At 52.2% G+C, this 104,110-nt stretch carries 115 protein-coding genes, 1 pseudogene, 2 riboswitches and 1 other annotated feature (1 of these 119 only partly in view); of the genes and pseudogenes, 81 read left to right on the forward strand and 35 right to left on the reverse strand.

Annotation, left to right across the window (positions count from 1 at the left end):
• Window positions 1–196, reverse strand: partial view of a DUF817 domain-containing protein gene (locus Q3F21_RS08750; protein ID WP_425341235.1) — the beginning only. The gene continues 566 nt to the left of window position 1, outside the view; 196 of the gene's 762 nt are visible here — the first part of the coding sequence; its start codon is at window positions 194–196; its stop codon lies off the left edge, out of view.
• Window positions 197–542: 346 nt separating this feature from the next.
• On the opposite strand from Q3F21_RS08750, the gene Q3F21_RS08755 reads away from it, so the two are divergent.
• Window positions 543–1,331: an exodeoxyribonuclease III gene (locus tag Q3F21_RS08755; RefSeq protein ID WP_340251433.1), complete on the forward strand. Its 789-nt coding sequence runs from the start codon at window positions 543–545 to the stop codon at window positions 1,329–1,331.
• Here the strand turns inward: Q3F21_RS08755 and Q3F21_RS08760 are convergent.
• Both Q3F21_RS08760 and Q3F21_RS08765 read right to left on the reverse strand, forming a co-directional pair.
• Entirely contained in the window at window positions 1,306–1,734 is a 429-nt protein-coding gene (locus tag Q3F21_RS08760; protein WP_340251435.1) for a DUF6157 family protein, read from the reverse strand. The genes Q3F21_RS08755 and Q3F21_RS08760 overlap by 26 nt on opposite strands.
• A 174-nt stretch (window positions 1,735–1,908) precedes the next feature.
• On the reverse strand, window positions 1,909–3,132 hold the full coding sequence (locus tag Q3F21_RS08765) for a DUF418 domain-containing protein (protein ID WP_340251437.1): 1,224 nt from the start codon (window positions 3,130–3,132) through the stop codon (window positions 1,909–1,911).
• Window positions 3,133–3,269: 137 nt separating this feature from the next.
• Between Q3F21_RS08765 and Q3F21_RS08770 the strand changes: the two genes are divergently transcribed.
• Complete coding sequence (locus Q3F21_RS08770) at window positions 3,270–3,986, forward strand: response regulator transcription factor (protein ID WP_340251439.1); 717 nt, start codon at window positions 3,270–3,272, stop codon at window positions 3,984–3,986.
• Window positions 3,983–5,749 carry a sensor histidine kinase gene (locus tag Q3F21_RS08775; protein ID WP_340251441.1) on the forward strand — a complete coding sequence of 589 codons (1,767 nt, stop codon included), beginning with the start codon at window positions 3,983–3,985 and terminating at the stop codon, window positions 5,747–5,749. Before Q3F21_RS08770 ends, Q3F21_RS08775 begins: the two co-directional genes overlap by 4 nt.
• 49 nt (window positions 5,750–5,798) lie before the next feature.
• Here the strand turns inward: Q3F21_RS08775 and Q3F21_RS08780 are convergent, their stop codons facing one another.
• Window positions 5,799–6,626, reverse strand: a complete 828-nt coding sequence (locus Q3F21_RS08780) for a sulfurtransferase (RefSeq protein ID WP_340251443.1) — start codon at window positions 6,624–6,626, stop codon at window positions 5,799–5,801.
• A gap of 390 nt (window positions 6,627–7,016) precedes the next feature.
• Between Q3F21_RS08780 and Q3F21_RS08785 the strand changes: the two genes are divergently transcribed.
• Genes Q3F21_RS08785 through Q3F21_RS08800 form a run of 4 tightly spaced genes read left to right on the forward strand, consistent with a single transcriptional unit; the run spans window position 7,017 to window position 10,941 of the window.
• Complete coding sequence (locus Q3F21_RS08785; protein WP_340251445.1) at window positions 7,017–7,496, forward strand: DUF6530 family protein; 480 nt, start codon at window positions 7,017–7,019, stop codon at window positions 7,494–7,496.
• 1 nt (window position 7,497) lies between these two features.
• Complete coding sequence (locus Q3F21_RS08790) at window positions 7,498–8,706, forward strand: MFS transporter (RefSeq protein ID WP_340251446.1); 1,209 nt, start codon at window positions 7,498–7,500, stop codon at window positions 8,704–8,706.
• Window positions 8,707–8,725: 19 nt separating this feature from the next.
• The gene (locus tag Q3F21_RS08795) at window positions 8,726–9,871 is read left to right on the forward strand and encodes an AAA family ATPase (RefSeq protein ID WP_340251448.1); all 1,146 of its coding nucleotides are present in this window, start codon (window positions 8,726–8,728) and stop codon (window positions 9,869–9,871) included.
• Between the two features lie 50 nt (window positions 9,872–9,921).
• Entirely contained in the window at window positions 9,922–10,941 is a 1,020-nt protein-coding gene (locus Q3F21_RS08800; protein ID WP_340251449.1) for a nitric oxide reductase activation protein NorD, read from the forward strand.
• A gap of 222 nt (window positions 10,942–11,163) precedes the next feature.
• Here the strand turns inward: Q3F21_RS08800 and Q3F21_RS08805 are convergent, their stop codons facing one another.
• Both Q3F21_RS08805 and Q3F21_RS08810 read right to left on the reverse strand, forming a co-directional pair.
• A complete protein-coding gene (locus Q3F21_RS08805; protein ID WP_340251662.1) occupies window positions 11,164–11,406 on the reverse strand; it encodes a hypothetical protein in 243 nt (80 codons plus the stop codon).
• Window positions 11,407–11,477: 71 nt separating this feature from the next.
• A complete protein-coding gene (locus tag Q3F21_RS08810) occupies window positions 11,478–11,921 on the reverse strand; it encodes a DUF2621 domain-containing protein (protein WP_340251452.1) in 444 nt (147 codons plus the stop codon).
• Window positions 11,922–12,099: 178 nt separating this feature from the next.
• On the opposite strand from Q3F21_RS08810, the gene Q3F21_RS08815 reads away from it, so the two are divergent.
• On the forward strand, window positions 12,100–12,474 hold the full coding sequence (locus Q3F21_RS08815) for an ATPase (RefSeq protein WP_340251453.1): 375 nt from the start codon (window positions 12,100–12,102) through the stop codon (window positions 12,472–12,474).
• A 111-nt stretch (window positions 12,475–12,585) separates the two neighbouring features.
• Window positions 12,586–13,545: a hypothetical protein gene (locus tag Q3F21_RS08820; protein ID WP_340251455.1), complete on the forward strand. Its 960-nt coding sequence runs from the start codon at window positions 12,586–12,588 to the stop codon at window positions 13,543–13,545.
• Window positions 13,546–13,661: 116 nt separating this feature from the next.
• Here the strand turns inward: Q3F21_RS08820 and Q3F21_RS08825 are convergent, their stop codons facing one another.
• From Q3F21_RS08825 to Q3F21_RS08835, 3 genes are read right to left on the reverse strand one after another with little or no spacing between them, the layout of a single operon-like run.
• Window positions 13,662–14,468, reverse strand: coding sequence for an ABC transporter permease (locus Q3F21_RS08825; RefSeq protein WP_340251456.1), 807 nt, complete (start codon window positions 14,466–14,468; stop codon window positions 13,662–13,664).
• Entirely contained in the window at window positions 14,449–15,252 is an 804-nt protein-coding gene (locus Q3F21_RS08830; protein ID WP_340251458.1) for an ABC transporter ATP-binding protein, read from the reverse strand. Before Q3F21_RS08830 ends, Q3F21_RS08825 begins: the two co-directional genes overlap by 20 nt.
• Before the next feature lie 5 nt (window positions 15,253–15,257).
• Window positions 15,258–16,250, reverse strand: coding sequence for an ABC transporter substrate-binding protein (locus Q3F21_RS08835; protein ID WP_340251459.1), 993 nt, complete (start codon window positions 16,248–16,250; stop codon window positions 15,258–15,260).
• A 254-nt stretch (window positions 16,251–16,504) separates the two neighbouring features.
• Here Q3F21_RS08835 and rnz point away from each other — a divergent pair, with 254 nt between their 5' ends.
• The 4 genes from rnz to Q3F21_RS08855 all read left to right on the forward strand — a co-directional run bounded on the left by rnz (window position 16,505) and on the right by Q3F21_RS08855 (window position 18,681).
• Window positions 16,505–17,482: a ribonuclease Z gene (gene rnz / locus Q3F21_RS08840; RefSeq protein ID WP_340251461.1), complete on the forward strand. Its 978-nt coding sequence runs from the start codon at window positions 16,505–16,507 to the stop codon at window positions 17,480–17,482.
• A gap of 24 nt (window positions 17,483–17,506) precedes the next feature.
• Entirely contained in the window at window positions 17,507–17,740 is a 234-nt protein-coding gene (locus Q3F21_RS08845; RefSeq protein ID WP_340251462.1) for a hypothetical protein, read from the forward strand.
• An 80-nt stretch (window positions 17,741–17,820) separates the two neighbouring features.
• On the forward strand, window positions 17,821–18,465 hold the full coding sequence (locus Q3F21_RS08850; protein WP_340251655.1) for a YczE/YyaS/YitT family protein: 645 nt from the start codon (window positions 17,821–17,823) through the stop codon (window positions 18,463–18,465).
• A gap of 114 nt (window positions 18,466–18,579) precedes the next feature.
• A complete protein-coding gene (locus Q3F21_RS08855; protein WP_340251464.1) occupies window positions 18,580–18,681 on the forward strand; it encodes a YjcZ family sporulation protein in 102 nt (33 codons plus the stop codon).
• A 76-nt stretch (window positions 18,682–18,757) separates the two neighbouring features.
• On the opposite strand, the gene Q3F21_RS08860 is transcribed toward Q3F21_RS08855, so the two are convergent.
• Window positions 18,758–18,994, reverse strand: coding sequence for a stage VI sporulation protein F (locus Q3F21_RS08860; RefSeq protein ID WP_340251465.1), 237 nt, complete (start codon window positions 18,992–18,994; stop codon window positions 18,758–18,760).
• 206 nt (window positions 18,995–19,200) lie between these two features.
• On the opposite strand from Q3F21_RS08860, the gene Q3F21_RS08865 reads away from it, so the two are divergent.
• Window positions 19,201–20,127: a S8 family peptidase gene (locus Q3F21_RS08865; protein ID WP_340251468.1), complete on the forward strand. Its 927-nt coding sequence runs from the start codon at window positions 19,201–19,203 to the stop codon at window positions 20,125–20,127.
• A gap of 92 nt (window positions 20,128–20,219) precedes the next feature.
• On the opposite strand, the gene Q3F21_RS08870 is transcribed toward Q3F21_RS08865, so the two are convergent.
• On the reverse strand, window positions 20,220–20,561 hold the full coding sequence (locus tag Q3F21_RS08870; RefSeq protein ID WP_425341233.1) for a hypothetical protein: 342 nt from the start codon (window positions 20,559–20,561) through the stop codon (window positions 20,220–20,222).
• A 49-nt stretch (window positions 20,562–20,610) separates the two neighbouring features.
• Here Q3F21_RS08870 and Q3F21_RS08875 point away from each other — a divergent pair, with 49 nt between their 5' ends.
• Entirely contained in the window at window positions 20,611–21,063 is a 453-nt protein-coding gene (locus Q3F21_RS08875) for a YaiI/YqxD family protein (RefSeq protein ID WP_340251471.1), read from the forward strand.
• Window positions 21,063–21,728 carry a phosphatase PAP2 family protein gene (locus Q3F21_RS08880; protein WP_340251472.1) on the forward strand — a complete coding sequence of 222 codons (666 nt, stop codon included), beginning with the start codon at window positions 21,063–21,065 and terminating at the stop codon, window positions 21,726–21,728. Before Q3F21_RS08875 ends, Q3F21_RS08880 begins: the two co-directional genes overlap by 1 nt.
• Before the next feature lie 16 nt (window positions 21,729–21,744).
• Here the strand turns inward: Q3F21_RS08880 and Q3F21_RS08885 are convergent, their stop codons facing one another.
• Window positions 21,745–22,626, reverse strand: coding sequence for a LysR family transcriptional regulator (locus tag Q3F21_RS08885; RefSeq protein WP_340251473.1), 882 nt, complete (start codon window positions 22,624–22,626; stop codon window positions 21,745–21,747).
• Between the two features lie 131 nt (window positions 22,627–22,757).
• On the opposite strand from Q3F21_RS08885, the gene Q3F21_RS08890 reads away from it, so the two are divergent.
• A complete protein-coding gene (locus Q3F21_RS08890) occupies window positions 22,758–23,981 on the forward strand; it encodes an MDR family MFS transporter (protein WP_340251475.1) in 1,224 nt (407 codons plus the stop codon).
• Window positions 23,982–24,241: 260 nt separating this feature from the next.
• Here Q3F21_RS08890 and Q3F21_RS08895 read toward each other — a convergent pair whose 3' ends face one another.
• On the reverse strand, window positions 24,242–25,654 hold the full coding sequence (locus Q3F21_RS08895; protein ID WP_340251477.1) for an amino acid permease: 1,413 nt from the start codon (window positions 25,652–25,654) through the stop codon (window positions 24,242–24,244).
• A 198-nt stretch (window positions 25,655–25,852) separates the two neighbouring features.
• On the reverse strand, window positions 25,853–27,253 hold the full coding sequence (locus Q3F21_RS08900; RefSeq protein WP_340251479.1) for a sigma-54 interaction domain-containing protein: 1,401 nt from the start codon (window positions 27,251–27,253) through the stop codon (window positions 25,853–25,855).
• Between the two features lie 228 nt (window positions 27,254–27,481).
• On the opposite strand from Q3F21_RS08900, the gene Q3F21_RS08905 reads away from it, so the two are divergent.
• A complete protein-coding gene (locus Q3F21_RS08905) occupies window positions 27,482–28,693 on the forward strand; it encodes an ornithine--oxo-acid transaminase (protein ID WP_340251481.1) in 1,212 nt (403 codons plus the stop codon).
• A 301-nt stretch (window positions 28,694–28,994) separates the two neighbouring features.
• Window positions 28,995–29,135, forward strand: coding sequence for a sporulation histidine kinase inhibitor Sda (locus tag Q3F21_RS08910; RefSeq protein ID WP_340251483.1), 141 nt, complete (start codon window positions 28,995–28,997; stop codon window positions 29,133–29,135).
• 72 nt (window positions 29,136–29,207) lie between these two features.
• Here the strand turns inward: Q3F21_RS08910 and Q3F21_RS08915 are convergent, their stop codons facing one another.
• Window positions 29,208–29,720, reverse strand: coding sequence for a hypothetical protein (locus tag Q3F21_RS08915; protein ID WP_340251485.1), 513 nt, complete (start codon window positions 29,718–29,720; stop codon window positions 29,208–29,210).
• 299 nt (window positions 29,721–30,019) lie between these two features.
• On the opposite strand from Q3F21_RS08915, the gene glsA reads away from it, so the two are divergent.
• The 3 genes from glsA (at window position 30,020) to Q3F21_RS08930 (ending at window position 33,410) form a co-directional block, all read left to right on the forward strand.
• On the forward strand, window positions 30,020–30,961 hold the full coding sequence (gene glsA, locus Q3F21_RS08920) for a glutaminase A (RefSeq protein ID WP_340251487.1): 942 nt from the start codon (window positions 30,020–30,022) through the stop codon (window positions 30,959–30,961).
• Window positions 30,962–31,077: 116 nt separating this feature from the next.
• Window positions 31,078–31,362: a YlaN family protein gene (locus tag Q3F21_RS08925; protein ID WP_003387335.1), complete on the forward strand. Its 285-nt coding sequence runs from the start codon at window positions 31,078–31,080 to the stop codon at window positions 31,360–31,362.
• A 417-nt stretch (window positions 31,363–31,779) separates the two neighbouring features.
• Window positions 31,780–32,012, forward strand: a binding site (T-box leader).
• Between the two features lie 63 nt (window positions 32,013–32,075).
• Window positions 32,076–33,410 (forward strand): sodium-dependent transporter, encoded by a 1,335-nt coding sequence (locus Q3F21_RS08930; protein WP_340251489.1) that lies wholly within the window; start codon window positions 32,076–32,078, stop codon window positions 33,408–33,410.
• A gap of 99 nt (window positions 33,411–33,509) precedes the next feature.
• On the opposite strand, the gene cax is transcribed toward Q3F21_RS08930, so the two are convergent.
• Window positions 33,510–34,553: a calcium/proton exchanger gene (gene cax / locus Q3F21_RS08935; RefSeq protein WP_340251491.1), complete on the reverse strand. Its 1,044-nt coding sequence runs from the start codon at window positions 34,551–34,553 to the stop codon at window positions 33,510–33,512.
• Window positions 34,554–34,725: 172 nt separating this feature from the next.
• Here cax and Q3F21_RS08940 point away from each other — a divergent pair, with 172 nt between their 5' ends.
• Window positions 34,726–34,983, forward strand: a complete 258-nt coding sequence (locus Q3F21_RS08940; RefSeq protein ID WP_340251493.1) for a hypothetical protein — start codon at window positions 34,726–34,728, stop codon at window positions 34,981–34,983.
• Window positions 34,984–35,046: 63 nt separating this feature from the next.
• Here Q3F21_RS08940 and sleB read toward each other — a convergent pair whose 3' ends face one another.
• Window positions 35,047–35,805, reverse strand: coding sequence for a spore cortex-lytic enzyme (sleB, locus tag Q3F21_RS08945; protein WP_340251495.1), 759 nt, complete (start codon window positions 35,803–35,805; stop codon window positions 35,047–35,049).
• A gap of 123 nt (window positions 35,806–35,928) precedes the next feature.
• Between sleB and Q3F21_RS08950 the strand changes: the two genes are divergently transcribed.
• Window positions 35,929–37,584, forward strand: coding sequence for a thiamine pyrophosphate-binding protein (locus Q3F21_RS08950; RefSeq protein WP_340251497.1), 1,656 nt, complete (start codon window positions 35,929–35,931; stop codon window positions 37,582–37,584).
• 62 nt (window positions 37,585–37,646) lie between these two features.
• On the forward strand, window positions 37,647–37,976 hold the full coding sequence (locus Q3F21_RS08955; protein ID WP_340251498.1) for an Asp23/Gls24 family envelope stress response protein: 330 nt from the start codon (window positions 37,647–37,649) through the stop codon (window positions 37,974–37,976).
• A 46-nt stretch (window positions 37,977–38,022) separates the two neighbouring features.
• Here Q3F21_RS08955 and ftsW read toward each other — a convergent pair whose 3' ends face one another.
• Together ftsW and Q3F21_RS08965 are read right to left on the reverse strand one after the other, a co-directional pair.
• Entirely contained in the window at window positions 38,023–39,195 is a 1,173-nt protein-coding gene (gene ftsW / locus Q3F21_RS08960; RefSeq protein WP_340251501.1) for a putative lipid II flippase FtsW, read from the reverse strand.
• An 83-nt stretch (window positions 39,196–39,278) separates the two neighbouring features.
• Window positions 39,279–39,623, reverse strand: a complete 345-nt coding sequence (locus Q3F21_RS08965) for a YugN family protein (RefSeq protein WP_340251503.1) — start codon at window positions 39,621–39,623, stop codon at window positions 39,279–39,281.
• Window positions 39,624–39,814: 191 nt separating this feature from the next.
• Between Q3F21_RS08965 and Q3F21_RS08970 the strand changes: the two genes are divergently transcribed.
• From Q3F21_RS08970 to Q3F21_RS08990, 5 genes are all read left to right on the forward strand, one after another.
• On the forward strand, window positions 39,815–39,895 hold the full coding sequence (locus Q3F21_RS08970; RefSeq protein WP_221175483.1) for a putative holin-like toxin: 81 nt from the start codon (window positions 39,815–39,817) through the stop codon (window positions 39,893–39,895).
• 289 nt (window positions 39,896–40,184) lie between these two features.
• Window positions 40,185–40,628 carry a CBS domain-containing protein gene (locus tag Q3F21_RS08975; protein ID WP_340251505.1) on the forward strand — a complete coding sequence of 148 codons (444 nt, stop codon included), beginning with the start codon at window positions 40,185–40,187 and terminating at the stop codon, window positions 40,626–40,628.
• A 150-nt stretch (window positions 40,629–40,778) separates the two neighbouring features.
• Window positions 40,779–41,825, forward strand: coding sequence for a MerR family transcriptional regulator (locus tag Q3F21_RS08980; RefSeq protein WP_340251507.1), 1,047 nt, complete (start codon window positions 40,779–40,781; stop codon window positions 41,823–41,825).
• A 371-nt stretch (window positions 41,826–42,196) separates the two neighbouring features.
• A complete protein-coding gene (locus tag Q3F21_RS08985) occupies window positions 42,197–43,006 on the forward strand; it encodes a thermonuclease family protein (protein WP_340251509.1) in 810 nt (269 codons plus the stop codon).
• Window positions 43,007–43,072: 66 nt separating this feature from the next.
• Window positions 43,073–43,501, forward strand: coding sequence for a hypothetical protein (locus Q3F21_RS08990; RefSeq protein WP_340251512.1), 429 nt, complete (start codon window positions 43,073–43,075; stop codon window positions 43,499–43,501).
• Window positions 43,502–43,604: 103 nt separating this feature from the next.
• On the opposite strand, the gene Q3F21_RS08995 is transcribed toward Q3F21_RS08990, so the two are convergent.
• The gene (locus Q3F21_RS08995) at window positions 43,605–44,027 is read right to left on the reverse strand and encodes a protease complex subunit PrcB family protein (RefSeq protein ID WP_340251514.1); all 423 of its coding nucleotides are present in this window, start codon (window positions 44,025–44,027) and stop codon (window positions 43,605–43,607) included.
• 52 nt (window positions 44,028–44,079) lie between these two features.
• Here Q3F21_RS08995 and Q3F21_RS09000 point away from each other — a divergent pair, with 52 nt between their 5' ends.
• Window positions 44,080–45,975, forward strand: a complete 1,896-nt coding sequence (locus Q3F21_RS09000) for a hypothetical protein (RefSeq protein ID WP_340251516.1) — start codon at window positions 44,080–44,082, stop codon at window positions 45,973–45,975.
• Window positions 45,976–46,035: 60 nt separating this feature from the next.
• Entirely contained in the window at window positions 46,036–46,491 is a 456-nt protein-coding gene (locus Q3F21_RS09005) for a YlbF family regulator (RefSeq protein WP_340251518.1), read from the forward strand.
• On the opposite strand, the gene Q3F21_RS09010 is transcribed toward Q3F21_RS09005, so the two are convergent.
• Complete coding sequence (locus Q3F21_RS09010) at window positions 46,486–46,809, reverse strand: hypothetical protein (RefSeq protein WP_340251521.1); 324 nt, start codon at window positions 46,807–46,809, stop codon at window positions 46,486–46,488. The two genes, Q3F21_RS09005 and Q3F21_RS09010, sit on opposite strands and share 6 nt — an antisense overlap.
• Window positions 46,810–46,882: 73 nt before the next feature.
• Between Q3F21_RS09010 and Q3F21_RS09015 the strand changes: the two genes are divergently transcribed.
• Together Q3F21_RS09015 and Q3F21_RS09020 are read left to right on the forward strand one after the other, a co-directional pair.
• Window positions 46,883–47,239, forward strand: a complete 357-nt coding sequence (locus Q3F21_RS09015) for a YlbG family protein (protein ID WP_340251523.1) — start codon at window positions 46,883–46,885, stop codon at window positions 47,237–47,239.
• Window positions 47,240–47,381: 142 nt separating this feature from the next.
• Complete coding sequence (locus tag Q3F21_RS09020) at window positions 47,382–48,146, forward strand: 5-oxoprolinase subunit PxpA (RefSeq protein ID WP_340251657.1); 765 nt, start codon at window positions 47,382–47,384, stop codon at window positions 48,144–48,146.
• A gap of 77 nt (window positions 48,147–48,223) precedes the next feature.
• Here the strand turns inward: Q3F21_RS09020 and Q3F21_RS09025 are convergent, their stop codons facing one another.
• The 3 genes from Q3F21_RS09025 to modA are packed head-to-tail and all read right to left on the reverse strand — an operon-like array spanning window position 48,224 to window position 50,422.
• Window positions 48,224–48,853: an ATP-binding cassette domain-containing protein gene (locus tag Q3F21_RS09025; RefSeq protein ID WP_340251526.1), complete on the reverse strand. Its 630-nt coding sequence runs from the start codon at window positions 48,851–48,853 to the stop codon at window positions 48,224–48,226.
• A 17-nt stretch (window positions 48,854–48,870) separates the two neighbouring features.
• The gene (gene modB / locus Q3F21_RS09030) at window positions 48,871–49,554 is read right to left on the reverse strand and encodes a molybdate ABC transporter permease subunit (protein ID WP_340251528.1); all 684 of its coding nucleotides are present in this window, start codon (window positions 49,552–49,554) and stop codon (window positions 48,871–48,873) included.
• A 40-nt stretch (window positions 49,555–49,594) separates the two neighbouring features.
• Window positions 49,595–50,422 (reverse strand): molybdate ABC transporter substrate-binding protein, encoded by an 828-nt coding sequence (gene modA, locus Q3F21_RS09035; RefSeq protein WP_340251530.1) that lies wholly within the window; start codon window positions 50,420–50,422, stop codon window positions 49,595–49,597.
• A 160-nt stretch (window positions 50,423–50,582) separates the two neighbouring features.
• Between modA and Q3F21_RS09040 the strand changes: the two genes are divergently transcribed.
• From Q3F21_RS09040 to Q3F21_RS09060, 5 genes are all read left to right on the forward strand, one after another.
• Window positions 50,583–51,545 carry a substrate-binding domain-containing protein gene (locus Q3F21_RS09040; RefSeq protein WP_340251532.1) on the forward strand — a complete coding sequence of 321 codons (963 nt, stop codon included), beginning with the start codon at window positions 50,583–50,585 and terminating at the stop codon, window positions 51,543–51,545.
• Between the two features lie 153 nt (window positions 51,546–51,698).
• Entirely contained in the window at window positions 51,699–53,570 is a 1,872-nt protein-coding gene (locus Q3F21_RS09045; protein ID WP_340251534.1) for a stalk domain-containing protein, read from the forward strand.
• Window positions 53,567–54,091, forward strand: a complete 525-nt coding sequence (locus tag Q3F21_RS09050) for a shikimate kinase (protein ID WP_340251536.1) — start codon at window positions 53,567–53,569, stop codon at window positions 54,089–54,091. The genes Q3F21_RS09045 and Q3F21_RS09050 overlap by 4 nt, the downstream gene beginning before the upstream one ends.
• Before the next feature lie 65 nt (window positions 54,092–54,156).
• Window positions 54,157–54,318 (forward strand): YqzE family protein, encoded by a 162-nt coding sequence (locus Q3F21_RS09055; RefSeq protein ID WP_340251538.1) that lies wholly within the window; start codon window positions 54,157–54,159, stop codon window positions 54,316–54,318.
• Window positions 54,319–54,343: 25 nt separating this feature from the next.
• Entirely contained in the window at window positions 54,344–54,598 is a 255-nt protein-coding gene (locus tag Q3F21_RS09060) for a YkuS family protein (RefSeq protein ID WP_340251540.1), read from the forward strand.
• Window positions 54,599–54,650: 52 nt separating this feature from the next.
• Here the strand turns inward: Q3F21_RS09060 and Q3F21_RS09065 are convergent, their stop codons facing one another.
• From Q3F21_RS09065 to Q3F21_RS09075, 3 genes are all read right to left on the reverse strand, one after another.
• A complete protein-coding gene (locus Q3F21_RS09065) occupies window positions 54,651–55,544 on the reverse strand; it encodes a hypothetical protein (protein WP_340251543.1) in 894 nt (297 codons plus the stop codon).
• Window positions 55,545–55,656: 112 nt separating this feature from the next.
• Window positions 55,657–56,841 carry a YqhG family protein gene (locus tag Q3F21_RS09070; protein WP_340251545.1) on the reverse strand — a complete coding sequence of 395 codons (1,185 nt, stop codon included), beginning with the start codon at window positions 56,839–56,841 and terminating at the stop codon, window positions 55,657–55,659.
• Between the two features lie 38 nt (window positions 56,842–56,879).
• Window positions 56,880–58,583 (reverse strand): DEAD/DEAH box helicase, encoded by a 1,704-nt coding sequence (locus tag Q3F21_RS09075; RefSeq protein WP_340251547.1) that lies wholly within the window; start codon window positions 58,581–58,583, stop codon window positions 56,880–56,882.
• Window positions 58,584–58,805: 222 nt separating this feature from the next.
• Window positions 58,806–58,899, forward strand: a riboswitch (glycine riboswitch).
• Window positions 58,900–59,017, forward strand: a riboswitch (glycine riboswitch).
• A gap of 76 nt (window positions 59,018–59,093) precedes the next feature.
• Between Q3F21_RS09075 and gcvT the strand changes: the two genes are divergently transcribed.
• From gcvT to Q3F21_RS09095, 4 genes are all read left to right on the forward strand, one after another.
• Window positions 59,094–60,197: a glycine cleavage system aminomethyltransferase GcvT gene (gene gcvT / locus Q3F21_RS09080; RefSeq protein WP_340251550.1), complete on the forward strand. Its 1,104-nt coding sequence runs from the start codon at window positions 59,094–59,096 to the stop codon at window positions 60,195–60,197.
• Window positions 60,198–60,239: 42 nt separating this feature from the next.
• Window positions 60,240–61,589 carry an aminomethyl-transferring glycine dehydrogenase subunit GcvPA gene (gene gcvPA, locus Q3F21_RS09085; RefSeq protein WP_340251552.1) on the forward strand — a complete coding sequence of 450 codons (1,350 nt, stop codon included), beginning with the start codon at window positions 60,240–60,242 and terminating at the stop codon, window positions 61,587–61,589.
• Complete coding sequence (gcvPB, locus tag Q3F21_RS09090; protein WP_340251554.1) at window positions 61,582–63,048, forward strand: aminomethyl-transferring glycine dehydrogenase subunit GcvPB; 1,467 nt, start codon at window positions 61,582–61,584, stop codon at window positions 63,046–63,048. Before gcvPA ends, gcvPB begins: the two co-directional genes overlap by 8 nt.
• A 112-nt stretch (window positions 63,049–63,160) precedes the next feature.
• Window positions 63,161–63,991: a biotin/lipoate A/B protein ligase family protein gene (locus tag Q3F21_RS09095; protein WP_340251557.1), complete on the forward strand. Its 831-nt coding sequence runs from the start codon at window positions 63,161–63,163 to the stop codon at window positions 63,989–63,991.
• A 96-nt stretch (window positions 63,992–64,087) separates the two neighbouring features.
• Here Q3F21_RS09095 and dat read toward each other — a convergent pair whose 3' ends face one another.
• Window positions 64,088–64,939, reverse strand: a complete 852-nt coding sequence (gene dat / locus Q3F21_RS09100; protein ID WP_340251559.1) for a D-amino-acid transaminase — start codon at window positions 64,937–64,939, stop codon at window positions 64,088–64,090.
• 302 nt (window positions 64,940–65,241) lie between these two features.
• On the opposite strand from dat, the gene Q3F21_RS09105 reads away from it, so the two are divergent.
• A complete protein-coding gene (locus tag Q3F21_RS09105) occupies window positions 65,242–66,516 on the forward strand; it encodes a PA domain-containing protein (RefSeq protein WP_340251561.1) in 1,275 nt (424 codons plus the stop codon).
• 264 nt (window positions 66,517–66,780) lie between these two features.
• Entirely contained in the window at window positions 66,781–67,659 is an 879-nt protein-coding gene (locus Q3F21_RS09110) for a PAS domain S-box protein (protein WP_340251563.1), read from the forward strand.
• Between the two features lie 10 nt (window positions 67,660–67,669).
• Here the strand turns inward: Q3F21_RS09110 and Q3F21_RS09115 are convergent, their stop codons facing one another.
• Window positions 67,670–68,683, reverse strand: coding sequence for a hypothetical protein (locus tag Q3F21_RS09115; RefSeq protein ID WP_340251565.1), 1,014 nt, complete (start codon window positions 68,681–68,683; stop codon window positions 67,670–67,672).
• A gap of 156 nt (window positions 68,684–68,839) precedes the next feature.
• On the opposite strand from Q3F21_RS09115, the gene Q3F21_RS09120 reads away from it, so the two are divergent.
• The 3 genes from Q3F21_RS09120 (at window position 68,840) to Q3F21_RS09130 (ending at window position 70,997) form a co-directional block, all read left to right on the forward strand.
• Window positions 68,840–69,397, forward strand: a complete 558-nt coding sequence (locus Q3F21_RS09120; RefSeq protein WP_340251568.1) for an NADPH-dependent FMN reductase — start codon at window positions 68,840–68,842, stop codon at window positions 69,395–69,397.
• Window positions 69,398–69,494: 97 nt separating this feature from the next.
• Window positions 69,495–69,932, forward strand: coding sequence for a transcriptional regulator MntR (gene mntR / locus Q3F21_RS09125; RefSeq protein WP_003387291.1), 438 nt, complete (start codon window positions 69,495–69,497; stop codon window positions 69,930–69,932).
• 120 nt (window positions 69,933–70,052) lie between these two features.
• Window positions 70,053–70,997: a patatin-like phospholipase family protein gene (locus Q3F21_RS09130; RefSeq protein WP_340251571.1), complete on the forward strand. Its 945-nt coding sequence runs from the start codon at window positions 70,053–70,055 to the stop codon at window positions 70,995–70,997.
• A gap of 13 nt (window positions 70,998–71,010) precedes the next feature.
• On the opposite strand, the gene Q3F21_RS09135 is transcribed toward Q3F21_RS09130, so the two are convergent.
• Window positions 71,011–71,355 carry a hypothetical protein gene (locus Q3F21_RS09135; RefSeq protein WP_340251574.1) on the reverse strand — a complete coding sequence of 115 codons (345 nt, stop codon included), beginning with the start codon at window positions 71,353–71,355 and terminating at the stop codon, window positions 71,011–71,013.
• 29 nt (window positions 71,356–71,384) lie between these two features.
• A complete protein-coding gene (locus Q3F21_RS09140; protein WP_425341234.1) occupies window positions 71,385–72,335 on the reverse strand; it encodes a DUF1385 domain-containing protein in 951 nt (316 codons plus the stop codon).
• Window positions 72,336–72,456: 121 nt separating this feature from the next.
• On the opposite strand from Q3F21_RS09140, the gene Q3F21_RS09145 reads away from it, so the two are divergent.
• The 4 genes from Q3F21_RS09145 to efp all read left to right on the forward strand — a co-directional run bounded on the left by Q3F21_RS09145 (window position 72,457) and on the right by efp (window position 75,244).
• Window positions 72,457–72,957, forward strand: coding sequence for a YqhR family membrane protein (locus Q3F21_RS09145; protein ID WP_340251580.1), 501 nt, complete (start codon window positions 72,457–72,459; stop codon window positions 72,955–72,957).
• A gap of 97 nt (window positions 72,958–73,054) precedes the next feature.
• Window positions 73,055–73,495, forward strand: a complete 441-nt coding sequence (gene aroQ / locus Q3F21_RS09150) for a type II 3-dehydroquinate dehydratase (protein WP_340251583.1) — start codon at window positions 73,055–73,057, stop codon at window positions 73,493–73,495.
• Window positions 73,496–73,574: 79 nt separating this feature from the next.
• Window positions 73,575–74,645, forward strand: a complete 1,071-nt coding sequence (locus Q3F21_RS09155; RefSeq protein WP_340251586.1) for a M24 family metallopeptidase — start codon at window positions 73,575–73,577, stop codon at window positions 74,643–74,645.
• Window positions 74,646–74,686: 41 nt separating this feature from the next.
• Window positions 74,687–75,244, forward strand: a complete 558-nt coding sequence (gene efp / locus Q3F21_RS09160) for an elongation factor P (RefSeq protein WP_340251589.1) — start codon at window positions 74,687–74,689, stop codon at window positions 75,242–75,244.
• Window positions 75,245–75,352: 108 nt separating this feature from the next.
• On the opposite strand, the gene Q3F21_RS09165 is transcribed toward efp, so the two are convergent.
• Genes Q3F21_RS09165 through Q3F21_RS09175 form a run of 3 tightly spaced genes read right to left on the reverse strand, consistent with a single transcriptional unit; the run spans window position 75,353 to window position 77,385 of the window.
• Complete coding sequence (locus tag Q3F21_RS09165; protein WP_340251591.1) at window positions 75,353–75,814, reverse strand: DUF441 domain-containing protein; 462 nt, start codon at window positions 75,812–75,814, stop codon at window positions 75,353–75,355.
• A gap of 42 nt (window positions 75,815–75,856) precedes the next feature.
• A complete protein-coding gene (locus Q3F21_RS09170) occupies window positions 75,857–76,573 on the reverse strand; it encodes a 2-phosphosulfolactate phosphatase (protein WP_340251593.1) in 717 nt (238 codons plus the stop codon).
• Entirely contained in the window at window positions 76,564–77,385 is an 822-nt protein-coding gene (locus Q3F21_RS09175; RefSeq protein WP_340251595.1) for a phosphosulfolactate synthase, read from the reverse strand. Before Q3F21_RS09175 ends, Q3F21_RS09170 begins: the two co-directional genes overlap by 10 nt.
• Before the next feature lie 152 nt (window positions 77,386–77,537).
• Here Q3F21_RS09175 and Q3F21_RS09180 point away from each other — a divergent pair, with 152 nt between their 5' ends.
• The 21 genes from Q3F21_RS09180 to Q3F21_RS09280 all read left to right on the forward strand — a co-directional run bounded on the left by Q3F21_RS09180 (window position 77,538) and on the right by Q3F21_RS09280 (window position 92,344).
• Window positions 77,538–77,801, forward strand: coding sequence for a YqhV family protein (locus Q3F21_RS09180; protein WP_340251659.1), 264 nt, complete (start codon window positions 77,538–77,540; stop codon window positions 77,799–77,801).
• Window positions 77,802–77,886: 85 nt separating this feature from the next.
• Window positions 77,887–78,381, forward strand: a complete 495-nt coding sequence (locus Q3F21_RS09185; protein ID WP_340251597.1) for a CD1247 N-terminal domain-containing protein — start codon at window positions 77,887–77,889, stop codon at window positions 78,379–78,381.
• A 266-nt stretch (window positions 78,382–78,647) separates the two neighbouring features.
• Window positions 78,648–79,610, forward strand: a complete 963-nt coding sequence (gene spoIIIAA, locus Q3F21_RS09190; protein ID WP_340251599.1) for a stage III sporulation protein AA — start codon at window positions 78,648–78,650, stop codon at window positions 79,608–79,610.
• Window positions 79,598–80,116, forward strand: coding sequence for a stage III sporulation protein SpoIIIAB (gene spoIIIAB / locus Q3F21_RS09195; RefSeq protein ID WP_340251601.1), 519 nt, complete (start codon window positions 79,598–79,600; stop codon window positions 80,114–80,116). Before spoIIIAA ends, spoIIIAB begins: the two co-directional genes overlap by 13 nt.
• A 16-nt stretch (window positions 80,117–80,132) precedes the next feature.
• Window positions 80,133–80,336 carry a stage III sporulation protein AC gene (gene spoIIIAC / locus Q3F21_RS09200; RefSeq protein WP_003387274.1) on the forward strand — a complete coding sequence of 68 codons (204 nt, stop codon included), beginning with the start codon at window positions 80,133–80,135 and terminating at the stop codon, window positions 80,334–80,336.
• Window positions 80,337–80,350: 14 nt separating this feature from the next.
• Window positions 80,351–80,740, forward strand: a complete 390-nt coding sequence (spoIIIAD, locus tag Q3F21_RS09205; protein ID WP_003387273.1) for a stage III sporulation protein AD — start codon at window positions 80,351–80,353, stop codon at window positions 80,738–80,740.
• Between the two features lie 17 nt (window positions 80,741–80,757).
• Window positions 80,758–81,942 carry a stage III sporulation protein AE gene (spoIIIAE, locus tag Q3F21_RS09210; protein WP_340251604.1) on the forward strand — a complete coding sequence of 395 codons (1,185 nt, stop codon included), beginning with the start codon at window positions 80,758–80,760 and terminating at the stop codon, window positions 81,940–81,942.
• A 9-nt stretch (window positions 81,943–81,951) separates the two neighbouring features.
• Entirely contained in the window at window positions 81,952–82,620 is a 669-nt protein-coding gene (spoIIIAF, locus tag Q3F21_RS09215) for a stage III sporulation protein AF (protein WP_340251606.1), read from the forward strand.
• Window positions 82,621–82,638: 18 nt separating this feature from the next.
• Entirely contained in the window at window positions 82,639–83,277 is a 639-nt protein-coding gene (spoIIIAG, locus tag Q3F21_RS09220) for a stage III sporulation protein AG (RefSeq protein ID WP_340251608.1), read from the forward strand.
• A 13-nt stretch (window positions 83,278–83,290) separates the two neighbouring features.
• The gene (locus Q3F21_RS09225) at window positions 83,291–83,956 is read left to right on the forward strand and encodes a SpoIIIAH-like family protein (RefSeq protein WP_340251610.1); all 666 of its coding nucleotides are present in this window, start codon (window positions 83,291–83,293) and stop codon (window positions 83,954–83,956) included.
• A gap of 177 nt (window positions 83,957–84,133) precedes the next feature.
• A complete protein-coding gene (gene accB / locus Q3F21_RS09230; protein WP_340251612.1) occupies window positions 84,134–84,643 on the forward strand; it encodes an acetyl-CoA carboxylase biotin carboxyl carrier protein in 510 nt (169 codons plus the stop codon).
• A 16-nt stretch (window positions 84,644–84,659) separates the two neighbouring features.
• Entirely contained in the window at window positions 84,660–86,015 is a 1,356-nt protein-coding gene (accC, locus tag Q3F21_RS09235) for an acetyl-CoA carboxylase biotin carboxylase subunit (RefSeq protein WP_340251614.1), read from the forward strand.
• Between the two features lie 60 nt (window positions 86,016–86,075).
• On the forward strand, window positions 86,076–86,486 hold the full coding sequence (locus Q3F21_RS09240) for an Asp23/Gls24 family envelope stress response protein (RefSeq protein WP_003387265.1): 411 nt from the start codon (window positions 86,076–86,078) through the stop codon (window positions 86,484–86,486).
• A 100-nt stretch (window positions 86,487–86,586) separates the two neighbouring features.
• Window positions 86,587–87,147 carry an alkaline shock response membrane anchor protein AmaP gene (amaP, locus tag Q3F21_RS09245; RefSeq protein ID WP_340251616.1) on the forward strand — a complete coding sequence of 187 codons (561 nt, stop codon included), beginning with the start codon at window positions 86,587–86,589 and terminating at the stop codon, window positions 87,145–87,147.
• A 12-nt stretch (window positions 87,148–87,159) separates the two neighbouring features.
• Complete coding sequence (locus tag Q3F21_RS09250; protein ID WP_340251618.1) at window positions 87,160–87,372, forward strand: DUF2273 domain-containing protein; 213 nt, start codon at window positions 87,160–87,162, stop codon at window positions 87,370–87,372.
• 39 nt (window positions 87,373–87,411) lie between these two features.
• Complete coding sequence (nusB, locus tag Q3F21_RS09255) at window positions 87,412–87,816, forward strand: transcription antitermination factor NusB (RefSeq protein WP_340251620.1); 405 nt, start codon at window positions 87,412–87,414, stop codon at window positions 87,814–87,816.
• 16 nt (window positions 87,817–87,832) lie between these two features.
• Entirely contained in the window at window positions 87,833–88,792 is a 960-nt protein-coding gene (locus Q3F21_RS09260) for an O-sialoglycoprotein endopeptidase (protein ID WP_340251622.1), read from the forward strand.
• A 92-nt stretch (window positions 88,793–88,884) separates the two neighbouring features.
• Window positions 88,885–89,739 (forward strand): bifunctional methylenetetrahydrofolate dehydrogenase/methenyltetrahydrofolate cyclohydrolase FolD, encoded by an 855-nt coding sequence (folD, locus tag Q3F21_RS09265; protein WP_340251624.1) that lies wholly within the window; start codon window positions 88,885–88,887, stop codon window positions 89,737–89,739.
• 106 nt (window positions 89,740–89,845) lie between these two features.
• Window positions 89,846–91,225 carry an exodeoxyribonuclease VII large subunit gene (xseA, locus tag Q3F21_RS09270; RefSeq protein ID WP_340251626.1) on the forward strand — a complete coding sequence of 460 codons (1,380 nt, stop codon included), beginning with the start codon at window positions 89,846–89,848 and terminating at the stop codon, window positions 91,223–91,225.
• Window positions 91,194–91,448 carry an exodeoxyribonuclease VII small subunit gene (xseB, locus tag Q3F21_RS09275; protein ID WP_340251628.1) on the forward strand — a complete coding sequence of 85 codons (255 nt, stop codon included), beginning with the start codon at window positions 91,194–91,196 and terminating at the stop codon, window positions 91,446–91,448. The genes xseA and xseB overlap by 32 nt, the downstream gene beginning before the upstream one ends.
• Window positions 91,448–92,344, forward strand: a complete 897-nt coding sequence (locus tag Q3F21_RS09280; RefSeq protein WP_340251630.1) for a farnesyl diphosphate synthase — start codon at window positions 91,448–91,450, stop codon at window positions 92,342–92,344. The genes xseB and Q3F21_RS09280 overlap by 1 nt, the downstream gene beginning before the upstream one ends.
• A 62-nt stretch (window positions 92,345–92,406) precedes the next feature.
• Here Q3F21_RS09280 and Q3F21_RS09285 read toward each other — a convergent pair whose 3' ends face one another.
• Window positions 92,407–94,113: a M3 family oligoendopeptidase gene (locus tag Q3F21_RS09285; protein ID WP_340251632.1), complete on the reverse strand. Its 1,707-nt coding sequence runs from the start codon at window positions 94,111–94,113 to the stop codon at window positions 92,407–92,409.
• Window positions 94,114–94,318: 205 nt separating this feature from the next.
• Here Q3F21_RS09285 and dxs point away from each other — a divergent pair, with 205 nt between their 5' ends.
• From dxs to Q3F21_RS09325, 8 genes and pseudogenes are all read left to right on the forward strand, one after another.
• Window positions 94,319–96,205 (forward strand): 1-deoxy-D-xylulose-5-phosphate synthase, encoded by a 1,887-nt coding sequence (gene dxs, locus Q3F21_RS09290; RefSeq protein ID WP_340251634.1) that lies wholly within the window; start codon window positions 94,319–94,321, stop codon window positions 96,203–96,205.
• On the forward strand, window positions 96,202–97,014 hold the full coding sequence (locus Q3F21_RS09295; protein ID WP_340251636.1) for a TlyA family rRNA (cytidine-2'-O)-methyltransferase: 813 nt from the start codon (window positions 96,202–96,204) through the stop codon (window positions 97,012–97,014). The genes dxs and Q3F21_RS09295 overlap by 4 nt, the downstream gene beginning before the upstream one ends.
• A gap of 110 nt (window positions 97,015–97,124) precedes the next feature.
• A complete protein-coding gene (locus Q3F21_RS09300; RefSeq protein WP_340251638.1) occupies window positions 97,125–97,982 on the forward strand; it encodes an NAD(+)/NADH kinase in 858 nt (285 codons plus the stop codon).
• Between the two features lie 4 nt (window positions 97,983–97,986).
• On the forward strand, window positions 97,987–98,436 hold the full coding sequence (gene ahrC / locus Q3F21_RS09305; RefSeq protein WP_340251640.1) for a transcriptional regulator AhrC/ArgR: 450 nt from the start codon (window positions 97,987–97,989) through the stop codon (window positions 98,434–98,436).
• 16 nt (window positions 98,437–98,452) lie between these two features.
• A complete protein-coding gene (gene recN / locus Q3F21_RS09310) occupies window positions 98,453–100,177 on the forward strand; it encodes a DNA repair protein RecN (protein WP_340251643.1) in 1,725 nt (574 codons plus the stop codon).
• Between the two features lie 246 nt (window positions 100,178–100,423).
• Window positions 100,424–101,755 carry a SpoIVB peptidase gene (gene spoIVB, locus Q3F21_RS09315; RefSeq protein ID WP_340251646.1) on the forward strand — a complete coding sequence of 444 codons (1,332 nt, stop codon included), beginning with the start codon at window positions 100,424–100,426 and terminating at the stop codon, window positions 101,753–101,755.
• Window positions 101,756–102,000: 245 nt separating this feature from the next.
• Window positions 102,001–102,789, forward strand: coding sequence for a sporulation transcription factor Spo0A (gene spo0A / locus Q3F21_RS09320; protein WP_340251649.1), 789 nt, complete (start codon window positions 102,001–102,003; stop codon window positions 102,787–102,789).
• A 160-nt stretch (window positions 102,790–102,949) separates the two neighbouring features.
• Window positions 102,950–103,972: pseudogene (locus Q3F21_RS09325) on the forward strand (tyrosine-type recombinase/integrase).
• The last annotated feature ends 138 nt before the right edge of the window (window positions 103,973–104,110 follow it).

The raw sequence follows: 104,110 nt of genomic DNA on the forward strand, positions 1-104,110 counted from the left end.
CCAGGGCAAGCCCGATCAGGTGAAAAACCGTAATCACCTTCAGCTCGTCTTTCGTCTCCAGACCGCTTTTGACCATGAAAATTTGGAAAGCAAGACAGAGCAGCAGAAGCAGGTCGTACCGGGGGATGCCTGGCACCGTAATCAGCTTGGACAAGGCGAGCGACCCGAAAATAAAGACCGGAAACAGGCAGGACATCGCCTCCTGATATGTAAAGTGAAACAGCAAACGGAAGAAGCGGTTCACGAAGTGTAATCCTCCTTGGGGAGAGCGACATTTGTGGTAATCAAATAAAAATCGTTGCATGGCAAACAGTATTACGGGTAAAGCAAATCTTTGGTTACTTTTTGGCGTCATTTCGTAATACGGTACTTCACTTTTCGTAAATGAGCGAATCAGATTTGTCGCCCCGCGCGGTAAAAAGCCGATTCTTTCTGTTCATTTCATTCGTGGCAATGCCGCTCCTTTTATCAATCTTTCAAAAAGGGCAGAAGTCTATGATAAACTAGATGAAAAACAGGCAATCGGCAAGGAGAGCGACGAGATGAAGCTTGTGTCCTGGAATGTAAACGGCCTGCGGGCCTGTATAAACAAAGGCTTTCTTGACTACTTCAAAGAAGCCGATGCAGATATTTTCTGTATTCAGGAAACGAAATTGCAGGAAGGGCAAATTTGCCTGGAGCTGGACGAGGAATACGCGCAGTATTGGAATTACGCCGAAAAGAAAGGGTATTCCGGAACGGCTGTCTTTACAAGAATCAAACCGCTTTCGGTCCGATACGGCATGGAGGAGGATCGGGAGCCGGAAGGGCGGATCATCACGCTCGAATTCGACGCCTTCTACCTCGTCAATGTCTACACCCCCAATGCGAGGCGCGATCTGTCCAGATTGGATCACCGGCTGGAGTGGGAGGAGCGTTTCCGGAACTACCTTCAAACGCTGGACGCCATCAAGCCGGTGGTCGTTTGTGGAGATATGAACGTCGCTCACCGGGAAATTGACCTGAAAAACGCCAAATCCAACCGGAACAACTCCGGCTTTACCCCGGAAGAGCGGGAAAAGATGACCCGGCTATTGGATGCCGGATTTATCGATACCTTTCGTCATTTTTATCCCGAGCAAACGGACGCCTATACCTGGTGGTCATACATGCCAAAGGTGCGTGAGCGAAATATCGGGTGGCGCATCGATTATTTCCTGGCATCCAATCGGCTTTCTCCCTCCCTGATCGATGCCTGCATCGACACAGAGGTTATGGGGAGCGATCACTGTCCGGTCATTTTGATCATGCAGGATGCAGCGGCGCTTACTTCGCCCGCTGGTTCCGCATAGCGGCAAGCACCTGTAGCTTCCCGTTTGCGCCTTGGGCATACTCTTTGTATTCCGGGGAGTCAACGGGGATCAGCGCCATTTTTCCCATGTCGTTAAAATGGATCCCCCACCCGAATTTTTTGGGGAGGGCAGAGGCTCTCATACACGCCTTTGGCTTGCTGAAAAACTCGGCTCGAATTTCTGCGCCACGCTCGGCCAGTTCTGCTTCCGGAATATTTTTGTGACGGATGTGCACCTCGTACAGAAGCTCCTCCTGGGTATAACAGTAGGGAGCTTGCGAAATCAGTTCGAATTCGATGCTGTGTTTGCTTTTGCCCGTTTTCTTGTCCGGCGGGATGATCCCCGTAGTCGCGGGACAATCGGGGGCGACGGCAATAAAGGTGTTGTAGTAATTCCAGTTCACGTGCGTTTCCTCCCTGGGAGACGGGTAATGGTTCTCCTTACATTATACATGTCTCCACTGACAAACATGGTCAGGAAAATACGAAGCAGTAGCGCGGAATAAGAAAACGGGACAAACGGGAAAACCTCCAAACTCAAAAAATGGGTTTGGAGGTTTGTTTTTTTGCCTGACGGTTCACAGCGGCTGCGATGGTGCAGTTTCTGTCCGGCTGCGCGGTGCGCGCGCCCGCACTTTTCCTTGAAAAGATAAATAGGTGCAGATCCTCAGCAGCTTTTCGACCGGCCCGGAAGAAAAGAGCCGCAAATACCATTCGCTTGCAAAGAGCTGCAGCGCATAGAGGGCGAGGGCAAGACCGCACCCTGCAGCTACGCCGATTTTTCCAAACCACCCGAGGCCATAGCCGTAGAAGATTGTGGTACAGACCAGGGTTTGCATCAGGTAATTCGTCAAAGACAGTTTGCCGACCGCCTGAAACCGTTTCATCCAGGGAGAGCCCATCTGCTTGCTGTAGACCCAGGCGAACGAGAAGAGATAGCCGAGTGCGAGCAAATTAGCCCCAATCATCTCCCCAGTGGCAGCCCATCCTGGCCCGGGAAAGAGGTAGGGAAGCACTTTCAGACAGAACCCGGCAGGCAACAAGATCAAAGCGCTCCTGGCATACGTTCGCTGTTCTTCCTGCGGCTTTTGAAAGCAGTCCTTTTTCGCGGAGTACATGCCAAACAAAAACATAGGCGCGGTCAGGAAAGGCGCAAGAAACATGAGAATGAAAATAAACATGGGGTCTTCCTGCGATAACGGCGAGGCAGTGAGCCTGTGATGCTTGATTTCGGAATAGGTTCCTGTCCCGTAGACGACAATCGTCTCTTTAATATAGTTCTCTTGGTAGATGTCCTTCTCGCTTTTGTGCGGAGAAGGGGAGGCGGTCTCTTCCGGAACCAGCCCCATCAGACCCACCACGAGAAGCAAAGCCGTCCCCCAGATAAGCAATGTCTTTGGCTTCCGATTCATAAACATGAGCAGAAAGAAACCGACGAACCCGTAGAATGTTAATATATCAGACTCCGTTAAAAGTTCGGCATGGATCAGACCGATCACAATCAAAAAGAAAAATCTTCTGCACAAAGTCCAACCGGGTTTTCTGCCGGCTGCTTCGAGACTCTCTTTCATTTTGATCATCCCGTAACCAAACAGGAAGGTGAAAATCGGCATGAAGCTGTGTTCTACAACGATGCCAAGAAGCGTGCGGACAGAGGAATCGAACGCAGACAATGAATAGAATTGCATGTCATCCTTTCCCCATATGCCGTATTGAAAAATGAGCATATTCGCCAGTAAAATGCCTAGCAGGCACAGTCCCCGAGCAGCGTCGACGAGGCCTGCTCTCTTTCTTTGTTCCATTTTTATCACCTCGCAACAAGTGTAACGGCGGCGATTAAAGGATGAGTAAAGCGAGCCTTATCTTTTCCTTAACAATTCTCCTGTTGTTTAGCTAGAATTAAGCTTGTTTTGTTACAATCTTCGGTGGAGGGATTGTCGTGCAAAAGGCCAAGATACTCATCGTCGACGACGAAAAGTCGATTATTCAAGTGATCGAAATGGTTCTAAAAAAAGAAGGGTTTCGGCATATTTTTAAGGCTTGTACGGCCCGGGAGGCACTTGACCTGCTGAAGCGGCAGGAAATCGATATCATTTTGCTTGATGTGATGCTGCCGGATCAGTCGGGATTTGAGCTTTGCCCCAAAATCAGGGATATTTCACGAGCGCATATCATCTTTTTGACTGCGCGAACCTCGGATTTGGATGTTTTGACTGGCTTTGTAACGGGCGGAGACGACTATGTCACCAAGCCGTTTAATCCCCTGGAAATTGCAGCGAGGATCAAGGCCAGAGTGCGGCGGGACGCGATTCTCCCGCCATCCCGGGGAAAAGAGGAGGTGCGCAGGCGGTACGACTTCGGCCGCTTTGTGCTGGATGAGCTGGCGGGAGAGCTGTGGGTCGAGGACAGGCTGGTTTCCTGTCCTGCCCAGGTGTACCAATTGCTGCTTTTTTTATGCAAGAATCCAAATATTGTGTACTCCAAGTCGCAGCTGTACGAGGCTGTCTGGGGAATAGACGGAATCGGAGATGACAATACGGTCATGGTCCATATCCGCAAGATCAGAGAACGGATCGAGGCCGACCCGGGCAATCCGCAGCTGCTGCTCACGGTTCGCGGTCTCGGATACAAGCTGATCAAGGGGAGATCTACATGAGCGGGTTGCGCCGAAGACTGGCTGTTCATTTTGCGACACAGTTCTTTTTTCTGTGGCTGTTTGTCCTGGTGACGATGATCGCTCTGTTACTATTGCTGCTGCAATACCTTGTCAATCAGGACTTGAAAAAAACCTTTCCAAACGGAGCTTTGGAGAATATCATGACGGAAGCAAAGCTTGACCAGGGCCAGATCGTGATACCGTCATGGTGGCGAGATCAGCTCGCCGAGTCCGGCTATTTTTTGCAGATTATAAATGAAAAAGGCAAGGTTATCTATGCTTTTGGCAGCAGACCGGCGAAGACGTCTTACACGGTAACCGAATTGCTGGGGATGACGGAAACAGGGCGTCTCCAAACCTTTCGCGTAAAGACCTCGCTGGATCAGTCGAGGGCGCTGCTCCATGAACCGCTGCTCTATATTTTGGGGACGGACGACCGCAATTCGGAACGTCTGAAAACGTGGTTTGAGAGTTACGCGGAGAAAGGCAGGCTCCGGCCCAAGGCCATCCCGGAGGTTGAACGTCAGCTGGACATGAGCCGCGAGTATGTGCAGGTCATAGATGCACGGGGAAACATCATTCAGTCGATTGGGAACACCGACAGAAAAGAGCCGTACCAACCGCTTGAATTGATCGCAATCCGCTCTGAGCCGGGAAGCTATTCCACAGACGTCTATACGCACTATGATCAAGCATCCGGAAACATTTGGATTTTGCATGCCGAAAAGAAGGGAACAGGCTATTCCGATCAGCCGATTATGTCGGACGTAATCATGGTGCTTAGCATAGCGGGAGGGATACTGCTGGTCATGGCACTTGTTTTGGCCGCGTGGCATGGTGTCCGTTACAGTCAGCCGCTGCTGTTGTTCACGGACTGGTTTGAGCGAATGGGGCAAGGGCGGTACGATGAAGCGTTAACCGAAAAAGAACGGAAAAAGGTGTTTCGCAAGGACGGCTCCATCCGTATGCGCTACCGGTTGTACAAGGAAGTGATCGGCGGATTTTACGAGATGGCGAAGCGATTGGCCGCCACGGAGAAAGAGCGGAGCAGACTGGAAAAGACGCGCGAGGAATGGATGACAGGCATTTCGCACGATCTCAGGACGCCTCTGTCGACGATACAGGGATTTGGGCATCTTCTGGAAAGCGGGCAATATACGTGGACAGACGAAGAACTGCAGGGTATGGGGAAGATGATCCGGGAAAAAGGAGATTACATGCTCGCCCTGCTGCAGGACTTTTCGCTCGCATTCCAATTGAAAAACCAGGCGCTCAGCTTTCCGGTAAGCAAGTTGGAGATCAACGAGTTTGTGCGGAGAACCGTGCTCAGGTATGTGAATGATGTGACGCTTGCGCACGTCTCCTTTGCCTTCGAGAGCAGCCCGGATGATATCTTTATCAAATCCAGCGCCAAGTGGCTGCAACGCGTTCTGGACAATCTGATCTGGAACGGGATCAAGCACAATCCGCCAGGGGTCACCATCACCCTCAAGGCGTGGCGGGATGAGCGTGAAGCGTTTATCGCTGTAGAGGACAACGGCAAAGGGTTTGACGAGGAAACAAAGCGCAACTTGTTTGAAAGATACTACCGGGGAACGGCGACCGAAGACGGGACAGACGGTACCGGACTTGGCATGAACATCGCCAAAGCCATCGTGCTTGCCCATCAAGGGAAAATTAACGTTGAATCGCAGGTTGGACAAGGGACGCGTATTCTGTTGCGATTTCCGCTGGAAGATACTCTAATGCTGCCGGAAAAATAGAGGGAGGCCGAAAGTCCCCTGAGAAAGGGCTTTCGGCCTCTTTTACCGCCTATTCATCTCCTGTAGCAACAGGATTGTTCTCATACGATACCCAATCGCTCCAGCTGCCGGCATACAGCTTCGCATCCGGCCGTCCCGCTGCGTGCAGCGCCAGCAGGTTGGTGCATGCTGTCACGCCGGAGCCGCAGTACACGATGACCTCTTTGTTCTCCAACGCCTCAAACCGGCGTTTCAGCGCCTCCACGGGGAGCATGCTGCCGTCATCAGACAGGTTCTCTTTATAAAAATAATGCAGAGCTCCCGGAATATGGCCAGCTTTCGGATCGAGCGGTTCTACTTCGCCGCGGTACCGTTCTCCTGCTCGGGAGTCTAGGAGTGCCGTTTCCTCACTGCGGGTTTCGACCCCCTTGTAGTCGACCAGCATGCTTGTCTGAATCCGGGGAACAAATGTCCGAGGCTTCGGTACGGGTATCTCGCTGGAGACGGGATATCCGGCGTTTTTCCAGGCTGCAAATCCACCGTCCAGCACAGCGACCTTGTCATGCCCGGCATAGCGGAGGAGCCACCAAAGGCGTCCGGCCATAGACATTTCCTGGTCGTCGTAGGCGATCACCGTCACCTCCTGATCGATGCCGGAGCGAGAGAACAGGGAGGCGAGCTGTTCTTCGCCTGGGATAGGATGACGCCCGCCGTGCTGTTCTTTCGGCCCGGAGAGATCGCGGTTTAGATGAAAGTACAGGGCGCCAGAAATATGCTCCTCGCGGTATTGCTCTTCACCCAATTCAGGATTGTTGAGAGCAAAACGGCAATCTACTACCAGAATATTCGGATCGTTTACATGGTCGCGAAGCCATTGCGGAGTAACGAGTTCTTGCATATGTCTCCCTCTTTCTTTTTTCTTCATCATAGCAGATAGGTCTTTTCTCCGGTACAATGTTTGTTGCACATATAGGACAGCTTTTTAGGAGCCAACAGAGTCAGAGGCCAAAGGCGAAGCAAACCCTCGACACATAGGTGGAAAGGGAGATAATCCCACTAGGCGCTCTGGAATTTCATAAGCCTAGCCCATTTATTTTTAAATACGTTGAAAAAGGACACAGCCGTTTCGTAAGGGGCTGCGTCCTTTTTTGTTTGCTATCGCGAAAGGAGAATTGAATTCCAAATATAAAAATATTGATTTTTAAAGACAATAAAATAAAATGTTTATTATATAACAAACAAAAATGAAAAACGTTTGTTTAAAAAAGTGCAACTTGGAGGGAGAAGAATGCAAATACCAACTACTACAGAACATAAGCCTGTTATCGTATCGGCAAACTATGATCGGGTTGACGGCCGACTCGCCCGAAATACGGATGCAAAAGCCCTTTCGCTGGGATTGTCTCAATGGAACGAGAGAGGGAAGGCCGGTATTTCTGCCAAGGTATGGAGACACACGGGAGAAGAATGGTCAGAGCAATCGGAGGAGCTGCCGCTTCATTGCATTCTTGATCTGTCCATTCTGGTTTGCCGGTCCCTTGAGCATTTTCGCGAAGCATACAGATACGAGCATTTATACGATCCTCAAAAGCCCGTCATCGACCGGGTTGGCTTGCAAGGGGACGCTATGAACGTGGCTATTTGCACAGACAATGAGAGGATTCACGAAGATATCAAGCAGTTCAGTCTGGCGCTGAGCCAGGACGATGAAATGATCGGCGAACGTCTTCGGACGTTGTCAAAAATTTTAAAGGATATGGGATACTGACATGTTTGCGAATCAATATGTACGAACGATTATTCTCTCCCGCGTGCTGCTGCAGCTGGGTATATGGATCAGGAATTACGCCGTGCTTCTCTATGTCACCGAACTGACAAAAAATGATCCTGTTTATGTATCACTGATTTCGGTTGCGGAATTCGCTCCGATCTTTTTGTTCGGACTTATTGGAGGGACCTTTGCCGACCGGTGGCGTCCGAAGCGGACGATGGTTTGGAGCGATCTGCTTTCAGCCTTGTCCGTCGGGGCTGTGATGCTCGTCCTCATGAACGGTGGATGGATTCCGCTGCTCATCGGAACATTTATTTCCGCGAGCCTGTCACAATTTTCTCAGCCTTCGGCGATGAAGCTGTACAAGCGGCATGTGCCGGCTGAACAGCTGCAGGGCGTGATGGCCATGTCCCAAACGCTTGTCGCTGTCTTTATGGTTTTGGGACCGGTCATCGGCACGTTTATTTTCATCCAGTTTGGATTACAAGCCTCTCTGATTTTGACGGCCGTTCTGTTCCTGGGGTCTTCCCTTGTATTGGCGATGCTTCCGAGTGACACGGAGGAGCCGAAGTCTGGCGATACCGGCAGTTTTAAAAAGGAGTTGCAGGCCGGGCTTCGCTATATCGCGTCCAATCGATCCTTGCGAACACTCTGCCTGACTTTCTCGGCTGTCGGGTTGGCGTCAGGACTGACTCAGCCGCTTCAGATCTTCCTTGTCATCGAAAATCTGGGACAGGACAAACAATTCCTGCAGTGGTTGGTAATGACCAATGGGGCAGCCATGCTGGCAGGCGGAGCTGTCATCGTCGGGATAGCCAAAAAGGTGAAGCCACAGCTGCTGTTCATGGTAGGCTTGCTTGTCACTGCCGTATGTACGATCGGATTAGGTGCTTCTACTATAATTTGGATGACCATTGTTCTATTGGTGATCAGCGGGTTGTTTTTCCCTTGTATTCAAGGAGGAATTCAGACGCTTATTGTCCGCAACACGGAAGGGGCATTTATCGGCCGGGTATCTGGAACGGTCACGCCTGTTTTTATGGGAATGATGGTGATTGGCATGTTTGTATCCGGCTATCTGAAGGATGCGTTTTCCCTGTTTGCGGTATATGTGGCGAGCGGTGTCTTGATTATGATCGGCGCCTCTATGCTGCTCCCTCTCATTGCTCAGAAAAGGAGCTTGAATCAGAAAGGACCCGCATCATAACGATTGGAGGAAAAATGTGATGACTGCATATGGAGAATGTATTTTGACACCTGAAAGACAACTGACCGATGCAGAAAAAAAGCTGATTTGGAAAAAGCCATTGACTCATAAGGTCAGCGAAGAAGAACGTCGCATCACGAATGAAATCAAGCGCAACTGGAATCGCGGGGAAATGAAAATCGCCAACATATTGTTGGAAGGGGACGCCGGTTCTGGCAAAACACAACTGGCCAAAGCATTATCGGCTAATTTCGGGCTGCCGTATACGAAAGTGACCTGTTTTGCCGATATGGATAAATCGGATATTATTGGCGCTATTTTACCGGTGATTTCTACGGAACGTTTAGAAGAAATGGAGCCCTGGGAGCAAACGGCACTAAAGGCATTGTATGAAAGCGACGGATTTCAAAGCGTAACGGAAGTTTTGATGGACGCGCTGGGGATTACAGAGGAACAGGCAGCCTTAAAGATGAAGCACTTGATGAAGCTTGCAGCAGAAAAAAACGATGGCGAAACGGTTGAGTACCGATTTTACCCTTCGGAGATCGTCAGAGCCTATCAAAAAGGGTACCTGCTGGAAATCCAAGAACCAAACGTTATTCGTGATGCTGCGGTGCTAATGGCATTAAACTCTGCCTTGGAACTGGATGGCAGCATCAATCTTCCCACCGGGATCATACGCAGGCATCCGGACTTCATAGCAGTGATCACAACAAACCGCAGTTATGCGGGAACCAGGCCGTTAAACGAAGCGCTGCGCGACAGAGTTCAGCATGCGGAAAAGATGGACCTGCCGACCAAAGAGATCATGATCGAACGCGTAATGGCCAAAACCGGATTTCAAGATGAAAAGGTGTTGAGGATATTAGCGGAAATCATTATGATCTTGGACAAAACGGCTAGGGCCAATGCGATCAAGGGCGTAGCGGGAATGCGTTCCTTCTTCTACTGGGTAGATGCGATTGCCGGAGGAGCTTTGGCAAAAGAATCCCTTTATCATAAGGTCATCTACAAGATCACTACCGATCCGGAAGAGATACTCATTTTGGAAGAGGCTCTGCACAATCATGGTTTGCTTGCCAGTTTGGAAGAAGCTCGGATCGAACGTAAAAAAAAAAACGGAAATCTGACGATGCGACAGAGATCAGGACGTGGGGAGATATAGACGAGAGCGGTTTTGACAAAGACAGCCATGCCGAGGAAAAGGGAATCGCATTGAAAAAATCTGCCGATAGTGACAAGAGCTCTTTGCGTGTCACAGACGATTCCACCCATATGGAACGTGCAGGTTTGGGCGACGATGGCTCCCCCAAATATCACCAGACAAATCCTGAATCAATGTCAGAGGATGAGAAACAAAAGGAACGGGATTTCCGCAAAAAGTTGAATCAAGACATAAGAGAGGTTGTTTCCGATTCCATTCATAAAAAAGTAAAGCTCATTGTGCACCGCCCAGACTACGATCAGGAAGACCAGCAGGAATATGTCCGGCTAAGCAAGGGACTCATACCTATCGTGCAAGAGATGGCCAGAAAGACGCTTCCGTACTTGGAACATGAGGTTTCTGCCGACTTTGCGAGGAATCGTTACTATGGCAGCAAATTTCAAGCAGACACCGTCGCTTACAGGGATTACAGGTATTTTGCCAAGAAACGTCCTCCAACTGAATCTCCTTCCCTTGTAGTTGGTCTCAGGGTTGATGAATCCGCATCAATGTCAGCTTTTGGGAGATTGGAAGCGGCAAAACGAGCAGTAATTGCGGTATATGAATATTGTCAACTTTGCAATATTCCCATATTGATCTACGGCGATACTGCGGATGTTTCCAAGATGGAACAAATGTCGATTTTTGCCTATACCGATTTTGATAAAAGGGATTCCAATGACCGATTCAGGCTCATGAGGATTCGTGCCAGAAGCAATAATCGGGATGGAATGGCTCTCAGAATTATGGCCGAACGGTTAGCTGCCTCGCCGCAACAGACAAAGCTTTTGATTAGCATAAGCGATGGGCAACCCAAAGCAATGGATGAGTATACCGGTAGTTATGCTATTACAGATATGAAACAGACAATAGAGGAATATGAACGGAAAGGAGTTGCGTTTCTTGCAGCCGCGATTGGTCAAGACAAGGATGTGATCAGTGAAATCTATGGGAAGGAAAGATTTTTGGATATTACAAATTTACAAGAGTTTCCTGCAAAGTTAGTTCGGATTATCGCTCGGCATTTGTGATTTTCTTGAACATTTGTTAGCCACAATCAGGAGAGAATTACAAGGACAAGGATCAGGAGAGAAAATGCGGGAATACAGATTGACCCATTTTTAAAAGAAAGGACCCTGCAGCCATTGCAGGGTCCTGATTACATAAGCAAAGCAAATTGAACATTCTCCGCGGAAGAAAGCAGACAAGCAGGAACGGAGAACGGGTACAATCAAAAACTCCGTTTGGCCCGCTTAACTGCTGAAAAAGCCCCTTCGGCTCGAGTGCTTCCGGCGGTAGTAGGAATGACCGTACGACTTATGTCCGCGCCCAAAAAGACCGCGATGACGGCAGTCGCTGCTGCTGTAGCGCCGGTATCCGCGATGTCCGCCTTTGAATAGAAAGCCGGCTCCTTTTTTCAGGAGAGCGAAGACCACTGCCACTACGATGACTAACAGCAAAAGGCCGATCCCGAGAATCGCCAATAGTACGGACATACGCATCGTCTCCTTGGTAGAGAGGTATATCTACGATTACGGAAAATCGGCCAAACGGTTTCAAGTTTTCATTACGATTCCATGTGAAGGTATTTTTCGTACGGGGAGTAGTCGATCTGTTTTTTCTTGAGATGATCGATTAAGAATTTGTGGTCCCGCTTTGGCGTCGCAAGAATGTAGCCTTTTACGATCAGATCCAGATCGATCGTCGCCGCTTTTTCATCCAGGGCGAGCTTGCCGATTTTGGCGGCAATGCTGCGGCGGGCCACATCCCGAAACAGCTGGGGGACAGGTTCCACCAGTTCGTTCAGCAGAGCCAGTCCTTCTTCCGTCCACATGGAGCGGGTTTGATCGATATAGTAGTCCTGCCAGTCTAGATCCGATTTGCCGTCCTGCTTTGGCATCGACTTCAGGAACTTGCGGAACATAAAGAAACCGCCAATCCCCATCAGAGCGACCAGGACAATCGTCCAGCCGACGATAAATACGGAAAATCCTGTGGACATTTGAGCCATGTTTGTACACCTCGTTCCAATCAGTTACACTGGAAAAAGCCCTATCTAGAGAAGTGTATCGCATTTTTTCCTTTCCAACAAATCTTTTTGCATAAAAAGTCAAAGGAGCGGTTTGCTCTTCCCAAGCATGCATACTATTTAGTATGATTAGAATGAATCTCAAAAGGGGTTGACGCTCATGTTCAAGCTTGGACAACGTGTCGTCATCGTTGCTGACTCCTTTGAACAAGGCATGCCAATAGGGGAATATGGTTATCTCATCGGCAGAGACCGCAATCCTGACAGCGCCTTTTCCTGGATTGTCCGTATTCCCAAGATCGATAAGCAGTACGCCGTTGTTGAGGATGACATCGCTCTGGAGCAGACGCTTTTGGAACAGGAAGCCGAGCGTATCCAGAAAGAGGCCCTGCTTGACTTCGCATTGGCAACACGCAACGAAGCCCTGTTCCGTCAACTGATGGGCATTCAGGACGAAGCAGCGGATAATGGCGAACCAGTGAAAGAATCGATGGAAGATTTCATCCGGAAAGTGAATATAAAAGCCTGGATTTAGGAACGGGAGACGAGCAAAGCGGGCGGTTTTCTATAACGGGAAATCGTTCGTTCTCTTTTGAGGAGATGCTCCTGCAGCTCCCTTTTGACCATAAGAAAGAGAGGCTGTTTCATGTCAGAATTTGTGACCTTTACCAATGAGTTTGGCCAGAGTGTGCAAATGTCGCGAGAGGACTATCAAAAGAAAGTGATTCCGCAGAATTTGGACAAGTACTGGGAAGACAAGGAGAAGCTCCGCGACTTTGCGATGGAGCTGGTCCGCGACAAGTTTCCCGAGCAGGCCGCCATCGCCGCTGACCGGCTGCTGGAATTGTACGGCCCGATTGAGTCTGCGCTCATCTTCCGCGCAGTGGTGCACATGCAGGCGGCGGAATACGACCGGGCCAAGAAAATGCTGCTCGACTGTCTTGAACGTTTCCCGTCTTCAGGCACGGCTTGTACCAACCTGGCCAAACTCTACGCCCTTGAAGGGGAGGAGGCAAAGGCATTCGAGACGCTGGAAGCGGGGCTGTTCAAAGACCCGAACCAGGAAAACGGCTTGAATATGTACGTGGAAAGCTTTCTGCAATTCAACAAGCGGGAAGAGCTGCGCAAGCGTCTGGAAGCCTTTATGGCAAAGGAGGGGGCTTGGCGTCCGCATCTTCACATGGCGCGCTTGGCGCTGACAGAGGAAAATCTTTTGAAGGCGATGCAGTGGTACAAGGACGCGATCCAGCGCTCGCCCGAGAAGGAAGAAGTGATCATGACGGTAACGGGGGAGCTGGGACAAGCCGGGTACGTGTACCAGCTGATTCAGATTTGCGAGGAGTATTGGTCACCCGAAGCGATTACGTATCCATTTGCAGGCTTCAACTACGCGAATGCACTGATATCCACAGACCAAAAAGAAAAAGCGATCGCCGTCTTGCGCGAAATGCAGCAGCACATCTCTGAGCAGTATAAACCGATGATCGACCACTTCATCGCAAGGATACCTGGAGCCGAAGAGGTGGAAGCGGCGGTGAAACAGAGCAGTCAGAGCGAACAGCCTGAAGAAACGGAAAAAAAGAGCAAGTGGAAGTTCTGGCGATAAAGATGCAGACGATGCGCCCGTGCCTGTGCCGGGCGCTGCATTTTTTTGCGCCCACCCGCTTGCATACAAAAAACGGCGCTGCCCGCAATTCCGCAAGCAACGCCGCTTTGCTGCATCTATTTGAACTGGCTGGTGAGTCTCCTCTCGAGAAGCGCGACACCTTGATACATCAGTGTTGCGACGACCGCGATGATCGCGAGTGCCACCATGACCAGAGTAAAATTGAAAACCTGGAAGCCGTAAATAATCAAATACCCGAGCCCTGCTTTGGAGACGAGGAACTCGCCGACGATTACGCCCACCCAGGAGAGCCCGACATTCACCTTCAAGGTTGAGAGAATGGTAGGGATCGTCGACGGAAGAATGACCATGCGGAAAATTTGCCGCTTGTTTCCTCCGAGCGTTTGGACGACCTTGATGAAGTTCTGGTTGACTTCCTTAAAGCTGGTGTAAATGACGATGGTCGTGATGATCACCGAGATGGCACAGCCCATCGCGATGATAGACAACAGGCCGGGACCGAGGAAGACGATGAACACGGGGCCAAGCGCCACTTTGGGCATGCTGTTCAATACGACGAGATAAGGATCGAGCACCCGGGAGAGAAAGGGCGACCACCAGATAAGCGTTGCAAGCAGCGTTCCCAGCAGCGTCCCCAAGAGAAAGCCGACGACGGTCTCCCAGACGGTCATTCCGATATGGGGGAGGAGCCTTCCGTCCAGCAGCTGTGTCCAAAACAGCTCCCACATCTTGGAGGGATAGCTGAAAATGAGCACGTTGATGGCATTGATGCGGGCCAGCCACTCCCAGACGCCGATGAAGACCACAAAGATAGAAAGCTGGGTCAGCAAAACGAGATTGCGCTCTTTCGCTTTCTGCTTGATGTGTTCCCGGTGGATCGTTTCAATTTCCTTTTGGTGCATCGGAGACCACCTCCATCTCTTTCCAGACTTGATGGAACAGGTCCTGAAATCCTTCCAGATTGCGAGCATCGAACGGAAGCGCGCTGCGGATTTCGGCAGGGACAGTCACTTCGCTGCTGATACGCCCGGGGTTGCGGGCAAGGATGTAAATGCGGTCTCCCATGGCGATTGACTCCGACAGATCGTGCGTCACGAGAATGGCGGTCTTTTTGTGACGGCGCAAGGCTGAAAAGATCAGATCCTCCAATTTCAGCTTGGTTTGGTAGTCGAGCGCGGAGAACGGTTCGTCGAGCAGCAGAATATCGGGCTGGCAGGCAAGCGTTCGCACGAGCGCCACGCGTTGACGCATTCCGCCGGAGAGCTGTGCAGGGTAAGCATGGCGAACATCGGCCAGCTCCATTTCGGCAAGCAGATGAAGAGCGAAATCTTCCGTTTCTTTATTGCGGATCCCCTGGATGTCCAGGCCGAGAAACACGTTTTCTTCGATCGTCCGCCAGTTGAACAGGTAATCCTGCTGCAGCATGTATCCTACCTGGCGACAGGTCCCCTCTACGCTGGCGCCTTCGATCAGCACCTTGCCGGCAGTAGGCCTCTCCAGACCGGCTATCAGAGAAAGCAGCGTCGTTTTTCCGCATCCACTGGGGCCGACCAGACAGATGAACTCGCCTTCCTCCACGCGCAGGTTGATGTCTCTGACCGCCATGAACGCTCTGGAAGTCGAAACGTAGAGATGCGTGACGTGGCGCAGCTCAATTTTGGCCGGCGTAGAAAAAAGCTGGTTCATATTTTTTACTTCCCTTCTTTAGCGGTTTTGGCAAAGGTGGTATTGACGAGCTGGGCGTAGTCCATACGCTGCTTCAATTCACCTGCTGAATCCATAATGTCCTGAAGCTGCTTCCATTCGTTTTCATCCAGGATCGGGTCTGTCGCAAAGGAGCCTTGCTCCAGATATCGCTTGATGGAGCTCTCCAAAATTTCCGGCTTGATGTCCTGGAAGTAAGGAGCGATCAGATCCGCCGTCTCTTTCGCCGAGTGGGAGGCTACCCATTGTTGCCCTTTATAGATTGCATTGGTAAACTTTTGAATAGCGGTTTGATGCTTGTCGAGATAGCTTTGCTTTGTCATAAAGACCGTGTACGGTACAGTGCCGCTCTCCTTGCCGAACGAGGCTACGACATGACCGATCCCGTTTAGCTCAAATTGCGAGGCTTCGGGCTCGAACAACTGTACGAATTCGCCCGTTCCGGAGGCAAAGGCAGAAGCGACATTTTTAAATTCTATGTTTTGGATAAGCTCCAGATCCGCATGCGGATCGACCTTGTTTTTTTTCAGTACATACTCGCCGACCATTTGAGGCATTCCTCCCTTGCGCTGACCGAGGAAGACGGTGCCCTTCAACTGATCAAAAGAGAAGTTGGCGATTTTCTTGCGGGATACCAAGAATGTGCCGTCGGTCTGCGTCAACTGGGCAAAATTGATTACCGGGTCCTGGGCTCCCTGCTGGGCGACGTAAATACTGGTTTCCGAGCCGACCAAAGCGACGTCGATTCCGTCGGAGAGCAGCGCTGTCATCGTTTTGTCTCCGCCCCACGTCGTGCTCAGCTCTACTTCCAGGCCTTCTTCTTTAAAGAAGCCCTTTTCCAAAGCAACGTACTGCGGCGCGTAAAACAGGGAACGAGTCACTTCGCCGATCCTGATTTTTTCTGTGCCTCCGGAGCAGCCGCTCATGATAGCGGTCAATGCCAGAGAGGCGGCCAGACCCAAAGAGAGTAAACGCTTCATCCTCACCCCTCCTGTCAGGTGGTCACCTGAACGATTGCAGTTTTGCGATGTTCGGCAGGACGTAAACACACGCAAAGCAGCAATGTACTGCTGCATCGCTGCCTTGCCCATCCCGAACCTCGCTGCAAAGCTCCGCCAAAAAACCGGGCGAAGCCAAGTTTTTACCAAGGTATGCGGCCTTGGAAAAAAGGGTGAATGCCTAATCGGCTGACAGGCACCGAAAGAAAAGAAGTAAAAGGAGAACGTGAACAGACATGCAAGTGACGTTTTTAGGAACCGGTTCCGGCGCCCCTTCCACCAGAAGAAATGTAAGCGGGATCGCCCTTGGCTTTGACCAGCGCGCAAAATGGTGGCTGTTTGACTGCGGGGAAGGAACACAGCATCAAATCCTCCGCTCGCAGCTAAAAATCAGCCAGCTCGAAAAAATCTTTATCACCCATCTGCACGGGGACCATCTGTACGGATTGATCGGGCTGCTTGCCAGCCGCTCTCTGCGCAACGACAATGCTGGGCCAGTAGAGCTGTACGGTCCTTCCGGGATCGAGCGGTATGTAAAGGCAGTGATGGATGTAAGTCCGGTGCACCTGCATTATCAGCTGCACATCAAGATCATCGAAGAGGGAACGGTTTTTGAGGACGAAGACTTTACGGTTGCCTGCCGGAAGGTGCAACACCGGGTGCCGGCCTACGCCTATGCCGTGCGCGAAAGGGAAAAGCCAGGTCCATTTTTGGTCGAGCGGGCGAAAGCTGCGGGTATCCAGGCAGGGCCGCTGTACGCCGCTCTGAAACGGGGAGAGCAGGTTTCGCTGCCGGATGGGCGCATCGTCGAGGGCAAAGACTTCGTCGGTCCCGCTCAAAGGGGCCGAGTCGTTGTGATAAGTGGCGATACGGAACCTTGCGAAGCCGTGAAGGAGCTGGCCCAAAATGCGGACCTATTGATCCACGAGTCAACCTATGCGTTTGCAGACAAGGAACTGGCGATAAGGAGCGGGCATTCGACTGCGCGTGAGGCGGCACAACTCGCCAAGGAGGCCCAGGTCAAGAGCTTGTGTCTGACCCATTTCAGTCCGCGCTATGAAAATGAGGACGGCGATTTGACGATGAGCGATCTGCTCGAAGAAGCCCGGGAGGTCTTTCCCGAGACAGCGCTTGCCAGCGATTTTGCCTCATTCTCCGTAAAACGGGGGAGAAACACAGTGGGAGAAACAGAAAAACCCTGCTATAATGAATGATCATCACTAGAAAGAAGGGAAACCATGAAACGGGTAACCTTTGCTTCTATGCAGGAGCTGAAGGAATACTGTTTGCAGCAGGAGCTGTCGCTGGTAGTCGAGTACCGGGATGACCAGAACAAGCAGCGCCAGGTGATCTTGTCAGGCGAGAGACTGGAAGAGACGGGTACGTATTTGGAACGTCCGAAAGCTGAAGCCTATTTCAAAAAGGACGGCGTCTTTCACGAAGTCATCGCCGGATGGCAGGCCGGCGGATAGCGAACAACGGTTCATCTGACCCGCAAAAAAAGCAGCGGATTTCGGGAGAGGATAGGTGAACTGAGGTGTCCGGTATACGGATGGGCGGCCCCATTGTGGTTCGTTATGCCATGTTTGTGCTGGGATTGTTTATTGGTGCCTTTGGATGCGTGCTTATGATCAAGGCCAATCTGGGAGTTTCTCCTTGGGATGTATTCCACATCGGTTTGCAAAAAACGTTTGGATTGACGATCGGACTCTGGTCGCAAATCGTCGGTGTCATCGTCATTTTCCTGTCATTTGCTCTGGCGAAAATCAAACCGACGTTTGGGATGTTTTTAAATATGGTTTGCTTCGGATTGTTTTTGGATATGTTTCTTTGGATGGATATCATCCCTGAGGTCGAAGGGATCGTGCAACGGGTCTTGATGCTGCTAGGCGGCTTGCTGGTTTCAGCTGTGGGGATCGGGATGTACCTTTCGCCGCGGTTGGGAGCGGGACCTCGTGACAGCTTCATGCTAGCGATGAACGAACGTATGGGATGGAGCATCCAAAGGGTGCGGCTGATTATCGAAGTAAGCGTCCTTTTAGCGGGAGCCGCCCTGGGCGGGCCCGTATCGGTAGGCACAGTCCTAGTAGCCGTACTGACAGGACCGCTGATCCAAAGGACCATTCCGTTCTGGCAGCAGGTGATGCAAAAACCTTACGGAATGACAGAGCCGCTGCGCCACCGCAAGGCGAGCTGAAAGCTTGGAAGAGCAAGCGGTCCGGCAAAAAGCGCGATGAACGTGATTGGGCAAAAGTCCAATCACGTTTTTTGCTATGTACATACCATATGAGTAGTTTGTCGGAAAAGGAGAGTGAACACATTGAGTTTGTTCAACGGCAAATTTGACGATTTCTCTTTGATTCTCGTCCTCTTCGTATTGCTTACCATTGTCGGATGTTCATGCGACGACTAGTAGGTACTGAAGTAAGCGATTCGAATCGGGGACAAAAAGGAGAGCACCGAGATGCTCTCCTTTTTGTTTTCCCTTTCTACAGACCTGGCAGCCGTTCCTTTACCTGCTTGCGCACACGAGAAATCTGTTTGTCTGACAGCTTGATGCCCACTGCTTTTCCTACCTTTTTAATCAGCTTCTTGAGTTTGTCATCATCCTTGAAATCCTTCTTTTTGTACCCTTTTGCCAGTGACTTGACATCGCTCATGCTGAGCTTCTTTTTGCTTTTCTTGTTCAATTTTTTCAACAAGTCTTTGGCTTTGCCTTTGGCCATCGGGGATGGTCACTCCCTTTACCGGTTTTTTCGTAGACGGCGATATCGCCCCATTTGCAGTCATATGGCAGCCAGACAGATTCTGTATGGACAATAGCGGACAAATGGCTGCCTAATTTTTTCCTTCTGTGCAAACACCCAACCCACCCAGTCCGCGAATACATAAGATGGGTGCAGACATTCGTCACGATAGGAGGAAAAATGGGTTGAAGATTATTTCTTTTCATCGAAAGCAGTCGTTTCCGAAAATTTTGTCCGAATTGCAGGAAAGGTGCTCCAGTCACTTGGTGAAACAGCCGTGGAGCTGCTATGATGACGTATCCTGCCTTTGTGTTCGGCATGACATGTTTGAGCAGTTTCAGGAGCATTTTCTCAAGTACAACCCGACTGTCGAAGAGAATGTAACGGTCACCGTTCACGGGGAAGACGAAGTGCCTTGGGGAGTCAGGTACGTCGGAGCCGAACGCATGTGGAAAAAAGGCATGGGCGATGGCGTCAAGGTCGCTGTCATCGATACCGGAATCGCGCGGGATCATTTTGAACTAAAGGACAGGGTGAAGGGCGGCGTCAATCTTGTAGCGGGGAAACGGAACGGGCATGGTACCCATGTAGCGGGAATCATCGTGGCCGAAATGAATCATTCCGGAATCGTCGGGGTTTCTCCCGAGGCGGATCTGTATGATGTCAAAGCCTTTCGCGAGGACGGAACGGCGTCCTTGTCCGATATCATCAGGGCGCTGAATTGGTGCATTGAAAATCAGATGGATATTGTCAACATGAGCTTTGGGATGGGACAATACAGTGAAGCGTTGTCTCGCATGGTGAAGAAAGCATCTGACAGAGGAATCGTCATGGTTGCTTCCGCAGGGAACAACGGAGCAGAGGTGGAGTACCCGGCCCGCTATCCTGGAGTCATTGGGGTAGGTGCGATCGATCAAAACGGAAAACTGGCATCATTCAGCTCGAGAGGAAAAGGAATGAACACGAAGGCGCCAGGCGTGGAAATTTTGTCTACCTGGCCAGGAAACAGCTTTCGTACGCTGAACGGGACTTCAATGGCGGCACCTCATGTGACCGGCATGATTGCACTGAAACTCGCCCGAAAGAAAAAAACCAGAACCCAGTTGCAATAGCAAAGATGGACGGACTTCATCCTTTTCTTCAAAGCAAAGAAACCGGGAAGCTGCGCCTATGCTTCCCGGTTTCTTTGCTTGTCCGCCCGGATTTACCCGTGAATCTTGGTTTCATAGTCTTGCTGGACACGGAACCATATATTAAGATCGTTTATAACGCTCGCTATTTCGTGAATTTCCGAGTTCAGCTGGCAGGAGCGGGGGAAATCCTCTTCGACATCCAACTGTGTCTGTTTCTCTATAATCATCGCTTCCAGCTTGATGATGCGATCCGGTATCGTGGAACGGATTTCTTCCCACTCCATCAGGATGTCGGCACGTTCACTGGGTGAATACTCCTCCCAGTCGTGCTGCAAGGCTGGAAGGCGAATACCCATCCGTTCATCGTAGACAAATTCGTAACGCAAAGGCACATTCACTCCTCTCACGACCATCGTATCAAAAAAGGAGGAGGGGGGGAAGGGTGAAAAGAGGTGGAGAACGATGAAAGAAAAGCGAGTGCTGATCGATGCCGACGCTTGTCCCCGGCAGGCGCTGGCCATAGCCAGGACACTATGTGCGGAAAAAGGGTGGCGCTGCGTCACCTTCGCCAGTTTCAACCATCAGTTGACAGGAGCTGATCACGTCACGGTCGATGCCGGCCCGCAAGCTGTCGATATGAAATTGGCGAATGAAGCCGGAGCGGAAGACATTGTAATCACGCAGGATATCGGGCTTGCGGCACTGGTTTTGGGAAAGCGGGCGAAGGCGGTTTCACCTCACGGAACTATTTTTGATCCTCAACGAATTGCGTTCAGCCTGGAAGAGCGCAACGAAAAAGCCCGTTATCGCAGAGGCGGCGGCCGCACGAAAGGCCCTGCCGCTCGAAGCGCTCAGGATGACGAACGCTTTGCCGAAGCCCTGAGAGCGCTGATGGATAACGAGGAGGTCGTTTGATGAAACCGAACGCTGCAAAGTATTTGTGGATCTCGGCTGTTTTTTTTCTCGTCGCGGCCGCTTTGGTCGCCGTTTATTTTCAGAATGGGTTTGGTGCGTTTGACAGGGCGGGGTTTGATTTGGCGGAAAAGGTTCGCTCTGATGCGCTTACTTCCATGTTGGCGGTGCTGACGGCTTTGGGGGGCACAAAGCCGGTCGTTGCTTTAAGCGCCCTTCTCGTCCTGTGGCTGTATAAAAGGGGCTACAGGCGGGAAGCTGTGATCGTGACGATGATCCTGCTGGGCGCAGCGTGTATGAACGAATGGATGAAAAATTTGTTTGCGAGGGAACGTCCAGTCGGACAAAATCTGATTGCCAGACCGGATTCCTTTTCCTTTCCGAGCGCTCATGCCATGGTCAGTTCCGTTTACTATGCGATGCTGGCGTCGCTGCTGCCGCTTCTGGTCCCCCGGCATTGGACCAAATACATAGCGCTTCTCCTGTATCTGTTGATCGTCGTGATCATGGCAAGCCGCGTCTACCTGGGCGTTCACTACCCCAGCGATGTGGCGACAGGTGCCTGTTTCGCTGCAGGCTGGTATTTTCTGTTCAGATGCGCCTGGTCGAAATGGGGGGAGGCGGGCAAAGCATCTCACTACCCGACGTTTGCCTCCGCGCGAAATTAAGGTGGGGACGTTCTTTTTAAATCGAATAACCGAATTCTTTCATCAAGCTCAGCCATTTTTCCACGCTGGGCTTGTTTTTTTTGTCTTTGGGCAGGACGATGTACGCCGAGCGTTTCGGCGGTTTGCTGCCGACAATCCTCAATTCCTTGAGCGACCCGGCAGCAAGGTCGGCTTTAACCGTAGAACGGGTGAGCAGACTGACGCCAAGACCTTCCTTGACCAGATCGATCGCCAGCTCTGCTTTGTCCACATGCAATTTGGGAACGTAGTTGCGAGGCAGAGTTTGACGAATCCATTCGTCAAACGGCGGGCCCCAGTTTACGTACAAGAGCGGCAAATTGCGCAGCTCGCGAGCGTCTACGTGCGTCGCTGCCGTCACAGAGTCGCCAGCCTTGCAGACGAGTACGATCTCATCTTCCCAGGTGGGGATCACCTCAAAATTGGGCAGGGAAGGCGGGATATAGACAATGCCGATCTGGATCATATTATCCAGCAAATATTGAATGACATCGGAGGAGTGCCCGGTTTTGGTGCTGATGGCAATTTGCGGATAGCGATAGTGATACTCCTTTAACAGCGGCTCCAAGGTCGATGTCCAGATGGAATTCAGGCTTCCAATGGAAAGGTAGTCTTCATAGGGCTGCAGAGAAGCTACTTCGCTCAATGCTTCGTTGGCAAGCTTGAGAATCCGCTCGGCGTAGGGGAGCAGAGTGAGTCCGGCCTGGGTTATCTCGACGCTTCTTTTGTCCCGCGTAAACAGAGGTTTGCCTACTTTGTCTTCCAATTGCTTGATGCGCATCGTTACCGTAGACTGCACCAGATGCAGCATCTCGGCAGCCTTGGTGAAATTTTTCGTTTGAGCTAATGTGTAAAACGCTCGTAGCTGTTCAAAATCCATTTATTTGTTCCCTCTTATCTAGAGAATTGATAACTCTATACAAAAAGAATCGTTTCTCAAATTATACCTTGCTTTGTATGCTGAAGGTATCTTTATTTACTGGATCGGAAATCAGGAGAGTGAGTGTCGAGATGAATCGGGAGATATGGAGAGAAACCCCGGTCTCCGTAAAGCTGTTGCTGGGTACTTCCTTTATGATGAATCTGGGCTTTTATGCGCTGATTCCTTATTTGACGCTGCATCTGACAGGAAGCATCGGCTGGACAGTCGCCATGGCCGGACTGGTGCTGAGTGTTCGTCAGTTTTCCCAACAGGGCTTTGCCTTTTTGGGCGGGGTTGTAGCCGACAAATTTGGCTACAAGGGAACCATGGTACTGGGACTGTGGATTCGGGCCATCGGCTTTGCCATGTTTGCGTTCTGCACGGAAACGTGGCATTTTTTTATCGCGGCGATTTTATCGGGGCTCGGGGGCTCCTTGTTTGATCCGGCAGGTTCAGCCGCCTTTGCCGTGCTAACGCCGGAATCGATTCGCAAAGAAGTATTTTCGCTCCGAAATGTACTGACCAACATCGGTATCGTCGGATCGCAAATTGTCGGAACCGCGTTGGCTTCCGTTGACTTTACGTATTTGTCGCTCTTCGCCGGAGCCATGTTTGCCGCAAACGGGCTGCTCGTATTCTTTTTCCTGCAGCCGATCGCGGCCAAAAATACGGCGCACAGCATCTGGAGCAGCATGTCCTTCGTCATCAAGGATAGCCGTTTCGTCCGCTATACCTTGATCTTGATGGGGTATTACTATTTGAACATGCAGCTGTTTTTAACCATCCCGCAACTGGTAGAAGATGTCACCCATCAAAAGGCGGATGTGGGGATCGTGCTGTCCGCGATTTCGCTTTCCGTCATTTTGCTGCAGATGAAGGTGACGAAGTGGCTGGAAGGGTATTCGCAGCGTTTCACGCTGATCGGCATCGGGACACTGGTAATGGGTGCCGGGTTGTTTTTGCTCGCCTTTGCTGATAACCTATGGATGTTGATCATCAATGCCTTTCTGTACGCGCTGGGCACCATGATCGCTGTTCCCAACCTGGTGGAAGTGGTGCCTCGCCTGGCGCCCCGGGAACACGTCGGCGCCTACTACGGATTTAACGGATACGCTCTCGCCATCGGCGGGTCTTTTGGTCAGCTTCTCGGGGGCTGGGTCTATGATGCGTCACGCCAGCTCGGGGCTCCTTGGCTGCCCTGGACGATTTGCCTGTTGGTCGGCATCGGAGTCGCTTGGCAAATGTACCGAATGGAACTGTCCATCGGGGCCGATGAAAGCGGGAAGGACTGCACAAAAGTGGTGCGTTCATAAAAATATATGTGGAGTTGAAACATTTTCCATTTGATATTCGTATATAACGGTAGAGATGGTTGGCAATAGAGAAATGGAGGGAATCGCAAATGGAAGACATGAATAAGGTTAAACGCATGCTGCTGGTAACCAGTTCCCTTGGGTTTGCCGTCTTTGCCATGGTGGTCATAACTGAAATCGTTCGTTTGTCGATGTAAGCGTAAATGACGAAAAGCTTGCGGCTGTTGCTGGCCGCAAGCTTTTCTTTTTTGTCTGGACGATCAGGCCGCATTTTCATTCGGCTCCAATGAGTCCCCGGATTTCTTTTTAAAGTACAGCTGGTAAACAAGGATCGCGATGAGGACGAACGGCACTCCTCCATAAAGGGCAATCCGCTGGCTCGGGTCGAAAGCGAGACTGACCAGAACGGTAATGTTCAGCACGAGAGCTACCATCGGCAAGAACGGATAGAGAGGGGTCTTGAATTTCAGATCCTCCAGTTTCCCGCCGTTCTTCAGATAGTGGCGGCGGAACGCGAGCTGGGAAGCGGAGATCGAAATCCAGCCGACTTGCGCCCCCAATCCGGCGACAGAAAGCAGCACCATAAAAACGGTTTCCTTCGCAAAATATCCGGACAACAGGGAAAGCAGCGAAATGGCGAAGGTGATCAAAAGAGCGTTCATCGGAATGCCCTTCCGGTTCGTTCTTCCAAGCTTTTCACTGGCCATGCCAGTGCGGGAGAGCGAGTACAGCATCCGCGTAGCGGCGTAAAGTCCGGAGTTGGCGACGGACAAAAGGGCTGTGAGCACGACGAAGTTCATGATGTCTGCTGCATACGGAATGCCGATGCTGTCAAATACGGCGACAAACGGGCTTTCTACCACACCGGCCTGCTGATAAGGGATCAGGCCAGCCAGGATGAAGATGGCGAGAACGAAGAAGACCAGTGTCCGCCATACTGTCGTACGGATCGATTTGGGAATGGTTTTCTCCGGCTCTTTGCTTTCTCCTGCAGCGATCCCGATCAGTTCTGTTCCCTGGAAGGAAAAGTTGACGGTGATCATGGTTAACAATAGGCCGGTAATTCCGTTTGGCAAAAGCGGACTGTTGACGTAATGGGAAAGCATGGGGGCAGGCTGGCCGTTCTTCATGGAGATCAGGCCGAACATCGCTGCGCCGCCAAGGATGATGAAGAGGATGATAGCGCTTACTTTAATGCTTGAAAACCAGAACTCGGATTCCCCGAATGCCCGTGCGGAAAGCGCATTCAGAAGAAAGAGAACGACGCCGAAAATGGCGCACCACATCCACACCGGGGACGCCGGGAACCAACGCTGCATCATTAGTCCGGAAGACAACAGCTCCAGAGCGACTGTGACCGCCCACCCAAACCAGTACAGCCAGCCGACAGCGAAGCCAAGCGACGGACTTACAAACTTGGTCATGTACGTCTGAAACGAACCAGCTACCGGCATGGCGACAGATAGCTCGCCTAGACAGAGCATGGTCAGATACATGATGAAACCGCCGACCAAATAAGAGATTATCGTGCCGATCGGACCCGCCTGCCCAATCGTATAGCCTGAGCCGAGAAACAGCCCGGTGCCGATAACTCCTCCGAGAGAGATCATGAAGAGATGGCGACTGGTCATGGACCGCTTTAAATTATGTTGTTGATCGTTCATAGATGCCATGTAACCCTCTCCTTAACGTGAATGCAAAACTGATGTTCATAAACTTTGTGCATATTCTTTATGCAAATGGTGTGCCAAGTCGGAATTGTAGAACGTTTGTTTATTATAAGACAAAATAACATTTATCTGCAAAATATCTGCAAAAAAAATAGGCGCTCTATGCAAAAAAAGCAGGCAAGCGCCAAAAAAATTTGCACTTCACACTGGCTTAACCCCCAGCTTGCGAAGGCGGTATTGCAGGCTCTGTCTGCTGATTTGCAAATCCTTGGCTGCACGGGAGATATTGCCGTTGTTTTTCTCCACGACTTTTTGGATGTAATAGGTCTCAAACTCCTGCAATTTTTGTTTCAAGGGAGAGATTTCGTCCGTTACGGGCAGTACTGTTATCTTTTCCTTTATTGGAGCAGATGTGCGACGTAAAAAATGGTAGGGCAAGAGTTCGGAGGTAATGACTGTTTCGTCTTCCATCAGATTCATTGCGCCTTCGATGACATGCTGAAGCTCGCGGACGTTCCCGGGCCAGTCGTGACCGATGAAAAACGCCATCACCTGATCGCTTACGCCCTCCACATTCATTTGGAACAGCTGGTTGTACTTGTCGATAAAATGCTGGATCAAAAGGGGGATATCTTCCCTTCGATCGCGCAGCGGAGGGATGAATAGCGTAACCACGCCCAAGCGGTAATACAGATCTTTTCGCAGACGCTGATGGGAGATGGCTTCCACTGGGTCCTCGTTCATTGCTGCCACGATCCGCACGTCGATGGACCTGTCCTTAGTGTCTCCGATCCGCCGGATTGACTTTTCCTGCAAAGCGCGCAACAGTTTCGCCTGCAGGGACATACTAAGCGAGTTGATCTCGTCCAAAAACAGAGTGCCGCCCTCGGCTTGTTCGAACAAGCCTGGTCTTTCGACTGCTCCTGTAAATGCCCCGCGGGCGGTTCCAAAGAGCAGGCCCTCGATCAATGTGTCTGGAAGAGCGGCGCAATTTTGCGAGATAAACGGCCCGGAGGCTCGGAGACTTGCATTGTGAATGCTTTGGACAAAGAGCTCCTTGCCTGCTCCCGTTTCGCCTACAACTAGTACGGAGGAAGAGGTCCGCGCCGCACGTTTCGCATTTTCCACGACCTCCAAAATGGCCGGACTGACACCAATAATTTTGTCGAAGGTATAGCGTGCACCGTTCTTTTCCCACAGATTTTCCCGAAGCAGCCGCTCCATTTTTGTTACGTCGTTGGCAAGCTCCATCGCACCGACGAGTTCTCCGTCAAGCAAGATCGGGAACGTGTTGTTGATTGTCGTGATTTCCTGACCTTTGTCGTTGAAATACGTTTGCCTCACGTTGCGGACGCTTTTTCCCGTGCGCAGGCATGTAAGCAGCGTGCTTTCTTGTCCTTGCGGAAATTGAAACACTTCGGCAAGAGGCTTGTTGAGAACGTCCCGTTTGTTCATCGATTCCATTTCGGTCATCTTGCGGTTGTATACGATCGTGGTGCCCGTTGCGTCGATGACATGGATACCTTCATTAACACTGTCCAAAATGCTTTCGAAAACATGGAGATAATAATCGGGGGAATGGATCCGTTTCCCTGCTGACATTCAAGATGCACCTGCCTGTTGGTCTTGTTTGGGGTACATCATACCATAAGATGAGACGGGTGCAAAATAATTATGCGCTAATATGGTTCAAAAACGATTCGGTGCAAAATTTCTTTGCTATTGATTGAAGCTTTTCCTCCTGGAAACGAGGACGCATACGGGTTCAGCGAGTTGGCATCATTCTTGAATAGAATAGTGGCAATGCATAATCAAGGAGGCAGTGAACTTATGAACAAGACAAACCGGGTCATTGATCAAACAGAAAAATTCGGTGCTCACAACTATCATCCGCTTCCGATCGTAATTTCCAAAGCAGAGGGCGTTTGGGTAGAAGATCCCGAGGGCAACAAGTACCTCGACATGCTGAGCGCATACTCGGCTTTGAACCAAGGCCATCGCCATCCGCGCATTATTCAGGCTCTGAAGGATCAGGCGGACAAGGTGACGCTTACTTCCCGCGCTTTTTACAATGATCAGTTAGGTCATTTTTATGAAAGACTCGCCGAATTGACAGGCAAGGATATGATTTTGCCGATGAACACCGGAGCAGAGGCGGTCGAAACAGCACTCAAGGCTGTCCGCCGCTGGGCTTACGATGTCAAAAAAGTGCCGGAAAACCAAGCTGAAATTATCGTGTGCGAGGGCAACTTCCACGGTCGTACCGTTACCATTACTTCATTCTCTTCCGATCCAGGGTACCAGCGCGGTTTTGGTCCGTTTACCCCAGGGTTCAAAATGATCCCGTACGGTGACATTGAGGCGCTGAAGCAGGCGATAACGCCGAACACGGCAGCATTCATGCTGGAGCCGATTCAGGGAGAAGCGGGCATCATCATTCCGCCGCAAGGTTATCTGAAGCAGGCGTACGAACTGTGCAAGGCAAACAACGTGCTGCTCGTCTGCGACGAAATCCAAACAGGCTTTGGGCGTACAGGCAAACTGTTTGCATCCGATTGGGAAGACGTGAAGCCGGATATGTACATTATGGGGAAAGCGCTCGGCGGTGGCGTGTTCCCGATTTCAGCCGTTGCTGCCGACAGGGAAATTCTCGGGGTTTTTGAACCGGGTTCCCACGGTTCCACCTTTGGCGGCAATCCGCTTGGCTGTGCTGTAGCTGTAGCGGCAATGGACGTACTGGCAGACGAGAAGCTCGTGGAGCGCTCCCGCGAACTGGGAGAGTACTTCCTCGGCAAACTGAAGGAGATCCAAAACCCGTTGATCAAGGAAATTCGCGGACGCGGCCTGTTCATCGGGCTGGAGCTGGAAACGGCGGCTCGTCCGTACTGTGAAAAGCTGAAAGAACTGGGACTTCTCTGCAAGGAAACGCATGAAACCACGATCCGTTTTGCGCCTCCTCTGGTAATCAAGAAGGATGAGCTCGATTGGGCAATCGAACGGATCAAGCAAGTCCTGGAGGTTGCGGAAACAGCCAACGCATAAGTTGACGTTCATCAAAGACAGGACCATCTCTTCATCGGGATGGTCTTTTTTGTCGCCAAAAAAGACGCTGTTCGCCGTTTCTATTAGAAAAAACGGATGAATCGTTCGACAAATTTCGACATCGTGTGGATAAACGGGCGGGGAAAATCCACATGGACAAGCCTGCTTTTTTATCAGTTGCGCACAGCTTGCCCACAACTTACCCACATGATATCCCCATTGCCTGTGGATATCAGAACGATTGTTCGTGCCAGGTTCTTTTGTTACAATAGGCTCAGGTTAAGGGATGGAGGTGACAAGCGTGAAATACTTGAGTGACCAAATGCTGATAGAAGTATATCATCGTGCCGTCGACCTTCAACTGGACCCAGCTTTTATTGAATTGCTCAGTGAAGAGATAAAGAGAAGAAACATCGGTATCGCGCATGTTGTAAGTGCGTAAACGGGCTAACTAGATGTACAGAGCTTATGCAAAAAGCCATCCGTCGGTGCGGATGGCTTTTTTGTATGGGACTCAGTTTTTCGTTTCTGCGATAAATTCAAAAGCGGTAATGCCCGTTACCGGGGGGGCCTTGGAGAGAAGCATTTCCGGAAGGTAAAAGTAGATCGGCCCGTCTGTGCGAATGGGCTTTCCGTCCCTTGAAAACTGCAGGATAGCCCGTCTGGCCTCAGCAAGCGGCAAGAGGAGCGGCCCGCCATTCTCCCGATGGATGCTCACGTGGGTCGCTTCCTGAAGCGGAACTGCATTGTCGATGAACGGAGCAAGCCGGATGCCGTAGTCCCCTTCGAGAGCCTTTCGTTCTTCGATCAAGCTCTTTCGCTCCGACGGCAGGGCGGCACCTTCGCGAAGCTCCTTGTCCCATTGAGCGCCCGTTCCTTCCAAATACTTCTTCTGATGGCCTGTATCGGTATCCTCTTCACCCCGGTAGGTGCCAAGGTCAAATTTGCGGTCGTCAAAAATCCATACGCTCGGGTCGAGCGTGATCGGGAAGGAAACGGCTCCCTTGAATACGATTACGTCTGACATGAAACATTCCTCCGTCTATTATGCGTCTTGTATCATTGTAACTCAGCCGGAAAGACTGTGGCAAACAATCTAGCTTGTATGTATCTGATAAAAAACTTACGGGTATCCGGGCAAGCCGGACTACTTGATTGAAGCGGTGTGGCTTGAGAGAGTTTTCCACGAATTGTGACACAACATTGCCCGAACACTTGGCCTGTTTCCGTCCGGAGAAAAGACAGCGGCGGTTTTGACAACGGTGTCCGGCCTTTTTACAATGGGAGCAGCAGAATTTATCCTTTTCACACAAGAGGGCGATGTACATGGATAATTGGGATCTTACCAGCCTCCAGCGCGTACTGGAGGAAACTGTGCAGAACACGATCGGCGAAGCGGAAAAGGGCCAAGTACCCTCGTATATACCGGAGCTGGCCAGACAGGAGAAAAGACGGCTGGGCGTAAGCGTTTGTCTCAAAGACGGGAGCGTGTTCTCGGCAGGGGATGCGCACCTCCCGTTTACCTTGCAAAGCATCTCCAAAACCTTCTCGCTCATGGTCGCGCTGTGCGAGCACGGAGAACGCTATGTGTTTGAGCGAGTGGGTAAAGAGCCGACAGGCGATCCGTTCAATTCGATTATCAAGCTGGAGACGATCAAGCCGCACAAGCCATTAAATCCGATGATCAATGCGGGGGCCATCGCCGTCGCAGGCATGATTCCGGGCGGGAGTGTGGAGGAGCGGTTGGAGAAGATTATGCGGCTGCTCAGAAAGATGACAGGCAATCCTGATCTCCGCGTCAATGATGAGATGTATCAGTCAGAAAAGCAGACAGCCGATCGGAACCGGGCGCTTGCGTATTTTTTAAAGGACAGCCGGATTCTCGACGGAGACGTGGAAGAGACGCTCGACCTGTATTTCCGGCACTGCTCCATCGAGGTCACCACTGTGGAAGTGGCCCGCCTTGCCGCCATTCTCGCGGCGGATGGCTACGACATAGCGAGCAAGGAGCAGCTGTTTCCCCGCGAAGTCGCGAGAATTTGCAAAACCTTCATGGTCACATGCGGCATGTATAACGCTTCCGGAGAATTTGCCATCGATGTCGGCATCCCCGCAAAAAGCGGAGTAGCGGGCGGGATTATGGCCGCGGTTCCGCAGCGGATGGGCCTTGGCGTATTTGGTCCCGCATTGGATGACAAGGGAAACTCGGTCGCGGGGGTCAAGCTGCTGCAAAAGCTGTCCGATTTGTGGGATCTCAGCATTTTTTAGTCAAACTGCAATCACTGTACGCCATACTTACAGTTGCCAAATCGTCTCCCCTTTTCAAATGGCCCAGAATAACGTACTATGTAAGGTAAGGATGGTGGCAAACGGAGGGATAGGTTTTGACAGAGATTAAGATTCCCGATCTGGAACAAAAAGCGCTAGCGTTACTGCGAGCAGATGCGGACAAGATCTACAAGCTCATAGATGTACAGATGGAAAACCTGACCATGCCGCAGTGCCCGCTGTACGAAGAGGTGCTTGACACCCAGATGTTCGGGCTTTCGCGTGAAGTGGAGTTCGCCGTCCGTTTGGGACTGATTGATGAAGAGATCGGTCGTGAAATCATGGGTTCGTTGGAAAGAAAACTGGCTGATCTTCACGAACTTTACAATCAGAAGGGGTAAGAGCGATGGAATGGAAACGTTCCTCGCTTTTCTATTGGAGCTTTTGGGAGTAAAAAACACTTGCTTTTTCACTCTCGCTGCTTTAGATTAAATAATAACTTTTACGTACAAAAGCGATGACGGAGACTAGTAAGCGAACAACGGCTTGACAGGGAGAAACTGCCATAGACTGAAAGCAGTTTTGAAGCACGCCTCGCCCAATTCCCTCCTGAGCTGTCCTTTGAACGGTTTTATGCCCAGTAGGAGGAAAACCGGGTCATTCCCGTTACCAATGAACAAGTGAGACATGCAAGTGGAAGAGGTTATTCCCTTTTTCATAAACGTGCCTGTCTAATCAGGGTGGTACCGCGAGCAACTCGTCCCTTTTCAGGGGCGGGTTTTTTTGTTCTCGCCGCGCCTTGAAGTAAAGGTAAATACGCAAAAGCGAAGATAGAGACCAGTAAGCGGCCAAGCGGCTTGACAGGGAGAGGCGACCAGTGACTGAGAGTCGTTTCCAGGCATGCCCCGTTGAATTCACTCTTGAGCTGTCCTCTGAAAGGAAGGCGTCCCCAGTAGGAGGCACCGGGTCATTCCCGTTAGCAATGGCATGAGCGAGGCTTGATATGAAGCCTAACCAGGGTGGTACCGCGAGCACAACACTCGTCCCTTTTTGAGGACGGGTGTTTTCTTTTTTACAAAACGGAGATAGAAAGTTTGAAAGAGGTGGATGCAGTATGAAGCAAGCAGAACAATGGACGACCAGACTTGGCTTTATTCTGGCGGCAGCCGGTTCTGCCATCGGACTTGGGGCGATCTGGAAATTCCCTTACGTGGTGGGAACAAGCGGGGGTGGAGCGTTTTTTCTTCTGTTCCTGTTGTTTACGCTCGTGATTGGACTTCCGCTGTTATTGGGGGAATTCGTGATCGGCCGAAGCACACAGCAAGAGGCGATTTCAGCTTACAAGACGCTTGCTCCGCAAAGCGCATGGCATTGGGTAGGCAGATTGGGCGTGGCGACGTGTTTTTTGCTGCTCTCATTTTACAGCGTGGTAGGAGGCTGGATTCTCACGTACATGTTCCGCGGTTTGACAGGACAGTTGACGGGAATGCCTTACGATCAGTTGTTTGGCAGCGTCATCGCGAACCCCATCGGTTCTGTGGGCGCTCAATTTTTGTTCATGTTGATCACGATATGGGTCGTGGCCCGGGGAGTACAAGCCGGGATCGAATCTGCGAACAAATATTTGATGCCAGCCCTGTTCTTGCTGTTCCTGGTGCTCATGTTCCGTTCACTCACGCTGGATGGAGCCGGCAAAGGCGTCGCGTTTTTCCTGATGCCCGACTTTTCCCGGCTGACGGCGGATTCTGTTCTGTACGCGATGGGTCAGTCATTCTTTTCCCTTAGTGTCGGGGTTTCTGTCATGGTTACGTACAGCTCCTATTTAGGCAAACAGGAAAATCTGGTGCGCTCGGCAGGCTCGATCGTCGGACTGAACCTGCTGGTTTCCTTGTTTGCCGGTCTGGCCATTTTTCCTGCGGTCTTTTCCCTGGGGATGGAGCCGGCGGAAGGACCGGGACTACTGTTTATCGTCCTGCCTTCAGTCTTTGAGCATGTCCCGTTTGGCAGCTTGTTTCTGTTGGTTTTTTTGGCGCTGTTCCTGTTTGCGACATTGACATCCGCATTTTCGATGCTGGAGATAATCGTAGCGTCGTTATCCAGGGGCAAAGCTGAATTCAGGAAGCGTTATTCCTTGATCATCGGACTGCTCATTTTTCTTGCGGGAATTCCATCTGCTTTATCCTTTGGCGTTTGGTCAGATGTGACCATTTTTGGAAAGACGGTCTTTGATGCGGCTGACTTTTTGGTAAGCAACGTGTTGATGCCGCTAGGGGCTTTGCTGATCGCTTTGTTTGTGCCATTGAAGTTGAAGCAGGAGCTGCTTGTCAAGGAATTGCAGGTCTCGAAAGAATGGGGAAAACGGGCTTTTGTGATTTGGCTGATGCTGCTTAAATACGTCGCACCCGTCGCGATCATACTCGTATTTTTGAGCACATTGGGGATTTTTTAGGAAGAAGGCAGGATATCCGATTCCTTTCCGCAGCACAATGGCAGCGGGCGCAGCGAGTATGATGCTACATACACGCTGCGCCCCGCTTTGTCGTGCAAACTAGACGAAGAAGAAAGCCGTTCCAAGAATGATGTAGACAGCGAGCAAAAGAACCCCCTCGAACCAGTTGGTCGCGCCGTCCTTGGTGATGGAGATAGTGATAAAAGTCGCGACGCCAATAGCTGCGAGCTCAAACGTGGTGAACACGATATCCATCGGTCGACCGAGCAAAAGGCTGATCAGTACGAGTGTAGGGGCAACGAACAGGGCGATTTGCAGGCTGGAGCCGACAGCGATCTCTACGGCTGCCCCAATCCGCCCTTTCATCGCAAGCAGCAGGGCAGCGCTGTGCTCCGCGGCATTGCCGATAATGGCGATGACGAAAGCCCCGACGAACAGCTCCGACCACCCAAGCACCTCGGAGACGTGCTGAACGCTGTGCACCAGCCACTCGGAAACGACAGCTACAAAAAAGGTTGACACAGCCAGCATCAAGACCGAAACCCCTTTTGACCAGACCGCTTCGCTGTCGTGAGACTCAATGTCGGACAGGAAGTCGCGGTGCGTGACCATGGAGAAGATCAGCCAGAGCAGATAGGCGACGATCAGAATCACGGCAATCACCGTGCTTAACGTTCCAATCTCGACAGGCGGGAGCTCTTTCATGAACACGGCGGGAATGAACAGGGCAGCGATGGCGAGCATCATCAGGGAAGCGTTGTGTCCAGCCAGCCTGCCGTTAAAGGTTTGCTCCTTGTACTTCAACCCTCCCAATAGAACACTAAGCCCCAGTACCAACAGCATATTTCCGATGATGGCTCCTGTAATGGATGCCTTCACCATGTCGAACAGCCCTTCCTTTACCAGGAAAAAAGCAATGATCAGCTCGGCCGCGTTGCCAAAGGTCGCGTTCAGGAAGCCTCCGATTCGGTCTCCGGCATAATGCGCTACGCTTTCTGTCGATTTTCCCAGCCAGGCAGCCAGAAAAATAATGGCCAAGGATGCGGAAGCAAATTTAAAAAATTCATTGTCAGTAAAATAATGGGCGTATCCTGCGAGCAGCAGGCTTCCGCCCACAAGCGCGAAAAACAGCCGTAGGTTCATAGGCTCACCTCATGATGATAAGTTTTTCCATTTTTTACCATAAGTCAAATTCCGTCTTAAGTGTAACCGAACTTTCGGAGGAAGTCATCATTATTTTGAACGAATTCGGTGGAATAAACTCTTTGTTTTTTTGTTCATACTACTCGGTGAGACATCCTAGGAGGTGCTTCTTATGGCAAAGCCGTATCTCTGTCCTACCTGCAAATCAAATCGGATGAGGTTTACTGTAATTGAACAAACACCGCGCTATGTCCGGCTTGATCCCCAATCCGGCGAGCTTGTCGCGGAATTGACTAGAGAGCAGCTTGACACGTTCCACCAACCCTACAAAGGCGAGTCTTATATGATTCAATGCGGCATTTGCGGGACGACTGAGCAGGAAGAGCGATTCATTAAAATGGCCGAGCACATGCAGGGACAACGTCCTTAGGAATCAGGCGCAATAGCGAGCAAAAAAAGAGGCACGGTCCCCACCGTGCCTGCTTCCTTGTTGCTAGCGGCAAAAGATGTGCTTGCCGATTCTTTTGATCTGCGGGCGACTCCAAATCCAGGCCGATGTGGCCGTATCCGGGTTAAAGTAGTAGATCGCTCCTCCGGTCGGGTCCCAGCCGTTGAGCGCGTCTTGCACCGCTTTTTTTGCGGTTTCATTCGGGGTTAGCCAAATCTGTCCGTCAGCTACAGCGGTAAATGCAAGCGGTTCAAAGATAACGCCTGCCGGCGTATTCGGGAAAGCCGGATTACGGGTCCTGTTCAGGATCACGGCGGCAACGGCCACCTGGCCTACATACGGTTCCCCGCGGGCTTCCCCGTGCACGGCATTTGCCATGAGGCGAAGATCGTTTTCGGTGATGCCCTTGCTGCGGTAGTTTTTAGCCGGTGCAGTCCGGGCTGGTGCCGGTGCGGCTTCCTCAACCCCCAGTTCTTCTGCTGTAGGCCGGTAGCCGGTAGTGGCATTGTAAAGCTTCAGCTTTGTCTTTGGTCCCAGAATGCCGTCTACCTTCAAACCGAATTCATATTGAAAATTTCGCAGTGCCCAGTAGCTGCGCCAGGAAAAGTTGCCATCTACATCTCCTGTATAAAATCCAAGGTATTTTAAGCGGCCTTGCATCTCCCTTACATCTTTCCCAGTAGCGCCCACGCGCACCTCTTGGTTGCTGAACGCATCTGTACGGATCGGGGAGATCATTACAGATGCTGTTACTGTCAGAGTAAGGGCCAAGAGGGCAAGCAGCCATTTTACAGGCCGTTTCATTCACGTTCCTCCTTTAATCTGCTTGATCTATTCGCTAGTTTTTCCCGAAAAGGCAAGAAATGAATTAGTAAAATGCTGGATAAACTGCCACACTAAGGGGGAACAAGGACAGGGAGGTGCTTCATGCAGGTCGCCCACTATTTGACAGAACAGCTTCGCATTTGGGGAGTCAAGCACATCTACGGGGTAGCAGGAGATGCCATCCTGCCATGGCTCGATGTACTCGGAAAACAGGAGCACATTCGCTATATCGCCTGCAGGCATGAATCGGCGGCAGCCATGATGGCGGCGGCGGAAGCAAAATGGACAGGGAGGCCAGCCGTGTGCACAGCGACCAGCGGCCCAGGCACACTGAATTTGCTGAACGGATTGGCGGATGCTTACGCTGATCATGCTCCGGTTCTGGCGATTACGGGGCAAGTAGAGACGCACAAATTGGGAGGACCGTACAAGCAGTTCGTTCCGCAAGAAGACTTGCTCCGCCCAATCTGCTTGTACACCACAACAGTTGCACACCCGGAGGCTGTCGGCGATGTCCTGCATCGCGCATACGCAACAGCCGGCAGTCAAAGAGGCGTCGCCCATCTCGCCGTTTGCAAGGACATTTTTTCCCGGACGACGTCATGGCCGCTGGTGAATGCGCTGCCGCGGCTGCAATCTGGCGTGGGAGTGAACCGGGTAGAGGTCGAGCATGCGGCAGAACTTCTAATGGGTGCGAAAAAACCGGTCATTTTGATGGGAGCAGGGAGCCGGGAATGCGGCAATCTCTGCATGCAATTGGCTGAGAAATTGGGCGCTGCCTTGCTGCTCACCTTAGGCGCCAAAGGCGTTGTAGACGAGGCTTATCCGCTTGTGCTGGGAGGCTTGGGTGAAGGAGGCAGCAAGGCAGGACTTGCGGCGCTGGCCCAGGCGGATTTGCTCGTGACCTTGGGAGCAAGCTGGTTTCCCCGCTCGTTTGTTCCCGCCGACCTGCCAGTCGTACAGGTCGATCACAACCCGACAGCGATCCACGCTCACCCTCAGCTGTCGCCCGTTATAGCCGAGTTGAGCGATGTGCTGCCCCTCTGGCTGCGGCGCCTTGACAAAAAAACGCCCGATCCAGGCTGGACGGCTCAGGTTAAGCGCTGGCATGCTTCCTTTTGGCAAGAGACAGAGCGGTTGGTCGAACAAGGGACAGAGGAGCTGATCAAACCGGAAACACTCATGCATGCCTTGTCCCAGGTGGTTGATGACAATGCCATCATTGCCCTGGATACTGGCGAACACACCATCTGGTTCAACCGCGCCTTTCGGGGGAGGGCCCATTTTCCGCTTTTCTCAGGCAAATGGCGAACCATGGGCTATGGCCTTCCAGCCGCGATCGCAGCCAAGCTGAACAATCCTGATCGGCAAGTGGTCGCCATTGTCGGAGACGGGGGCTTGCAAATGGCTTCTGGAGAATTGATGACAGCTGCAGCAAACAACCTTCACTTTCCGCTGATCGTCATAAACAACAAGACACTGGGACTGGAGGAGTGGAAGATGATTCAGTCGGGGCTTGTCCCGTTCGGCACTCGTCTGGAAAATCCCGACTTTGTGAAATGGGCCGAAGCTTGCGGGATTTCGGGCCGCCGTGTACGTGCCATTCGCGAACTGCTGCCTGCCTTAAAAGAGGCGATGGCCGCGCAGAAGCTTATCCTCCTCGACATACAGTGCACTCTTCCGACACTGACAGAGAGAAAACGAGAAATTCCCTTCCAAGCCCAAGCTGCAAATGTTTATAATGAAAGAAAAGTCTGAGAAGCGAATGGCAAAAAGATACGAGCAAGGAAAGCGATAGGGAGCAGGGAGGAGGGCGATTTATGGAAAGCTTGCGCGGTGAGATTCGGGTAGCGGATCAAGTAGTGGCAGTGATCGCAGGCGTTGCATCGGCTGACATTTCCGGTGTCTCGGTGCGCTCCGGAGGATTTTATCACGATCTGGCCAAAAAACTCGGGGGGAGCGGCAAAGGAATCTACGTTGTCGTTACGGACGGTTCTGTGACCATAGAGCTGCGAGTATCGATCAAATATGGCATGCAAATACATCAGGTTTGCCGGCAGCTTCAGCAGCAGGTAAAGGAGACTGTCGAGTCGCTGACAGGTCTGTTTGTGGAGGCGGTGCATGTACATGTGGATGGAATCGAGATGTAGCAAAAAGGACCTGCAAAGCTGGCAGGTCCTTTTGCGTTTGTTGCCTTTATCGGTTGGCGTACAACTGTTTTTGTCCTTGTTCAATTACTTTTTGCCGGCTGACTTCTCGGGAGACGCTGAGCAGGATTCCCGTGGAGATCAGGATCACGAGCAGGGAAGAGCCACCGTAGCTGATAAAGGGCAAGGTTACTCCCGTCAGCGGGATGAAGGACGTGACACCGCCGATGTTGATGAAAGCCTGAATCCCGATCATGCCGACAATGCCGATACCAGCCAGGCTTGCGAATGTATCCTGAACCTTCAGGCAGATGTGGATTCCGCGCAACAAAAACAGCAAGTACACCAACAAAAACAGGCTTGTCCCGATAAAGCCAAACTCTTCGGAGATAATCGCGAAGATGAAGTCTGTATGGGCTTCCGGCAAGTACAGATACTTCTGAATGCTCTTGCCAAACCCGGTGCCGGTCAGCCCGCCGTGGGCGATAGCGATCAGCGATTGCTTGATGTGATAGCCCGTTCCCAAGGGATCGCTCAATGGATCCAGAAAGGAGGTTAGCCGATTCCAGGCGTGATCCTTTTTCATGACGTAGGCGAATACAGCAAGAGTGGTGACCGGGAATCCGATCATAAACAAATGGCTTAGCCGCGCCCCGCCGCAAATCAGGACAACGATTGCAGAACCGAGCAGGATCGCTGCCGTTCCCATGTCCGGCTGGGCTACGATCAGACCGAAAAATACGCCGGTGACCACGAGCGGAGGCATAAGCCCCTTTTTTAAATCACGGATGCCAGCGCCTTTTTTGGAGACTATCGCTGCCAGGTACAGAATCAGCCCCAATTTGGCGAACTCTGCCGGCTGCAAATTGGCCGATCCAAAACTGAACCAGGACCGCGCCCCCTGTATATCCGTCCCGATGCCGGGAATCAGGACCAGGAACAGCGACAGAAAACAGACCAGCATAATCAGGAGGTAATTCTTTTTGTAAAAGGAGAACGGGATGTTCATTGTGACCAGCATCGCAAATATGCCCAGAAGCAGCCACATCGCTTGCCTTTTCACGAAAAACAGCTCGTCTCCGCCACACTGTTTGCAACCGCTGGACGTAAAGCTTGTCAGAGCGTATATCGAGCTTGAGCTCAATACCATCGTGATGCCGAAGCCCACCAGGAGAGCGGTCAACAACAGCAACAAAAAGTCGGGGACGCCCCGCGTTTTCATGAGAGAAACCTCCCCCTTGACGTGAAACAGAGAGGGGAAGCCTCTCTGTTCTGTAAACTCGCTATGAGCCGGATGCAGTTGGATTAATAAGCGGAAAGCTTCTCGTTCAAGACTTGCAGCTTACGTTTTGCCGTTTGCACGACCGAATCCGGGATCGGGAAATCGTAATCCAATCCGTGAGGGAACAAGTGTTTGCCCATGTAAGGGTCATCCAACTTTAAAACAGCATGGCTGTCTTCCAGTTTTCCCTCGATGGCATTTGCTTCAATCCGCAGATAGTAGACATTGCCTTTATCTTTCAATTGATAATCGTATGTAGCGTGTTTGTAATCCCAAGCTCCGCGAACAAACCCCAGGTCACTCATGTAATGATCCAGATCGGCGAGCATGACTTCCTTGTTGCCGATCCCTGTGTCCTTGATAACCATTGATTTTCCTCCTACAAATGGTAAGTTATTCACTACCTTATATTAGTCTGTTTTCGGAAAGAGCGCAATGGATAAGTCGTGTCTCTGGCAGGATGCCCGATTTCCCAATTTATGGTATACTTAATAACTACAATAGGTGAGCTCCACAAGGGCGGTCGGTTCATCCCCGTTTTAGGAAAGGGGGTGATAGCATGACAGTATATGAAGCACTAAGTCTGATGGTAGCGTTCGGGACCTTAGTCTTAATGCTGTCTACCAGTAAGAAGAAGTAGACCTCCCTTGAGCCTGACAGCCGGGAGGTCGACACCGAGGAAGTGAGAGCCGCCCCCCCAAATGGGGAACAACTATTGTAATCTTCGACCGTACGGGTGCTGCTATCACCCTGCGGTCTTTTTTTGAACATCACTCGGTGTGCGATGCCGTCGCTGACATCACCTTACCATATTACCACAACGCTTGGAGACATTCCTAGTCGGAATTCGGGGAAGCTCGTCCAAAGCGCATGAAACTTGGTTTGGCCGGACAAACTACAATTGTTATCAGCAAAAGGAGGAGAGAATGATGGCAAAGGTAGAAAACCGCACCTTGCGTGAGATCATGACAAAAGATGTGGCAACCGTGACCCTTAAAGATAACGTTTACGAAGTGGCTTGCAAGATGCGCGACTGGAACGTCGGCGTCATCCCTGTTGTCGATGAGAAAGAAGATGTCATCGGCGTGATCACAGACCGTGACATCGTGATCCGCGGCTTGGCGGAAAAACGCGAAGGTTCGGCCGCTGTCGAAAACGTCATGACCCGGGATATTATTTTGGGTCAGCCAGGAATGACTGTCGACGAGGCAGCTAAAATTATGGCCAAGAACCAAATCCGCCGTCTGCCTGTCGTGGAAAACGGAAAGCTGGTCGGCATCGTCGCCCTTGGGGATATGGCTGTCCGCGAGGTTCACCACGATGAAGCGTCCGAAGCGCTCTCCCAAATCTCCGAACCGCTGGGCAATGCGTAAAATCCTGGTGTGATTTCTCCCCATATAATAATGAAGAGAAGAGGCTGTTGCTGCTGCAGCCTCTTCTTTTTTATTCGTAAAAATCCCCTTTACTATAACGTAACGGAAAGGTTTACAATGTGCTAAAGAAAGCGCGAAAGGAAGAAAGACGTGCAGATCAAGGAAATGGCTGAACGCTTGCAAATCACGGCCCGGGCAATCCGTTTCTATGAAGAAAAAGGACTGATTTCCCCCAAAAAGGAGAAGCATTCCGGATACCGCCTGTTTACCGAAGCGGACGTCTGGAGGCTGCAGACCGTTATTACGTTAAGAGAGGTGGGCATGCCGATCGAAGACATTCGGGAGCTATTGCAGCGCCTTGACGAAGAAGAAGAGAGCTTGCTCCATTACCTGGAAATTCAGCGCTCCTGCATGTATGACCGGTGGATCGAGCTGAGCAGAGTCATCCAGACGACCGAGCAGATGATTGGGCGGATCAAACAGCAGGGAAGAATCGATCCGGCAGCCTTGTTCGAATTGGCTGAAGGCAACAAACGGCTGCGGCAGATGAGAAACAACTGGGTGGATCGCTGGAACTTCAACCAGATCGCCGATGACTACGATGCTTCGATCAACGGCAAAAAACAGGGCTTTTACCCGTATGAGAATTACGAGCTGGTACTGCGGGAAGTGGTCACAGTTACTGCTCCCCGCCGGGATGAGTCTGGTCTGGACGCGGGGACGGGCACGGGGAACCTGGCAAAGCTGTTTCGGGAAAAGGGAGTCAGGATGAGTGCGTTTGATCAGTCTCCGCAAATGCTCAAGCAATGCCAAAAGAAAAATCCGGGGATGGAGACAAAGCTTGGCTCGTTTTTTGCCTTTCCGTATTTCGGCGGCACCTTTGATTTTGTCGTGACCAGCTTTGCGCTTCATCATCTGACCGACGACCAGAAAACGCTTGCTTTGGCCGAATGCAAGCGGGTGCTTGCCCCGGAGGGACGACTCGTGATTGCCGACTCGATGTTTGTGAATGAGGAGCATAGAGCCCTTCATATACGAGCGCTTCTTCAAGCTGGAAGTACAGAGGCTGTTGCAGAAATCGAGGATGAATATTACGCGGACCGCAGCAAGCTTGTGCAACATCTCCAGCAGCTCGGTTTTTCCGTCGAAGCCCGTCAACTGACCACGTATGTACATCTTATAAAAGCTTGGCTGTAGGAAACCGGCCTTCCCAACTTTTGGGCTTATCCACGATGACATCCGCCTTTTCCGCTGCATAGGCTGTAACGAGAAGGAAAGGGGGACCTCGCATGGGGTTGTTCGATAATTTTTTCGACCGGGAAAATGATGAGCTGCTGTGGATCATCATCGTTGTGGTGGTGCTGCTTTTTTTGTTTAACTCCGACCGTGACTGACAAGAAAATAGGTCTCGTTGCATAATTGACGGGAAGGAACAAAACGACCTTGGAGACAGGTCGTTTTTATTTTGCAAGGAACATGTGCACATATGTTCGCAAACGGTGGTTGACCACTACTGATGCATCCGTTACGCTGGTAATCAGCACCAAGAAAAAGGAGATGGCAAGAACATGAGACGTTTGAGTGCCTGGCTCGTTATCGTGGCGTTTCTTCTGTACGCGTGTGGGGCGCCCGAACAGCCAAAGCCGAACGGCGAAATCACAGCCACCGTCAAACGGGTGGTGGACGGGGACACGTTCGAGATTGGGACAGGAGAGAAGGTTCGCCTGATCGGGGTAGATACACCGGAGACGGTAAAGCCCAACCACCCTGTCGAGCCCTACGGGAAGGAAGCCAGCAACTTCACCAAAGAACTGCTTACAGGGCAAGAGGTGCGCCTCGTTTTTGACGTGGAGCCGCATGATCGATACAAGCGGTTACTCGCCTATGTGTATTTGATGGATGGCACATTCGTCAATGAAAAATTGGTGAGAGAAGGCTATGCCAGAATTATGACAGTCCCTCCGAATGTAGCCAAGGCGGATGTGTTTCTGCAAGCGGAAAGGGAAGCGAGGGAACAAAACAGAGGGCTGTGGGGATTAGAGCCGTCAAGCGAGAAAACGGGAACCAAAGACGGGAAAACCGGGCCCAAGGACAAGGCAGAATCCAAGAACAAGAACGGAGAAGCCGGCGATAAGAAGACTGAGGCCAGCGACAGTAAGACTGAAGCCAGCAACGAGAAGACAGAAGCCAACAGCGAGAACACGGCACAATCGGAAACACCGCCTTCTGGAAAGCTGATCAAGGGAAATATCAATTCCAAAGGGGAAAAAATCTACCACGTTCCCGGTTCGAGAAATTACGAACAGACCAAGCCGGAAGTCTGGTTTGCGACGGAAGAGGAAGCGCAGGCTGCCGGCTATCGTGCGCCAAAGCGTTAATCCCAGGAATACAGCCAAGAAGGTTGGGGAAAAATGGGGATGATTGTCTCTGAAAGGAGTGTCCCCATGAAAATCGCAAAATCCAAACGCTTGGCCTACCGCCTGTTGATCCTGCTCGGTATCGCCATCGTAATCGAGTTTGCCCTCTTCAGTACCCGTGATGCGGAAACGGGAGGAGTAAACCAAGCGGTGGAAGAGCATCAGAAGAAACCCACGCTAGAGGTGACGCACAGTCTGGAGAAAAATGACCTTCACCTGAAGATGAAGGTGGCGAATTTTACGTATTCAATCGAAAATATGGGCAAGGAAAACCGCCAGGGAGAAGGCCATATCCACATCTATCTGGATGGAAAAAAGGTCGCGAAAGCTTTTGAAGACAACTATATCTTGAAAAACATTCCAAGCGGTTCACACGACGTGGTCGTCGAACTTGCCCATAACAATCACGATTCCTACGGCATCAAGCAAGAGTTCCGGGTTGAGGTAAAGCCCTGACTAACGAGAGGCGCAAACAGGCGGGCACAAAAGCAGAAAGCCGACATCCGGCACTGGCGCTGGATTGTCGGCTTTTCTATTGGCTGCTCGGAGTGTTCGGCAATTAGCGGAACAAAACCGTCACTTGCGCTTGCTTGTCAGGGACAGAAAGCACAAGCGTCGGATAGCTGATCACCTGAGTGGTCATGGATCCGGCAGCAGGCTTCTGCTCGCGGACATGGATCACATATCCATGGGCCCCTTTTCGTTCAACCTTGTCTGCCACCAATCGGTACCCCCCGGTAGGGCGTTTTCCGGCACCGATAACGATATACGTTTTTTGATCGGTACGGACGACGGAGTGTCCGCCGTTTTTCCGGACCGTGCGCAGGGCATCTTGCACCGCTGGCGGATAGGGAGCGGCAACGCTTTGCAAACCATCCGCTTCCACGGCAGCTTGCGTTGGGGTAGGATGATCTATATGGAACGGTTGGCCTGTCAATGACAAAGATGCAGCCAAAAGCAAACTGTACCATGCGTGTAACACAGGCATACCTCCTACATGTCGTTTTATCAATAAAGCAAATGAGGTGAATGGCGTGCGCATCCAGCAGGGTGTCGAGTTTCTGTCACAAACAACCCAAGAGCATATGCTAGAAGAGCATGCCAAACGGTTCGGCATCCAGGATGGTCGTAATTTGACTGACCTGTTAACCGATCCGCTCTTTATCAATACGTTCTGGAAGAAAGCCGAAGATAGCGAAAAAAAGGTGATCCGCTTCTTTGTCACTTCTTCAGCCAGAGGATTTTTACGCAAGAAAGACTGGGAAAAGATCGTTCAGCGCGAAGGACGATTGCTGTCGGTCGGGTTAAACAAGCTCCGCCGACTCGGAATGATCCTCACCGTCCGAAAAATGTGGGGCGAGGTCGGTTACATGATGCCGAAGGAAGTGAGAGAAAGGCTGACCTTTTGCCTCGTGCCCGAGCATCACTTCACTCTCTCTCCCGCTGAGACGCTCCCTTATTATATAACAGCAGGCAGAGGGATACATCTGGATCTTTTTGGGGTTCTTTCCTTTTTGCGAGAAACAGAAGTCCCGCTGACCGTCAAGGGCAGTATCCACCGCCGGATTCTCCAGAAAATAACGCCATTGCTTACACTTTCCGACGAGCATGTGGAAGGATGGGCGAGCCATTCCATTCCTGAATCAAAAGATGGTGAAAGGGCGCTGACGGTGGTCGTCGACCTGGCGATCCGTCTTGGACTGATCCGTGCCGGAGGAGGACAGCTCGTCCTGGAAAATCAAAACGTTGCGAGGTGGCTGCAAGCAAGCCAGGAGTCAAGGTGGAACGAGCTTTTTCAACTGGTTGCAGAAGAATACTTGCCCCATGACAGCTGGTGGGATGGACTTCTTGTATTGATGAAGGAGAGCAAATCCGAAGAATGGCATAAGCTGGATGACCAGATCCAGGCGCTCGCTGACGCTGGCTTTCGTGTTCCGGACGATGCTGCTGCCCTTGCTGTGACAAGGTGGCTGCATCTACTGCTGGGGTTCGGGTGGCTGTATCTGGGGACGACTGCCGAGGGAGAGGTTTATTGGCGTTGGAACAGCCTGCCTCGACTGGCTATCGAGGAGCGTTGGTTTATCGATCCGGCAGGAATTGTTACGATACCGCCGCTGGTTCCGTTAAAAGCAGTCTGGGAAATCAGCAGATTTTGTCCGCTTGTCTTTACCGGGGATTTGATTCAGGGCGAGCTTCAGGCAAGGTCCCTGCAATCTTTTTTGACGGCCGGCGGAAAAGAGGAAGAGGCCATCGGTACTTTGCGGCAATATTGCGCCCATCCGATGCCTGAATCCGTTGAGCAGATGATCAGGCAGTGGGGAAGAGAGGCCCGTCAGATTCAGCTTGAGCCCATGGTCAGAGTTCGAACTGCACATCCGGGATTATTGGAAGAACTGAAAACCCTCGAGCCATTCCGTCCTTTCCTCGCAACCATCATTTCTCCGACCGATTTTCTGATTGCGCCCCAGCAGGAAAAGGAAGTGACCGCGCTTTTGCGTAAATACGGATACGCTCCGTACACGCCGAAAAAAGCCATGGAAGATCGGCCCGTTCCCGAGCAAGGAAAGGAAGGGGGGCCTGACGGGCTGTTTACGATCGTCCGTCCATGGGATGGGTTTGCCGTGGAAAACACGTTCCCTGATCAGCTGGAGGGCCTGCATCAGCTGTCTGAATTGCCCAAGATGTGGACCCGGCATTTCCAGGCGTATCACCCGCAAACCATGCGTACGCTGCTGCAGCGTGCATCGGAGCTCGGATTGGAGATTGAGGCGGAAATGCAGGACAAAAACATAAAAGCAGGGATCCCGCGTCAGGTTGTGGTCGAGATGGGATACTGGTATGTATTTCTGGAAACGGGCAATAAAAAACAGAGATGCCGTCTGGATGACATCAACCGGGTGCGCATTGTACTACCCGAATATCTGTACTAGCTCGCTGGCTTCGTGATACAATAAGAATCGACTTATGAATAAGCAAAGGAGGTCTCGATGATGGAAGCGTTGAAAACAGTGGATATGACTGAGCTCATCCTGCATTCGCACGAGCTGTCGACGATGATCAACAAGTCCCGCGAGGTCTCAGATTATACGCTTGCCAAACAGGCGATGGAAGCAGATCGGGAAGCCCAGCGGCTGCTCGCCCTGTTTGAGCGGAAAAAAGACCAGTACGAGGACGTTCAGCGGTTCGGGAAATATCATCCCGATTACGATAAAATATCGACCGAGATCCGGCAGTTGAAGCGTTCGATCGAGATGCTCGACTCTGTTCAGGCGTTCAAGCGGGCAGAAGGCAATCTCGATCAGCTCTTGTATGAAGTAAGCCGTACGATTGCCGATTCCGTGTCAAGCAGCATTAAAGTGCCCAGCAATAATCCATTTCTGGAAGCGAAAAGCAGCGGTTGCGGCGGCGGCGGCAGCTGCGGCTGCAGTACGAGAAAACATTCATGACGGATTCGAGCGAAACAGGCAGCAATCTGCACAAAGGTTTCCGCAGCAAAATTTCTTGTCTCCCGGGATGAGGAAGCGATATCGGAAAACCTGCACCATACCCGCAGTCCGCACATACGCACATTCCGGTTGAATGACGGTCCCGGCCGCTACCCGCTCCCCTGCCTCTTGCAGATAATCGCCTAGCTGCGGGGGAGGGAGCGGACTTGTTACATACAAAAAGCGGTTGCCGGCGTATTCCCGGAAATAAGCGTCAAGAACGACTCTCTCATCTCGAAGCATGGAGATGAGTTGTTGATACAGTTGATCGATAAGCATTTATCTGTCCCCCGTTCATCTGGAGCCCGTCCATGTTATTTTACCAAGCAAGGAAAGGAGCACGACGGCCGTTATGAGAGAAAGACGACTGGGAGTTGCGGTATGGGTGAAAAACCCGCGTGCTGCCAAAAATTTACGCAAATTTGGAACCATTCATTACATCTCCAAACGGTTAAATTACGTCTCGATGTATGTGGATGCCGACCAAATCGACGACATTATCCGAACGATGGAGCGGCTTCACTTTGTGACAAAAATCGAGCGTTCCCACCGTCATGAAATTCCGATTGAGTACAACAACGCCAAGCCGGACAAGGCGAAGGAGTACGACTACAAGCAGGAGAAGCATCAGCTGATGGCTTTGGCCGATACTCTACTCGGAGAAAACGGACTTGCGCCAGCAGGAATTTCGACAGAATCTGTACGTTAAGCTGCCACATTTCGGCAGCTTTTTTCCTTTTGCTGCATTCCCGTACGTGATATGCTAAAGAATAGGAACAACCCTGTAAAGATGCGCATGATTGCGTTTTCATTCGCATCAAATAGAGAGAAAAGGGAAGGGCGGGTGCGTGATGGTACGTTTGGATATTAACTGCGACCTGGCAGAAGGCTACGGTCGGGGACGTCAAGCGGAAGATTTGGGTATCATGAAGTGGATTACCTCTGTAAACATTGCGTGCGGTCTTCATGCCGGAGATCCACATATTATTGCCAGGACTGTAGAGGCTGCGATTCGCAGCGGGGTCAAGATCGGCGCGCATCCGGGTTATCCGGATGTACAGGGATTTGGGCGTCGTTCGATGAATTTGACGGTTCGCGAAGTGTATGAGCTCGTCCTGTATCAGGTGTCGGCTCTCGATGGAGTCAGCCGCGCACTCGGCGGAGAGCTTCACCACGTAAAGCTGCACGGGGCACTTTATAACGAAGCGGCGGAACGCCCCGAGCTGGCGGAAGCAGTAGCGCGTGCTGTGTCTGACATAAATGAAGATCTGATTTTGTACGCCTTGTCAGGAAGTGCTTTGGTCGAGGCGGGGCTTGAATACGGTCTTCAGGTGGCGGAAGAGGTATTCGCTGATCGGGCGTATTTGCCTAATGGCAGATTGGCGCCGCGGGAGCTGGAAGGCAGTGTGCTGATCAGCAAGGAAGAGCAGATGGAGCAGACCAGACAACTGGTAATGAAGCAAAAGGTGAAAACCGTCGATGGAACAAGTATCGCTTTGGCTGCCGACACGCTGTGTGTGCACTGCGAGAGCCCGGATGTTCTTCAATTTTTAATCGAGCTGCATCGTTGGGCCAAACAAAACGATGTCAAGCTGGAAGCGATCGCTCCTCGCTAAGAAAGACAGTCGAAAAACAGGGAAAAGCCATGCCGGCCCCGTCCGTCCTAAGACGGCACAAAGCCGGTATGGCTTTTTTATTCGAGGCTCCAGCGGCCGTCCTTGCTGGTTAGGATCAGATCGCCCAGCCGCTCCGCTTCGTCCCGGTCATGGGTTACCAAAAGGAAGGGAATTCGCCATTTTTCGTGAATCCGCAGCAATTCATCCTGACACTGGCGTCTCGTATCCGCATCCAGAGCAGAAAGCGGCTCGTCCAGCAGCATAATATCAGGCTGGGTCGCCAATGCGCGGACGAGGGCCACTCTTTGCTTTTGACCCCCTGACAGTTGATGGGGATATTTTTGCAAAAGATGATCAATCCCTACTGATTGCAAAAGGTCGTTGAGCTGATCCTGATCATCGCGGTGCATGCCGTAACGGATATTTTGCGCGACGGTCATATGCGGAAAGAGGGCGTAATCCTGGAACAGATAGCCAACTTTTCGCTTTTGTACGGGCAGCTTGATATTGGCTGCGTGATCAAAAAAAAGACAATCAGCCAGTTGGATCCTCCCGCTGTCAGGATGGGCGAGCCCCGCGATACAGTTAAGGATCGTTGTTTTCCCCGAGCCGGACGGTCCAAACAGGACGATGATTTCATCTTTGGTATCAAAACGGGCGGACAATTCAAACTCCGGCAGGCTTTTCTGAAAATCCACATGCAGCATGTTCGATCCCTCTCTCATCACTTCGTGTTGGCAAAACGGCGCAAGCTTCGGCGGCTCCACCAATTCAGCCAGACAGTCGTGCCCATGCCCAGTGCGACGATGACAATCACCCAGAACATCGCCTTGTCCATTTGCCCGGCTTCTACCGCAAAGTAAATCGCTACGGGGATGGTGTCTGTTTTTCCCGGAATGTATCCGGCCAGCATGAGCGTCGCGCCAAACTCACCGAGACCTCTTGCAAAGGAGAGGACAAGCCCCGCCAAGAGCCCGGGCCAGGCGAGCGGGAAAGAGATGGTCCAAAAGACGCGCCACTCGGAAGAGCCCATCGTCCGAGCGGCGTCTTCAAAGCGGCGATCGATACCTGAAAAAGCGGCCTGGGCGCTCTGATACATCAAGGGAAAAGAGACGACGATCGAGGCGATCACGGCTCCGGTCAGGGTAAAGACCACCTGTATTCCGAACATATCGTTGAGCAGTTGGCCGAGAAAGCCGTTTTTCCCGAATGCGAGCAGCAGTCCAAATCCGACAACGGTCGGCGGGAGGACGATCGGCAGCAGGATGAGCGACTCCAGAAAGTGCTTTCCCCAGAAATCTTTTTGCGTCAAGAGACGTGCCATCAACAAGCCGGTAACAAAAACAACAGAAGTGGAGATGGCGGCCACTTTCAAAGAGAGAAGCAAGGGTGTCAAATTGGAATCCACGTACCGTCCATCTCCTTTAGCTGAAAATCTGGATCATCGATTACTGAAAGCCGTATTTCTGCAAAATTTCTTTTCCTTTTTCACTGCCCAGGTAGGCGATGAAATCTTGGGCAAGCTCGGCTTGCTTCGTGGAGGAGATGACTGCGCCGGGGTAGACGATCGGCTTATGCCATTCCTCATTTGCGGTGGCCGCGACTTTTACTTTTTCCGAAATGGCGGCATCGCTCGCGTAGACGATACCGGCTTCGGCGTTCCCCGATTCGACGAAAGTCAGCACCTGGCGTACGTCGCTTCCGAATACAAGCCGGTCTGTGAGCGGCTCCCACAGTTTCAGATGTTCCAGCGCTTCCTTGGCATAGCGTCCGGCGGGAACGCTGTCCGGTTGGCCGACTGCCAGGTGTTTGATTTCCTCCTTGGAGAGGTCTTCAAAAGAAGCGACGGAAAGCGTGCTCTCTTTTCCGACAACCAGCACCAATGTGTTTTTGGCAAAATCGGTGCGGGAGTCTTTTGCTATCAATTGTTTCTCTTCCAGCCTGTCCATGTCCTTCTTGCTGGCAGACAGGAACACATCGGCTGGCGCTCCTTGCTCGATCTGGGTGGCAAGCTTGCCAGAGCTGCCCATCACGTATGTAAGGGTGACGCCGGGATGCTCTTGTTCAAACAGTGGCTTTATTTCGTTTAATGCGTCCGTCAAGCTGGCGGCGGCAGAGACGGTCAGCTCGACTTGAGGCGGTTTTTCGGTTGATGGGGCAGCAGTCTCCGGTTGTTGCGTTTGCGGCTGCGCGGTCTGCGTGGAACATCCGGCGGTCAGCAGCAAAAGAAATACAAACAGCAGTGTTGAGAGATGTTTCTTGAAATGCGGATACATGAAGGAACCTCCGATTCATATTTAGTTATAATTAAATATAACTAGTTATAACTAGATTATATGGAAATGTATTTGATAATCAATTGCGAATTTCAAAAAGTTAAACGAAAATAGTAAGTACGACGATAGGAATAAGAGGGACGAAACACGGGGGGCAGACATGACTCACGATAATTCATACACGACGGAAGAAATTGCTAAACTGCTGCGGATATCCAAGCTGACCGTTTATGACTTGATCAAAAAAGGGGAGCTGCCTGCCTACCGCGTGGGCAGGCAAATGCGCGTGGATGCGTCCGATCTGGAAGCCTACAAAAACCGGGCCAAGGGAGAATATCGCGGCGTGCAGCCGTACCCCGTGCAAACAGGCGGCGCTCCGTTCGGTACATCCCATGTGAATGCCCAGCACAGTCAAATGCGCTCCGTCATTATCAGCGGTCAGGATGTAAGTTTGGACATACTGGCCAATTATTTGGAAAAACGCAGCAACAGCATTCGGCCGCTCCGTTCTTACGTAGGCAGCATCAACAGCTTGTGGGCGATGTACAAAGGGGAGGCAGATATCGTCAGCACCCACCTGTACGACGGCGACACGGGAGAATACAACATCCCGTATGTGCGGCGAATGTTGAGCGGCCATCGCTTTCTCGTCATCAACATGCTTTCGCGTTGGGCGGGTTTTTACGTCCAGCCTGGCAACCCGAAGAAGCTGTCGGCGTGGGAAGACTTCCGCAGAGCGGGGGTTCGCATGGTCAATCGCGAGAAGGGCTCCGGGATTCGCACATTGGTCGAAGAGCAGTTCCGACAACGCGGCATCATGGGTCATGAAGTGGCAGGGTTTGAGCGTGAGGAAGGGAACCACCTCGCCGTTGCCGGGGCTGTCGCAAGGGGAGAAGCGGACATCGGCGTAGGCATTGAAAAAGCGGGGCAGCTGGTCGGGGTTGAGTTTCTTCCGGTCATCCAAGAACGATATGACCTGGTGATACAAAAAACGGATGAAAATAAAGAGCTGATCCGGTACGTCCGTGAAATTTTGCTTTCCGAAGAATTTCAAAATGAGTTGGCTACCATCGGAGGCTACGATTTGGCGGATACCGGGAAGATTTTGTATGAGACCTGGTGAGAAGCGAGCTGATGCGGCAGGCGAACACCAGGCTTGGAAACAATTGTCTGCAGATTTCTGCACAGTTCAGCAAATTTCTACTCAGTTCAATCGTTATTTGATACAATAACAGGATAAAAATAGACGCTTGTCGCTCAAAAGTTGGGGGCTGGCATGAAACCTTTGCATAAAACAAGCTTGTTAATTTGTTTAGCCATATTGATCCCGTTTGCTTCAGCAGCGGTGGTTCTCAATTGGCAGACTGTTTCTACATGGTTATCCGCATTGGACAAACCGGAGGCAAAACAGGAAACCGGCGTTGACCCTTTTTCCTATGATCCGCCGGTTCCGTCTCTTGTGAGAGATTTGAAGCCTTTCTACCGAATACGGGCCGAGCTGCACGCCTCGGAAGCAAAAATCAAGGGAACCGTCACGCTTGATTTTGACAATCCGGGAACGAGGGATGTTCGGCTGTTCCTATACGATTACAAATGGAGTCCGATGTCGATAACCTCCATCCGTTACAAGGACAAGTCTCTTCCTTTTAACAGGCGCCAGGCGGTTGTTCAGCTGGCAAATCCGCTTGGACCAGAGAAGAGAGGAACGCTGACCATCCAGTTTGAAAACCCGGTTCCGCGCCGCGGCACGAGATTTGGAGTAAAGGATGATATCTGGACGCTGACCACCTGGTATCCGATGCTGGGCGCCCAGGATCAGAGCGGACAGTGGTATGAACCGCCGCAGCGCATCAACTTTGGAGACCCATTTGTCTATCATTACGGAGATTACGATGTTTCGTTCATCTCTCCGCAAGGCTACAAATGGGTGAGCACGCTCGGGCTCGGCGAATCCAAGGCTGTGGAAGGAAACAGGCAGGAAGTCCGTTACCAGGGAAATAACGTGCTGAATTTCAACTTGGTAGGAAGTCCTTTGTACCAGATCGAGACCGTTACGTTTCCACCAAACCTGACCGTAGATATTGCCTCGGTTGACAAACGCAACATCGCCCGGATCAAGACGATCGCCGAATCCGTCATTCCGACCTATTCCGAGTGGTACGGGCCCCTTCCGTACCAGCGGGTGGCCATCGCCGAGACGAGCACGGGCACGACCTATGCCATGGAATACGCCAACTTGGCGATTTTCAAAAGGGACCTGCAGCAAAACAGCCTGATCGATCACTGGCTGCCTCATGAGATTGCCCATCTCTGGTGGTACAACAGCGTGGCAACGCTGGAAGCCCGTTACGGTTGGGTTGATGAAGGGCTCGTGGAACACAGTGTGGTCCACTATCAGCGGGCTCGGCATGGCGCAGCGAAAGCGGAATCCTTGCTGGCTGATTACAGGCGGGATGTCGACCGCCTTTCGCAGAAGTATCCATACGGAAAGCTGAGCAAAGAGCTCCATCAGTTTGCCACGCAAGACGAGTTTCACTGGACCTGGTATTCCAGAGGAGCGCTCTTGTTCGAGAATCTCCGGCAACAGGTGGGGGATGATGCGTACAGACGCTTCTTGCAGCGAGTGCAGCGCACCTACCACGGCAGCATCATCGGACCGGCTCATTTGGATCAGGCGTTGGGACAGGTTTTGCAGGGGGAAGCTCGGTATTTCGTTCCAAATATTGAGAAGCACAACAACGAGCCTTTTGCACCCGTAACATTGATTCCTTATTTGACCACGGTTGTCGAGGGCCTCAGCTACTATCCCGAGGTACCATCGAGGATGACTGGCCAGACCGCGTATTTGCCGCTGCGAGACGTTGCAGAAAAGCTCGGTTATCGCGTCGACTGGTTGGAGGAGAAAGCGGCGATCGAGATAAAAGGGTACGGACGAACCATCTGGATCAAGGAAAAAAGTACATACGCCGAGCTGGACGGGAAGAAGGTTGATTTCGGGAAGCCGATGATCGAAATCAAGGGACGAGCATTGGCTCCGCTCGCCTTTTTTGAACAGGTGCTGGGCAGCGAGGCGGATTTGGACGAGAAGTCCAGGACGGTAAAATTGCAGGTACCATCCGGAAAAACTGGTGGGGGAGGCAGGCTATGAGAAGCAATCTGATTCTCGTCGGATTTATGGGAACGGGCAAGACAACGGTCGGAGCCGCTCTGTCCGAGCAGCTGGGCATGATTCATCGGGATCTGGACGACGCGATTGTCGAGCGTGCGGGCTGTACGATCCCGCAGCTCTTTGAGCATAAGGGCGAAGTGTTCTTTCGCGATATGGAAGCAGCCGTGCTCGCCGAGCTTCTCGAGCAGCAGGGGCTGGTGCTGACGACTGGAGGCGGGGCTGTTCTGCGAGCGGAAAATGTGGAGAAAATGCTCAAGGGAGGGCTGGTCGTCGCCCTGACTGCTACGGAAGAGGAACTGGTGCGGCGATTGCAGAACGACCAAAACCGTCCGCTTTTGGCCGGTGGAGTGGCCGCGCGGGTAAAAACATTGCTTGAACAGCGCAGGGATGCATACGCATTCGCACCGGTCCAGATCGATACGACCGGAAAAGCAGTCGCTGACATAGCAGCCGAAATCCGCCGGGCGATGGTTGAAAAGGGGCTCATCGGGAAAGACTAGAGAAAGGAAGCGCTCTTCTTTTTTCGCTAACGGAGCGATCCGCGCGTACGAAGGAGGCACGTGCGATGTCGTTTCAAGAATACCTGAAATATGTCACCAGACTGTTTGTCCGGTACGTGGAAACGCCGAAAACGGAGCGGCGGCTGAACAAGCCCCCAAGAGAGTCTTGGTCTGCGCGCTGGTTCGGGGCGATTCCGATGTCAATCAAGCTTCTGTGGCGCAAGTAACCTTGATCCAAACGGAGGAAAGCAAATGGCGAGAGTAGCTGTGGAGGGCTCCCTTACCCAAATCTCCAAGATGCTTCGTGACAATGGGTACCAGGTCGTTGATCTGGGAAACTGGCAAAATACAGTGGATGCCATCGTCATTACCGGACAGGATGTCAATGTGCTGAATGACCAGAGCAAGACAATCTCCGGGGCACCCGTTATCAACGCAGCGGGCATGACCCCGCAGGAAGTATTTCACGCGGTGCATGTCAGGCTGTCGCCTACGGAACATCGCTGACCATCTGGCGTTCAGCTGCAAGATCAGAACACGTTGAAAAGCTCTCTGCGGATTATTCCGACAGAGAGCTTTTTTCGGATGCAGGCTTCCGAATATGAAATTTTCCGACCTTGTTGGCATAGGCGTAAGGAAGGAAACGGAGGCCTTCATCCCATACGCCGATGTACGATTTATTCTCATTCCACATGTGCAAAGATCCGACCGAGAAAGGGGAGAGCACCTCGGAGTGGTACAAGCTGACAGCCAGCGTGATATCCTCGGCTTTCTTTTGCCATAGATCCTCCCATGTTACCGCCCTCTCGGGAGCTTGAGCCTGGACAAGCGGAGCAAACCAGCTGATATTGTCAAATGGATTGACTTCTTCCGCATGGATGATGCGAGCGGCCACAAGCTTCTGTCCGGGCACAGCCAAATCCTGCTCTTGCAAGCTGAAAATGACGGGTGCTTCCGCACGGGTCGTACTGAGATACCGCTCGCCCGTCTTGGCGTCGACCACCTGCTGTTCTTTTGGGAGCGAGACCAGCCAGTGCGAGGCGAAGCCGTCGTACACCGGTTCGGCCGCTATTTCGCGCGGAGCAAACGTATCGTCGAACAAAATGTACTCGCCAAGCCCGTATTCGAGCAGAACGAAGGTCGGTTTGCTTTCAGTAGAAGGGACTTCTCCCACGACCATATATCCCACTTGTTTGCTGCCTTGTGTCAAGCTGACAAGCCACTGGTGCTGATTGGCTCCCAGCGTTTGGACATCGATGCGGGCATCCCGCCAGTTTGCAAACTGAGGGTCTTGTCCGACAATGCTATTTTTCCATTCACCAATTTGTGTTTGAAAACGTTGATCCCATTGCCCTTCCTCTGCCAGAACGGCTGTCTGCCCGGGCAAGCAGAATGCCACCGCGAGCAGCAACGCAAAACACAGGGAGCGGGAAACCGAGGTTCTTTTAGTCACAAACAAGCACCACCTTTGTGGAAAGGCTTTCTATGGTACCTATTGTAACCAGTATGGCCGAAAAGATTTGTTGGTTATTGTCTCCTGCTGTTCGTAATTTCTCGCTGTCCTTTTACATTTTTCGCCGCTCGCCGGGCGGCTTGGCTTCAAGCGGGGCGGATTGCAGATAAAAAAGCCCGCCGTTGATGAATTGAACCGATACTCTCGGCTCGTACTGCCAGCGCATCTCTTCCATGCGCCGCTGCTTTTCCTCTGCGGGGGTACTGGCTACCCAGTCACCCTGGTCGATCTGTTCGCGGGGCGTCTCCTGAAAGCTGTTGGCCCGTAGAAAGTCAAGAATTCTTCCCCCTGCCAAACGATGTTCCTCCAAGGAAGGGGTGGCTTGCTGCTGATTCACAGGCATCTGCTGTCCATCTTCTTTTGGCGGGGAGGGACGGGCGGACGTGCTTTCCATCGCTGCACTTGCAGCGGACGTTATTCGTTCTGGACCGCTGTTTTCTCCATTGGCGGTTTCCGGGAGATCATCGTGCTGAAGTTTGTCTCTTCCCGTTTCCGAGTCTTCTTTAGACTCGTTCCCTTCACCGGTACCGCTGCTCTGCCTCTCTTCCAGCTCGCGGTAATACGCTTCCAGAATTTGCAGCTCCTCCTCCAGGCGCTGCTTCGCTGCGATTGCCCAAGTCTGGTCTGTATCAGCCAGTATGCGATGAATCTCTGCCTCCATCATAGCAAACCCTTGGCTGATTGTGATGCGGCGATCGAGTGTGTAGTGGTAATCCGGGATGGACGGCGCAAGGGAACGCTGCAAAAGGAACGGATAAAAATCGTGCACGATTTGCGGCTGGTGTAAATTGACCCCGAAATGCAGGATGAGATCACGCTTTTTGTCGCAAATGAAGGAGATCTTCCAGTTTACCCCGAGCCAGGGGACAAGCGGAACAGAGCGGCGGTTGGGGAGCCGGCCGCCGCTTTGCGGGAGTGTTTCATACATGCAGACAAAGCTGCCATGTTTGCGCGTCGACTGAAAGATTTGCTGCAGCCGGGCTGCTCCCAGATGGAGATGCTCTGCCCGCCTGTCGCTGGGCATTCGGTCGGCATCGAAGCAAAAGGTCAGCACCAGCGGCTGATAGGGCAGGTTCATCTTTTCAACCCAGCTCCAATAAAAGGGGCGGTTGCCGATATCCTTGTCTACTTCGACTGGCAGCTTGACCGTCAAAAAATCGGGATGCGTCTCCATGATGTGCGAAGAAAAGGCGGCCAAGTACTGCTCAACGTATTTGCGGACGTGCTGCTGGTTCATCGAGGAATCCCTCCAGACCTTCAGGATGCGGATGACATTTACTGTTCGGCTGTTTCCGGCAGCGGCCCTCCGGATCGTCCCGCCAATCGCATGGCGCGGATCGCTTGGCCCATATTGTCCAGCTTGAGAGCCATCTCTTTTTCCGATGAAGAGTCCATGATGATGCGGATCAGATTTTCTTCCAGCGATTGTTTGAAATTCAGCCGTTCGACGATGTCATCCAGCTCGCCGATCACCATTTCGAACAGATCGATTTTTTCGTAGAGGAGCTGCAGAATATGCTCTTCGATCGTTCCTGTCGTAGACAAGTTGTAAATGTGCACATCCCGCTGCTGACCCAGGCGATGCACGCGGCCGATCCGCTGCTCGACCCGCATCGGATTCCAGGGCATATCGTAGTTGATCACCTGATTGCAGAACTGCAGGTTGATCCCTTCGCCGCCTGCTTCCGTGGCGATCAAAACCTGCGCCCGATTTTGGAACAGCTCGGTCATCCAGTCCTTCTTGCTCCGCTTGAATCCTCCGCGAAACGGCACAGAGGTGATGCCGTGATCATGCAAGTATTTCTGCAAATAATTTTGCGTTGCCCTGTACTCGGTAAAGATAATCACCTTGTCGTCGATTTGCTGAATGAGCTCGACTGTTTTGGCTGCCTTCGAGTGCGTCTCGATTCTCTTGATCATCTCTACGAGCTCAAGTATTTCCGCCCGGACTGGGGAGTCTTCTGCCGCCCGCTGATGCATGTTGTAGAGGGTGAGAAAAGCGGCTTCGCGGCTGGAGCATACCTCGCGTTGCAGCGTGATGAGGGCCAGTGAATTATAGCCGCCTGAACCGGTGTGGTACTGTTCCTTGACGAAGCGGGTAACCCCCTCGTACAGGGCGGCCTCCTCCGGGGAAAGCTCGATCGGGATGGACTGAACGCGTCTGCTCGTAAAATGCACACCGCCGTCGCTTCTTCTGTTCCGAATCATCACTTTGTCCAGCTCGCACCTGAGCTGCTCGTTGTTTTTGGCTTGCCGTTTGCCCTCCACGTAAGTGGTCGAGAAGCTGGAAGTATGGCCGAGGTGGCCGGGCTTCAACAGGTTGATCAGATTGTAGAGCTCATCCATCTCGTTTTGAATAGGCGTGGCTGTCAGGAGCAGACAGTATTTTTTGCGGATCTCCTTGACGAACTGGTAGTTTCGCGTCTTTTTGTTCTTCAGTTTATGGGCTTCGTCAATGATCAGCATGTCGTAATCGATTCCAAGCACGTGCCGCCGGTGAGGATCGCGTTTGGCCGTATCGATCGAGGCTACGACGACGTCGTATTGCCGCCACATGTACTCCTTCTTTTGGGCGACAGCGGGTATCCCGAACTTCTGATTCAATTCTTTCGTCCACTGAATCACCAGAGATGCGGGCACGAGGATCAAGATTTTTTTCGCCAGCCCGCGGATCATGTATTCTTTCATGATCAGCCCGGCTTCAATCGTTTTGCCCAAGCCCACCTCGTCGGCGAGAATCGCACGGCCCCGCATTTCGTTTAAGACGCGCTCAGCCGTCTGCAGCTGATGGGGAAACGGTTGGAGGGTAGGCAGATATTGCAAGCACTGGAGCTGGTCGAACTCCCGGATAGCCATCGCCTTTTCGGCTTCCAAAGTAAGCTGGAACAGCTCCCATTTGTCCCAGGGACCGTCCTGCTTCATCCGCTCATGTAGCAAATCCATCCAATCGGTATCGAAGGAAACTGGAATGTTCGGCATATGACTACCTCCGCTTTGGGATTTTGTCATGAAAAGAGCCTTTCTATCAATAAATAGTGAACGTTATTCTTTTAAATAATAATTTTGTTAGCGATTTTGGGAGTTAATTCGCAATTTGCATATTTTCAAGAATGCGCTCACGTGGTAGGATAAAGAAGGAGTTCATTTAACTAGTATGGAATGTATCAGGAACATTTATGTATCACCCAGTATCCACCGCGAATGATGGTAGCAGGGAGAGACTGCTTGTAAGGCAGCGCCGAAGGAGCAAGCCGGAAACGGTGAATCTCTCAGGCAAAAGTACCTCTACTGGACGCATCTCTGGAGAGAGCTTCTACGGGAGCCACCAAAGGGGAAACTTGCGCAAGCGATGCCGGATGAAACGGCTCGCACAAGCGAGGCAACTCTCAGGTACCAAGGACAGAGGAGGAGAAATGGGCGCTTTTTTTGGCGTATTCATTTCTTCATGTTCTGTCCTTTTTTGCATGGAAAAAACAGGAGGTGCCAGAAATGACGACACTGAAGCGCACGCCGCTGTTCCCTGTTTACGAAAAATACGGGGCGAAGACAATCGATTTCGGCGGATGGGATCTGCCCGTGCAATTTTCCAGCATCGCGCTGGAGCATGAAGCGGTGCGGACCAAAGCAGGCTTGTTTGACGTTTCCCACATGGGAGAAGTCGAGGTAAAAGGGGAGGGAGCTTATCTCTACCTGCAGAAGCTGACCACCAACGACCTCTCCAAGCTGGAAGCGGGCCAAGCCCAGTACAGCGTGTTCTGCTATCCGGACGGAGGCACAGTGGACGACCTTCTCGTCTACAAATACGCCGACGATCACTATCTGCTGGTGATTAACGCGGGAAATATCGACAAGGACTTCGCTTGGATGCAGGAGCATCTCACCGAGGGCGTCGCGATCGAAAATATTTCGCCCCAGACGGCTCAGCTTGCCATCCAGGGGCCTCTTGCGGAATCGATTCTGCAGAAGCTGACAGAAACGGATTTGTCGGAAATCGGCGTCTTCCGGTTCAAACGGGATGTTGCGATCGACGGCATTCCGACCCTCGTCTCGCGCACCGGCTATACCGGAGAAGACGGATTCGAGATTTACCTGGACAGCGGCAAAGCGATCCAGCTCTGGGACCGCCTCCTCGAAGCTGGGCAGCAGGAAGGGTTGATCCCATGCGGCCTCGGCGCGCGAGACACGCTTCGCTTTGAAGCGAAACTGCCGCTTTACGGTCAAGAGCTCAGCAAAGACATCTCGCCGATCGAAGCTGGCATCGGCTTTGCAGTCAAGGTAGACAAAGAAGTGCCGTTTATCGGTCAGGAAGCGCTCAAGGCGCAAAAGGAAAACGGCGCCCCTCGCAAGCTGGTGGGAATTGAAATGATCGACCGCGGCATTCCGCGGACTCATTACCCTGTTTTTATCGGTGATGAGCAGATCGGCGAGGTCACGACGGGTACCCAGTCTCCGACGTTGAAAAAGAACGTGGGCCTTGCATTGATCAAAGCCGAACACGCAGCTCTGGGCACTGAGCTGGAGGTAGAAATTCGCGGCAAGCGGCTGAAGGCTGTCGTCGCAGCCACTCCGTTCTACAAACGCCCCAAACAGTAAGGCATCCAATCCAAGATCCGATAAACAAGGAGGACAACGTTCGTGAAATACCGTTACCTGCCTCAAACCGATCAGGATAAACGCGAGATGTTGGACACCCTGGGCATTTCCCGGGTGGAGGAACTGTTCGCTGACATTCCGGAAGAAGTTCTTTTCAAGGGTTCCCTGCAAATTCCCGAGGCTCTGTCGGAACCGGAGCTGGTCCAATACTTTTCCGCGCTCGCAAACAAAAACGCCAACTTCAGCACACATGTGAACTTCCTGGGAGCGGGTGTGTACCAGCACCACATTCCTAGCGTGGTAAACCACATGCTGCTCCGCGGTGAATTCTTTACCGCATATACCCCGTACCAGCCGGAGATCAGCCAGGGCGAACTGCAGGCTATTTTCGAGTTTCAGACGATGGTTTGCGAAATGACGGGGATGGAAGTAGCCAACTCCTCGATGTACGACGGTGCCACTTCTTTGGCAGAAGCAGCGATGATGGCAGCTGGACACACCAACAAGGGCAAGGTCGTGGTTTCCCGTTCCGTCCATCCGGAAGCGCGCAGCGTTTTGAAAACATACGCGTACGGACAAGGCGTAGAAGTCGTGGAAGTAGACCTGAGGGACAATGTAACCGACACGGCGGCATTGGAAGCGCTCGTTGACGACCAGACGGCTGCCGTCATCGTTCAGTACCCGAACTTCTTCGGCCATGTGGAAGATTTGTCCTCCATCGAGCCGATTGCACATGGAAAAGGGGCGCTCATGATCGTTTCCTCCAATCCGCTCTCGCTCGGCGTGCTGGAAGCTCCGGGACGTTTGGGGGCAGACATCGTTGTCGGCGACATGCAGCCATTCGGAATTTTCGCATCGTTCGGCGGACCGCACTGCGGATATTTGGCCACGACCTCCAAGCTGATGCGCAAAATGCCGGGCCGGATCGTCGGACAGACAAAAGACGAAAACGGCAAGCGTGGCTTTGTCTTGACTCTGCAAGCGCGCGAACAGCATATTCGCCGGGAAAAGGCAACATCCAACATCTGCTCCAACCAGGCGCTCTTGGCACTGGCGGCCTCAATCGCGATGAGCGCGTACGGAAAACAGGGCGTGCAGGAAATCGCCATGCTCAATCTGCAAAAAGCGCATTACGCCAAGAAGGCGTTGGCCGCAAAAGGACTGGGAATCGTAGGCGGTGCGCCTACTTTCAATGAATTTGTAGTGAAATTGAACAAAGATGTATCTGAAGTGAACAAAGAGCTGCTGAAAAAGGGAATGATCGGCGGTTACGACCTCGGCGTCGATTATCCTGAGCTTTCTGGCCACATGCTGCTCGCCGTCACAGAATTGAGAACAAAAGCAGAAATTGACAACCTTGCGCTGGAATTGGAGGCGATCACTCGTGCATAACGACAAAGAAAAAGCTTTGATCTTTGAATTGAGCAAGCCTGGTCGCGTAGGGTACAATCTCCCGGCGCTGGATGTTCCGGAGGTAGAGGTCACCGATCTTTTGCCGAAGCACCTGATCCGCGAAACGCCCGCGGAGCTGCCGGAGGTATCCGAACTGCAGCTGGTTCGTCACTACACCGAACTGTCCCGCAGAAATCACGGGATTGACAACGGCTTTTATCCGCTCGGCTCCTGCACGATGAAGTACAACCCGAAAATCAACGAAGACGTCGCACGTTACGCCGGCTTCGCCCAAACCCATCCGTACCAGCCGGGAGAGTCTGTGCAAGGTGCGCTGGAACTGTTGTATAACCTGCAAAACGAACTGGCGGAAATTACAGGCATGGATGCGGTCACACTGCAGCCGGCAGCAGGGGCAGCAGGTGAATGGACCGGACTTTTGATGATCCGCGCCTATCACGAAAGCCGCGGGGAACATGGGCGGACAAAGGTAATCGTGCCAAACTCCGCGCACGGAACGAATCCGGCCTCTGCGGCGGTGGCGGGACTGGAGACCGTAACGATTCCGTCCGACGACCGCGGACTGGTCGACATTGAAGCGCTGCGCCAGGCGGTCGGGCCAGACACGGCAGCTTTGATGCTGACCAACCCGAACACGCTCGGATTGTTTGAAGAGGACATCGTGGAGATGGCGAAGATCGTTCACGACGCTGGCGGCCTTCTCTACTACGATGGCGCCAACGCCAACGCCATCCTCGGCATCGCTCGCCCGGGAGACATGGGCTTCGACGTCGTCCACCTGAATTTGCACAAGACGTTTACCGGCCCGCATGGAGGCGGCGGACCCGGTGCTGGCCCTGTCGGCGTGAAAAAGATCCTGGAACCGTTCATGCCGGCTCCGATCGTGGGCAAAAAGGCGGACGGCACCTTCTATTGGGACAACGACCGTCCCCAATCGATCGGCCGCGTAAAAGGATACCACGGCAACTTCGGAATCCTGGTTCGCGCGTATTCCTACATCCGTTCCATGGGACCGGAGGGTCTCTTGCAGGTGTCGCAAAACGCGGTGCTGAACGCGAACTACATGATGCGCAAGCTGGCCCAGGCATACGAGCTGCCATATGATCGCGTGTGCAAGCATGAGTTTGTCCTGTCCGGCGTCCGTCAGAAGAAGCTCGGCGTTCGCACGCTGGATATCGCCAAACGCTTGCTCGACTTCGGCTTCCATCCGCCGACTGTCTACTTCCCGTTGATCGTGGACGAATGTCTGATGATCGAGCCGACCGAGACGGAGTCCAAAGAAACGCTCGACGAGTTTATCGACGTGATGCTGCAAATCGCTCGCGAGTGCGAAGAAACACCGGAAATCGTCCAGGAAGCTCCCCATACGACGATCGTGAAACGATTGGATGAAGCGACAGCAGCCCGCAAGCCGGTGCTTCGCTACCAACCGGAATAAGACCGCAGACGAGGCTGCCGAATCTTTCGGCGGCCTTTTTGCATGCAGGACGGTTGTCGAGCCGACTTTTGGAGAAGTACAATGAAGAGGTTGAGAGGAGGTCGATCGCAGCATGGAACAATGGCGATTTATCGTGACCGAGGGGATGTCCCCGACAATGAATATGGCAGTAGATGAGGCGATCCTGCAGCTTCACAGCGAGGGAAAGGTCCCTCCGACCGTCCGGTTTTATACATGGGACCCGGCAACCTTGTCGATTGGATATTTTCAAAAGGCAGCCAAGGAAATCAACCTGGAGCTCGTTCATCAGAAGGGCATCGGATTTGTCCGGCGTGCTACAGGCGGACGGGCAGTCCTGCACGACAAAGAGCTGACATACAGTGTAGTCGTGTCGGAAAGCCACCCGGAGATGCCGACCAGCGTTACAGAGGCGTACAAGGTAATCAGTCTAGGACTGCTTCACGGTTTCCAGAATCTAGGCTTAGCTGCGGAAATGGTTTCGCTGGCAAGCGAGGAAGAGAAGGAAAAATACAGCTCGCCCGGTTCATCCGCCTGTTTTGATTCGCCTTCCTGGCACGAATTGGTGGTGGAAGGAAAAAAGGTGGCAGGAAGCGCACAGACCAGACAAAAGGGCGTCATCCTTCAGCATGGTTCCATTTTGCTGGACATGGATGTCGAGCTATTGTTCTCCTTGCTCCACTTCTCTTCCGACCGACTGAAGGAACGCATGATGGAGAGCTTCCGGAAAAAAGCGGTGACGATCAACGAGGTGAGCCCAAGGCCGATATCGCTGCAGGAAGCGATGCAGGCATTTCGCGACGGCTTTGCCACTGGTTTGAAAGTGGAGCTGGTGAACAGTGAATTGACGGCGGAGGAGAGGGCGCTGGCAGAAGAGCTGGCCGCTACGCGCTACTCGACTGAGGAGTGGAACCTGCGCCGGTAGCGCCAAAGCCGAACGGACAAAGAAAGAACGAAAAAAGAAAGAACGAACAAAAGAAGGCTCTCCAGGAGCACAACTCCTGCGAGAGCCATTTTTTCATTAGACCAATGCATTTGCGTAGATATGCTCTTCAAACAGCTGTTGCAGCCTTTCTACAACAGGTCCGATCTTTCCGCTACCTACGGCCTGTCCGTCAACGGAAATAATCGGCATGACCTCGACAGTCGTTCCGGTTGCAAAGACTTCGTCAGCCTGCTTCAGGAAGTCGACTGTGAACGGCTCCTCATGAACTTTGATGCCGTTGGCCTTTGCCAGCGCGATGACGTCCAGGCGGGTGATGCCGTTCAGAATCAGGTGGTTTGCAGGGTGCGTGTACAGCTCGTTGTCTTTTACGACAAACACGTTGGCTGCGCTGCACTCGGTCACGATGCCGTCGCGGTGCAGGATCGATTCCTGTGCCCCCGCGTCTTTGGCGTACTGCTTGACCATGACGGCTCCGAGCAGGTTCAATGTCTTGATGTCGCAGCGGAGCCAGCGGATATCCTCAACCAGCTGAGCGCTCAGTCCCTTTTTCATATCGGCCAACGGGCGTTCCTTGCGGCGTACAAAGCCCATGATAACAGGGCGAATGCCTTTTGGTATATCGTGTACACGTGGAGACACACCGCGGGTCACCTGCAGGTACAGGGTGGCATCGTCTGCGGATGTAATGTTGTTTTTCGCGAGCAGCTCCTCGGCGACCGCCGACAGCTCCTCAGCGGTCCAAGGCAGATCCAGCATGATTTCGCGAGCGCTCCTAAACAGCCTGGTCAAATGTCCTTCCCATTGGTACATCTTCCCTTTGTAAATGCGAACCACTTCGTAAACGCCGTCACCAAAATTGTAGCCGCGGTCTTCCGGGTGAACAGTCAGCTCGTCTGCCTGAACCCATTTGCCATCCACGTAAAACATGGTGAATCCTCCTTCTCCGGTTACACAAATATTATGTCTTTTTTCGTTTGAACTTGCCAGCTGCAAACGCACAGCCCCCGCCGCCGCTTCGCAAAATCAGCGCCAGGTGATGTATGAGTCAACCTTAACAAATACTGGGACGAGGGTCAATTTGAAAATGAAAGGAGGAGAAACTTGTCACAAACGAGTTGCGTCTGTCGTCAGATGGCGTCCGGTAGCTTTATTTGACGGACTATTCTGACTAGACGTGTTCCCAAATAGCCGCACATAATAAAAACAAGCGGTTTGGAAAGGAGAATGCGATGAGAGCCGGAGTGAAATGGTTGATCACTGTCTTCGTTGCTTGTGGATCGTTGATACCCTTGTCAGGAGTGACAGCTGCCGTCGTCGGAGGGCAAGCGGACCCGGACCGCCTCCTCAGTCACGTGGAGAAACTGTCGTCATCCCCGCGAATAACAGCAACAGAGTCGGAGTTTCAAGCTGTTGTTTACATTGAGGAATGGCTGCGTATTTACGGCTATCAGCCGAAGCTGCTGCCTTTTTCCTTTTACGTTTATTCCGAACCGAAGCAGATCTCCTTGCAGATCACGGAGATCAGCGGGAAAAAATGGGCTCCTCGCAGCGTTTTGTTTGGCTCCGCCGGTGAGGCGGCGGGAGCCGTTCTCGATGTTGGAACAGGAACTCCGGAGGAATTTGCCAAAGAAGATGCCGACGGCAAGATAGTCGTCATTCATCCCGGTGGAATACCAGAGGGGGAAAAGGTGCGGTATGCGGCGGCAGCAGGGGCCAAAGGGGCAATTTTGATCCAGGGAGCAAATGCGCCCAAGGTATCGCTAGGCGGCCCGCTTGACATATACGTGCCGGTCCTGGCCATCTCCGAGAGTGAAGGAGAGCAGTTGGGACAGCAGCTGCAAAAAGGCGGGAAGCTGACAGCCAGATTGAAGGTCTCAGGCGCTTCGATCCTGAAGAAAACCTCGTACAACCTCACTGCAGAGTTAAAACCGAATAACGGAAATACCGGGCAGATCGTCCTGGTGGCCGCACATCACGACGCATCCCTCGGCAAACAGGAGGAAAATGACGCTTCCGGGACTGCCGTGCTGCTGGAAACCGCACGCCTGCTGACGGGGCAAGCCCGCGATACGGAAGTGCGTTTTGTCAGTCTTGGGGCTGCTTCCGACGGAGAGAGAGGACTTGATGATTATCTGCGATCTCTGCCGGAGACAGAAAGAGCCAAAATCGCTGCCTTGATCTATCTCGGAAATGTGAGACAAGGCGAGGGAGAGCTGACGCTGTATACGTCTAATGGCAAGCGCAATCTGGCAGCGGACTTGTTGGAGGCAAAAGGTGCGAGCTTTTCCCCTGCGGCTCCGGAAAAGGTTCGGAACCGCCTGGCACGGATCGCTCAGGCCAAGATACCGAGTACGGTGCAACTGGTTCGGGCAGCTGCTGCAAAGAATGGCAAGGACGAGAATCAGAAAAAGAAAGATCCGCAAAAGTTGGAGGAAGCAGCGCAAACCGTGGCTGACGCGATTTCAACGGTTACAGATGCAAGTAGTGGACCTTATCCGATTTGAGTCCCCCGTGGAAAAGAGTACATTCTGCATCGGAAAATGAACAGTCAAAATGCCTTTTGCCACGCGCAGAAGGTTTTTTTGTCAAAAAAAGGAGTAATCTGTCGATTAGTATAGAAGGCAACAATTGGAGCGACAGAGTATAACTTTTACGAATACTCAGGCAATTTGATTTGCAGTGTCGAACACATGCTTATAAGCTCATCGCCTCGCCCAACGATTTACGAGATCGAAATCATGGAGGTACGGATGAAATGAATTGGTATCTTGCTCATTGTCATGTATGGGTTCGCACCTCTCGTTTGGTTGGCGATCACTGCTGTATGGCTTGTCCAGCATCACGAAGCGCGCGAGCTGTGGGGCATGGCTTTGCTTTGGTCGGGTTTTGTGGTGGGCACGTATTTATTTATCGGCCTTGAGACGGTCCGCTATCACAAGGATGGACGTCTCCTCCGCATTTCCCTGTCCTTAAGTCCGATCTACTCGGATAGCGGGCAGGTGATCGGCATCGCGAGGAGTGCCCGGGACATTACGGAACAAAAGAAAGTGGAACAGCGATTAAAGCAGAAGGAAGCAAAGTATCGCTTGATCACGGAAAATATGACGGACATGATCTGTATTTACCTGCAAGACGGCACAATCGCCTACGCTTCTCTTTCCCATGAAACAGCACTGGGATATCCATATGAAAGTTACAGCGAGCTGTACAACCGGATTGAGCTGGTGCATCCAGATGATTTGGAGCCGGTTCGCCATGCCTGGCAAAAGATACAGACCAAAAGCGAGCTGATTACGCTCCAATATCGCTTCAAGCACAAGCAAGGTCATTGGGTTCATCTGGAAACGCGGACGAAGCCGATTGTAGACGAATCGGGCCGGCTTATTGGCGCTTTGGTCGTAACCCGCGATACAGGCTATGGTATTGAGCCTGCTCGCATTCCAAAGCTGGGAGAACCGTTTTTTACAACGAAGCAAAACGGAACAGGACTAGGTTTGATGGTGACTTACAAAATCATTGAAGAACATGGCGGCAGCATCAGAGTACACAGCAAGCCAAAGCAGGGAACGACAGTGGAAGTGATCCTGCCGGCACTGTCTGCGGCCCCTGTATACCGATTGAAGGATGAAGCCCTGGATGCAGTCTAGTCCAGGGCTTTTACGTTTTGTTCAGTTTCCAGACAAGCCATGCCGCCAGAAAAAGTCCGAAGTAGGTGGTGGCGCTCGCAATGGCAAATCCGACGCTTTGCCAAACGACTTCAAGGAAAGCGAAGATGGCGACCGTGATCATCATCACGACGAACAAGGCTGTCTGGCTGATGTCGTAACGCACGGAAACGGGGGAAGCAAGCGCGTATACCAATGCTCCAAGCACGATCCCGGAGTGGCCGAGCATTGTCAGAGCATGCAACCATTTTCCGCCGGGCAAAACAGACGCGAGCACGCTTTGCAGCGGGAGCGAAGCAGAGTGGATATCATGCCAGTAGCCGAGCAAGACCCCTTGCGCCAGCAGCGTCACGAGGAAAAAGAGAAGACTGCCAAGGGCGGCCCCGTACGTAATGGAGTGAACACGGGATGCCCGTGAAGCCAATGGGAGGCAGATGACCAGAATCAAGATCAGGTGAAGAGAAAAATAATAGACCGAATGAAGCAGCCACTGGAGGTTGAACTGATACGTGAGCGAAGGGATGTCGATATGCCTCTGTTCGATATAGGCTGAGGCGATCATGAATAGTCCAAGCGAGATGAACACTGCCAGTCCGCGGATGAATGCCGGCCAGCCCTTTCCCAAAAGAAAAGCGGCAACAAGGACCGGAACGAGGGCAAAAATCAAGGCAGCGCTGCCGTTGTGTAAAAGGAATGCCGCTTCGCCGAGCGACGTACCTGTCCAGGCCAGCAGGAGCAGATGCAGCAGCACGGACAAACCCGGGGCTGTCTTTTCGCCAAACCAGTAACGCAATAGGTCATGGACCGAGCGGAAGCCGAGCTGATAGCTGAGTGTCAGGATGCGGCAGCCGAGCCATGCCAATCCCCCGCTGACGAAAAAGATGCCCAGTGTTCCCCACGAGCCGAAATATGCAAAAAATCGCAGGCTGTCAGATCCCCCCAAGTATGTTCCGCCAAGTGCAGCAGCTGCAAATAGAACGGCGATTCGCCAGGAACCTCTGTCCATCGAGCATCATCCTTTTCCCAACCTTAGTACAAGTGTATGTGGAATGGGGGCTTGTTCAGAACAACAAGCAAATAAATAAACATAATTATTTACTATGTGCAATATGTTGGGTATACTGACAGTAATCAGCTATAATAGCGTATGAGGTGAAAAATAATGAAAATTCTCGGCATTTCCGGAAGCATGAATCCGGATTCCACGACAAAAAAAGCAGTCGCGATCGTACTTGCAGCCGCACAAAAAGCGGGAGCTGACACTGAGCTGATCCATCTGGCAGAATGGCCGATGCCTATTTACGACGTAAGAGATGACGACTCTACGTATCCAGAAACCGTACATCGATTTGTCCGCAAGGTGACGGAAGCCGACGGATTGATCATCGCTTCTCCGGAGTACCACGGTACCGTCAGCGGAGCATTGAAAAATGCCCTCGATTTTCTCGAAGCTCGTTTTCTAAAGGATAAGCCGGTCGCTCTCCTGGGAGTAGCCGGAGGCAGCATGGGAGCGACCAATACGGTAAACACGCTGCACCTGATCATGAGAAATTTGCATGCCTGGCCATTGCCGACGAGTCCAAGTGTTCCCAGTGCATACAACGCTTTTGATTCTGATGGAAACCTGAAAGATCCGCGTCTCCAGGAGCGGTTGGAGACCTTGGGCAGTCAGCTCGTACAGACCGTATCTATGAAGAATGCGGAAAAACAGCTCAAATAGAGAGTTTTTCCTTGCAACTCATCCTCAATCCACGGTATGATGAAGCTACGTGCTTTTTTTGCCATGCCGAAATACCGTTTGGAAACGAGGGATACATATGCCGACTCCCAGCATGGAAGACTATTTGGAACGTATATACAGTTTAATCGAGGAAAAAGGATACGCTCGTGTCTCCGATATCGCGGAAGCGTTGGAGGTGCATCCCTCTTCTGTCACGAAAATGGTTCAAAAGCTTGATAAAGACAAGTATCTCGTCTACGAGAAATATCGTGGTCTGATTCTTACTCCGAAAGGAAAGAAAATTGGCAAGCGGCTTGTCGATCGCCACAGTCTCCTGGAGGAGTTCATGCGGCTGATCGGCGTGGACGAAGAACATATCTATAAAGATGTGGAAGGTATCGAACACCATCTTAGCTGGGAGTCGATCTCGTGCTTTGAGTATTTGGTCCGTTATTTTCAGGAAGACCCGAAGCGTGTCGAGGATCTTCGCCGGATACAGCAGGAAGAGGAACAAAAAGAAGAAGAGTTATCCTAGAAAACGCAGGCCTTCGGGCTTGCGTTTTTTGTGTGCCAGCGAGTTGGCCGATCGCATTCGACAAGCATCGGGACTATATATTGATAAAAGGGAGCAGCGAAGATCCGGGGAGGGATCAGGATGAAAGCGGATGCGGTGTTTGAGGGAGGCGGAGTAAAGGGAATCGCCTTTATTGGGGCCTTGCAGGTAATGGAAGAGCACGGTTTTGTTTGGGAAAGATTGGCGGGGACTTCGGCCGGGTCCATTGTGGCGGCATTGCTCAGCGCCGGGTACACGAGCAGGGAGCTGCGTCCCATTTTCGAAAAGCTGGACTATTTGTTCTTTCTTGAACGAAGGGGCATGGGGCGCCTGCCGATCATTGGTCCTTTGTACGAATTGGCTTTTCGGGAGGGGATGTACCGGACAGACAGGCTGGAGAGGTTTATCGATGATTTGCTCCGGCAAAAGGGAATTCGGACTTTTGGGGATTTGCCGAAGGATAAGCTTCGCATCATCGCCTCGGATATTACAGGAGGAAAGATGCTGGTGCTGCCGGAGGATTTGAGCGCCTTCGATATTGAACCGGGACGTTTTTCCATCGCCCGCGCTGTCCGCATGTCGTCGTCGATCCCGTTCTTCTTTCAGCCAACCCGCTTGACGAGAGAGGGAGAACCCCATTTGATTGTGGATGGGGCTCTTTTGAGCAACTATCCGGTCTGGCTGTTCGATGTTCCAGGAGTCCCGCGCTGGCCGACGATTGGCTTTCGGCTGCATGACAACAAGGTAGACCGGGAGGCGTACCGCATCAGGGGCGTGTTCTCGTTTACCAGGCAGCTGATCGTGACCATGCTGGATGCCCATGATCGGCTGCATGTCGATCGTGCCCAGGCTGTCCGCACAGTGTTCATCAATACGCTGGGGGTACGGACTACTCAGTTCCAGCTCTCGAGAGACCTGCGAAATCGATTGTACGAATCCGGTTTCCAAGCCGCCACCCGCTTTTTGGCACAGTGGAGCTTTGAACAATACGTGGAGGTATTTCGCAAAAACACCTCCCCTACAGACAAAACAGGCCACCTGGTATAGGCAGCCTGTTTTCTTATTGGGAAATATGATTGTGAGGATCTTGGTCGCCTTGATTCTCCTTCGCTTTGCCTTTGTTTCCGTCAATCACCCGGAACGGATGGTTTTTCCGCGCTTGTTGCGTGTTCTTTTTCAGCGGAGCTCTTGCAACCGGTGTTTTGGGCTTTGCCTGCTTTTGCTGCTTGGGGGCTCCCGGAAGGAACTTGCCGCTTTTCAAATAGTTTCTGATCACCACAAACAGCGATACAGACAGTCCGATGATGATCAACGTGTTCAGCGGCTTTTGAATGATCCGATCCAACAGTCCATAGGCAGCAAACAACAGGATGATCAAGATGATTGGGGGAATCCGGGGAAACATTGCGCCTCACCTCATCGTTATCAAAATGCTTAACCGGCGGAAACCAACCCTGGATTGGTCATTTCGCGTTCGCGTTCGCGCATTTTCTGAAATGCTGCGATGGCCACTTCCACTTGGCTGTCATCGGGTTCCCGTGTTGTGATTTTTTGCAGCCACAATCCCGGATAACCGAGTAATCGCAATACCGGCGTATCCCGTAATTTGTTCGTAAACTGCAGGACTTCATAGGATACACCTATAACCACAGGCAGGAGCAGGATCCGTTGAACGACGCGCTCCCAAAGCGAGTCATAGCTAAAAAATGAGTAGATTACGACACCGATGATCACGGTGAAGATTAAAAAGCTGCTTCCACAACGGTAGTGCAGGGTGGAAAATTTTTGCACATTCTCTACGGTTAAGTCTACCCCTGATTCATAGGCGTTAATCACCTTGTGCTCTGCTCCGTGGTATTGGAACAACCGTTTCATGATCGGGGCCTGTGCGATTGCCGTAATATAGCCCAACAGCAGGATCAGCTTGATAACGCCTTCCAGGATGTTTTGCGCGTACTGATTTGTGATCCACTTTCCGAACAGAAGGTCGGCGAGGAATACGGGCACGAGGGTGAATACGAATTTCCCGAAAAGAAACGACAGGATGCCCACGACCGCCACGCCCAGAATCATTTGCAGCTTGGACGGGCCAGCCGAGGCCTCCTCTTCACCGGACTCCATGCTGTATCGTTCAGAGGCGAAATTCAGGTGCTTTGCTCCGTTGGCGCTCGCCTCCACCAAGCCGACAATCCCGCGAAGGAAAGGAATTTTCTTTAATACTTTGACCCACGGGATCTCGTTCCGCGGAGCTTCGAAGTATTCAATCTCTTGACTTTTTCTGCGTATCGCTGTGACGGTCACCTGTTTACCGCCAAACATCACGCCTTCTATGACGGCTTGACCGCCGTAGCTGGGTACGTTTTGTTGCGCCAATCCTATCACCATCCTTATACATATTCTAACGGAAACGAGGCTCGGAGGCTACTGGCAGTTCCGGCCCCCGGCAAAATGTCAGCAATTAGTGAAAATAATAGGTTCGGCGCATACTAGATACGGGGTGATTACGATGGGCTTGACAAAGACGAGAGGTTACCTGCGGGGTAGATTGACGCAAGAAAAAAGGACTGCCCGGGCCGATGAGCGCGGCAAAGCAAAGGCGCTGCCCTTTGCCAAGCTGGTTGAAATTGCTTTTTGGGGAACGATCATATGGGGGATTTTCCGGCTGGCCGCCCATTTCCTCAACTTTACGCCTTACGGATTGGGCTCGTATGCACGTCCCTTTCTTACGGAGGGAGACGAAGAATCCTGGCCCGCCACCGTCCTCGGGACCATCATGCTGTTTTTTGAAAGCCTGATCGGCGTGTTTATCTACTCCGTGCTATTCAAAAGGAGCCGTATGTGGTGGAGCGGCCTGCTTTACGGCCTGATTCTGCTTGTGGTGGCAGGCTTCTTCTTTCGCATGGGCAATTGGGAGGTGGCGACGCTCAGCACGGAGGCCGCCTGGTTTCTCTCCCTGGGCATGTTCGTGGGCATGACCATCACGCTGGAAGCGTACGATGAGGCTTGAAGCTATTCAAGCTCTTCTCCCTTATGGTAAAATTATTCTCTAGTAAAAATGTTTTTACAAAAAGGGATGCGGAAGTGTCTTAAGGGGGGAATGAAGCGTGCTGTCCATCCTGTTGCTCAATGGTCCAAACCTGAATCTGCTGGGGCAAAGGGAGCCTGACGTGTATGGAAAAGAGACACTTCAAGACGTCGTCGCCCGTCTCGAAAAGATAATGGGAGAGTGGAACGGCCGCCTCGAGCATTGCCAGTCCAATCATGAAGGCGTTCTGATTGATGCCATCCACCAGGCGAAAGACGTGCATGACGGCATCATCTTCAATCCGGGCGCTTTTACCCATTACAGCTATGCGATCCGGGATGCGATTGCTGCAGTGGAATTGCCGACGATTGAGGTTCATATCTCGAACGTACACGCGCGTGAATCTTTCCGGCACCATTCCGTCATCGCTCCTGTGGTCATCGGACAGGTCGTCGGCCTTGGCATCGACGGCTATGAATGGGCGCTGCGGTCGCTGGCAAACAAAATCGGGAAAAAGTGAACGGACAAGAGTACGTGAACGGTACTGTTCAAGCAGCAAATGAACGGCTGAACGGCAGAAAAAAGAAGGGGAGAGGAAAATGAACAACCGCCTGAACAAATTGCGCGATGCCCTGGCTCAGATCGGGGCTGACGCCCTGATTACGGAAAAAACGGTGAACCGTCGGTACCTGAGCGGTTTTACCGGCTCGACGGGATGGGTCATTGTCACCGAAAAAGAAGCGTTCTTGGTAACGGATTTTCGCTATGTGGATCAAGCGCAGGAGGAGTGTCCGCTCTTCACCGTTGTCAACAATGACCGAAGGCCCTTGGAAGCGATCGCTCAAGTCCTGAAAAAGGCTGGTGTCAAACGGCTTGCTTTTGAGAGCAGCCTGTCGTTCGGCACGTATTCCGAGTGGAGCAAGAGCTTTGAAGGTGTCGATCTTGTTCCGACCAGCGGCTTCATGGAAAAGCTGCGTATGTACAAGGAAGAGTCTGAAGTACAGGTCATCAGGCGGGCAGTGAAAATCGCCGAAGACGCCTTTGAGCACATTCTCGGATTTATCAGGCCTGGCGTGACGGAAATCGAAGTGGCGCTAGAGCTGGAGTTTTTCATGAGAAAACAGGGGGCAACAGCTTCTGCGTTTGACATTATCGTCGCTTCTGGTCCCCGCGGAGCCTTGCCTCATGGCAGAGCGAGCGAAAAGGTGATTGCAGCGGGCGAAATGGTTACGCTTGATTTTGGCGCGGCATATCAGGGCTACAATTCCGATATTACGCGGACCGTCTCTGTAGGCGAACCGAATCCTCGCATGAAAGAAATTTACGATATCGTCCTCAAGGCCCAGATCGCCGGCGTAGAAGCGTTGAAACCGGGAATTTCCGGCAAAGAAGCCGATGCGGTTACCCGCGATATCATCACGGCAGCCGGATACGGAGATGCATACGGGCACAGTGCGGGGCATGGACTTGGCATGGATGTGCATGAACTGCCAAACTTGTCGACAGCGAGCCCGTTTATCCTCGAACCGGGGATGCTGGTCACGATGGAACCAGGCATTTACATTAGCGGCTTGGGTGGAGTGCGTATCGAGGACGACGTATTGATTACGGCGGATGGTCATGATGTCTTGACTCGATCCACGAAAGAGTTGCTCATTTTGCCCGTCTAATTTATACTATTTGTGTTATTTGTTGATTTGGGAGGACTAACATGATCTCTGTTAATGATTTTCGTACCGGCCTGACCATCGAAGTGGATGGCAATATCTACCAAGTGCTCGAATTCCAACACGTGAAACCAGGGAAAGGCGCAGCCTTTGTTCGTTCCAAACTGCGCAACCTGCGTAACGGCAACGTGGCAGAGATGACGTTCCGCGGCGGTGAAAAAGTAAGTCCTGCCCGCATCGAAACCTCTACCATGCAATATCTGTATGCAAGCGGCGATGAGCATACCTTCATGAACACCGAAACGTATGAGCAGCTCACCTTTACGAGCAAGCAAATCGAGCGCGAGCTTAACTTCCTGAAAGAAAACATGAACGTGCAAATCATGCAGTACAACGGCGAAACTCTCGGAGTGCAGCTGCCGAACACCGTTGAACTGACTGTTGTTGAATGTGAGCCGGGTGTAAAAGGAGATACTGCCTCCAACGTTACGAAAAAAGCTACCCTGGAAACAGGTTTTGTGGTCAACGTACCGCTTTTCGTAGAACAAGGAGACAAGTTGATCATCGATACTCGTTCCGAAGCATATGTATCCCGCGCATAAGAGCGAAATATGCTTTGGAGTCGCGCGAAAGGCTGTTCCCCGCTCGGGGGACAGCTTTTTTCGTTTTTTTACGCAAAGGCTTCTCGTCAAAACAAAAGCGTCCGCCGATCAGCGTCCGCCAAACCATTCCCACAGCTTCAAGACAAAGGCGGTAATGCCCGCCGCCATCAACGGGCCGACAGGAATCCCGCGCAAAAAGACGATGCCGAAAATAGATCCAATCACCAAACCGACAATGATAGAGGGCTCGGTTCGAAGCAGATCGAGCCCCTTTCCGTTCATCCAGGTAGCAATCGCCCCACCAGCGAGTGCCATCATGCCAATCACCGTTGTAAAGAGCGGGGTAATGTCGCGCCATGATATTTTCTCACTGGCAAACGGCACGAGTACGGAGATCGTCAGAAACAAAAGCCCCAATTCAAGTCCCCGCCGCTCTACAACAGGAAACAGGCGTTCAAGTGCAGTCAGCTTCAAAACAAGCAAAATGCTCGCGGCAGTGGCAATAATCGGCGAGCGGCCGATCAAGCCTATGACAATCAAGATGACAAGCATGATTTCCCCTGATACCATCGGCATCAAAACCCCTGTCCACATCCCTAGTCTTCTTTCACTTTATGAGACAAGGTGGGGAAGTATTCGCTTCTCGCGGACAATCGGAACCAGACGGTATTGATCTGCCTGTGCACAAAAGGCAAGATCGTCGACATAGTTATGCTGAACCAGTCTTTTGCCCGTCGTCGTCTGGGGCAAAATTTGCTGCAGCCGGTCTGACAGGTGCAAATAGCTGGCCCGCAGCGCTTCTCCCAGATCGCAGAGTTGTAGCTGCGGTTGGATTAGCTTTGCTTTATGGATCATGAGACCTGCGGCCAGTCCGTCTTCCAGAGCAAATTCGGAGCGTGTACCGGCACAGTACATGGTGATGTCCAGCCGCTGTGACAAAGCGTACTGAATGCAAGCGCTCGCGTTGAGGAAACAGCCGATCAACAGGGAGGCCGCTCGCTCCGCTTTTTGGATCGCGCGTGTTCCATTCGTTGTTGTAAGAATCAGTACGCTCCCTTTTTGGGAGTGACAGGCAAGTTCGGTGGGGGAGTTGTTGTAGTCAAAATCGGCGATTTTCCGACAGTGCCTCTCGCCGGCAAGGAAGTAGTTTTCCGACCGCAACGCGTTGGCCTGCCCGATGGTTTCCACAGGAATGACAGCGGAAAAGCCTGTTCCCAGTGCGGCTACAATCGAGCTGGAAGCGCGCAGCACATCGATGACGATGACGACCCGATTGCCAATCTGTTCGTACCGAATCTCCTCTACGGTGGGAACGACATCTACTCGCACGTGGCGGCCCTCCTTTCCGCCATCATCACAGCAGTGTCACCCCTCAGCCCCCTTCGCAGCGTCTCGACAGCCAAGATGTCGGCACCAGCAATATTCCCCAGATTTACGTCGGCGCCAAAGGTCTGGATGAGTGCTACCTGCTGTTCTTTTTGGGGAGCTTCCCAGATTAAGCGGTTTGCCCGGGAGCCGGCGGCATTATGAATGTCCAAGAGAAAGCTGGTCTCCACTTTTCCTTTCCCGTCAAATACGCCTACCGTTCCGCTTTCACGCGCCTCCACGATGACGTAGCTGGCACCTGCGAGCAGGTCGGCCTCCAGAGTATCCAACAGCTCATCACGCTCTGCGCGGAAATCAGCCGCTTTTTTTCCAAACTCCGAATAGACGATCAGTCCGGCGTCAGCAGCTGTGCCGATCGCTTTTTTTCTTGCCTCGGGAGAGAGTGTGAAGGTTCCGTCGGAAATTTCAACCGCATTAAATCCAATCGCTTTCACTTGTTTGATATAGGCTTTAGGTGAGGATTGGCACAGGGCGATTTCAAAAAGCGTTCCGCCCGGCATGACGTGCAAATTCCGGTTTTTGGCTTCTTCCACTTTTTCCTTCAGAAATTTGGCAGGGTAGAGGGCGGATGTGCCAAAGCCCAGTTTGTAAATGTCGATGTAGGGGGCGGCCAGCTCCATGAGGTCGTAAAAAGCAGTGCGACCGATTCCTTTATCAATGACCATGGTTAGTCCGGTCGCGCGTGGTTTTGGCTGCCTTTGCTGGGACGGGTCCGACCATCCTCCAGGCCAGAAGGGAAGATCGCGGTTAAACATGGCTGATTTCCTCTTTTCTTCTAGGCGTTTGTTTTTAGTGTATGTGCAGCCTCGGTCGAGAGTGAGCCGCAAGCCTATAGACGATCGCCCAGCTTTCAGTGATGAATCTCACCGGGACGAGCATAGAGTGGTAGAGAGGAGGGCGAGGAGTGATGTGGGAAAAAGCAATCATAGGGATGGCTACACTGAGAGTCATGTCCGGTACCATCGAAGTGCTGGCTGCCCTGTTTATTTTAAAAGTAAACGAGGTGGAAAAGGCGCTTTTGATCAATTCAGGACTTGCCATAGTCGGACCGCTTGTGCTTCTGTCAACTACGACAATTGGCCTCATCGGCATGTCGGACCGGATCAGCTTTGCGAAAATCATCTGGATATTTGCCGGCATCGTCTGTATTTTCATCGGGGTCAGAAAATGACGGATACGAATGGGCGCTAGTAGTCCTCCTGACTTTCGGGAACAATAGCGATAGCGAACGGAAATGGAAATAAGGAGGGTTCCTCGTGCTTGAATCATTGGCTAATCGAATTTCGTATCTGCGCGGCTTGGCAGATGGGATGGACCTGACACAGAACAGCAGTGAGGGAAAGGTACTGTCGGAAGTTATTGAGGTACTGGACGAAATGTATGGTCAGTTCAGGGAATTGCACGCCAGAATCGAGGAAACCGAAGACTACGTAGAGGCGATCGACGATGATCTCGATGATGTGGAGCTGTATCTTTTCGGAGATGAGGACGATTTGTACGAGATCGTCGATGATTGTGAGGATGATGAAAACATTGCCCTCTATGACGAGTTTGCGGATCAGGACGATGAAGATGCCTCTGTCTATGAGCTGGATACCGACGACAATGTGATTGCCTCTTATGAAATCGAGTGTCCCTCGTGCCATGAGATTTTGTTTTTTCAGGAGGGGGAGGATGATGAGGGATACCACCATTACATCATCGAGCCATATCCGCAGGACAAGGGATACGAACCGATCAACGCCACCTAAGGATTGCCTGGCGGCCAAATGAAAACCGGCTTTCATCCGGAGCTGACTCAGACCCGGGATGAAAGCCGGTTTTTTATCTGGGAAAATCTAGCCCTCGCATGTTCACGGGCTGCTCTCGCGTTGCTGTCGCAGGATTTTCGCGACTTTCGTTGTGAGCGTTCTCTATCGTTTTCTTGGCATAAAACTCGTCCAGCCTGGCATAGGATGTTGGTAAGTCGAAGTGGACAAAGGCTGAAGTGTCAAAGAAACGAGGGAGGGATAAAGTCGTGAACGAGATCATGGCGATTTTGCCGGCGACCATCCGCAGCATTCTGACTGCATTGCCCTCCGCCGTCAGGGAGCATCTGGAGGAAATCCGCCTACGGCAAAATCAGCCGCTGGAAATAAGGTTTGGACAGCAAACAAGCTACGTAACTGCGACGGGACAGTTGACTGCCAATGCCAGACAGGGGTGGTCCTTTACCGAAGAGCAGTCGGTCAAGCTGCTGAATCTGGTCAGCCAGCACTCTTTGTACACTTTGGAAGAAGAGCTGAAGCGCGGCTACATCACCGTTACAGGAGGGCATCGGATCGGAATTGCCGGAAAGGTCGTCCTCGAGCGAGGAGAAGTAAAAGGGATTCGCGATGTTACCAGCTTCAACATTCGGATCGCTCGCGAGAAAAAAGGGACGGCACAGAAGGTTCTGCCGTATCTGTTCGATAACGGCCGTATTCTGAACGCTTTGATCATCTCGCCTCCCCAATGCGGAAAAACGACGCTCCTGCGGGATATTGCCCGCTCCATCAGCTACGGAAGCGAATGGTCCTCCAGCCGCAAAGTGGGCATCGTGGACGAGCGTTCCGAGCTGGCCGGATGCTTAAACGGAGTTCCGCAGCGGGATGTCGGTCCGCGTACAGACGTGCTGGATGCTTGCCCCAAAGCAGCAGGAATGATGATGCTGATCCGTTCCATGTCTCCTGATGTCCTGATTGTGGATGAGGTGGGCCGGCCGGAGGATGGGGAAGCCGTATGGGAAGCGATCCATGCCGGTGTTTCTGTGATTTGTTCTGCACACGGCTCCGAAATTGATGAAGTGGCGAGACGCCCGGCACTGGGAAAACTGATCCAAAGCGGCGTCTTCTCCCGCTATTTTGTCTTGGACCGCTCCAAAGGGGTTGGGACCATTCACGGTATTTATGACCGTGATCTAAGGCCGGTAAAAAAAGGAGAGGTCACATGGTCAAGCTGATCGGTGCCGTGCTGATTCTGTTCTCCGCTTCCATGGTTGGATGGCAAATCGGCCGGTTTTACGCGTATCGCCCGGTGCAGCTCAGAGCCTTGCTTGTGGGGCTGCAAATGCTGGAGACAGAGATTGTGTACGGCCTGACTCCTTTGCAGCAAGCCCTGCTAAAAGTGGGAAACCGGCTTCCGGCTGAGGTCGGACAACTGTTCCAGGCCGCGGCGGGGAGTCTTCGGGAGGAGCGTGCGCAGAATGCAGACGAAGCGCTCAGGCTGGCCATCGAATCGCACTGGCAGCAAACATCGCTTCGCAAGCAAGAGCGAGATGTGCTGACTAGCTTGGGACAGGTGCTCGGATCATCCGATCGGGAAGACCAGCAAAAGCATTTGCGCCTGGCTGTCACACACCTCCGCGGGTTGGAAGAGGAAGCGCGCGCAGAACAAAGCAGGTACGAAAAAATGTACAAAAGCCTCGGCTTCCTGTGCGGGTTGTTGGTCGTCATCCTGATGTTCTAAAGGCGAGGTGTTCACAGTGGATTTTGATTTGACACCTGTTTTTCAGATCGGGGCGGTGGGGTTTATAACAGCCATTCTGCACACGGTTCTGAAGCAGGCTGGCAAGGAGGACATCGCACACTGGGCGACGCTGGTGGGATTTATCATCGTGCTGTACATGGTAGCTCACTATGTCGGCGACCTGTTTTCTGAGGTAAAACGCGTCTTCCTGTTTAACTAAAGGGGGGAAGACGGATGGAAATCGTACAAATCGTCGGACTGGGATTGGTGGCTACGATTCTCGCGCTGGTCATCAAGGAGCAAAAGCCGATGTTCGCCTACCTGCTGGCCATCGCGAGCGGCGTTGTCATCTTTTACTTTCTGATCGGAAAAATAGCAGAGGTCATCAGGATTCTGGAACGCCTGGCTGTACAAGCCGACCTCAATCTCGTATTTTTGGAGACCATCCTAAAAATCATCGGAATTGCCTATATCGCGGAATTCGGCGCGCAAATGACCAGAGACGCCGGCCAAGGGGCCATCGCTTCCAAGATCGAGCTGGCCGGGAAGGTATTGATCCTCATTATGGCCGTGCCGATCATTCAGATCATTATCGAAACGGTCATCGACCTGTTGCCGGCGTAGTTGGGGGAGGGGTGCACGTGACTCGTGGGGGCTGGTCGCTGTTCTTATTTCTGCTTTTCGTCTTTCTGCCGTCATCTTCTCTCACAGCTGCCGAGACGACGCCAGCTCCTTCTGTTGATTACCTGATCAAGCAGCAAGTGGACGATTTGCAGGTAGACCGGGTCGAAAGGTTTTGGGTGGATCTGCAGCGCGATTACAAGGGGTATCTCCCAGATCTGAAAGCTCCCGGCTTCCTGCAGCTGCTGATGCAGCAAGGGGACTTTAGTCTCGCCGGTTTTTTGAAGGGCTTCGGCAAATTTGTGTTCCATGAAATTTTGATGAATGGCAAACTGCTCAGCTCGATCATCATCATTACCGTTTTTGCGATGATTCTGGAAACGATGCAAAACGCTTTCGAGCGCAATACGGTGACGACGGTAGCCTACTCCATCGCTTATCTCGTGTTGATGGTGCTTGCCATTAACAGCTTCCATGTAGCCATCACTTACGCAAAAGGAGCGATCGGCGACATGTCGGACTTTATGCTGGCCATGATTCCGCTGGTCATCGCGCTGCTCGCTTCCGTGGGGAATTTGGCGTCGGCTACGATGTTTCACCCGCTCATCATCTTTCTCATCAACACGAGCGGAATACTCATCACCTACGTCATTTTTCCGCTCCTGTTTCTGTCCGCGATGCTGTCGATCGCAAGTCTCTTTTCGGAGAGATACCAGGTAACGCAGCTTGCCTCCCTCCTGCGCAATATTGCGATGGGAGCGCTGGGGTCCTTTCTAACCATATTTCTCGCGATCATCTCCATACAGGGGGCGACATCGGCCGTGGCGGACGGGGTAACCCTGCGGACAGCCAAGTACATTACCGGCAACTTCATCCCGATTGTCGGCAGGATGTTCTCGGATGCGGCTGACACCGTACTCAATGCTTCCTTGCTGGTCAAGAACGCGGTCGGCTTGGCAGGAGTTCTGATTCTGCTTCTCCTGTGTGCCTTCCCGGCGCTGAAGATCCTGATCTTGGCGATGATTTACAATCTTTCCTCCGCGGTCCTCCAGCCTTTGGGCAACAGTCCGATCATCGCGGCCCTCGGAGCGATCGGGAAAAATCTGTTGTTCGTGTTTGCGGCACTGGCTACGGTAGGGCTGATGTTCTTTTTGGCCATCACCATTATCATTGCGGCGGGCAATATCTCCATGATGGTTCGGTAGGTGAAGCAGATGACATGGCTTACGCTTTGGCTGAAAAAAATCATCTTGCTCGTCCTTTTGGCTGCGTTCCTCGACCTCATCCTGCCCAATACGAGCATGCAGCGGTACGTAAAAATGGTGATGGGACTGATTATTTTGATGACGATCATCTCCCCTGTATTCGCCTTGTTCCAGCTCTCTCCGGACGATCTGGCGCTCAAGCTGGACCGCTACCAGGAGCAGATGAACCGGCCTGCTGACACCGAGTGGAAGCGCATTGCCGAGAGGCTTGCCGGCAAGCAGGAAAAGCAGATAGACGCTTACGTCCAAAGCCAGGTGGAGGCCTCTGTGAAAGCGAGGCTGCGGGAGGATTACGGAGTGGAGGCAACGGCCGTCAAGGTTGTCTTGGACAATAAAAGCAAAGACGAGGCCAAATTGCAGCGGATTGAGGTGGCGATCGCTTCAGAGGAAAACAGCCGGACGGCATCGGAAGCGGTCAAACCGATCGAACCGGTCGAGCCCGTTCGCATCGAGATAAACAGCCAGGGCAATGAGCAGGCCGAAAGGGAGCTGCCGGCAGCCACACAGCAGAGTGATCCTCTGTCCAGAAGCATTGCGAGGGATTTGGCGGCGCAGTGGGGCTTGCGTGAGGAACAGATAATCGTCAAAAGAGATCAGGCCGGATACGAGAAGCGATGACACGGTGAGGTGAGCAGGGTGTTTGGGAAGCTGAAGCAATGGTGGGGTGCTGATTCAGACAAAAAGAAACTGAAGCCGATCCACTACTTTATCGTCATTTTGGGAATCGGGATGGCCATCATGATTTTGACCGATTTCTTGAATGTTGAGCGCGATCAGCCGATGGGCTTCGGGGTTGGCGGCAATGAACCGACGGGTCCGCCCGGCTCCGAACAGTCGGCGCCGGCGCTCGGGGGGGCGAATCCGCCCGACATCATCGCGGAATACGAAAACATGTATGAGACGCAGTTGAAGGAAATTTTGGCCAGCGTGGTCGGCGTAGGGGATGTTGAAGTCATGGTCAATCTGGATTCAACCCCCGAGCTTGTCGTAGGGAAAAACACCAATACCCGTACCTCTACCAATCAGGAGACGGACAAGGAACGGGCCACGCGGAATCAAAACGATCAATCCCGCGACGAGCAAGTGGTCGTCATCCAGGGAGGAAAGCAGGATCAGCCTGTCATCCTCAAGACGTTGAAGCCCAAGGTAAGAGGGGTTTTGGTGGTGGCCAAGGGCGCCGACAACATTCAGGTAAAAGCCTGGATCACCGAAGCGGTTCAAAAAGTATTGGATGTGCCTGCCTACAAAATTTCGATATTGCCTAAAAAAGGTTAGGAGGTAATGGAAAATGATGCTTCGCAAGCAAACGGTATGGTTGTTGACAATGCTGGCCGTGATGGTGGTCCTTTCGGGCTACTATCTGGTCAAAGGGCCGGAGAGCCAAGTGTCGACGCTGGGGCAGGAACAGCGGATGCAGCAGCAGTTGCAGCAGGATTCCTTGTCTGACGTGGTGGTTGAAAGCAAGCAGACGGACACGCCAGCCCCCGACGCAGCTCCTGTCGAAGGCAAGCCGAGCCCAGCTCCCGCAGTGACAGATACTCTAAAGCCGAGCGTGGAGCAGCAGACTGCAACCAAGGATGCCGCGACACTGGCTGACACCCCGAGCGAGCTTTTCATAGGGTACAAAATGAAGCGGGAAGCCCAAACCCAGCAGCAAAAAGACGAACAGCTGAGCATTATGGGCAGCTCGGATGCGACTCCCCAGGCGGTGGCTGAGGCAAAGGCCAAGTACGAGGAGCTCTCTACGCTGGAGAACGCCACAACGGCGGTGGAAGAAATGCTGAAGACCAGCGGCTATAAGGACGCCGTCGTCTTCACGCAAAACGACAAAGTGACGGTGATCGTGCAAAAGGATAAACTGGGAGCAGATGAAGTGGTAGACATCATTTCCAACGTAAAACAGCATCTGAATGTCCCGGCAACCAATATCACTGTACAATTCAAAGCCTCCTGAAGAGGTACTAAGGATCATTGAAAACGGGCATGCTGGTAAGGGTTTCTCCTCGTTTTTCACTGGAAATGAGGGGAAATCCTTTCTTGACGTTGCGGTGGTGACAAGCTACCATGATTGTTAGACCTCGATACATACCATACTCCCTGGTTATCTTTCGAAATGAAGGAGTGCTTACGTGTGTTCAAAATTCATGAAATCCGTGAAATTATCAAGTTGATTGATCAGTCGTCCATTAACGAGTTTGAGCTTGAAATCGATGGAGCAAAGGTAACGATGAAAAAATCGGCTGCGGAAACCGTCTACGTTTCGCAACCGGTCGTACAGGCCCCGGTGGCTGCGGTCGCGCCCGTAGCGGCTCCTGTGGCTGCCGCTCCTGCAGCGGCAGAAGCGCCCGCGGCGCCAGTCGAAGCTCCGAAGCCGGCAGCAGCAGCTGTCGAAGAGGCGAATCTGCACAAAATCGTTTCCCCTATGGTGGGAACATTCTACCGCTCCCCTGAGCCCGGCAAGCCTCCCTATGTCCAGGCGGGCGACAAGGTAACACCGAACAAGGTAGTTTGCATCGTGGAAGCGATGAAGCTGTTCAACGAGATCGAGGCAGAAGTATCCGGGGAAATCGTGAAAGTGCTGGTTGAGGATGGTCAGTTGGTGGAATACGGCCAGCCGCTGTTTTTGGTGAAGCCAGAATAGGTTGGAGGAGAGCGTAATGTTTCAAAAAGTATTGATTGCCAACCGGGGCGAAATCGCTGTGCGCGTCATTCGCGCCTGCCGCGAGTTGGGCATTCGTACGGTAGCTGTGTACTCCGAAGCAGATCGGGAGGCGCTGCACGTCAAATTGGCTGACGAGGCTTACTGCATTGGACCCACAGCATCCAAAGAAAGCTACCTCAACATTGCGAACATCATGAGCGTAGCAACCAAGGTTGGGGCAGACGCCATCCATCCAGGCTACGGGTTCCTCGCAGAGAACGCCGACTTTGCGGAAATCTGTGCCGCCTGCAACATCACCTTTATCGGACCTGACCCGGAAGCCATTGTCAAGATGGGCGATAAATCGACGGCCAAGGATACGATGAAATCAGCTGGTGTACCGACTGTTCCGGGAACAGATGGACTCGTCGAGGATATTGGCGATGCGATCAAGACCGCCAATGAAATCGGCTATCCTGTGATGGTGAAGGCAACTGCCGGCGGGGGCGGCCGCGGAATGCGCGTAGCTGTCGACGATGAAGATCTGGAAAAGGCGATTCGGCAAGCGCAAAACGAAGCGAAGACCGCCTTTGGCAACCCCGGCGTCTATTTGGAAAAGTTCGTCGAGGGACCGCGCCACGTCGAAATTCAGATCATGGCAGACAAGCACGGCAACGTCGTGTATTTGGGTGAGCGCGACTGCTCGATTCAACGGCGCCACCAAAAATTGATTGAGGAAGCTCCGTCTCCCGCGCTGAGCGACGAGCTGCGGAGAGAGATGGGGGAAGCGGCTGTCGCTGCGGCCAAAGCGGTGAATTACCACGGAGCCGGCACAGTTGAATTCCTCCTGGACAAACACGGGAAGTTTTATTTTATGGAAATGAACACCCGGATTCAGGTTGAACATCCGGTAACAGAGCTCGTGACCGGGTTTGACTTGATCAAAGAACAGCTTACTGTCGCCGCCGGCCAGCCGTTGTCGTTCACTCAGGACGATATCAAGCTGAACGGCTGGGCGATCGAATGCCGGATCAATGCGGAAAATCCGGCCAAAAATTTCATGCCGTCTCCAGGAAAAATCACGACGTATCTCGTGCCGGGCGGATTCGGCGTGCGGGTGGACAGCGCCGCTTATACCGGCTATGTCATCCCCCCTTACTACGACTCGATGATCGCGAAGCTGATCGTCTGGGGAAAAGACCGCACGGAAGCGATCGAACGCATGAAACGAGCGCTTGGCGAGTTTGTCGTGGAAGGCGTGCAAACGACGATTCCGTTCCATCTCAAAGTGCTGGATCACGAAGTGTTCGCCAGCGGTCAGTTTGACACCAAATTTTTGGAGATCCATGACCTGCAGCTGGATGAAGCTTGATTTGTAAAAGTGGAAGCTGCTTGTTATAATGGGTTACAAAACCATAGGGAGGTGCGAAGCGTGGAAGAGTTTACACCGGATTTGGAAAGAACAGAGCTTGGCAAGGTGCAGATCGCTCCCGAAGTCCTGGAAGTAATCGCCGGTATGGCTGCCTCTGAGGTAGAGGGTGTAGCGCAAATGAGCGGTGGTTTCGTAGGTGAGATTGTCGAACGGCTCGGCCGTAAAAATATAGCGCGCGGCGTACGCGTAGAAGTAGGCTCACGCGAAGCGGCAGTTGATGTATCGATTATCGTAAAATATGGACACCGGATCCCGGATGTCGCTCGAAATATTCAAGATAGTGTGCGGAACGCCATCGAAAGCATGACGGGTCTGTCGGTTGTGGAAGTAAACGTACATATTGTGGACGTAGAGCTGAAGCCCGAAGAAAAAGCGCCGGCTGCCGTGGAAGATTTCCAGCGCGTCCGCTAGTTCATCAGCAAGTTTGGATGCCCCCTATGCCTCAGGGGGCATTTTTCCTCATCTAAGAGTAACGGCCTCCTTGTTACCTAGCGCCAAAGGAGAGATGCTTGTGAATTTGTTTGACCGCTTTATCCTGACTTTGTACAGTTTTGCTCTGATCGTCCTCTCTGTCGGTGTCATCGGCGCCGCGAGCGGGCTGATCCCAGCTGAATACATACGCCCCTATCTCGAGCAGCTCCTGGGTGGTTTCCAGCCGGCCTATCTGATCACGGCGGTGATTTTTTTAATCGTCAGCCTGCGGTTTTTTTTCAGCTCTTTCCGCAGGTCCAAGAAACCAAAAACAGAGAAAGGCATTCGCCAGCGCAGCGATTTGGGGGAAGTAAACATAACCCTGCAGACCATTCAGACAATCGCCGAGCGAGCCGCCAGAAGAGTGAAGGGTGTCCGCGATTTGAAGACAGTCGTGCGGGCGCTGGAAAGCGGAAACACGATCACGGTCCGCGTCTCTGTCGATGGAGAGACGCCATTGCCGGAGCTGACCCAGAAGCTGCAAACCGACATCAAGGAGCAGGTGGAGGGCATTGCCGGCGTCATGATCTCCGAGGTGGCAGTCGTAGTGACAGAAGTTGCCCAGCATGAGAATTACGCGGCTCGCAAACGAGTGGAATAGTAGGTGAAGGTCATGATATGGGAGTTGTTGTGGGAACACAAGGGGAAACTACTGGGGGTAGCCGCCGGACTTTTTTTCGGCATCATCTACCTTCTCGTCGGTTTTTGGGATACACTGGTGTTTGTCGTCTTTGTCGGCACCGGTTATTACATTGGACGCAAACTCGATCACAAAGAGGATTTGCGCGAAATTCTTGATCGTATCCTCCCTGGGAAGTTTCGCTAAGCGGGGCGGGAACCTCAATTTTATGAGTAGGTGAACGTGATGAAACGTAGGACAGCACGAGAAAAAGCGGTTCAATGCTTGTTTCAGATCGATATGGCAGATGTGAGTATGGATGCTGCCCTCGAACTGGTTATGGAAGATAGCGAAGAGGACGCAGCGTATCTTCACTTTCTGGTGAAAGGCGTCCTGGAACGACTGGAAGAGATCGACGCCGAAATCCAAAAGTATCTTCGCGGCTGGCGGCTGGATCGGATTGCCAACGTAGACCGCGCGATCCTTCGTCTAGCATTTTTTGAAATCATGTTTGAACAGGACATACCGGATAAAGTGGCGTTGAACGAAGCGATCGAGATTGCCAAACTGTTCAGCGACGAACAATCGTACCGGTATATTAACGGCGTTTTGTCCAGTTATTTAAAAGCTCGCCAAACCGCGAACGCGTAAAGATGGGTGAAGCAGCATGACTAAGGTATTGTTGGGAATCGATACGAGCAACTACCGGACATCGTTATGCTTGGCAGCGGAAGACGGCCGGATTGTGGCGGAAGCGAAACGACTTCTTCGGGTAAAAGAAGGCAAGCGTGGTCTGCAGCAATCAGAAGCCGTCTTTCAGCATGTGATGAACCTGCCTGAGCTGAGCAATGAGCTGAAATGGACCGAATACGATATTGTTGCGGTCTGCGCAAGCGAGAAGCCCCGGCCGGCGGACGGTTCGTATATGCCGGTGTTCAAAGTGGGAGAAGGCTTGGCGAAGTCTCTGTCAGCCTACATGAAGGTCCCGAGCTTTTTGACGACACATCAGGAAGGGCACATCGCGGCAGGCGAGTATACAGCAGCTGAACGGCCGCGCGAAAACCAGTTTCTCGCGGTTCATCTCTCCGGTGGAACGAGCGAGCTGCTCCTGTGCGAGCGAAAGGAAGACGGTTACCGGATAGAAAAAGTAGGCGGAACCACGGACCTTCACGCAGGTCAGCTGGTCGATCGGATTGGTGTAGCGCTAGGCATGTCATTCCCGGCCGGACCGCAGCTTGAGAGGCTCGCCGCACAGGCAGCCGGAGATTTTCGCGTATCCTCTTCTGTACAAGGGAAGGCCTTCAGCTTTTCCGGACCGGAGGCAGCGTTGCTGCGGGCGATCGAGAGCGGAAGCGTACCTGCAGCCGAGATTGCGAGAGCGACGGAGCAGTGCATTGCCAGTACGCTGGAAAAAGTGCTCCGTCATGCCGTAGAGGAAGGGCATCCTCGCGAGATTCTGATCGTCGGCGGCGTGGCGGCAAATCAATACATACGAGAGCGCTTGACAAAACGTCTGGAGCACCCTGCGGTAAAGGCCCGCTTGTACTTTTGCGATCCCGTCTATTCCGGGGATAATGCGTACGGCGTGGCAATGCTGGGGTGGAGTAAGCTTAAACACGAACATTAAGTAAATATTAACTTTGTAAAATTCGGCTTTACATCATCTCCTCGAATCGGTACACTTATCGTAGTGATCCAAACGAAGGAGGGTTCTTCGCCATGGCAGCAACGATTATTTATGGCAAGGAAATCGCAAGGGATATTCGGGAACAATTGGCTGGCGAAGTCGCAGAACTGAAGCAAAACGGAATCGTGCCAGGGTTGACCGTCGTTCTCGTGGGGGACGATCCCGCTTCGCATTCATACGTCAGAGGAAAAGCCCGCGGTTGCGAAGAAGTAGGAATCCGCTCTGAAATCATTTTTAAGGACGCATCCACTTCGGAAGAGGAATTATTGGCTATTGTCCATCAGTTGAATGAAAATCCGAACGTTCACGGTATTTTGGTACAGCTGCCGCTTCCCGCGCATATCTCTGAAAAGGCAGTTATCGAGGCGATTTGTTCGGAAAAAGACGTCGACGGCTTCCACCCGGTCAATGTCGGAAACATGATGATCGGCTACGATTCTCTGCTTCCTTGTACAGCCAATGGCGTAGTCGAGCTGATCAAACGGACAGGCACGGCGATCGAAGGCAAGCACGCAGTCGTCATCGGCCGCAGCAACATCGTCGGAAAACCGGTGTCGTATCTGTTGCAGCGCGAGAATGCGACTGTGACGATGTGCCATTCGCGGACTGTTGATTTGCCGCACTACACGCGTCAGGCAGATATTTTGATTGTCGCGGCCGGCAAGGCGCACATGATCGGAAAAGAGGACGTAAAGCCAGGTGCTGTCGTGATAGACGTCGGGGTAAACCGGGTCGAGAGCGGCAAGCTTGTCGGCGATGTCCGGTTTGACGAAGTCAAGGAAGTAGCGGGCTACATCACCCCGGTTCCAGGCGGAGTCGGTCCGATGACAATCACGATGCTGCTGAAAAATACGATTGAAGCGGCCAAAAATCTCGCAGCCCGGTAGTTTTTCAGGTACCCGAAACGTTCCGCATCGAAGGAATAGGCTGAAAAGCGGTTCAGGCGAGCAGTTTTTGCGTCCGCGATAAAACTAACCATATCGGGAGGTACGCATGACGAGTCGTCAAATCTTTTCTGTCAGCGACCTGAACCGCTGCATCAAGCAAGTGCTGGAGCAGGATGACCGCCTGCAGGACATCTGGGTGCGGGGAGAAATCTCCAATTTTGTCCACCATACCAGCGGGCACATGTATTTTACGTTGAAGGATAGCCAGTCGCGGGTCAAGGTAGTCATGTTCGCCGGATACAATCGTTTTCTCCGTTTTCTTCCCAAGGATGGAACCAAGGTGATCGTACGCGGTTCCATTTCTGCCTATGAGCGGGATGGCGCCTACCAGTTTTACGCCAGGGAGATGCAGCCGGACGGAATCGGTTCACTATACCTCGCGTTTGAGCAGTTGAAGGCAAAGCTCGCCGGAGAAGGGCTGTTTGCAGCCGAACGAAAGCGTCCGCTTCCTGCGTTTCCGAGAAGAGTCGGCGTTGTCACTTCACCTACAGGAGCGGCGATCCGAGACATTTGTACGACGATACGGCGCCGGTATCCACAGGCTGAAATCGTTTTGTCGCCGGCAATCGTTCAAGGCACGGAAGCGCCTGCCTCTATCGTGGCGGCGATTCGGATCATGAACAGTCAGCCGGACATCGATGTTCTTATTGTCGGAAGAGGAGGCGGCTCTATCGAGGAGCTGTGGGCTTTTAACGAAGAACAAGTAGCCCGTGCCATTGCAGCCTCTCAGATTCCGGTTATTTCCGCAGTCGGACATGAAACCGACGTCACGATCGCCGATTTCGTAGCAGATGTTCGCGCTGCGACGCCAACAGCGGCAGCCGAGCTGGCTGTCCCCCACTACCTGGAGTGGCTGGAGCGGGTGAGGCAGCTGGACACGCGGATGAGTCGGGCGCTAAGCAGCCGGCTGGCAGCGGAGCGAAAGCGGCTGGAAGTCCTCGCCCAATCCTATGCGATGCGCCGGCCGCAAAGGCGCGTGGAAGAAGCCCAGCAACGCTTGGATGAGCTTTCCCTGCGGCTGGGGCAGGCGGTCAAGCAGCTGATGAAAGGCCGCAAGGATCAGTATCAGCACCTGTCAGACCGGATCAAGCGGTACCGGCTTACAGATGTGGTCGATCGGCAGAAGAAGGCGGTCGGGCTGAGTCGGGCACGTATCGATGAATTGATGAGGCAGAGGCTGGATAAAAGCAGGATGTCTTTTGCCTCGTCTCTCGCGCAGCTTGATGCATTAAGCCCGTTGAAAGTGATGAAGCGGGGTTTTTCGCTCGTGTACGCTTCCGGACAGCTGGTGAAATCGGTTGAGCAATTTGCTCCAGGCGAAGAACTCATGTTACGATTGAAGGATGGGAGCGCAACTGCGCGCGTGGAACAGATTTACCGGGAGGAGAAGCGAGATGGCACGGAAGAAGACGGACCAAGAGGCTGACATTCAATTTGAAGAGGCGATGAAACGGCTGGAAGAGGTGGTTCACCGCCTGGAGGAAGGAGAAATCCCTCTGGAGGAAGCCATCCAGCTTTATCAGGAAGGGGTCACGCTCTCCCGTATTTGCGGTCAAAAACTGGACGCGATCGAAGCCAAAATTACACAACTGATCGAAGAAGACGGCCAGTTGAAGCAAAAGCCGTTTCGTGTGGAGGGGGATATCTGATGGCTGCATCCCTCCAATCCTATCTGGAAGAAAAGACAAGCTATATCGAGCGGCATCTGACATCGCTGTTGGAGCGGGAGGGTGTTCCATCTACGCTGTACGAATCCATGGCGTATTCGTTGATGGCTGGGGGAAAACGTCTGCGGCCCATGCTGGTCCTGGCAGTTCTGGAGGCCCTGGACAAGCCTTTGGAGCGCGGAATTCCCTATGCGGCTGCTTTGGAAATGATACATACGTATTCGCTGATTCACGACGATTTGCCTGCGATGGATGACGATGATCTGAGGAGGGGAAAACCGACCAACCACAAGGTGTTCGGCGAAGCGACGGCCATTTTGGCCGGGGATGCCTTGCTGACGCGTGCCTTTGGACTGGTTGCGGAGCGTTACCTCGATCATCCCGATGTGAGGCCGGTGACAGTAGTTAAGCTGATTGCGGAGCTGGGCAAAAGAGCAGGAGCGGCTGGCATGGTTGGCGGCCAGATGGCTGATATTCAGGGAGAAGGAAAACAGCTGAGCCTGGCTGAACTGGAGTTTATCCATCAGCATAAAACAGGCGATTTGCTGATCGCCGCGCTGCGAGGCGGAGGCTATTTGGCGGAAGCGACAGAGGAACAGATGGCTGCGTTGACCCAATACGGAAGAAATATCGGGCTTGCCTTTCAAATTCAGGACGATATTTTGAATGTGGAGGGCGATTCCAAGCAGCTTGGCAAAGCGGTCGGAAGCGATGCCGATCGACAAAAGGCTACGTATCCGTCATTGATCGGGATGGACGAATCGAAGGCTCGTCTGCTGCAGCTTGTGGACGAAGCCAAGCAAGTGTTGAAAAGCGTCGGTCTTAATCACTCGGCCCTTGTGCCCTTGGCTGATTACGTAGTGGAACGGCGAAAGTAAAAGACGCGGAGCGATTGCTGCCGCGTCTTTTCTTTTTGGCTGGTCGAATTCTCGGGATCGTCCTACAGCGCCTTGTCGTCGACTTTGTCCAGCCACTCTTTGATCTCGCCGATTACGGAAGATACACAGCCGTCTTCGAACGGCGAATCCAGCTTCGCCACCTTGACCAGCTCGGTAAAGGACTTGCTGCCGCCCTCCTTGCAAAGGGTGAGGTAATCGTCCCACGCCACTGCCGGGTTATGCTGCGCCCGCTTCCAAAATTGGAAAGCGCAGATTTGGGCCAGTGTATAATCGATGTAATAAAAGGGGTCCATAAAGATGTGCCCTTGCTGTTGCCAGAAGCCTCCGCTTTCGAGAAATTCATTGTCTTCATAATCAAGATGGGGCAAGTACTTGCGCTCGATTTCACGCCAGGTAGCTTTCCGTTCGGCAAAAGTCATCTCCGGACGTTCATAGACCGCATGCTGAAATTCATCCACGGTTACGCCGTACGGAATGAATTGAAGCGCATCGGCGAGATGGGAAAACTTGTACTTTTCCGTATCTTCCTGGAAGAACAGCTCCATCCAGGGCCAGGTCAGGAACTCCATGCTCATGGAGTGGATTTCGCAAGCCTCGTAGGTGGGGAAATGATACTCCGGTACAGCGAAGCCCCGACTCATATAAACCTGAAAAGCATGCCCTGCCTCGTGAGTCAAGACATCGATGTCGCCGGAGGTACCGTTGAAATTGGCAAAGATATAAGGGAGTCGGTATTGGCTGATATACGTGCAATACCCGCCAGTCGCTTTCCCCTTTTTGCTCAATAGATCCATGCACTCCTGCTCCAGCATAAACGAGTAGAACTCGCCCGTTTCCTTGGAAAGCTCCTCGTACATCCGCTTCCCGTTTTCCACAATCCATTCCGGCGATCCCTTGGGCGTCGGATTCCCGGTAGCAAAATTGAACGGCTTGTCGTAATAGCGAAGAGCCTCCACGCCGATTCTCTCCCGCTGCCTTTCATACAGGCTGCTGGCGACAGGGACGATGTGATCCAGTACCTGCTTGCGGAAGACGGACACCATTTGCGCATCGTAATCCGTCCGATTCAGACGGGCGTAGGCCAGCTCCGTAAAGCTTTGATACCCGAGCTTGCGAGCGATTTTCGTGCGGACTTTGACAAGCTCGTCATAGATTCGGTCAAGCTCCTCGCCGTGTTCGCGGAAAAAGCTGTAGCGGGCCTCGTGAGCTCTTTTTCTCATTTGGCGGTCTGTGGATGTCTGGAATGGGATCAATTGCGGCAGAGTCCGCTCAGCGCCCTCGAACTGGATGCGGGCGGAAGCGATCAATGCCATGTACTGGCTGCTCAGCCGGTTTTCCTCCTGTAAATCGAGGACGACCTCGGGAGAAAAGGTCCGAATCTTGGTTTCGGCGATGCGGAAGAGCTGCGCTCCCCATTTGTCCTCCAGCTCCTTGCGGAAAGGGGAGTGGACGATCGCTTCGTAATACCGGGTAACAAATCCTTGGCAAAGAGGTCCGGCTTCATCCCAGTAGTCCTGCTCGGCCTTGTAAAACGAATCGGTCGTGTCAATCGTATGTCTGATGTGAGCAATTTCACGTGCAGACTCGACTTCCAGGCGTATTTCCTGGATGCGGCACATCGCTTCGTCTTGCTCCCGCCAGGTGGAAGCCTGCTTTAGGGCAGCAAGCTGCTCTTCAAATCGGGCTTCGATCGATGCCAGCGGGATGCGTTCGTAGTTGATTTGTGAAAAAGGTACTGCTGCAGTCATGAACGAAACCCTCCCTTAAAAGGTTTGATTGAATGACTTTATTTTACCAGAAGCTGGGCGCGATTTCTCTTGAAAACAGATGAAAGTGGAGTTTTTATGAAGAAACCGTTATAATGAAGCAAGCTAAATGAACCAAGGTTATCCGGAATGATTCGGATTGCAGCATACCCAATGACCCAAGATTGAGTGAAAGTGAGGAATAGTAATGCTGCTAACTAGCATCAACAGTCCTCAAGATCTGAAGAAATGCTCATTGCCTGAGCTATACGCGCTGGCAGACGAGATCCGACAGTTCCTTGTGGAAAACTTGTCCAAGACGGGCGGCCATTTGGCACCTAATCTCGGTGTAGTGGAATTGACGCTCGCCCTGCACTACGCATTTAACAGCCCGGAAGATAAGCTGATTTGGGACGTAGGACATCAAGCCTATGTACATAAAATTTTGACGGGCCGCCGCGATATGTTTCCGACGCTGCGTCAGTATAAAGGCCTGTGCGGTTTTCCGAAAATGTGCGAAAGTCCGCATGATGTATGGGAAACAGGGCACAGCAGCACATCCCTGTCCGCCGCAATGGGAATGGCGACTGCACGTGATTTGAAAAAGGAAAAAAACCACGTCGTTGCGATCATCGGCGATGGCGCCTTGACTGGCGGTATGGCGCTGGAAGCGATGAACCACATCGGCCATGAGGGCAAAAATGTCATCGTCGTGCTCAACGACAACGAGATGTCCATCGCGCCAAACGTCGGTGCCCTGCACAACTATTTGGGCAAATTGCGTTCAGCCACGAATTACAAGAGAGCGAAGGAAGAGCTGGAGCATCTATTGAAATCGATTCCGGCGGTGGGTGGCAGGCTTGCCCACATGGCGGAACGATTCAAGGACAGCATGAAGTATTTGCTCGTTTCCGGCATCTTGTTTGAGGAGCTGGGCTTTACTTACATCGGCCCGATCGACGGTCACAACTTGGAGCTGATGCTCGATACACTAAAAACGGCGAAACACACAAAAGGGCCTGTCCTGATCCACGCGATCACAAAAAAGGGAAAAGGGTACGCGCCCGCAGAAGCGGATTCCGTCAAATGGCACGGTATCGGCACGTACAAAATCGAGTCCGGGGATACGCCAAAATCGGCGCCGATGTACACGAAGGTGTTCGCTGACACGATGATCAGCCTTGCCGAAGAAGACGAGCGGATCGTAGCGGTTACACCTGCCATGCCTGCCGGTTCCGGGCTGATCCCGTTTGGCGAGCGCTTCCCCGATCGGCTGTTTGACGTCGGCATTGCCGAGCAGCACGCATGCACATTTGCCGCAGGCTTGGCAACACAGGGTCTGAAGCCTGTCTTTGCCGTGTATTCGACATTTTTGCAGCGCGCTTACGACCAATTGATTCACGATGTGGCCCGGCAAAAGCTGAACGTGATCTTTGCCGTCGACAGGGCCGGCCTCGTCGGTGCGGACGGGGAAACCCATCAGGGCGTGTACGACATCGCTTTTATGAGAGCGATCCCCAATATGGTCATCATGGCGCCAAAGGATGAAAACGAGCTGCGCCACATGATGAAAACGGCGGTCGCCTATGAGGATGGGCCCATTTCATTCCGCTATCCTCGTTTGGGTATCCGCGGCGTCAAGATCGACGATGAGATGAAGCCGCTGCCCATCGGCAAGGCTGAAATCGTTCGCGAAGGAAGAGATGTCGCGATCCTGTCGTTTGGTCATATTTTCGAAATCGCGGAACGTGCGGTGGAACAGCTTGCCCGCGAAGGAATTCATCCGATGCTGGTCAATGCCCGATTCTGCAAGCCGCTCGATGTCGAGCTGTTGACCCGATTGGCTCGTGAAGGCTACGACCTCGTCACCGTTGAGGAAGGCTCCGAGATGGGCGGCTTTGGCAGCGCGGTACGCGAGTTTTTGGGCGAAGCCGGGTACCATCATATCCGCGTCCAATCCGTAGGGGTTCCCGACTATTTCGTCGAGCATGGCAGCGTCAAGGAGCAACGGCTCGAAGTCGGGTTGACCGCTGAACAGATCGTCGCCCGTGTCCGCTCGTTCCTGCCGGTGTCGAAAGGCGTTGTGGAGGCATGAAAAAGGAACGGCTGGACGTTCTGCTAGTAGAACGCGGATTGTACGACACCAGAGAAAAGGCAAAAGCGGCAGTAATGGCCGGCCTTGTGCAGGTAAAAGGGGAAAGGTGCGACAAGCCCGGAACCAAGTTCCCCGAGGATATTGCCATCACGGTAAAGGGCGAGATTCACCCGTATGTGAGCCGTGGCGGATTGAAGCTGGAAAAAGCCTTGAGCATCTTCGACCTGGATGTCGCAGGCAAGGTGATGATGGACATCGGTTCCTCCACGGGCGGGTTTACCGATTGCGCTCTGCAAAACGGAGCAAGAAGGGTGTACGCCATCGATGTCGGCTACAATCAGCTCGCCTGGTCGCTTAGAAACGATGAGCGGGTCGTGGTGATGGAACGGACAAATTTCCGGCATATGGACCCGGACAGCTTTACGGATGAGCTGCCCCAAGTAGCCACCATTGATGTGTCCTTTATATCGTTAAAGCTGATTTTGCCGGTCCTGTATCGGTTTTTGCTGGCCGACGGCGACGTGATTGCGCTCGTAAAGCCACAGTTTGAGGCGGGCAAGGAGAATGTCGGGAAGAACGGGATCGTTCGCGACCCGCACATCCACGAGGCGGTCTTGCTTGACATCGGACAGGCCGCCATGCAAATCGGATTTTCTTTGCGAGGCCTTTCTTACTCGCCCATTACCGGGGGAGAAGGCAACATCGAGTTTTTGCTCCACGCGAAAAAGGCTGGCGGAGGCTTCACTTCGGAGGAATGGTTGCAAAAGGTGAGCGACACGGTGGACCTTGCGCACCGTGAATTGAAGTGAAAATAGGACAAAAAGCCTCGCTGAATCAAGTCGAGGCTTTTTTTGTATGCATGAAAAGTTGTATACTTGTATAAGGATTTCCAACCGACGAAGCTTTGGGGTGGGCCATGTTGAAAACGTTTGGTATCGTAGCGAACAAAGGAAAACCGGAGGCCCGCATCGTGGCCAGGGAATTGGTATATTTGCTGGAAGCCAAAGGGGCGCGAGTTCTTTTGGATGAACAAATGGCTTCCCATGTAGGCCGAGGCGATATCGGAACGAGCCTGGAAGTGATCGGGCAAGAAGCCGAGCTTCTTTGTGTGCTGGGCGGCGATGGCACCTTGCTTGGCATCGCCCGCCGTCTGGCAGGACGCTCCCTGCCGATTTTGGGCATCAATCTGGGAACGCTGGGCTTTCTCTCGGAGGCCGACCCGGAACATTTGCCCCACGCCGTAGACAATCTTCTTTCTGGACAATACTACATTGAAGAACGCTCCATGCTGGAGGCAGAGCTTGTCCGAAACAATTCTACGCTCGCGCGCTATACGGCGATGAATGATATCGGGATTGCCAAAGGATCGTTCTGCCGCATCATTCAATGCGCTGTGTTTCTGGACGACGTGTACATCGCAACCTTTAGCGGGGACGGAGTGATCGTATCCAGTCCCACGGGCTCGACAGCGTATTCCCTGTCTGCCGGCGGTCCGATTGTGGCGCCGAATGTCGACATGCTGCTGCTCACGCCTGTAGCGCCGCATTCCTTGACGGCCCGCCCGATGGTGCTGTCGCCCCATCAGGCGATCCGGATTGAAGTGGATGCCATTCACCACGAGATGGGGTTGTCGATAGACGGGCAGTTTGGATACAAGCTGGAGGGAGGCGACCAGATATTTATCCGCAAGTCGCCGCATGTCACCCCTTTGGTCAAATGGAAAAAGGGCGGCTTTTTTGAAACGATTCGCACGAAATTACAAGGGGAATGGGAGTAATCAAATGAATAAAGGGCAAAGACATATTCGCATCCGTGAAATTATCGGGAACAACGAAGTGGAGACACAAGACGAGCTGGTGGACCGTTTGCGCGAGGCAGGGTTTAACGTGACCCAGGCCACAGTCTCCCGAGACATCAAGGAGCTGCATCTGGTGAAGGTTCCCTTGCCGGACGGCCGCTACAAGTACTCGCTGCCTGTCGAGCAGAAGTACAACCCGATCCAGAAGCTCAGACGCATGCTGGTTGATTCGTTTGTGAGCATGGATCACGCCGATCACTTTATTCTGTTGAAAACGCTCTCCGGACATGCCAATGCGGTAGCGGAGCTGATCGACAATTTGCCGTGGGAAGAAATCATGGGTACCATCAGCGGCGACAATACGATTTTGATAATTTGCCGTTCAAAGGAAAACTCGGAAGAAGTGACAAAGCGGCTCATGGAAATGCTGTAAGGAGTGGAGAAACCGTATGCTGCTGGAGCTTTCCATACGCAATTTTGCAATCATCAAGTCCGTCACCATCTCCTTTCAGAAGGGCTTGAACATCCTGACCGGGGAGACTGGTGCGGGGAAATCGATCATCATTGACGCCCTGGGTCTCCTCTTGGGGGGCCGGGCTTCCTCTGATTTTGTCAGGTACGGAGAATCGCGGGCGGAAGTGGAAGGTCTGTTTGAGCTTCCTGCGGGGCATCCCGTCTTTTCAGTTTGCGAAAGCTTCGGCGTCCAGGTCGAGCAAGACGGCACCCTCGTGGTCAGGCGCGACATTTCCAGTCAGGGCAAAAGCATTATCCGCATAAACGGACAGCTTGCTACGCTCGCCATGCTGCGAGAGCTGGGCCCCTGGCTGGTGACCGTCCATGGACAGCATGATACACATATGCTGATGCAGGCGGACAAGCACATCCACTGGCTCGATTCCTACGGGGAAAAAGAGCTGGGCTCAGCGAAACAGGAGTACGCCCAGCTGTTTGCTCTCTATTCAAAAACGAAACAGGATCTGGAGCGGATGTCCAAAAACGAACGGGAGCTAGTCCAGCGAATCGACCTGCTGCAATATCAGCTAAGCGAAATCGAGGCGGCTTCGCTGGCCCCAGGGGAGGACGAGAAGCTCCTCCAGCAAAGAAAGAAATGGATGAACATTGAGAAAGTATTTGCGGGCATCCAGGACGCTTACCGTGCCCTTCACGGCGATCAGCGGGGAAGCGAGTGGCTGGGGCATGCGATGAGCGAACTGGAACGCATCTCCTCCTACGACGAGCAGTTGGACCCGATACTTGAGAGCGTCCAAAGCGCATACTATCAGGTAGAGGACGCGATTCACCAGCTGCGGCAGCTCTCCGACCGGCTCGATTTTGAACCGGAGCAGCTTCAAGAGGTCGAGAGAAGGCTTGATTTGATCCAGACGTTGAAGCGAAAATACGGAAAAAATGTAGACGATATTCTGGAGTATGCGGCAACGATTCAGGATGAGCTGGACGAGATGCATCATTACGATGACCGCTTGCAGCAGCTGGAAAAACGGCTGGTCGAGCTGGCTGCAGACCTTGCCGTCGAAGCCCAGGAGCTGTCCATGATCCGCTGCAAATGCGCCGGCCTGCTTGCTCAGGAAATCGAGCAGCAGCTGCGGGAATTGCACATGGAGCGTGCACGATTTGCCATCGATGTGCGTCAAATTCCCGATGAAAATGGCGTGGAGATCGAGGGAGCCAAATGGCGCGTCGATGCCAACGGGATCGATACCGTCGAGTTTTTAATTTCGCCCAATCCGGGAGAGCCGTTGCGCCCTCTGGCCAAAATCGCTTCCGGGGGCGAGCTGTCGAGGGTCATGCTGGCGATCAAGACGATCCTCGCAGGAACCGACCAGGTACAGACCTTGATTTTTGACGAGGTAGACACCGGGGTGAGTGGACGTGCCGCGCAAGCGATCGCGGAGAAGCTTGCAAGAGTCGCGCTCAAGCGTCAGGTGCTGTGTATTACACACCTTCCGCAGGTAGCTTCGCTTGCAGACGCCCATTTTTTGATTCAAAAAGAAATGAGCGAAAACGAAACGATGACACTCGTTCACAGCCTGACTGAAGAGGAGCGTGTCATCGAGCTGGCCCGCATGTTAAGCGGAGCCGAGGTGACGGCAAAAACGAGAGAGCATGCCCGGGAAATGATCGCGCTCGGGAGACAACGAAAAGCTGCCAAGTAATTGGACAGCTTTTTTGCTGTTCTGCGGCACTCTCGTCATGCTGTCTTCAGTACGATAGGCCACAGATAACACCACGTTTAAAATCGCAGGCTGCTTGACGTGCCAAATGGCTGCCAAAGCTTCTCGCTCGCGCACCGGTGCTACATTTTCCTGACATAATCCAATGCCGCGCAGGCAATAGTATAACTACACAAGGTGGAGGTGTTAGGTGTAGGTGTAGGTAGGGAACGGTAGGAGTGATTGCTGGTGATCCGTCACAACAGAAGAAAATGGATGGGAAGTCTCCTTCTCCTTATCACGGCGATTGTCGTGAGTTCCACCCCGTTCCACGACCTGTCTTCTTTTCCCCATGAATTACGCCTGATGGAAGGCTCCTTGAAGCAGCTGCGCGTTTCCATGCCCGTCATGGGTACGCTGGTGAACAGCAACCCGGAGATTCTTCACGTCAACGGGACGGAAGCCCGGGAGGTTTCTGTGGACCTTAGCCAGCCGGTTTCGGTAGAACCGAAAAAAGCGGGAGAAGCCAATTTGCAAGTAAAGTGGCGCAATATCCCGTTAAAAGCGGTCAAGGTAAATGTGCTGCCCGATTTGCGAGTGATTCCGGGCGGCCAATCGATCGGCGTCAAATTGCAGACTGCGGGCGTTCTTGTCGTTGGTCATCATCTGGTTGACACAGGAAAAGAAAAAGTCTCACCAGGGGAACAAGCGGGTGTACACGTCGGGGACAGTATCATCAAGATGAATGACATGTACATCAATGACATGAACGATGTCAAAAAGCTGGTGAGTGAAGCCGGCGAAAAGCAGACACCTTTGCAGCTTCTCATCGTCCGAGGCAAAGAAAAGGTAAATCTGACGCTGAGGCCTGCCAAAGACAAAAAGGATGAGGAGTACCGGATGGGCCTGTACATTCGCGATTCGGCAGCAGGTGTTGGTACGCTTACGTTTTATGAGCCGAATTCGAAAGCTTACGGAGCATTGGGCCATGTCATCTCCGATGTGGATACTGGACAGGCCATCGTTGTCGGCGACGGTCAAATCGTACGGGCGAGTGTAACCTCCATTGAAAAAGGGCAGAGCGGGAATCCGGGAGAAAAGTTCGCCCGTTTTTACAACGAAAGCGAAGTGCTCGGAAACATTACAAAAAATTCCCCGTTCGGGATTTTCGGAAAGATGAACGAGGCGCCTAAAAGGAGTGTTTATCCGAATCCCATTCCCATTGCTCTGGCCGAACAGGTAAAAGAGGGACCAGCCAAAATCCTTACCGTGGTGGAAGGTCAAAAGGTAGAAGAGTACTCCGTTGAAATTGTGAATGTCGTGAAACAGCATTTCCCCGCCACGAAAGGCATGATCATCAAGGTGACAGACAAGCGTTTGCTTGAAAAGACCGGCGGGATCGTTCAGGGAATGAGCGGAAGCCCGATTATCCAGGATGGAAAAATGGTCGGCGCGGTTACCCATGTATTTGTCAATGATCCAACCTCTGGCTACGGTTGCTACATCGAATGGATGCTTCAGGATGCAGGACTGCAGGTTCGTCCAGGGGAGCAATCCAAATCGACAGAAACTGCGGCATAAAAAAGGACGAGGCCGTCTCGCCAAAAGGTGAGTCGGCCTTTTCTCCCATTGGGGTTTATTGTGGAAATCATTGTCGAAATATCGGAAAAATCATTCAATCTTTCGTCATTGGCAGGAATGCCCCCGGCATTGTCGAATAATTTTTGGAGTGAAAATGGTATGGGTATATGTTGAGGGATTCATAACTTCTGAGAAAACTTCCACCCTTTTCCCAAACAGACCGTTGATTGTAAGGAGGAACGACCTTGAGCAAGATTGAAGTGTTGTTGGCGGATGACAATCGGGAATTTGTGAACCTGCTGGAAGAGTACATTAGCAGCCAGCACGATATGAACGTAATCGGTGTGGCGTATAACGGAAATGATGTCATTCGCCTGCTCCAAGAACGCATCCCGGATGTCCTTATTTTGGATATTATCATGCCTCATCTGGATGGCTTAGCCGTATTGGAACAAATTCAAACAATGAGACTGTCTCCACAGCCAAAGATCATCATGCTGACGGCATTCGGGCAAGAGGAAATTACCAAGAAGGCAGTGGAGCTAGGGGCGGCTTACTACATCCTGAAGCCGTTTGACATGGAGGTATTGGCGCAGCGAATCCGCCAGATGACAAGCAGCAAGCCTGCGAGTTCTTTCGTGACCGCTGTCAAACCGCAAAATCCATTGCAGATCAGAGGACGCAATCTCGATGCCAGCATCACCAGCATCATTCACGAGATCGGCGTTCCGGCGCATATTAAAGGCTATCTGTATTTGCGTGAAGCGATCACGATGGTATATAACGACGTCGAATTGCTGGGGTCCATTACGAAAGTGCTGTACCCCGATATTGCCAAGAAGTTCAATACGACGGCAAGCCGTGTGGAGCGTGCCATTCGCCATGCCATCGAAGTAGCTTGGTCCAGGGGAAATCTGGATTCCATCTCCAGCCTGTTCGGCTACACCATTTCCAATACGAAGGCGAAGCCGACGAACAGCGAGTTTATTGCCATGGTTGCAGACAAGCTGCGGATTGAAGCAAAGATTAGTTAGGATGTAGGCGTAGCAAGGGTTTGAACGCGTCAAGGGCTATTGCAAATATGGCTATAAATATCGGAAGTGAGCTATTTTGAGCCGATAAATATCGAAGTGACAACAAATTCCACTTGTTTATTGGTCTTCCCAGAAGCCGATAAAGGAGTGGTATTTTTTTATGACTGACATTGAATTTCACATCGACAACTTCATGCTGTATTGTTCTTCCAAGAATTTATCTCGCAAGACTTTGGCAAGCTATGAACAAACCCTCAAACTGTTTTCCTTGTTTCTCAAGGACAGCTTTGGCATTGAAGAGGTAAAGAAAGTACAGTCGGGGCATATTTGCCAATATATAAAGTATTTGTGAACGAGGCAAATACACAGTGGTCAATAAGGAAGAGAGCAAGAAGGTTAATCATCCTGACAACAGAAGCGATTTTAAGAAGGACATATCGACGACAACCATTGCTAATTACGTTCGCAACATCAAAGTGTTCTTCAATTATTTGTATCATGCCGAACGAGAAATCCCGAAAAATCCTGTGGACAGCATTGAGAATCCGAAGCCTGAACGCAAGGTGAAGAAGACCCTGACCCCTGATGAAATCAAGAAGGTACTCAAGTAATTCGATACTTCAACGTTTCATGGTTATCGAAATTACGTTATTACTAGAGTGTTATTGGATACTGGAATGCGAATCGGGGAATGCTTGGCGTTATTTCCTGAACATATTGACTTTCAGCATAAGAGCATACTAATTACAAACCCCAAGAATAAGCAGGAGAGGTACGTTTATTTTTCATTCAAGTTAGCCAATGACTTGAAACAATGGTTAAAGTATAAAGACCGATATTCAGAAAGCCCATTCCTTTTCCCGACTACAAGGGGAACACAATTGGAAATACGCAATTACGAACGTGAATTGAGACAAGCGGGGGAGCAGGTTGGCGTAAAAATTCATCCGCATCAACTGAGGAATAACTTTGCGAAATATACATTCTTAACAACGGTGATTGGTTTAGTTTGTGCAGGATATTAGGTCACAGTTCAGTTGAGGTTACTCAGAAAGCGTATTTGGATTTTACAAACGAGGAAATTGCGCGGAAGTATCAAAAGCATAGCCCTCTCGCACATATGGAGGGAATCAAAGGCTTTACTGGGGAGGTAATCGTAACAATTAGGCTCTGTGGATGCTAATAGCTTCCATAGCTGAAACGGCAAAATAAAAGCGCAAAGTTTTGCACCGTCTTTGGGAAAAAGAGTGAAATGTCCAGTATTCCACTGGTCGATAAAATCATCAAAGAACTGACGGAGTTTAGGTTGTATTGTGAGAAG

The sequence above is a fragment of the Brevibacillus borstelensis genome (assembly GCF_037834415.1).
GTDB classification, from domain to species: domain Bacteria; phylum Bacillota; class Bacilli; order Brevibacillales; family Brevibacillaceae; genus Brevibacillus; species Brevibacillus borstelensis_A.

Coding starts and splice junctions, on each gene's coding strand:
- Q3F21_RS08810 (WP_340251452.1), bottom strand. CDS start 11,921: ATGGCTCAAATGTCCACAGGATTTTCCGTATTTATCGTCGGCTGGACG.
- Q3F21_RS09155 (WP_340251586.1), top strand. CDS start 73,575: ATGAACAACCGCCTGAACAAATTGCGCGATGCCCTGGCTCAGATCGGG.
- spoIIIAD (WP_003387273.1), top strand. CDS start 80,351: ATGGAAATCGTACAAATCGTCGGACTGGGATTGGTGGCTACGATTCTC.
- Q3F21_RS08895 (WP_340251477.1), bottom strand. CDS start 25,654: ATGGCATCTATGAACGATCAACAACATAATTTAAAGCGGTCCATGACC.
- Q3F21_RS09120 (WP_340251568.1), top strand. CDS start 68,840: ATGAAAATTCTCGGCATTTCCGGAAGCATGAATCCGGATTCCACGACA.
- rnz (WP_340251461.1), top strand. CDS start 16,505: ATGCAAGTGACGTTTTTAGGAACCGGTTCCGGCGCCCCTTCCACCAGA.
- Q3F21_RS08765 (WP_340251437.1), bottom strand. CDS start 3,132: ATGGAACAAAGAAAGAGAGCAGGCCTCGTCGACGCTGCTCGGGGACTG.
- Q3F21_RS08875 (WP_340251471.1), top strand. CDS start 20,611: ATGAAAGAAAAGCGAGTGCTGATCGATGCCGACGCTTGTCCCCGGCAG.
- xseB (WP_340251628.1), top strand. CDS start 91,194: ATGGCACGGAAGAAGACGGACCAAGAGGCTGACATTCAATTTGAAGAG.
- Q3F21_RS09025 (WP_340251526.1), bottom strand. CDS start 48,853: ATGCTGCATGTGGATTTTCAGAAAAGCCTGCCGGAGTTTGAATTGTCC.
- Q3F21_RS09165 (WP_340251591.1), bottom strand. CDS start 75,814: ATGGTATCAGGGGAAATCATGCTTGTCATCTTGATTGTCATAGGCTTG.
- Q3F21_RS08845 (WP_340251462.1), top strand. CDS start 17,507: ATGAAACGGGTAACCTTTGCTTCTATGCAGGAGCTGAAGGAATACTGT.
- Q3F21_RS08890 (WP_340251475.1), top strand. CDS start 22,758: ATGAATCGGGAGATATGGAGAGAAACCCCGGTCTCCGTAAAGCTGTTG.
- Q3F21_RS08955 (WP_340251498.1), top strand. CDS start 37,647: ATGGAAAGCTTGCGCGGTGAGATTCGGGTAGCGGATCAAGTAGTGGCA.
- spoIIIAB (WP_340251601.1), top strand. CDS start 79,598: ATGGTCAAGCTGATCGGTGCCGTGCTGATTCTGTTCTCCGCTTCCATG.
- Q3F21_RS09260 (WP_340251622.1), top strand. CDS start 87,833: ATGACTAAGGTATTGTTGGGAATCGATACGAGCAACTACCGGACATCG.
- Q3F21_RS08835 (WP_340251459.1), bottom strand. CDS start 16,250: ATGAAGCGTTTACTCTCTTTGGGTCTGGCCGCCTCTCTGGCATTGACC.
- Q3F21_RS08885 (WP_340251473.1), bottom strand. CDS start 22,626: ATGGATTTTGAACAGCTACGAGCGTTTTACACATTAGCTCAAACGAAA.
- spoIIIAF (WP_340251606.1), top strand. CDS start 81,952: ATGACATGGCTTACGCTTTGGCTGAAAAAAATCATCTTGCTCGTCCTT.
- Q3F21_RS09145 (WP_340251580.1), top strand. CDS start 72,457: ATGGGCTTGACAAAGACGAGAGGTTACCTGCGGGGTAGATTGACGCAA.
- modA (WP_340251530.1), bottom strand. CDS start 50,422: ATGTATCCGCATTTCAAGAAACATCTCTCAACACTGCTGTTTGTATTT.
- Q3F21_RS08775 (WP_340251441.1), top strand. CDS start 3,983: ATGAGCGGGTTGCGCCGAAGACTGGCTGTTCATTTTGCGACACAGTTC.
- Q3F21_RS08785 (WP_340251445.1), top strand. CDS start 7,017: ATGCAAATACCAACTACTACAGAACATAAGCCTGTTATCGTATCGGCA.
- cax (WP_340251491.1), bottom strand. CDS start 34,553: ATGAACCTACGGCTGTTTTTCGCGCTTGTGGGCGGAAGCCTGCTGCTC.
- Q3F21_RS09055 (WP_340251538.1), top strand. CDS start 54,157: ATGTCGTTTCAAGAATACCTGAAATATGTCACCAGACTGTTTGTCCGG.
- Q3F21_RS09070 (WP_340251545.1), bottom strand. CDS start 56,841: ATGAACCAGCAGCACGTCCGCAAATACGTTGAGCAGTACTTGGCCGCC.
- Q3F21_RS08825 (WP_340251456.1), bottom strand. CDS start 14,468: ATGCACCAAAAGGAAATTGAAACGATCCACCGGGAACACATCAAGCAG.
- Q3F21_RS09130 (WP_340251571.1), top strand. CDS start 70,053: ATGAAAGCGGATGCGGTGTTTGAGGGAGGCGGAGTAAAGGGAATCGCC.
- efp (WP_340251589.1), top strand. CDS start 74,687: ATGATCTCTGTTAATGATTTTCGTACCGGCCTGACCATCGAAGTGGAT.
- Q3F21_RS09045 (WP_340251534.1), top strand. CDS start 51,699: ATGAAACCTTTGCATAAAACAAGCTTGTTAATTTGTTTAGCCATATTG.
- Q3F21_RS08805 (WP_340251662.1), bottom strand. CDS start 11,406: ATGTCCGTACTATTGGCGATTCTCGGGATCGGCCTTTTGCTGTTAGTC.
- Q3F21_RS08755 (WP_340251433.1), top strand. CDS start 543: ATGAAGCTTGTGTCCTGGAATGTAAACGGCCTGCGGGCCTGTATAAAC.
- Q3F21_RS08990 (WP_340251512.1), top strand. CDS start 43,073: ATGAAAATCGCAAAATCCAAACGCTTGGCCTACCGCCTGTTGATCCTG.
- Q3F21_RS08970 (WP_221175483.1), top strand. CDS start 39,815: ATGACAGTATATGAAGCACTAAGTCTGATGGTAGCGTTCGGGACCTTA.
- Q3F21_RS08860 (WP_340251465.1), bottom strand. CDS start 18,994: ATGGCCAAAGGCAAAGCCAAAGACTTGTTGAAAAAATTGAACAAGAAA.
- Q3F21_RS08790 (WP_340251446.1), top strand. CDS start 7,498: ATGTTTGCGAATCAATATGTACGAACGATTATTCTCTCCCGCGTGCTG.
- Q3F21_RS08880 (WP_340251472.1), top strand. CDS start 21,063: ATGAAACCGAACGCTGCAAAGTATTTGTGGATCTCGGCTGTTTTTTTT.
- Q3F21_RS09180 (WP_340251659.1), top strand. CDS start 77,538: ATGTGGGAAAAAGCAATCATAGGGATGGCTACACTGAGAGTCATGTCC.
- Q3F21_RS08985 (WP_340251509.1), top strand. CDS start 42,197: ATGAGACGTTTGAGTGCCTGGCTCGTTATCGTGGCGTTTCTTCTGTAC.
- dat (WP_340251559.1), bottom strand. CDS start 64,939: ATGTTTTACGTGGATGGCAAATGGGTTCAGGCAGACGAGCTGACTGTT.
- Q3F21_RS09015 (WP_340251523.1), top strand. CDS start 46,883: ATGAGAGAAAGACGACTGGGAGTTGCGGTATGGGTGAAAAACCCGCGT.
- Q3F21_RS08830 (WP_340251458.1), bottom strand. CDS start 15,252: ATGAACCAGCTTTTTTCTACGCCGGCCAAAATTGAGCTGCGCCACGTC.
- Q3F21_RS08900 (WP_340251479.1), bottom strand. CDS start 27,253: ATGTCAGCAGGGAAACGGATCCATTCCCCCGATTATTATCTCCATGTT.
- Q3F21_RS09115 (WP_340251565.1), bottom strand. CDS start 68,683: ATGGACAGAGGTTCCTGGCGAATCGCCGTTCTATTTGCAGCTGCTGCA.
- Q3F21_RS09075 (WP_340251547.1), bottom strand. CDS start 58,583: ATGCCGAACATTCCAGTTTCCTTCGATACCGATTGGATGGATTTGCTA.
- Q3F21_RS09095 (WP_340251557.1), top strand. CDS start 63,161: ATGGAACAATGGCGATTTATCGTGACCGAGGGGATGTCCCCGACAATG.
- mntR (WP_003387291.1), top strand. CDS start 69,495: ATGCCGACTCCCAGCATGGAAGACTATTTGGAACGTATATACAGTTTA.
- Q3F21_RS08870 (WP_425341233.1), bottom strand. CDS start 20,561: ATGGTCGTGAGAGGAGTGAATGTGCCTTTGCGTTACGAATTTGTCTAC.
- Q3F21_RS08950 (WP_340251497.1), top strand. CDS start 35,929: ATGCAGGTCGCCCACTATTTGACAGAACAGCTTCGCATTTGGGGAGTC.
- Q3F21_RS09140 (WP_425341234.1), bottom strand. CDS start 72,335: ATGGTGATAGGATTGGCGCAACAAAACGTACCCAGCTACGGCGGTCAA.
- Q3F21_RS08820 (WP_340251455.1), top strand. CDS start 12,586: ATGTCAGAATTTGTGACCTTTACCAATGAGTTTGGCCAGAGTGTGCAA.
- Q3F21_RS08965 (WP_340251503.1), bottom strand. CDS start 39,623: ATGGTTATCAAGGACACAGGGATCGGCAACAAGGAAGTCATGCTCGCC.
- Q3F21_RS09225 (WP_340251610.1), top strand. CDS start 83,291: ATGATGCTTCGCAAGCAAACGGTATGGTTGTTGACAATGCTGGCCGTG.
- folD (WP_340251624.1), top strand. CDS start 88,885: ATGGCAGCAACGATTATTTATGGCAAGGAAATCGCAAGGGATATTCGG.
- Q3F21_RS09105 (WP_340251561.1), top strand. CDS start 65,242: ATGAGAGCCGGAGTGAAATGGTTGATCACTGTCTTCGTTGCTTGTGGA.
- Q3F21_RS09060 (WP_340251540.1), top strand. CDS start 54,344: ATGGCGAGAGTAGCTGTGGAGGGCTCCCTTACCCAAATCTCCAAGATG.
- accC (WP_340251614.1), top strand. CDS start 84,660: ATGTTTCAAAAAGTATTGATTGCCAACCGGGGCGAAATCGCTGTGCGC.
- dxs (WP_340251634.1), top strand. CDS start 94,319: ATGCTGCTAACTAGCATCAACAGTCCTCAAGATCTGAAGAAATGCTCA.
- Q3F21_RS09175 (WP_340251595.1), bottom strand. CDS start 77,385: ATGTTTAACCGCGATCTTCCCTTCTGGCCTGGAGGATGGTCGGACCCG.
- Q3F21_RS09020 (WP_340251657.1), top strand. CDS start 47,382: ATGGTACGTTTGGATATTAACTGCGACCTGGCAGAAGGCTACGGTCGG.
- Q3F21_RS09010 (WP_340251521.1), bottom strand. CDS start 46,809: ATGCTTATCGATCAACTGTATCAACAACTCATCTCCATGCTTCGAGAT.
- recN (WP_340251643.1), top strand. CDS start 98,453: ATGCTGCTGGAGCTTTCCATACGCAATTTTGCAATCATCAAGTCCGTC.
- Q3F21_RS08915 (WP_340251485.1), bottom strand. CDS start 29,720: ATGTCAGACGTAATCGTATTCAAGGGAGCCGTTTCCTTCCCGATCACG.
- Q3F21_RS08815 (WP_340251453.1), top strand. CDS start 12,100: ATGTTCAAGCTTGGACAACGTGTCGTCATCGTTGCTGACTCCTTTGAA.
- Q3F21_RS09050 (WP_340251536.1), top strand. CDS start 53,567: ATGAGAAGCAATCTGATTCTCGTCGGATTTATGGGAACGGGCAAGACA.
- Q3F21_RS08850 (WP_340251655.1), top strand. CDS start 17,821: ATGGGCGGCCCCATTGTGGTTCGTTATGCCATGTTTGTGCTGGGATTG.
- Q3F21_RS08930 (WP_340251489.1), top strand. CDS start 32,076: ATGAAGCAAGCAGAACAATGGACGACCAGACTTGGCTTTATTCTGGCG.
- Q3F21_RS08975 (WP_340251505.1), top strand. CDS start 40,185: ATGGCAAAGGTAGAAAACCGCACCTTGCGTGAGATCATGACAAAAGAT.
- ftsW (WP_340251501.1), bottom strand. CDS start 39,195: ATGAAAACGCGGGGCGTCCCCGACTTTTTGTTGCTGTTGTTGACCGCT.
- ahrC (WP_340251640.1), top strand. CDS start 97,987: ATGAATAAAGGGCAAAGACATATTCGCATCCGTGAAATTATCGGGAAC.
- Q3F21_RS09295 (WP_340251636.1), top strand. CDS start 96,202: ATGAAAAAGGAACGGCTGGACGTTCTGCTAGTAGAACGCGGATTGTAC.
- Q3F21_RS09005 (WP_340251518.1), top strand. CDS start 46,036: ATGGAAGCGTTGAAAACAGTGGATATGACTGAGCTCATCCTGCATTCG.
- Q3F21_RS09280 (WP_340251630.1), top strand. CDS start 91,448: ATGGCTGCATCCCTCCAATCCTATCTGGAAGAAAAGACAAGCTATATC.
- glsA (WP_340251487.1), top strand. CDS start 30,020: ATGGATAATTGGGATCTTACCAGCCTCCAGCGCGTACTGGAGGAAACT.
- nusB (WP_340251620.1), top strand. CDS start 87,412: ATGAAACGTAGGACAGCACGAGAAAAAGCGGTTCAATGCTTGTTTCAG.
- Q3F21_RS08940 (WP_340251493.1), top strand. CDS start 34,726: ATGGCAAAGCCGTATCTCTGTCCTACCTGCAAATCAAATCGGATGAGG.
- Q3F21_RS09135 (WP_340251574.1), bottom strand. CDS start 71,355: ATGTTTCCCCGGATTCCCCCAATCATCTTGATCATCCTGTTGTTTGCT.
- Q3F21_RS08905 (WP_340251481.1), top strand. CDS start 27,482: ATGAACAAGACAAACCGGGTCATTGATCAAACAGAAAAATTCGGTGCT.
- sleB (WP_340251495.1), bottom strand. CDS start 35,805: ATGAAACGGCCTGTAAAATGGCTGCTTGCCCTCTTGGCCCTTACTCTG.
- Q3F21_RS08780 (WP_340251443.1), bottom strand. CDS start 6,626: ATGCAAGAACTCGTTACTCCGCAATGGCTTCGCGACCATGTAAACGAT.
- gcvT (WP_340251550.1), top strand. CDS start 59,094: ATGACGACACTGAAGCGCACGCCGCTGTTCCCTGTTTACGAAAAATAC.
- Q3F21_RS09250 (WP_340251618.1), top strand. CDS start 87,160: ATGATATGGGAGTTGTTGTGGGAACACAAGGGGAAACTACTGGGGGTA.
- xseA (WP_340251626.1), top strand. CDS start 89,846: ATGACGAGTCGTCAAATCTTTTCTGTCAGCGACCTGAACCGCTGCATC.
- Q3F21_RS08795 (WP_340251448.1), top strand. CDS start 8,726: ATGACTGCATATGGAGAATGTATTTTGACACCTGAAAGACAACTGACC.
- Q3F21_RS09285 (WP_340251632.1), bottom strand. CDS start 94,113: ATGACTGCAGCAGTACCTTTTTCACAAATCAACTACGAACGCATCCCG.
- Q3F21_RS09040 (WP_340251532.1), top strand. CDS start 50,583: ATGACTCACGATAATTCATACACGACGGAAGAAATTGCTAAACTGCTG.